This window comes from Pontiella sulfatireligans (assembly GCF_900890705.1).
GTDB classification, from domain to species: Bacteria; Verrucomicrobiota; Kiritimatiellia; order Kiritimatiellales; family Pontiellaceae; genus Pontiella; species Pontiella sulfatireligans.
The window spans coordinates 57672-173014 of the sequence record NZ_CAAHFH010000004.1; the positions used below are offsets into that span (position 1 = coordinate 57672).

66 protein-coding genes (2 of these 66 cut by a window edge) are annotated in these 115343 nt (G+C 53.0%); 5 read left to right on the forward strand and 61 right to left on the reverse strand.

Annotated features, from left to right (window positions below; all coding sequences use genetic code 11):
• From SCARR_RS27390 to SCARR_RS27515, 26 genes are all read right to left on the reverse strand, one after another.
• Window positions 1–410, reverse strand: the beginning of a protein-coding gene (locus SCARR_RS27390; RefSeq protein ID WP_136065876.1) for a glutamate decarboxylase. The gene continues 985 nt to the left of window position 1, outside the view; the window shows 410 of its 1395 coding nt (coding positions 1–410); it begins with the start codon at window positions 408–410; its stop codon lies beyond the left edge, outside the window.
• A gap of 36 nt (window positions 411–446) precedes the next feature.
• A complete protein-coding gene (gene cls / locus SCARR_RS27395) occupies window positions 447–1901 on the reverse strand; it encodes a cardiolipin synthase (protein WP_136065878.1) in 1455 nt (484 codons plus the stop codon).
• A gap of 493 nt (window positions 1902–2394) precedes the next feature.
• A complete protein-coding gene (locus SCARR_RS27400; protein WP_136065880.1) occupies window positions 2395–3528 on the reverse strand; it encodes an AraC family transcriptional regulator in 1134 nt (377 codons plus the stop codon).
• A 5-nt stretch (window positions 3529–3533) separates the two neighbouring features.
• Window positions 3534–4568: an aldose epimerase family protein gene (locus SCARR_RS27405; protein WP_136065882.1), complete on the reverse strand. Its 1035-nt coding sequence runs from the start codon at window positions 4566–4568 to the stop codon at window positions 3534–3536.
• A gap of 9 nt (window positions 4569–4577) precedes the next feature.
• A complete protein-coding gene (locus SCARR_RS27410) occupies window positions 4578–5594 on the reverse strand; it encodes an L-rhamnose/proton symporter RhaT (RefSeq protein ID WP_222846492.1) in 1017 nt (338 codons plus the stop codon).
• 121 nt (window positions 5595–5715) lie between these two features.
• A complete protein-coding gene (locus SCARR_RS27415) occupies window positions 5716–6516 on the reverse strand; it encodes a gluconate 5-dehydrogenase (protein WP_136065884.1) in 801 nt (266 codons plus the stop codon).
• Between the two features lie 101 nt (window positions 6517–6617).
• Window positions 6618–7637, reverse strand: a complete 1020-nt coding sequence (locus tag SCARR_RS27420) for a zinc-dependent alcohol dehydrogenase (RefSeq protein WP_136065886.1) — start codon at window positions 7635–7637, stop codon at window positions 6618–6620.
• A gap of 98 nt (window positions 7638–7735) precedes the next feature.
• Complete coding sequence (locus SCARR_RS27425) at window positions 7736–8833, reverse strand: mandelate racemase/muconate lactonizing enzyme family protein (RefSeq protein ID WP_136065888.1); 1098 nt, start codon at window positions 8831–8833, stop codon at window positions 7736–7738.
• A gap of 113 nt (window positions 8834–8946) precedes the next feature.
• A complete protein-coding gene (aldA, locus tag SCARR_RS27430) occupies window positions 8947–10389 on the reverse strand; it encodes an aldehyde dehydrogenase (protein WP_136065890.1) in 1443 nt (480 codons plus the stop codon).
• A gap of 306 nt (window positions 10390–10695) precedes the next feature.
• Window positions 10696–12210, reverse strand: coding sequence for a sulfatase family protein (locus SCARR_RS27435; RefSeq protein ID WP_136065892.1), 1515 nt, complete (start codon window positions 12208–12210; stop codon window positions 10696–10698).
• Window positions 12211–12261: 51 nt separating this feature from the next.
• Entirely contained in the window at window positions 12262–13887 is a 1626-nt protein-coding gene (locus SCARR_RS27440) for a sulfatase family protein (protein ID WP_136065894.1), read from the reverse strand.
• A complete protein-coding gene (locus tag SCARR_RS27445) occupies window positions 13880–14956 on the reverse strand; it encodes a glycoside hydrolase family 117 protein (protein WP_136065897.1) in 1077 nt (358 codons plus the stop codon). Before SCARR_RS27445 ends, SCARR_RS27440 begins: the two co-directional genes overlap by 8 nt.
• A gap of 93 nt (window positions 14957–15049) precedes the next feature.
• On the reverse strand, window positions 15050–16312 hold the full coding sequence (locus SCARR_RS27450) for a hypothetical protein (RefSeq protein WP_136065899.1): 1263 nt from the start codon (window positions 16310–16312) through the stop codon (window positions 15050–15052).
• A gap of 165 nt (window positions 16313–16477) precedes the next feature.
• Window positions 16478–17953, reverse strand: a complete 1476-nt coding sequence (locus tag SCARR_RS27455) for a sulfatase family protein (RefSeq protein ID WP_136065901.1) — start codon at window positions 17951–17953, stop codon at window positions 16478–16480.
• A 70-nt stretch (window positions 17954–18023) separates the two neighbouring features.
• Window positions 18024–19865, reverse strand: coding sequence for a sulfatase-like hydrolase/transferase (locus SCARR_RS27460; protein WP_136065903.1), 1842 nt, complete (start codon window positions 19863–19865; stop codon window positions 18024–18026).
• A 26-nt stretch (window positions 19866–19891) separates the two neighbouring features.
• Window positions 19892–21829, reverse strand: coding sequence for a beta-agarase (locus SCARR_RS27465; protein ID WP_136065905.1), 1938 nt, complete (start codon window positions 21827–21829; stop codon window positions 19892–19894).
• 54 nt (window positions 21830–21883) lie between these two features.
• Complete coding sequence (locus SCARR_RS27470; RefSeq protein WP_222846493.1) at window positions 21884–23824, reverse strand: hypothetical protein; 1941 nt, start codon at window positions 23822–23824, stop codon at window positions 21884–21886.
• Window positions 23825–23835: 11 nt separating this feature from the next.
• Window positions 23836–26034, reverse strand: coding sequence for an MFS transporter (locus SCARR_RS27475; protein WP_136065907.1), 2199 nt, complete (start codon window positions 26032–26034; stop codon window positions 23836–23838).
• A gap of 81 nt (window positions 26035–26115) precedes the next feature.
• Window positions 26116–28242, reverse strand: a complete 2127-nt coding sequence (locus SCARR_RS27480; RefSeq protein ID WP_136065909.1) for a beta-galactosidase — start codon at window positions 28240–28242, stop codon at window positions 26116–26118.
• Complete coding sequence (locus SCARR_RS27485; protein ID WP_136065911.1) at window positions 28239–30584, reverse strand: glycoside hydrolase family 2 TIM barrel-domain containing protein; 2346 nt, start codon at window positions 30582–30584, stop codon at window positions 28239–28241. Before SCARR_RS27485 ends, SCARR_RS27480 begins: the two co-directional genes overlap by 4 nt.
• A 126-nt stretch (window positions 30585–30710) precedes the next feature.
• The gene (locus SCARR_RS27490; protein WP_136065913.1) at window positions 30711–32384 is read right to left on the reverse strand and encodes a sulfatase-like hydrolase/transferase; all 1674 of its coding nucleotides are present in this window, start codon (window positions 32382–32384) and stop codon (window positions 30711–30713) included.
• A gap of 273 nt (window positions 32385–32657) precedes the next feature.
• Window positions 32658–35501 (reverse strand): hypothetical protein, encoded by a 2844-nt coding sequence (locus tag SCARR_RS27495; RefSeq protein WP_136065915.1) that lies wholly within the window; start codon window positions 35499–35501, stop codon window positions 32658–32660.
• A 343-nt stretch (window positions 35502–35844) separates the two neighbouring features.
• Window positions 35845–39078: a hypothetical protein gene (locus tag SCARR_RS27500; protein WP_136065917.1), complete on the reverse strand. Its 3234-nt coding sequence runs from the start codon at window positions 39076–39078 to the stop codon at window positions 35845–35847.
• 192 nt (window positions 39079–39270) lie between these two features.
• Window positions 39271–39900 (reverse strand): response regulator, encoded by a 630-nt coding sequence (locus SCARR_RS27505; protein WP_136065919.1) that lies wholly within the window; start codon window positions 39898–39900, stop codon window positions 39271–39273.
• A gap of 121 nt (window positions 39901–40021) precedes the next feature.
• Window positions 40022–42256, reverse strand: coding sequence for a sensor histidine kinase (locus SCARR_RS27510; RefSeq protein ID WP_168433668.1), 2235 nt, complete (start codon window positions 42254–42256; stop codon window positions 40022–40024).
• Window positions 42257–42503: 247 nt separating this feature from the next.
• The gene (locus SCARR_RS27515) at window positions 42504–43193 is read right to left on the reverse strand and encodes an SDR family NAD(P)-dependent oxidoreductase (protein WP_136065922.1); all 690 of its coding nucleotides are present in this window, start codon (window positions 43191–43193) and stop codon (window positions 42504–42506) included.
• A 311-nt stretch (window positions 43194–43504) separates the two neighbouring features.
• On the opposite strand from SCARR_RS27515, the gene SCARR_RS27520 reads away from it, so the two are divergent.
• A complete protein-coding gene (locus SCARR_RS27520; RefSeq protein ID WP_222846494.1) occupies window positions 43505–44653 on the forward strand; it encodes a kappa-carrageenase in 1149 nt (382 codons plus the stop codon).
• A gap of 342 nt (window positions 44654–44995) precedes the next feature.
• On the opposite strand, the gene map is transcribed toward SCARR_RS27520, so the two are convergent.
• From map to SCARR_RS27550, 6 genes are all read right to left on the reverse strand, one after another.
• Window positions 44996–45736 carry a type I methionyl aminopeptidase gene (gene map, locus SCARR_RS27525; RefSeq protein WP_136065924.1) on the reverse strand — a complete coding sequence of 247 codons (741 nt, stop codon included), beginning with the start codon at window positions 45734–45736 and terminating at the stop codon, window positions 44996–44998.
• A 1283-nt stretch (window positions 45737–47019) separates the two neighbouring features.
• Window positions 47020–49305 carry an AAA domain-containing protein gene (locus SCARR_RS27530; protein WP_136065926.1) on the reverse strand — a complete coding sequence of 762 codons (2286 nt, stop codon included), beginning with the start codon at window positions 49303–49305 and terminating at the stop codon, window positions 47020–47022.
• A gap of 841 nt (window positions 49306–50146) precedes the next feature.
• Window positions 50147–50899, reverse strand: a complete 753-nt coding sequence (locus tag SCARR_RS27535) for a phosphatase (protein WP_136065928.1) — start codon at window positions 50897–50899, stop codon at window positions 50147–50149.
• 81 nt (window positions 50900–50980) lie between these two features.
• The gene (locus tag SCARR_RS27540) at window positions 50981–51856 is read right to left on the reverse strand and encodes a DMT family transporter (protein WP_136065930.1); all 876 of its coding nucleotides are present in this window, start codon (window positions 51854–51856) and stop codon (window positions 50981–50983) included.
• A 128-nt stretch (window positions 51857–51984) separates the two neighbouring features.
• Window positions 51985–53691 (reverse strand): [FeFe] hydrogenase H-cluster radical SAM maturase HydG, encoded by a 1707-nt coding sequence (gene hydG, locus SCARR_RS27545; RefSeq protein WP_222846495.1) that lies wholly within the window; start codon window positions 53689–53691, stop codon window positions 51985–51987.
• A 202-nt stretch (window positions 53692–53893) separates the two neighbouring features.
• A complete protein-coding gene (locus tag SCARR_RS27550; RefSeq protein ID WP_136065932.1) occupies window positions 53894–54322 on the reverse strand; it encodes a transposase in 429 nt (142 codons plus the stop codon).
• 39 nt (window positions 54323–54361) lie between these two features.
• Between SCARR_RS27550 and SCARR_RS27555 the strand changes: the two genes are divergently transcribed.
• The 4 genes from SCARR_RS27555 to SCARR_RS27570 all read left to right on the forward strand — a co-directional run bounded on the left by SCARR_RS27555 (window position 54362) and on the right by SCARR_RS27570 (window position 60562).
• Entirely contained in the window at window positions 54362–55057 is a 696-nt protein-coding gene (locus tag SCARR_RS27555; RefSeq protein ID WP_168433670.1) for an IS30 family transposase, read from the forward strand.
• Window positions 55058–55334: 277 nt separating this feature from the next.
• Window positions 55335–56879 (forward strand): sulfatase-like hydrolase/transferase, encoded by a 1545-nt coding sequence (locus SCARR_RS27560; protein ID WP_136065936.1) that lies wholly within the window; start codon window positions 55335–55337, stop codon window positions 56877–56879.
• Between the two features lie 138 nt (window positions 56880–57017).
• Window positions 57018–57845, forward strand: a complete 828-nt coding sequence (locus SCARR_RS27565) for a hypothetical protein (RefSeq protein ID WP_136065938.1) — start codon at window positions 57018–57020, stop codon at window positions 57843–57845.
• Window positions 57842–60562: a glycosyl hydrolase family 28-related protein gene (locus SCARR_RS27570; protein WP_136065940.1), complete on the forward strand. Its 2721-nt coding sequence runs from the start codon at window positions 57842–57844 to the stop codon at window positions 60560–60562. The genes SCARR_RS27565 and SCARR_RS27570 overlap by 4 nt, the downstream gene beginning before the upstream one ends.
• Window positions 60563–60632: 70 nt before the next feature.
• Here the strand turns inward: SCARR_RS27570 and SCARR_RS27575 are convergent, their stop codons facing one another.
• The 29 genes from SCARR_RS27575 to SCARR_RS27710 form a co-directional block, all read right to left on the reverse strand.
• Window positions 60633–62222: a hypothetical protein gene (locus SCARR_RS27575; protein ID WP_136065942.1), complete on the reverse strand. Its 1590-nt coding sequence runs from the start codon at window positions 62220–62222 to the stop codon at window positions 60633–60635.
• A 331-nt stretch (window positions 62223–62553) separates the two neighbouring features.
• Entirely contained in the window at window positions 62554–64119 is a 1566-nt protein-coding gene (locus SCARR_RS27580; protein ID WP_168433671.1) for a sulfatase family protein, read from the reverse strand.
• Window positions 64120–64169: 50 nt separating this feature from the next.
• Window positions 64170–64703 (reverse strand): 3-keto-disaccharide hydrolase, encoded by a 534-nt coding sequence (locus SCARR_RS27585; RefSeq protein ID WP_136065946.1) that lies wholly within the window; start codon window positions 64701–64703, stop codon window positions 64170–64172.
• Between the two features lie 99 nt (window positions 64704–64802).
• Window positions 64803–67511 (reverse strand): outer membrane protein assembly factor BamB family protein, encoded by a 2709-nt coding sequence (locus tag SCARR_RS27590; protein WP_136065948.1) that lies wholly within the window; start codon window positions 67509–67511, stop codon window positions 64803–64805.
• Between the two features lie 86 nt (window positions 67512–67597).
• Window positions 67598–68113: a DUF2271 domain-containing protein gene (locus tag SCARR_RS27595; RefSeq protein ID WP_136065950.1), complete on the reverse strand. Its 516-nt coding sequence runs from the start codon at window positions 68111–68113 to the stop codon at window positions 67598–67600.
• Window positions 68114–68484: 371 nt separating this feature from the next.
• Entirely contained in the window at window positions 68485–69804 is a 1320-nt protein-coding gene (locus tag SCARR_RS27600; RefSeq protein WP_136065952.1) for a sulfatase-like hydrolase/transferase, read from the reverse strand.
• Between the two features lie 180 nt (window positions 69805–69984).
• Complete coding sequence (locus tag SCARR_RS27605) at window positions 69985–70887, reverse strand: VOC family protein (RefSeq protein ID WP_136065954.1); 903 nt, start codon at window positions 70885–70887, stop codon at window positions 69985–69987.
• A gap of 1 nt (window position 70888) precedes the next feature.
• Window positions 70889–73741: a hypothetical protein gene (locus SCARR_RS27610; protein WP_136065956.1), complete on the reverse strand. Its 2853-nt coding sequence runs from the start codon at window positions 73739–73741 to the stop codon at window positions 70889–70891.
• A 23-nt stretch (window positions 73742–73764) separates the two neighbouring features.
• The gene (locus SCARR_RS27615; protein ID WP_168433672.1) at window positions 73765–76131 is read right to left on the reverse strand and encodes a hypothetical protein; all 2367 of its coding nucleotides are present in this window, start codon (window positions 76129–76131) and stop codon (window positions 73765–73767) included.
• A 46-nt stretch (window positions 76132–76177) separates the two neighbouring features.
• On the reverse strand, window positions 76178–79189 hold the full coding sequence (locus SCARR_RS27620) for a hypothetical protein (protein WP_136065960.1): 3012 nt from the start codon (window positions 79187–79189) through the stop codon (window positions 76178–76180).
• Window positions 79189–80760: a sulfatase gene (locus SCARR_RS27625; protein ID WP_222846496.1), complete on the reverse strand. Its 1572-nt coding sequence runs from the start codon at window positions 80758–80760 to the stop codon at window positions 79189–79191. Before SCARR_RS27625 ends, SCARR_RS27620 begins: the two co-directional genes overlap by 1 nt.
• A complete protein-coding gene (locus SCARR_RS27630; RefSeq protein WP_136065962.1) occupies window positions 80757–84023 on the reverse strand; it encodes an Ig-like domain-containing protein in 3267 nt (1088 codons plus the stop codon). The genes SCARR_RS27625 and SCARR_RS27630 overlap by 4 nt, the downstream gene beginning before the upstream one ends.
• A 315-nt stretch (window positions 84024–84338) precedes the next feature.
• Window positions 84339–85865, reverse strand: a complete 1527-nt coding sequence (locus SCARR_RS27635) for a sulfatase (protein ID WP_136065964.1) — start codon at window positions 85863–85865, stop codon at window positions 84339–84341.
• 10 nt (window positions 85866–85875) lie between these two features.
• Window positions 85876–87198 (reverse strand): glycoside hydrolase family 71/99-like protein, encoded by a 1323-nt coding sequence (locus SCARR_RS27640; protein WP_136065966.1) that lies wholly within the window; start codon window positions 87196–87198, stop codon window positions 85876–85878.
• Window positions 87199–87216: 18 nt separating this feature from the next.
• Window positions 87217–88644, reverse strand: coding sequence for an agarase (locus SCARR_RS27645; RefSeq protein WP_136065968.1), 1428 nt, complete (start codon window positions 88642–88644; stop codon window positions 87217–87219).
• A gap of 14 nt (window positions 88645–88658) precedes the next feature.
• A complete protein-coding gene (locus tag SCARR_RS27650) occupies window positions 88659–90131 on the reverse strand; it encodes an alkaline phosphatase D family protein (protein WP_136065970.1) in 1473 nt (490 codons plus the stop codon).
• A gap of 3 nt (window positions 90132–90134) precedes the next feature.
• Entirely contained in the window at window positions 90135–90293 is a 159-nt protein-coding gene (locus SCARR_RS28475; protein ID WP_168433673.1) for a hypothetical protein, read from the reverse strand.
• Window positions 90294–90347: 54 nt separating this feature from the next.
• Entirely contained in the window at window positions 90348–91421 is a 1074-nt protein-coding gene (locus tag SCARR_RS27655; RefSeq protein ID WP_168433674.1) for an alpha/beta hydrolase, read from the reverse strand.
• Window positions 91422–91547: 126 nt separating this feature from the next.
• Complete coding sequence (locus SCARR_RS27660; protein ID WP_222846497.1) at window positions 91548–92921, reverse strand: sulfatase family protein; 1374 nt, start codon at window positions 92919–92921, stop codon at window positions 91548–91550.
• 90 nt (window positions 92922–93011) lie between these two features.
• Entirely contained in the window at window positions 93012–94526 is a 1515-nt protein-coding gene (locus SCARR_RS27665) for a sulfatase (protein ID WP_136065973.1), read from the reverse strand.
• The gene (locus tag SCARR_RS27670) at window positions 94523–95917 is read right to left on the reverse strand and encodes a sulfatase (RefSeq protein WP_222846498.1); all 1395 of its coding nucleotides are present in this window, start codon (window positions 95915–95917) and stop codon (window positions 94523–94525) included. The genes SCARR_RS27665 and SCARR_RS27670 overlap by 4 nt, the downstream gene beginning before the upstream one ends.
• 197 nt (window positions 95918–96114) lie before the next feature.
• On the reverse strand, window positions 96115–97473 hold the full coding sequence (locus SCARR_RS27675) for a sulfatase family protein (RefSeq protein ID WP_136065975.1): 1359 nt from the start codon (window positions 97471–97473) through the stop codon (window positions 96115–96117).
• A gap of 18 nt (window positions 97474–97491) precedes the next feature.
• On the reverse strand, window positions 97492–101946 hold the full coding sequence (locus tag SCARR_RS27680; RefSeq protein ID WP_136065977.1) for a sulfatase-like hydrolase/transferase: 4455 nt from the start codon (window positions 101944–101946) through the stop codon (window positions 97492–97494).
• Between the two features lie 24 nt (window positions 101947–101970).
• Complete coding sequence (locus SCARR_RS29185) at window positions 101971–106275, reverse strand: glycosyl hydrolase family 28-related protein (RefSeq protein WP_168433675.1); 4305 nt, start codon at window positions 106273–106275, stop codon at window positions 101971–101973.
• Between the two features lie 45 nt (window positions 106276–106320).
• Window positions 106321–110211: a sulfatase-like hydrolase/transferase gene (locus SCARR_RS27690; RefSeq protein WP_168433676.1), complete on the reverse strand. Its 3891-nt coding sequence runs from the start codon at window positions 110209–110211 to the stop codon at window positions 106321–106323.
• A 22-nt stretch (window positions 110212–110233) separates the two neighbouring features.
• A complete protein-coding gene (locus SCARR_RS27695; protein ID WP_136065983.1) occupies window positions 110234–111709 on the reverse strand; it encodes a sulfatase-like hydrolase/transferase in 1476 nt (491 codons plus the stop codon).
• Between the two features lie 6 nt (window positions 111710–111715).
• Entirely contained in the window at window positions 111716–113068 is a 1353-nt protein-coding gene (locus tag SCARR_RS27700) for a Gfo/Idh/MocA family protein (RefSeq protein WP_136065985.1), read from the reverse strand.
• A gap of 22 nt (window positions 113069–113090) precedes the next feature.
• A complete protein-coding gene (locus SCARR_RS27705; RefSeq protein WP_222846499.1) occupies window positions 113091–114062 on the reverse strand; it encodes a ThuA domain-containing protein in 972 nt (323 codons plus the stop codon).
• Window positions 114063–114251: 189 nt separating this feature from the next.
• Window positions 114252–115343 carry the 3' portion of an IS4 family transposase gene (locus SCARR_RS27710; RefSeq protein ID WP_136060137.1) on the reverse strand. The gene runs 153 nt beyond the window's last position, so the window shows 1092 of its 1245 coding nt (coding positions 154–1245); its start codon lies beyond the right edge, outside the window; it ends in the stop codon at window positions 114252–114254.

Below are 115343 nucleotides of genomic sequence, written 5' to 3' on the forward strand. Positions count from 1 at the left end.
TGCCGCTTCAGCGCCATGCCGCCAAGCATGGCGGCCTCACTGGATCCCGTGGTCGATGTGCCCACCGCATTTTCGGCGGGCGAGTTCCAGAGGTCGGCCAGCATGTTCACGCAGCGCGCTTCAATTTCAGCCGTCTGCGGATACTCATCTTTATCGACCATGTTTTTGTCGATGCACTCATTCATCAGGTCATGGACTTCCGGCTCCGTCCAGGTCTGGCAAAACGTAGCCAGATTCTGTCGAGAGTTGCCGTCCAGCATCAATTCATCGTGGACAACCGCATAAGCATGTCGTGGGTTATGCTCCTTCAGCGGAAATGTTTTCTTCGGCATGCTGGCCGAAAGATCCGAAGAGGCATACAGCTCATCATTTTCATTGCAGTTAATAAGGCTTTTATCGAGTTGGGACATATCTCATCTCCTTATGGATTACTATTATTCAAGTTATTACAGAACCGGCCCGAACATCGCCACCGCATTATTGAATAAGCGATGGCGTCGGCTCCAGCCTGCCACCATTTCTACCGTAACCGGATGCGAATCGGCGATAAAGCTCTCCTGCCGTTCATATAGGTCGGAGGTCAGCGCCGGATCGTAAAGCAGGATATTGTTTTCATAGTTGAGCTCAAAACTGCGGCGGTCCATGTTGGCCGAGCCAATCAGCGCAACCTCGCCGTCGAGCGTCAGCGTCTTGGCGTGCAAAAGCCCGCCCTCGAACTCAAAAATTTTAACCCCGGCGGCCAAAAGGCCGGCGTAATAGCTGCGGCTGGCTGCGCCGACAATCCACGAATCGTTCCGGGCCGGAAAAATGATGGTGGCGTCCACCCCGCGCCGGGCGCAGGCACAGAGCCCCGCCTGCATCGCTTCGTTGGGCACATAGTATGGCGTCGAGATCACCAGCTTGCGGCGCGCGGCATACATTAGGGTTTCAAACATTTCCGGCATGGCGGAATAGCGGTTGGTCGGCCCGGTGCCGACCACCTGGGCGGCAAAGCCGTCTTTCAGCGCGGGCATGGGCAACGTCAGCAGATCGTTGATGTTTTCTCCGGTCCCGGCCTCCCAGTCGCTGGCAAAAAGCCCCTGGTTCTGTCGAACCACCGGTCCTTCCAGCCGGGTCATGACATCTACCCAGGGCGCATACTTGGCTTTGACGAGAAACTCGGGATCCGCACAGTTTTGGCTCCCGCAATAGGTGATGAGGTTGTCGATGACGACAATCTTGCGGTGATTGCGCAGGTCGATGCGGCCCTTCAGCGGGCGCAGCAACGGGTTTCCAATCGGCAGGGCTTCGGCCAGATGAACTCCCGCCTCGCGCATGGACTTCCAATGCTTGGATTTAATCATGCCGCGCGAACCAAGGCCGTCGGCCATGGCCCGGCAGGTTACGCCTCGAGCGGCGGCGCGCTTCAGCGCCTCGGCCACCTTGCATCCGTTGCCGTCCGTTAGCCAGATGTAGAAAAGCAAGTGGACGGTTTCTTTTGCGGCATCTATATCCGCAACAATGGAAGCGATCGTGGCAGTTGAGTTTTCCAGAAGCTTCGCCCGGTTGCCGCCAACCGGATCGAGTCCGTTAATCGTTTTGCCCATCTGGAACAGATGGGCATGACGCTCCGGCAGATCATTCCAAGCCATCATCGCATCCAACCCCGGCACATCGGAAACCTTCGGCAGCTTCGCGATCACTGCCCGCGTGCGCTCCACTCGCCGACGGCCAATATTGGTTTCGCCAAAGAGAATGTAGGCCAGCATGCCCAACGCCGGGACCGCAACAATGACCACCACCCAGGCAATTCGCGAAGCCGGCTCGCGGTGCGGCCGAAGCAGCACCCGAAGAATGAACGCCACCTGCAAGAGCACGTGCACCACAACGTAAAGCGTCCCTGTCCACAAACCATCGTTCATAACTGAGCCTTCGGCGGGAAAGTTCCCTGCACACTAAAAAACTATTTTACCCCGTAGGCCGAACTAAGCTGGGCCTCGGCAGGCAGCATCGGGTAAATTTCGCCCTTGGGGCCCTGCCATCCATTCTGCACCAGATGCCGCGCAACCGGCGTAACACTTCCGTTCAGGTTCGTAACATTGACAACGCGTGTGGTTAACTGCGCCTATTCGGCCGCTTTTTCATCTGACTATCTCCTTCTGAATCTTACTTCCATTACGAATGCTGCATATCTTTGCATATCAGCCAAAAATAAAAAATCGATTTCGCTCCTGACACTCAGGTTGTGGAGAATGCCATGGTCGCTCCACTCCACCATCCCCCGAAAAGGAGTACAAACGAGGGAGAAGCGGGGTTCCTGACACCGTATTGGCGTCACTTGGCATTTGGATAACGGGCTGGGCCTGGCCACCTTTATCGGCCGTTGGATAATTGATTAAACTGCTTTCGGAAAAATCAGCTCTTTCCAAAGCGGTACTCCTTGCGATAGGCCGATGGCGTCTTTCCGGTTTCCTGGAGGAAGGCGGCATTGAAGCGCTCGCGACGGCTGTAGCCGCAGGCTTCAGCAAGCACTTCGATCAGCATATCGGAATCGCGCAGCAGTTCGCAGGCGCGCTCAATGCGGGAGCGACGGATTTCTTCGTGCAACGTACGACCGACCTCTTTTCTGAACCTTTTCTCCAACACGCGCCGGCTGCAGAACAAGGCGTCGACCACTTCGGCAACGGTGATGGGTTCAGCGGCATGGTCCCGGATGAAGCGGAGCGCCCTAGCCACCAGCTCGTCCTGGATTTCTAGGATGTCGGTGGAATGCCGCCCCACGATTCGCTCGGGGGCAATCATGATGGGTTCATCGGGAACGGCGCAACCCTGCATGAGCCGGTTCAGCAGCGAAGCCGCCTGATAGCCGACGCGCTCGGCGCCGAGTTCAATGCTGCTCATCGTCGGCGAGAGCATTTCGCAAATGAACGGACTGTTATCCACCCCGATCACCGCGATGTCTTCGGGAATTCGGAGTCCGGCGTCCTCGCAAGCGTCCATCACCATGCGTCCGAGAAAATCCTCCGCGGCGAAAAAACCGACCGGTTCGCTTTTTTCCACCTGCAGCACCTTGCCCGCCTGCTGAATCTCTTTCTGCGTGGCCAGAATCGTCGCATCATAGCCATACTGCTGAAGGGCTTTGATAAACCCCTCTACCTTCAGCTGCCCGCTGGCCCCTTGAATCGACCAAGCCGTTGTTGCGAAACGCCGCAACCCTTTTTCAATGAGGTAGCGAGCAGCCTCCCGCCCGATCAGCTCGTTATCCATCAGGACGGACGCCACCGGAAAATCCACATAGTCGGCCTTCACATTGACCGACGGGATGCCGCGCTGTCTCAGGTTTTTTTCGAGTTCCGGCGTAATCCGGCCAATCACACCCGCGCCTTGCCACTGCATCAGGTCTGCCTTGGTGATTTCCGGAATGCCGCGGTGGGTGTAGAATTTCCAGCCGCTGACGGCTGCATACCGGGCCACCCCGCGCACAATGTTGCGGTAATAGTGGCTGTTGAAATCGATATGCAGCGCAATCTCGGTAGACGTTCTTCCCACAAGTTCTACCAGCTAAGCTTGAACACGGTTTTCGAACTGTAGGATGCGCCAGCTTCCAGCACGCTGTCCGGCGCGCCGGCAATGTTCGGCCCGTTCGGATATTTCGACGTTTCGCAGCAGAAGGCTCTAAACTGGCCAAACTGAGCGCCGCTTTCGCGCTTGAGCTCGTCGGAGGTGTAGAATCCAGTATACATCAGCATGCTGGGCTCCGAGCTGAAAACTTCGAGCGAACGGCCGCTGGCCTCGTCGGAAAACGCCGCCACCTTTTCAAAGGATCCAACGGGTTTGCTGAAAATATAATAGGTTTCAAATCCCATGGCCTTTTCTTCAAACACATCGCCAAAGGGTTTGGACGCATTGTAGTCCCAGACCGTTCCCGCCACGGGGAATTCCTCGCCAAGCTGGACATTGGTTTCATCGACCGTCAACAGCTTGTCGGAGACAATCATGGCCTTGTGGTTCAGGATCTTGTCCTGGAAACCGCCGAGGTTGAAGTAGGTGTGGTTGGTGAGCGACAGCGGCGTGGCCTTGTCCGTTGTGGCCGAATAGCTGATCGCCAGTTCGTTGTCATTGGTCAGAGAATAAACCACCGTCACATCAACCTTTCCCGGATACCCTTCGTCGCCGTCCGGGCTTGAAAGCATCAAGGTAAGAGAATCATCGACCACCTCGGCATCCCACACGCACTTGTCGAACCCCTTGATGCCGCCGTGTATGTGGTTCGTTCCATCATTGGCGGCAACCTGATACTCAACGCCGTCGACCGTAAACTTGGCGTCTTTGATGCGCCCTGCGTAGCGGCCGACGATGCAGCCGAAATAGGGCGAGTTGGCCTTGTAGGCGTCGGCAAAATAGCCGTCGAGCGTGTCGAAGCCGCAGACGATGTCCGCGCTTCCGCCTTGGCTGTCGGGAACAACCAGCGAGGTGACGATGCCACCATAGTTCGTGATCTTGGCAACGACGCCGTTGTCGTTTTCGAGGGTGTAGAGATCGACTTCAACGCCGTCGATCGAACCGAATGGTGCTTTTGAAACATTCATTATTATCTCCTAACCTAGGCCGTTGCCGACCGCAATGATGACGATGCCGACGACCATGCAGGCCAGACCGGCGTAGAGGAATCCTTTGGCTTTGGAAGAAGCGCTCTTCCATTCGCCGACCACGATGCCGCTCATGATGGCGGTGATGACGCAGGAGGCGTTGAAGATGGCATATCCGACGGTGTTGCCCGATGCGCCCAGCTTGGACGCCGCAAAGGCAAACATGGCCGACGCCGCATAGTGAAAGAAGGCCATGATGAAGATCAGGAAAAAGTTGGGAATCAAGCGCGGCGTATTGAAGTCGCCCCACAGTTTCTTTTGGCTGAGCTGCTGAATGAAGTAGAGCCCCATCACAATACCGCCGCTGATGAAGATCGGGAACATGACCGCCACGGCGGTTTTCCATGCATCCAAACCAAGTTCGGACACCGCTTCGCCGAGCGGGCCAGCGCCAACGGCATTGGCAAAACTGAACCCTGTGGCCAGCAAGCCGCCCACGACGGCAATGATGATTCCCTTGAGCATGGAGCCCTTGGATTCATCGCGTTCCTTGCCCGCATCTTTCTCGTCCTGTTCACGAGCGAGCCCGGCTTTTCCGTTCATGACGACGCCCGCCAGCACAACCACAAGACCTGCCATAATGGTTCCGAATACGTTCGTCGCCGGCAGGCCGGCAACAAAAAACGGAATGACCGAACCCACCAGGATCACGGTTCCGATGAAGAGCGAAAAACCGAGCGACAAACCGATATGGTTGATGGCCTTGCCCCACATCATGACGCCGGTGCCCCAAAGCACGCTGGCCACGGCCATTTTCCAGATAATGGAGGAATCGACCATGCCGAAAACGTCGAAGCCGCCCAAGAGGACGATGGAAGCAATGACCGGAACCACGAACATCGTCAGAATGAAAAACAACCCCCACGTGTTTTCATACTTGAAATCCTTGGTGTATTTTTCGGGAAGTGCGTACAGCCCGAGCATCACACCGGCCAACAAGGCCCAAAGTACGCCGATCATCTCCATAACTTTCTCCTGATTGGTTTGTTTTTAGAAGCCAGGATTCAGAAGCCAAGATTCAGTATTGGACAATGCTTGCCGCCTACCGAATTCCACCTTCCGACTCCCGACTTCTATCTGCTGACTCCTAAACTACGTTTTCGCCTTTAACGTAGCCAAAGTTGGCCGTGATGCCGCCGTCCACATAAAGGACATGGCCATTGACAAACTGGCTGGCCTTCGATGCCAGGAAGAGCGCGGCGTTGCCGACGTCTTCCGGCTCGCCCCAGCGGTCGGCCGGCGTGCGCATCATCACCAGATCGTTGAACGGGTGGCCGCCTTCGCGGATCGGCGCGGTCTGGGCCGTAGCAATATAGCCCGGGCCGATGCCGTTGATCTGAACGTTATGCTTCGCCCATTCGCAGCACATGTTGGCCGTCAGCATTTTCAGGCCGCCCTTGGCGGAAGCGTAGGCGGAAACAGAGTTGCGGCCATAGCGGCTCATCATCGAGCACATGTTGATAATCTTGCCTTCGCCCTTCTTGATCATGTTCGGCGCACAGCGCTTGCCCACGATGAACGGAGCAATCAGGTCAACATCAATCACCTGCTCGAAATCCGCAACCGGCATATCAAGGATTGGAACGCGCTTAATGATGCCCGCGTTGTTGACGAGGATGTCGATTTCACCAACGTCTGCTTCGATTTTGGAAATCCCGGCATCCACATCCGCTTCGTCACAAACGTTAAACTTGAGTAGATATGCATCGATGCCCGCCGCGGCATATGCTGCCTTCGCGGATTCGAGCTTTTCTTCGTCGATGTCGTTCACGCAAACCTTGGCGCCCGCCTGGCCGAGCACCATGCCGACCGCCATGCCGATCCCGTGCGTTCCGCCGGTTACCAGCGCCACTTTTCCTTCTAGATTGAACAGATCCATTACACTCATTTTATTTTCTCCTGTTGGTTTAATAACGAGTAATTCGTAATGCGTAATTGCACCGACGAACCATTCCTTCAAAATTTACGCATTACGCATTACGCATTACGTTAACTGCACTTAATCAAACTCTTCATCGCCGTGGCATTGCCGTCCAATGCCTGGAACGCCTTGGTGATGTCTTCTAATTCCTGAATATCGGTGATGAGTGTTTCGCAGTCGATGGCGCCGGAAACAATCATCTCGATAGCCTTTTCATAGTCTGCTGCCTCATAGACCCGGGCACCCAGCAGCTGAAGCTCGCGCCAGAAAAACTTGAACAGATCAACTTCCGGCTTCCGCCCGCCGATAATGCCAACCATCACGATGCGACCGCGCACCGCGGCGGCTTCGGTCATGGTATCAACGCCCGGTTGCGTGGCGGAAACCTCGAACACGACTTCCGCGCCCTTGTCGCCGGTCATTTTCCAGATTTCTTCGCCGACGTTTACCTTCAGCGCATTGAGCGTTTTGAACCCGAGCTTTTCGGCCACTTTCAAGCGATAGTCGCTGACTTCCGAAACCACGACGTTGCCGCCTGCCTGCTTGGCCACCATCGCAACCAAGAGCCCGATCGGTCCGCCGCCAATCACGAGCACGTCTTCGCCGGGCTGGATGTTGGCGCGCGCCACATCGTGGCAGGCCACGGCGGTCGGTTCGATCAGCGCGGCATAGTCCAGCCGCATATCGGCCGGCAGTTTATGGAGCGTATGAGCCGGAAGCGTCCACATTTCCTGCATGGCCCCTTCCGTATCCAACCCCAAAAACTTCAGATTCTGGCAAACGTGGATGTATCCTTTCTTGCAGGCCGCACATTCGCCGCAGTGGCTGAGCGGACGGACAACAACCTGGTCGCCGACGGCAAAGCCCTCGACGCCCGCGCCGATGGCATCGACCACCGCCGAGCATTCGTGGCCGATCACGCGGTTGGTGGTTACCCGCGCATCCATCACCCCGTGGAACACATGCATGTCGGTGCCGCAGATGCCGCAATAGGCAATCTTGATGCGTACCTCCCCCGCCGCCGGTTCTTTGGGCTGGTCATCCCTGACCGTAAAACTCTGGTTTCCTGAATAGTATGCTGCTTTCATAATTATTTCCTTTGTTAACCTGTTGTTGGTCGAAAGTCGGAAGGTCAAAAGTCCAATGTCATCTGGCTAACAGACCTTCGACTTGCGACTTTCAGACCTTAAGACCTCTGAGCCTCATAAGGCTCCAGCTTCTCCCAGTTGAAAACGACGCCGGTTCCGGGCGCGTCGGATGCTACCGCGCGATGGTTTTCGACCACCAGCGGACGGGTTGTATATTCATCGATCGGGAAGCTATGCACTTCGAGCCAACCCGAATTCGACTGCGCCGAAACGAGGCTCACATGCAGCTCCTGCATGCCGTGCGAACAAACCGGGATATCGTATTTCCGCGAAAGCTCAGCCACCGCCAGCCACCCGCTGATGCCGCCGCAGTTCGAGGCGTCGGGCTGAATGAACGAAAGCTTCGACTGCTCGAACGCATAGCCGAACTCATGGATCGTATGCAGGTTTTCGCCCATCGCCAGCGGCATGCCGGTGGCGTCGGCAATCTTGGCGTAGCCCAGATAGTCGTCGGGAATGGTCGGTTCTTCGAACCAGGTGATGTCGCACTCGGCAAACCGCTTCGCCGCCTCGATGGCCTTTTCAACGCTCATCGAATAGTTGGCGTCCACCATAAAGATCACATCGGGGCCAATCAGCTCGCGGACGGCCTTGATGCGTTCGATGTCTTCGTCGAGGTTTTCGCGGCCAATCTTGATTTTCACGGCATTGAAGCCGCTCGCCAAATAGCCGCGAATATTGTTGAGCAGCTTTTCGAGCGGAAACATGAGGTCGATGCCGCCGCAGTAGGCCTTGCAACTGTTCCCCGCGCCACCCGCCATTTTCCAAAGCGGCTCGCCGGCCTTTTTGCAACGGATGTCCCACAGTGCGATGTCCACCGCCGAGACGGCGAACGAGGCAATGCCGCCGCGCCCGACATAGTGGACGTGCCATTCCATGAAATCATAGATTTCTTCGATGGCCGTTCCATCCTTGCCCACCAATACCGGGGCGAGGTCGTGTTCGATCATCGCCTTGATGGCATGGCCGCCCTTGCCTCCGGTGTAGGTATAGCCGGTTCCTTCGCTGCCGTCTTCGAGGGTTACGGTTGCCGTCACCAGCTCAAAGTGCGTGTGGTCGCCATGCTTCGCGTCCGACAGCACCTCCGGCAGCGGCACCTCGAAGAGGCGCGTTTCAACTTTCTTGATTCTACTCATGCTCTATTTTCCATTCTTCAGAGTATTTAAACACCCGCTCGTAAACTCGCTTAAGACACCAAGGACTCAAAGTCTCTACCGGCCGAGTCTTAGAGTCCTTCGCGCCTTTGTGTTTAATTATAATTTACGTAGAAGGTTTTCTTTTCGAGATATTGCTCGAAACCGTATTTACCATCTTCGCCGCCGGTGCCGCTGAGCTTGTAGCCGTTATGGAAGCCCTGATGCTGCTCGCCGTGGCCGCGGTTGACGTAGATTTCGCCGCACTCCAGCTCGTCGGTCAGGCGCAGGATGGTTTTCATGTCCTTGGTGCAGACCATGCAGGCCAGGCCATAGTCGCAGTCGTTGGCATATTCGATGGCTTGCTCCATCGTCGAAAACTTGACCACCGGCAGGATCGGGCCGAACGATTCTTCGTGGATAATGGTCATGTCCTGCGTGACGTCCGTCAGAATGGTCGGCTCGAACCAGTTGCCGCCTTCGAACCCGGGCACGTCGGCGACTTTGCCGCCGAATGCAACCGTTGCGCCCTCTTCGACGCTGATCTTCACGAGCTTTTTCATCGCTTCAAGTTCGTTGGCATTGACCTTCGGCCCCATGTCCATCGATTCGTCCATCGGATCGCCGACCTTGATGGCCGCAACCTTCGGCATGAAGATGGCCATGAATTCATCGTAGACCGATTCCTGAACATACATGCGCTCGTTGCAGGTGCAGACCTGCCCGCAGTTGTCGAAGCGCGAGTGCAGCGCCGCGTTGGCCGCGAGTTCGAGGTCGGCATCTTCGAGCACGATGAACGGGGCCTTGCCTCCCAGCTCCAACTGGCAATGCGCCATGTTGTCGGCCGTCGCCTTGATGATCGACTGCCCGGCCGGCGTGCTGCCGGTCATGGTGACCATGTTGGTGATGGGGTTGCGGCAAAGCGCGTCGCCCAGGGTGCGGCCGGGGCCGGTAACAATGTTCAGCACGCCGTCGGGAATGCCCGCTTTCTTTGCGAGGTCGGCCAGCTCCAGCGTCGCCAGCGGCGTTTCGGAAGTCGGCTTGACGACGATCGTGTTGCCGGCCACCAGCGCGGGACCGATTTTTCGGCCGGCCAGCGCCAGCGGAAAGTTCCAGGCCGTTATGGCCACCACCACGCCGCGCGGAATCTTGTGGATCCAAATATGTTCGTTGGGATTGTCGGACTTAACAATGTCGCCGTCCATCTGGCGCGCCCAGTCGCAGGCGTATTCAATGAACGAGCAGCATACGTCCACTTCGAAGCGGGCAACGGTAAGCAGCTTGCCTTGTTCATTCGTAAGCAGCTGGGCCAAGCGCTCGCGGTTGGCTTGGATTTCTGCCGTGAAGGCGCGAAGCAGGTCGGCCCGTTGGCGAGGAGGAAGCTTCTTCCATTCAACCTGCGCCTTTTGGGCGGCTTCAAGGGCGATTTGCGCATCGGCTTCGTTGCCGTCTTGGATCATGGCCACGACCTTGCCTGTTGCTGGGCTCAACACCTCGTCGACTTTTCCGGAACTCGACTCAACCCACTCCCCATTAATAAACAGCTTGTATTCCTTCATACCCAACTCCATTGATGGTTTATCTGATAAATGAGGGTTTATAATATCCTATGCCACCCATTCGTAAATACGTATTTTGCGTCCATATTGTGACGTTATGCGAACTGCGATGTCGACCCATTTATCGCTAAAGAATGCCCCATGATTATTTCCGATTAGGGCACCTGTCCGGTGCCCCTGATCAACATGTTGTCCAACTGCAAGACCTGTACGAGCCCGCACGAAGTCGCTCTGGGCCACGCAACCCCCGTCTCCGCTCTTTACGGAAGGAAATTCTCGGAATTCCACCCCAATGCTTTGCCTGTACTAATCCAAAGAGGGCGTGGTGCGCGCTCCGCTTTCGCGAATGCTCAGATACTTCTTATGAATCGCCTTTACCCGCTCCTGCTGTTCCGGATGCTTGACGAGGTTTTGCGTCTCATCCTCAACCGGATTCTTTGACAGGTTAAAGAGTGCAACAGGCTCAAACTTACTGGAGTTATAGTCGCTGGCCATAATCAGCTTCCAGTCGCCATCACGAAGCATAGTCTCGAAATAGCAGCCGCTTTGGAGCATCAGATATTCGCGTGGCTCAAACCCGCACTTGCCCGTCAGCAGCGGCAACAGGTTAAGCGAATCCATCGCCTCATCCTTCGGCACCTTAACCTTCAGCAACGTGGCCATGGTGGCCAGCATGTCGTGGTTGATGATCGCTTCATCACTGACCGACCCCGGCACGATCTTTCCTTTCCACACAGCAATGAACGGAACGCGGTGCCCGCCCTCGTACGGCGCATTCTTGTGGCCGCGCCATCCCCCGTTCGGATTATGCCCGACGTCAATGCTTGCGCCGTTGGGCAGTCCGCCGTTGTCGGACGTGAAAACGATGAGCGTGTTGTCATATACGCCCTTATCCTTGAGCGCCTTGATGATCCGGGCCACCTGCAGGTCGAGGTCGCGAATCATGTCCATGTGCGGCGTCGGCGTTGAGCCTTTGATCTTAACGCCGTCGAATTCGTCGGGCGGACAATGCGGTATGTGCACCGTCGGACTCCAGTAGCAGAGGAAGAACGCTTCTTTGCCGGCCTTCTCATGAATAAAGTCAACCGCTTTGGCCGAAAGCCGCTGCCCCATGCCGGCCGTATCCCAGTTCGAGTCGCCCTTCCCCGGACCTTTATCCGATACAATTTTCGGATCCTTCGCGGTCGTCTCATCCAGATAAACAATCTTTGAATCCCTACCCAGCGGATACCACTCGTTGTTTTCGTAGACCATATAAATCGGGCCCTGCACGCCGCACGGAAGCATAAAGCTATAGTCGAATCCGAGCTGCACGGGACCGCCGCCAACCATTTTGGCCAGATCTACCGGACTGTCCGGATTCTTGTGGTCATCGCCCCGGTAGAGCTCGCCGGTTTTGCGATTGAGAAAGTCACCGCCCAAATGCCACTTGCCGATGAACCCCGTCGCGTAGCCCGCATCACGCGCAACAGTGCCCAGCGTCGCCTGCCCCGGCTTGATTGCATTTTCACGGAAGGTGCCCCACACGCCCCATGGGGCATAGCTGCGGTAGTTCATGTTACCGCTCATCACACAGTAGCGCGTTGGCGAGCACAACGAAGTTGAAGAGTGCGCATCCGTGAACCACATGCCGCTCTGCGCCAGTTCATCAATCGCGGGCGTCGGCACGAGCGGCGTTTTTTTCTGAATCTGCTGAACATGATGGCTCACATCGCCCAGCCCAAGATCATCGGCCATGATGAATACAATATTGGGACGCATGTCCACCGCGCCGGCCGCCAAGGTGGCACCGGCCATCAAACCTATAATCCATTTTTTCATTCGAATGCTTCCTTTTCAGTTCCGCCGGGTGCCCATGGCGATTCAGGCATGCTAGAAACCGGGATACGGGCCGGGCAGGTCGTCGAGATAGCTCTTGAGCAGCTTTTGCATCTTTTCCAGCTGCGCCTTGTATTCAGGGCTCGTTGCCAGATTGGTGGTTTCGGTCGGATCGTTGCGAAGGCTGAAGAGCTGGTCGGGATCAAAATAGCTCGGCGCCCACGGCGTGCCCTTCGGATCTTTGAGTTGCCAGCGCTCGAAGGCGAAACCGCCCGGCTTCATGCCCAGCTGAAAATAGGGCGCGTCTTCAAGGAAGGGATACTGCTCCTCCATCCAAGGGTGTTCTTTGAGCATGGGGCCGTAGTAGTATTCCTTCGCCTCGGCCACGCGCTCCGCCTTGGTCCGCTGCAGGCTGTCCGGCACGCGGAAGGCCACATAGCTCCAGTCCATAGAGGTCACGGCGCGGGCCAAGCCAATTTCACTATAGACCGCTTCGCGCCAATCCTTCGGCGACTCGCCATTGAAAATGGGGGTCAGGCTTGCGCCGTCGAGCATCATATCCGTCGGCGGTTCAACACCGGCCATTTGAAAGAAGGTCGGAGCAAAATCAATATTCTGCACCAATTCCTGCGGGCGCGCCCCCGGCTCGATGACGCCCGGCCAATAGGCCATGATCTGCGTACGCACGCCGCCTTGGTAGCAAGTGCCCTTGGAGTGGTATTCCATGCCGTTGTCGTTGTAGTAGACAATCAGCGTATCCTTCTCAAGCCCCAGTTCAACCAGCTTGTCCATAACGGCGCCAATGCCGTCGTCGAGCCAGGTGGCCGCACGGTTCTGGTCGGGGATGCCCGCCACCTTGGTGCGCTCCAGCACCGATTCCCGCGACGGCTGTACGCCAGCGATCGGTTCATCGAGAACTCCCATGCCGCTTTTGCGCGGATCGCCGGTCAACGATTCAAACGTGTCCGGCACATGCATCAGGGTCGGAGCATAGTAGAAATACCACGGCTCGTCCTTGTTCTGCTCAATAAAGTCGATGGCCGCCTTGGTGTTCCACTCCTGATTATGCACGTTGCAGCCGGTGGCAATCAGCGACTTGTCGTCATTCGGATTTCCGCCGTAAGCCGCCTGCACAAAATCAAAGCCGAATTTTTTGATCTCGTTGCAGATGATTTCCTGGTTTTCACGCATGAGCTTCTGCACTTCCGGCTTATATGGATCCGTGCCCTTTTCGATCGGCGTGATCAGATGCATCGTTCCATTCAGATGCCACTTGCCGGTAAATCCGGTTTTGTAGCCTGCGCTCCGCAACACCTTTGGGACATTGGGCTGGCCTTCTGCAAAACCAAGGTTCCACAAAATACGCGTCACGCCTTCCTCCGTATTTCCTTCCGCAAAATAGGGTTGCGGACAGCGGCTCGCAAAGTGGCCGCTCAAGCAGGTATAGCGGCTCGGCGAACAGACGCTCGAAGAAGCGAAGCCGTTTTCGAAATACATCCCTTCGTTCGCCAGCTGGTCGATGCGCGGCGTCAGCGACTTTCCGCCCAGAAAACCGAAGTGATCCCGAAACTCGTCGTCGGCAATGATGAACAGAATATTGGGTTTACGAGCCTGAGCAACAGACACACCAAGGGCTAGCAACAAACAGCACACTACAAACTTTAAACTGTCCTTACGCATGGAATTCTCCCAGTTCGCTCCAAGGAATCACTTTTTCAAAGCGGCGGATATAGTTCCAGTTCCACGATTCATCGTATTGATGACATACGCCCCACTCAAAAGCGGCCAGCGGCGCTGCATCTGCATCCAGGCTTTTCACAAGTCCAGCCGCCTCCGGCCCGCACTTGATGTGCGACATGATTTCGAAGTTGATGCCGTCCTCTGCAAACTGGAAGGTGTTCTTTTCCGGACCGTCCGTAATCAACATGGAGCCGATGCCATCCTTATAGTTCCACATGCAGATTTCGTGGCCGCTGTTGGATATCGGATTATAGGGCGACTTCACATAGGACCCTTCAATCTGGTCGGCAATAGCCACTCCCCACTTGATTTCGCGGCCTCCCATGGACACGCCCTCGCCCATGGTTTCGCCCTTGTAGTAGAGGTAGAACTTGTCGTTGAAGAACAGCAGGCAGGGATCGTGCACCTTGTGGTTGTCGAAGCTGCCCTTTTCTTCCACGAGGAAACGGTTGTCTTCATCGCCCAGCCACTTGCCGTCGTCGGTGGCGGAAAGGATCGGTTCGTCCAGCTTGGTCCACGGGCCGTCCGGCGACTCGGCAATCGACATGCCGATCTGGTTTTTAACGCGGTTTGTGTAAGGCGCTTTCACGGTCTGATAGACCAGATAAAATTTGTCTTCGTGCTCCAATACTTCCGGCGTGAAACAAGCGCGGTCGTCGTACGCGCCCGCCGGGCCGCGGCCGACCGCCATGCCCTGCTCCTCCCAGTCCCATCCATCTTCAGAAGTGGCGTACCATACTTCGGTTTTATCCCATGGAAATACTTTGGCTTCCGGATCGCCGCTGCCGAAGCCAACGGTTTCGCCTGTGCCTTTTGTGTACCAGCAATAGTACAGACCGCCTACTTTCAGAACTGCGCTGGGGTCGCGGCGGATTACGCCTTCTTCAAAAGCAAAGTCGCCCTTGAGATCGTGGATCTTAAACTCACAGAACCACTCGTTGCCTTTTTCCCAATAGCCGCGCTCAATCGCGCGCTTCGTTGCCGCACTCAAATATTTTTCTTCACTCATCCCAATCTCCTATTAAAAATGTTTTGACCGCAAAGACGCTAAGTCGCAAAGGGAAAATAGAACTTCGTGTCTTTGCGTCTTCGCGGTCATATATTATCCGTTGGTTTGTTCGATTTCCTCTTTTGCAATTTTGGTCCATTCAATCAGTTTGGCCGCGCCATCGCCGCCACCGAGCGTGCCACCAATATTCATGATCATTTCCAGCGGGCAATCCTTCGCCGCGTCCAGCACCCGGCGCAACTCTTTGCGCACTTGGTCTGCGTGCAGCCCGTCGCCGAGGAACGGGACGCCGGAGGGCTTGTAGCCGTAAAGCAGTTCGGTGCCAATCTCCGCGCCGGCCTTTTCAAAGTCGCACCATTCGCTGACCGAAATGCGCCGCGCGTTCGGCACGTTTTTCACAAACTCCACCTTGTTGTGCAGCACCTCGCAGCAACCGACGTTGACCCATTTGAAGAGCTTCATCAGCTGCACGTTGTAGGGCAGGTCAAACTCTTCGTGCATGCCCGGCGACACGCAGTTGAATCCTTCAGCGCAGGTGAACGCCCACGTATCCATCAGGTCGCATTTACCCTTCTTCATGGTGTCCTGATAATTCGGAATGTCAGGATTGAAACGCAGGCCGGTGGATCCGAGCGGATCCGATTTTTCCCACGGCCCCCAAAGCCCCAACTCTTCGAGTGTTTTGAAGCGCTTCTCGAAATTATTGGCGATGAGCTGCATGGCTTCGTGCGTCCATTCCGGTTCGTCCATCATATCGGTGTAGACGTTTTCCATGCCGCGCAACTCGGCCCATTCATCGACCACCTTGGTGGCGAAATAAATGCCGGTCGGAATCACATCTAGAATGCCGCTGAAGATTTCTTCGGCCTCGGCTTTCGCAGCGTTCCGCGCATCCCAGTCCACGTTGATGTCCGGGTCGCCGATCTTTTCGATGTCGGCCATCTTCTGGATCGGCGACTCAAACTTGAAGGCGCCCGTCTTCGCGTGGTCGTCCGACGCATAGTGCGCCATGACGGGAAGCTCGGGATACGCTATGATGTCTGTAAAATGCGGATAGCGGATGACGGGCTCGATCACTGTATCGTCATGGAGGCTTTCAAACGACCAAATGCGCTGGCGCAGGTCGCGTTCATAGTTCCGCGCGGCTTCGTTCTGGCAAACCAGATGCTTTTCATCCGGCAGCGCCTCCGCCCAAGCCAGCGGCCACAGGTGAATCAGCTGCAGCGGTCCCGCACTTTTGTCGAGATCCGTCAGCCGCGTCCATTTGTCGATCTTTTGCTTGTTGTCGTCCGTAGCAGCGAGTTCGGCCACCTTCCGGCCCAGGTGCTGCAGCACCTCTACATCTTGTTTCGTCATATCCACTTTGATCACCTTTTAGTTATGCTCGTTCAGAGGTTTTCGTTCCTGCTAACCTGACTTACGGAATAGGCAATCCAAGCACCGTTATCAGGATAGAACCAGTCAACCCCGCGGGACCTCCGCGGGCACAGGAATTCCAACCTTCTGAAAATTATTTATACACTACTGAATGACAACCGGCTTGGTTTTTGCCGCTTTCTCCAGCTGTTTTTTGTAAAGCTCCTCATACATGTTCAAGCGTTCTTTCTGATAGTCGTAGGCGTGCAGCAGCACGTTGGCTTTGTTGCCTGCATTCCAATCGTTCCAGAGTTTGGCCAACGCCGCGCGCTTTTCCGGCGCCTTGTCGATAATGTTCTCCGACTCGTAGGGATCGTTGACCATGTCGAAGACACAGAGCTTCCCGCCTTCCCAAGCATTCTTGACAAACTTGGCCGTCGGCGTGCGCACCGCCCACGAGGTGCTGTTGCGTTCGCGCCAATACAGCGCCGCATGCGGCGAGCCTTTTTGCTGCCCATTCAGATAGGGAACCAAGTTCACGCCATCGAGCGGCTTGCCGGAGGTATCGCCGCCGGCCAGCGCCACAGCGGTGGCCGTAATATCAAGCGCTGATACCAACCCGTCGAAGGTTCCCGCTTTAATCCTTTTTGGCCAGTGCACCAGATACGGAACGTGGATGCCGCCCTCCATCCAGCTGGCCTTGCCCTGACGGAACGGCCCGTTGTTCGCCCAGTTTTCATAAGGGTTCCACGGCGGCGTTCCCACGCCGCCGTTGTCGGAGAGGAAAAAGATCAGCGTGTTGTCAAACTTACCGGTTTCCTTTAGCGCATCCACGACCATGCCGATGCCACGATCCATTTCGTCGACCATAGCCGCATAAATCCGGCGCTTCCGATCTTTGATGTGCTTGTATTTCGCGATCGTTTCCTTCGGCGCTTCCAGCGGACTGTGCGGCGCGTTGTAGGCCAGGTAGAGACAGAACGGCTTATCCGTTTCTTTCACAAAACGGGCGGCGTCGCGACTGAGTGCGGTGGTGAGGTATTCATTAAACTCACCCGTATTGTTGTTCCGCAACAGAGGCAACATAGTACCCTCGTTCGCGCCATAGTTTAGTTTTCCGTTTTCCAGCAGGAGCGGCGTTGTGGTAGACACACTCTCCGGCCAATAGGAATGGCCGCCGGAAAGGAAGCCGTAGAAATAGTCGAAGCCGCGGCTGTTCGGGTGGTGGTTCGGCGCGGCACCGACGTGCCACTTTCCGATGATCCCAGTACGGTAGCCAGCCGACTGGAGCCGCTTGCCGAACGTCGTTTCATCCATCGGCAGCCCCATGAACTGGTCATACGGCGAATAGGTGGCATTGATTTCCATGCCGAAGCGCGCTTGGCAGCGCCCGGTCAAAAGCCCGGCGCGCGACGGGCCGCAATAGGAATGGGTCACATAGCCGTTTTCGCAGACCACGCCACCCTTCGCCAACGCATCCAGCTGCGGTGTGAAGATTTCTTTCGACCCCGTGAAGCCCACATCGCCATAGCCGAGGTCATCGGCCAGAATGATCAGGATGTTCGGCTTCGATCCCTCAACCAAGGTTGCTGAAGCCACAAAAACCAAACCAACCACAAATACATGTAACCACTGCTTCATTATATGACTCTCTTCTGGAGGGCCGGCGTCCTCGCCAGCCGGGCATCGAGGACGATGCCCCTCCACATTATTACATTTCCACTTTCGGGATGATGCTTTCCGGAATGTTCAACACACGGTCGTGCGCGCCGGGCGCAAAGTTGCTGATGATAAATTTATTTTCCTGCGTCCAGTCGCACTCTACGCGGCCGTCGCCCAGCACAATGCTGCCGAGCTTGCTACGGAAGAAGGCGGCGAGTTCGGCATAGCGCGGCTGATAGGCCACGTTGACCTGCTCCTTCGGATCGGCGCGCAGATCGTAGAGCGATAGGTCGACTTCTGCTGCCGGAGCATCGAGCCCCCAGCGAATGTTCGCACCGGGTTCGTAGCCCTCGCCCGGCTTGGTCCAGAACGGGCGGACGCGCATGGCGAACGCAAAATCCTTGCAACGCAGATACGCGCGATCGCCGCGCACCTGGTTCATTTCGCCAATGACATATTCGCGCTGCGGCCCTTCCTTGAGGGTTTTGCACAGGCTGAACCCATCGAGTCCCGGATGCGTGGAAGCATCGATTCCAGCGATGTCGTAGAAAGTGGGAGCCAGATCCACATACTCCACCCAGTCGTGGCTCACCTTGCCGGCAGGAAATTTTTTCTTGTCGGAAGAGACGACGATGATGCTGTCGTGCACGGTTTGGAACCAAGGGCCGAATTTCGCTTCGATGCCCTGCTCGCCGAGATGCCAGCCGTGGTCGCCGCACAGATAGACGATGACATATTCCTGGTCATGTTTTTTGCAATAGGCTTTGAACGACTCGACGGCTTCGCCGATCAGATGGTCGCCCATCGCGCAGAAGGCATAGTAGTCGCGGATCGCCTGCTGTTTATCGGAGGCGGTCATGCGGGAAAAATCCATGTCGTTGCGCAGATCCTTCAGCGAGCCCGGCATCAGCTCGGCTTCCTTCTCACTATATTCAGGCACTTTGTATTTTTTGCCGGCAAAGCGATCGCGGAATTCCCGAGTCGGCAGCACCGGCGTGTGCGGGAATACAAACCCGAGGTTGATAAACAGCGGCTTGGAGACATCGGGACCGGTGGCAGGCTTGCCGTTTACCATCGTGTATGTATTTCCCTCATTGGCCAGATAGCGCTGCATGGTTTTCACGATGGCGCCATCGAGCGTATTGCCGGTTGAGGCCGGCGAAACGCCGCCGATAATCAGTTCGGGGTTCGAACGGGTATAGGTACGGAGAATATCGAGCTCCTTTTCCACCGCTGCGCGCTGCGCCTTGTCGGCATCGGTCAGCGGCTGGTCCTTGCGCTCCAGCCAGAAGCGCTTGACCGTGCCGTCGGCATAGCGGAACACCTCTTCCTTGCCCAGCACCATGCCTTTGCCGTTGTGCGTGCCCCACGGCTTGTTCCACCAAAAGTCGCTGCCGGCGGTCTTTTCCAGATCATTGCGATGAATAAACGGCTGGTAGTATCCGAGCGGCGCCCACTGGCGGTAGCCTTCCCAATCAAAGATGTAGTAGCCGCTCTTGCCGAACATGGAGGGCTGATAGCCGTTTTCCTTCATCACTTCGGGAATGACGCGGCTGGAGCAGTCGGCCGCCTGATGCGCCTTGCGGAACCCATACATGCCGGCGCGGTGCGGATATTTCCCGGTGTGCATCGAGCTGCGCGACGGCGCGCAGGCCAGCGAGTTGCAATAGGCCTGCGTGAACAATACGCCCTCCGCGGCCAGCTGGTCGAGGTTGGGCGATTCCACATAGCCCAGCTCGCTGTTCTTCTGGCCGGTCGTCGCCATGTTGTAGGCCGAGATCGTATCGCTGCGCTGGTCATCGGTGATGATCCAAAGAATATTCGGCTTCTGCTTTTCCGCAGCAGCACTCATTGCAAGCAGCAACGCCAATCCACAAAGTTGGTTCTTCATCGCTTCCCCTTAAATCCTGTTTATGATTATTCAACCACCGCGGCGCGAATGACTGCTGTGCCGACCACACCGTCGTCGCCGTCCGGAAATGAAACCGATACGGTGTTTTCAGCCTGCAGGTCGGCAATATTCAGATAGACCATTTTAGTGGTGCCGTATTCGCCGTCGGCCAGGCGGTCTGCACAATCTTCGAGCGGGACATCGAGCGGCTTGCCGTTGAGTGTGATGACCGCCGCCTTGCTGGATTCCGTTTTACGCGTCAGACCGACGCGCAGCACGGCATAGTCGATCTGCTTTTCAACCGGAACCTTGATCTTAAATTCGGCCTTCTTCATCGGAACAATGACCTTGTCGCCATAGCAGGCGATTTCGTTGACCTTGCCCTTTTCCTGAATGGTCCCGCCGAAGTCGGCGACGATCATGACGGCCTCGCGGCCGGCCAGCTCCAGCGCTTCCGGCACGGGCACGGTCTCTTCGGTATAATAGGCCGTAAAATCGGCGTTGCGGCCGAAGCGGCGCACTTCAACCTGTTTTGCATCGATGCCATAGAGGGACACCGATTCCGGACGCCAGCTCTGGTTGTTGACCGCTAGGTACATTTTGGAGCCATCCACGAACGCGCGGGTCTGCAGGTCGGGATCGCTGGAGAGCACCTTGACGCGGCGACCGTTGACGCCGCGGAAAAACTTATAGAAGTCGAGCATGTGGGTTTCCACCCATTGCGATTGGTCGGTGTAGTTTTTCGGCACGTAGAGGTTGGCGTAGTATTTGGTGTCCCAGCTCCACGTGTTGGGCAACAGGAACGGCACTGATTTCAACACGGTGTGCGGATGGTCGATGAAGGCCATCGTATTTGCCAGGATGCTGCTCACATGGCCGAAGCAGACGATCGAGCGCTTCTGCATCTCGTATTCCCACGTTTGGGGATCGGCATCGGGGTGCTGCGCCGCCATGATCTCGGCGGCGATCGCCTCTCCGTCATACATGCCTTTGGGCTCCGAATGGACATATCCGCCCTGCTCGCTGACCACCACGTCGACTTCTTTGCCGAGTGTGTTGACGGTGTAGTTCTGCATCAGGTCGAGCGACCCTTCCAGCGCGAGGCCCGACTGAATACGGCCCTTGAATTCGCCGTCGCGCCAGCGCAGATAGTCGTAGGAGTGGAACGAATAGAAATCCATCTTGCCCTGCGTGTTGCTGATGAATCCCTTAAAGCCGTTGAAATTCTGGTAGTTGTCGCGGAAGAAATAGGAAACCGACTGGCACATGCCGCCCACCATAACGTCCGGCGTCAGCGCATGCACCTTCTCCTGAACCGCCAGATGCCAGTCCGCCATGTGCTGATCGACAAAATATTTCCAGTGCGGCTCGTTGAGCGGCTCGTAGTATTTCGGCCGGTCAAAGTCGGTGTAGTTGTATTTCATCACGCCCGCCGCCAGCTCGGCGGCGGCATCGATGTTGGCCGGAATCCATTCCGGCGTACCGTGGTACTCGACCCCTTCATGCATGTGCTTGCCCATGTAGACCGGATAGGCATTGTGATTGCCGTGCGCCGCGACATCCAGGTTCGGGCCGAAATCCTTTTCAAAACGCTCGCCCGGCTTGCCATGCTTCTTGTTTTTCAGCGGCGTCAGATCGGCATAGCCCGGGCGGCTCGGATCCTCCTTCAGCGTCGTGGCAACATATTGGACAGGGCCGAGACTGCGGCCGAACGAAATACCCAGCTCATTCACCAGATAATCATACACCTCCGGCTTCATGCGCTGGTCGAAGCCAGTGCCGTTGTCGCTTACGCAAAAGTATCGCTTGCGATCCACCTCCGAAACGCCGCCGATCGCGCGGGTCGTTTGCGGCTCAACCACAATATGCGGCGCGGCCCAATCGATATTCTTCGACGCGGCTTCATTCCCAACACAGCCGGCAACCGACGCAACACACGCTACTGCAAACAGATAGTATTTCATGATTTCTCCAATAAATTGCCAATGAACCACAGGCGTGATCCGCCTGAACTAGACTTAAAGTTTTTCGATGCGGTTGACCTGCAGCACCACGCAGGCCACCTTGCCGCCGGAGTCGGGATAGGTGATTTCCACCTGGTTGGCGCCGCGAACCATTTCCATCGGAACCGGGAATTCAATCATCCCGAAAAAGTTTTTGCGGCCGGCCTGGTCATCCCCCGCCCAGTTGTTCGGAATCGGCAATTCGCTGCCGTTAAACTTAATCGACGACGGAAGCACCTGTTTGCCCAGCTCGCGACCGGGCGACACGCGCAGCACGGCCGAGCCTTTTCCCGTCGGCACATTCACAAACTTAAACGCAACCGGTTCATCTGCAGTGATGTCCTTCAGATATTCCGTGGCATACATACGGTGTTCGCGCACGCCGCGTTTCGGAGCGAACCTCTTTTTCAGATCAATCATCAGCAACGCGGCCTCGCCGGATTCGAGCTCCAATGAAGCCGGAGCCTTGTCCATGGTGCGCTGTCCGAGCACCGGTTTCTTTCCGTTGGTGGTCAGTGTGCGCAACGATATTGCGGCGGCATCTAGCTTTTTCAGGCCGGTCAAATGGATCGTCTTGGCTTCGACATCCAGATTCATCAGGGCAACATTCAGGCGCTTCCCATCGACCAGCACATGAACCCGCACATCGGGATTGGAGCTGGCACTTCTGCGCCACTCGCCTTCAACGCCTTTCCAGAACTGATAGAAAAGCGACAGGTCGGTTTCCACAAACGCGCCGTCGGCCGTCTTGCGCCACAGCAAAAACGGATTGGCCTCGCCGGGCACCGGATCCTTGGTCATGTCATACGTCCACGTGGCGCGGCCGAGGAAAAACGGAATGACTTTAATAAACCGGTCCGGATGATCCAGAAAGGTCATCAGCTGCCCCATGGCGGAGTAAAGCATGCCGGCCGAGCGTTCAGCACTGTACGGCAGCGTGCCCATGTTGCCTTTAGGGATCTTGCCGTATTCAGTAATCATGAGCGGCTTGGCCACGCCGAATTTAATGTGGCTGTAGGAGTCGATCAAATCCATGATCGCCTCCGAGTTGCTGCCGGTGCGGTTGCGCGGCGAGCCCATCACATTCACGCCGTCGTAGATGTGGTAGGAAAAGAAGTCCATGTTCTCGCCGGCAATATCCATGAACGTTTTCTGCCAGCTGTCCCAATGCCCAAAGTTCCGGTCTTCCACTTCGACCCACGCCGCGGCGTATCCGCCAACCAGCACCTCGGGGGTCAGCTCCTTCACCCGCTTCGCCACCACATTGTGCTGCTCGGACAACGCCTCAACCGTTGTATGAATCTTTTTGGCCTTCACAAACGGCTCGTTGAACACTTCCAAGTAGCGCGGCCGCTCGTCGTCGGAAAAACCGAGCTTTAGCAGCTGCGCCGTAAATTCCGCAGCGGCGGCGTAGGTACGCGGCCCCCAGGCCGTGAAGGTGTTGTTGCTCATGCCATGCATCAGGTCGGGATGCGCACAGAACACCACCTCGCGCATATGCTTCGGGGTCATGCGGAAGTCCTCGACCTCCGCACGATATTTTTTCAAGATTTTTTCCAACGACTGGATATCCGGCATATCCGGATTGGACGGATCAGCCGAAACCTCTCCCGCCATCCAGGTGATAAAGCCGCCATCACGTCCATAGCGCGCTTCCAAAACATCCTCCAGATAATGGACATCGTTAGCGTCCATATCGATCGAGCCGAATGCTTCGTGGATGGTGATGAACTGGGTCCGGTCGAACTGCGTTACGCCGCCGATATCGCGCACACAGGCCGGGTTGAGTTTGATCTCAACCGTTTCGGCAAACGTGCACGACGCTAGCAACAAGATTGCGGCGCAGCCGCTCTGGAGTGCGGAGACCCCGTCTCCGCTATTGAAAGCGCCGACAAAGTCGGACGCACTCCAAGGCGCTTCGCGCAAATTTCTACGAATCCCATCCATTATCGTCATGCCAGATTCCATTATGTTTCGATCGTTTTACCACGGCGATCTTCAAGTTCCTTTCGGACCTTCGAAAGCCGGTCGTGGGTGAGTGGATACTTCCACATAAGGAGCAAGCAGATGGCCAGTGCAATCACCGGAGGAAGCGTATAGCAGATGCGCAGGCGCTGCATGGTGCCGGGCGACTGCTTTCTCATGACTTGCTTCTGCTCCAGGGTCTTGGTCAGACGCTCCAGCGTGACGGCTTCTTCGCCCTCTTTCTCGGCCGCAGGCAACGCCTGATAGGCGGTCGCCGCTTCGATCGCGATCAGAGCTTTGAGGTTGACCATAGACTCCTGCTCCATCTTCTCGGTCAGGCTTTCGAGAGTGACGGCCTCTTTGCCTTCCTTCTTGGCCGCCGGCAGCGCCGCAAATTCAGCCGGTGCTTTACTGGCGACCTCCTCCTTTAGGGTCGCCAGCGCCTTAGTCATGGCTTGCTGCTCCATGGTCAGGTTCAGGCTTTCGAGAGTGACGGCATCTTTACCTTCCTTCTCGGTTGCAGGCAGCGCCTCGAAAGCGGCTTTAGCTTTAGTTGCAATCTGCTCCTTTATAACAACCTGTTCCTTAAGAACGGCTTGCAGTTCCACAATCCGGGTCAGGCGTTCGAGGGTGATGCCATCCTTTGCATTGTCTTTGTCATCTTCCTTGTCGGCCGCCAGCAGCGCCTTATAGACCGCCGCCTTGATGGCCACCTGCTCTTTAGCCTCGTCAATAGCTTGCTGCTCCGTAATCCCTTCAACAGCCTGCAACTCCATTTTCTCGACCAGTTGCTCCAGGGTAACGGCATCGCCGTCCTCCTTTTCGATGGCCAGCAGCGCTTTATAGGCCGGAGTCTCTTCAACAGCAACCTGCCCTTTAATGACGGACAACTCCTCGATGGAAACCAGCGACGCGACCTTTTCATTCAGGTTGCTGTCGAACTTGACCACGTTCTGGAGCAGGAGCCCGGACACAATCACGGCCATCGTGATGGCCATCTTGTTGACCCAGTTCATGGATGCCGCGATCAATCCTTCGTTGCGTTTTCCGGTTTGGTGTTCATCCCAGTCGCACACATCCGCACGCATGGACAAAACCAGCACCCAGAAGCCAACCTCGCCGATCGCCAGGAAGGGCTTCATCACCAACGTGAGCCACGGATGGCCCGGCAGGGTTGTGAAGTAGATACCGACAAACGAGAACATCAGCATCGTGACACAGCCCATTAGCATGTGATGCTTGTCATACCGGTCGCCCAGCATCTTGATCCCCCACGCCGCCGCGACAGAGAAGAAGAAACGCAGGGTGCCGTCAATGCCGCCGAGTATGGCGCCAGCCTGAATTTCACCGCCGTACACATAGTAGACATTGACGAAATAGGCCAGGTTCATGGTGGCGATGATCGAGAACAAATAGGTGCAAATCGTACCAATGATAATGAGATAAGGTTTGTTCCGGAGAAGCGCTTTGACCCCGGTCCAAAACTCCGTCTTTTCCTGTTTCTTGGCGATCTCACGATACCGCTCAACGCAGCCAAGGGCAGGAATGATCCCAGCAACAACGACCATCACGGCAATCAGCCAGCTGACCGCGCGAACCCCGTTGACCTCGCCGCCGATCCAGGCCTTGGTGGCCAACCACATGGCAAAGGGGAAGATCCAGATGATCCCCAGATTAAACACCTGCTGCACAACGGAGCGCACCACAAAGATCGAGCTTCGTTCTTTGTAGTCCGGCGTCAGTTCGGCACCAAGCGCTTCGTAGGGAACGGAGAAAATGGAGTAGAATGTGTAGAAAATCAGCAGTGCAATAAACAGGTAGGCGCTGATTGCCGCCGGTGCCCAGCCTTCCGGAACCATCCAGATGACCGGAAAAAACAGACCGGTCAGAATTGCACCGACAAAAATAAACGGTTTGCGTCGTCCGAAACGGCTCTTGCTGCGATCGGACAGCGTACCTACCACGGGGTCGGTAAAGGCATCCCAGCAACGCGCCGTTCCCATGGCATATCCGACCATTGCCGCTCCCAGCTTCAGGAAATCGACAAAAAAGGCCGTCATGAACATTGACAGACAGACATTGGCATAGTGGTCGGAGACCACGCCCATGGAATATGCGAATTTCTGGCCGAACGGCACCCGGTCCTCGGGTTTCGTCGCCTCCCTGTTGAGTTCTTTTTCGTGCTCTAGTGCTTCAGACATGGCATCCCTTTTTGTTTCAGTTAACAAAACAACATATACACCTTATAGAAGAGTTTCTTCAATGCATTTTCCCATGTTCCTTCAATTCCCGCTTCCCAAGCGATATTCATACATGGTTTTACTGGTTTTTCGGATGGCTTCGACCATTTCCGGATATGGCGTATCGCAAATATCGACCAGCCCGACGTTGTAGTTTTCCCCGTCCGCGCGGCCGGCAATGTGCTCGTCAACATACTGGAACCAATGCACCCCCACCATCTGGGGATTATCCAATGCGCTGACGACATAGCCCTTGAACTTTTCGGCCCTTTTTTCATGCGTGTCCGCTTCGCGCAGCCCCGGATGGAAATGGCCCCGCTCGGTTGAACCGAAATGGTATTCGCCAATAATGACCGGCCGGTCGATAAAATACGGCAGGCGCAAATTACGGATGCTGTGGTGGTATTTGTTGTAGCTGACGACATCGCAATATTTAGATGCCGAAATGGCCGAGGCATCGTTGACCCAAGCAAACCGGCAGCCGAGATAGAGATGGTTCGGCGCAGCTGTCTTCAATTCTTCTTTCACGGTTCCAAAATACGTATCGGCCGTTTTCACATAAAACTTTTTCAAATCCTCTCCAGCCCGAACCACATCCGGCGTCTCGCGCGACTCCAGCAGCGATTGCCAGGATAGATGCCCGATCCCCCACGCCATATTGAGCTTTTCAATGGAGTCATACTTCGCTTTCAGGTCCTTAACAAATTCAACCTTGGCCGGCTGATCCGCCGGGCAGGCCAGCGTTTCGAGCGACAGCGACATTTGATCGCTGCCCCACGACATTTCATTATCCACATAAAACCCAATGCACCACGGATCCGAGGATTCAACTTTGCGTGCATTCAGGTTTTTCTGGATGGCTGCCCGGAACGACGGATCAAACACATCGTGAAACTTGCTCCAGTAACCGCTCGAACCTTCCATCGACCGGTTTCCTTCGATGAAAAAATTAGCGACATAAGGGGTGCGCTGCTTCAGATAAAGATCAGGAGCCGCCCAGTTTGCGACGGTGTTCATGCCCCAGCTTTTCAAGCGCTTATGCGCCAAGTCTACAAACTGTTCATGCCAGCTTTCGCCATACTTGCGAAACAGATTGGCTTTGTAGGTCTGCTGGATCTTAAACGGAATCTTGTCGGCATAAAAACCGTGCGGCGCCCAGCTGCTGCGGGAATAGAACTGGCCAAGCGGCTCGTCATCGGCCGGCAGGTTTTCAAAATAGTTTTCGCGGCCCTGCACGCCGGTATAGCCAAAATCCGAACTCATGCAGGTTGGGCCGTTCGACCAGAACAGCAGCCCGTCCGGATCAACGAACCACCATTTGCCGTCAACCTGCTCCACACGGAAATAACCGGTTGCTTCACGCTTTGGACCATTTTTCCAGCCACCGTATTTTCCGAGGTTATCGAATCCCGGATGTTTTTTTAGATCTTCATTTTCCAACGCCACCGCTTTTTTGAAATCCGCGACCGCATGAATCTTTTCTTTCCAGTCCGCATGCTTGTACTGGCCATACTGGTCCACAAACGGGAGGAATCCAGAACCATCAACCTTCTTAACGGAACCTTCTGCGCGCAGATTGCCGACGACAAAGGCATGCGGCTGAGAGGTGTTGCCCACAAAAATCTGAATGCGGTCAATCTGAGAAAGATCCATCAGCTCGATGCCCGGTGCACGGCGCATTCCGACCAGATTCAGCGGCTCTTCAAAAATCCAGTCCTCGGAAGAAAGGCGGATGCTCACTGTTCTGGTCTCCGCCGGATCGAGAATCTCAAAGCCCTGCGCGTGCTGCGGCGCGTCCTCTTTCTTTTCGTATGGATTGTCTAGGCGAATCCCAACATTGAGCGGCGCGCTGCCGGCATTGGTTAGATCCACTTTAACCGTATAGCAGCCCCGCAGATCCCAAGGCTTGCCGATTGATCGAAACGTAATACTCGGCCAATCTTCGTTTCCGCCCGTCTGCACCAAAATGCCGTTGCCGAGGTTGGAGACGATGGTGGTATCGTTATATTCAATCCGCGGATGCAGGGCATCCTGCTTAAGGGAAACCAGCTCAAGCGGCTGGGCATGTGCCCCCGAAACCAGCAGGCCGATCAGGAAGCAGGCGAGACGCCTGCGGTACGGCTTATGTACCGCAGGCGTCTCGCCTGCCCATGTGCAACGGAGTTTCATATCGAGCACTCCAGCTCACCGGCAACGGCCTTCACGGTTGTTGGCTTCCCCTCCACCACCAGCAGGCAGCGGCCTTGCGAGGTGGTGATGCGATCAGATTGAAAATCCTGCGTATTAAACGGAGATCCTGTATCGACTCCGAGAATACGTGCACCGGCCACTTCAAAAACAATTTCACGCTCTTCGGTTTTAACGGGATTACCGCTTTCATCGACGAGCTGTGCAACCACATGGCATCCATCCGCAGTCAATTTGATTGCGGCAGGCTCGCCGGCAGTAGCGAGTTGGTCCGATGCCGCGGCCGCACTCGCCTCCAGCTTTCCGGAAGCAAACGGAACCGCCCATTTGTAGATGCGGTCTTCAAAGTCGGCCAGCTGCTTGAGGCCCAGCGATTCGCCGTTGAGAAACAGCTCGACGCTTTCGCAATTGGAATAGACTTCAACGGCAATCTTTTCGCCCTCGGCATAGTTCCAGTGCGTGTTGACATCGTGCCAGACCCATAGCTTTTTCTTCCAGGCATCCGGATCCTTTTCGCCGATAAAGCCGGTGGCTTCGTCGAAAACGTACGGCGATTTTTCCAACGTCTGGGAAGTCAGGTGAACATGCGGCTCGTCGTTCCACAGGGTTTTCATCATGTGGTAAGAGCCCTTTTCAAAGCCAGCCCGGTCGAGCAGCCCCGACCCGGTGGTCGTTGTCGGCCACTGGCCGTTCGACTCGCCCATGTAGTCGATGCCGGTCCAAAGGAAGGTGCCCGAAACAAACGGCCGTTCAATGATGGCCTTCCACTCGTGCCACTGCGCCAGATTTTCCGTGCCCATCACCGGGAGGTCGGGACGGTTGGCGTGTCCATAGTCATACATTACCCGGCGGTAGCTGAAGCCGATCACGTCGAGCGCGTCGGCATAGCCGGATTCGTAGCTGCCCGAAGGCAGAATGCAGTTGGCGATAACGGGACGCGATGTATCAAGTTCCTTCGTCCACTTCGCCAGCTTTTGCGCCGTTTCGCCAATGTCGTATTCGCCACGCGGCAATGTTTTGAGCAGCTCAACGATTTGGTCTTTGGAATGCGGAGGCAGCTCCCAGAAATAGTTGCCGCTCCAGTCGGCATCGAAGAAGCCGGTGGCCTCGGCGTTGCGCGGATAGGTCCACTCGATCTCGTTGCCGATGCTCCACTGGAAGATGGACGGATGGTTGCGGTGCGAACGCATAACGTCTTTTAAATCGCGCTCGGCATGCTCCTGAAAATGTTCAGTGTAGCCGCGCGAAATATAGTCATCGTGCTGCTCGTTCATGTTTTTGCGTTTGTCTTTCGGGTTGTCCCACTCGTCGAAAAACTCGTCCTGCACCAGCAATCCCATTTCATCGCACAGGTCCAGGAATTCGGAGGAACCGGGATTATGCGCAATGCGGATGGCGTTCACACCCGCGGCCTTGAGCGTTTCAAAGCGGCGGCGCCAAACGTCCTTGGGCACGGCCGCGCCAACGCAACCGCCGTCGTGGTGCAGGCAGACGCCCTTGATATAGGTGTGCTTCCCGTTCAGGAAAAAACCTTCGTTGGCATCGAACCGGATGGTGCGAATGCCAAACGTGGTCGTGTATTCATCCACGGTTTTCCCACCCTTGGAAACCGTCGTGACCGCCTTGTATAGATTCGGGGCATCAACATCCCACAGTTGAGGGTTTGAAACCTGAAACTTGAAACTTGAAACTTGAAGGGCCTTGTCCTCCGAAACTGCCACCTGCTGCCCGTCGGGTGCAATGATTGCGATCGAAAGCACGGCCCCTTCGGGATTAGACACTTCAACCTGCACCTGAACGGTCGCTTTGTCGGCAGAGATTTCCGGCGTGGTGACAAATGTGCCCCAAACCGGTATGTGCGTGTCCGATGTTCCGATCAGCTCGACGTTGCGGTAGATGCCGGAACCGGTGTACCAGCGACTGTCGCAGTAGCGCGAGTGGTCGACCCGCACGGCCAGCACGTTTTCGCCCGGCCGCACCTTGTCCGAAACATCAAAGCAAAACGGCGAATAGCCGTACGGGTGGTCTCCCAGTTTTTCTCCGTTGAGATAGATGGAGGCATTGTTGTAGACACCGTCAAAATGGAGATAGGTCGTTTCGGTTTCCAACGACTGGAATGTTTTGCGGTACCATCCGATCCCGCCGGGCAGGTAACCCGTAGCCCCTTCGAACTCATTGCTAAACGAGGCCTCAACGCTCCAGTCGTGCGGGACAACCACGCTGCGCCACGACGCATCATCAAAGGCGGCCGCTTCGGCACCCCTAAGGTCGTCCTTCAAAAACTTCCACTCGCCGTTCAGGCTGATTGTTCCTCTACTGCTCATATGACTTCTCTTCTACTGTGAGGATCGCCACAAAGAGGCACAAAAGGCACGAAGACCTTCTCCTCCGAGTTCTTTGTGTTTTTTGCGCCTCTTTGTGGCCATTAATTATTTCGTTGGATTTGTAGATTAATAAGGATCGTTGGGACGGAGCTTGATGAGCTCAGCATAGTCGACGATGCCGCACTCTTCGATCCATTTGTCACAAGCCTTGGCGAGGCGCTGCACCATTTCGGGCTTGGCGTCGGCGAGGTTTTTGGTTTCCGACGGATCGTTTTCGAGATCGTAGAGTTCATAGGCAATGCCGGGAACATCGAGGGTCTGCAGATACCAGCCCGGCTCAATCAGCAGTTTCCAGCGGCCTTGATAGATCACCGTCTGCTGCCCTTTATCATTGAAAAACAGCGTTTCAGCCGGCTCGCGTTTCTTGCCCACCAAAACCGGCAGCATGCTGCGGCCGTCGAGTCCGTCGGTCTTCTTGCCGCGGAAGGTTTTTGGATATGCCGCGCCGGCCAGCTCCAGGCAGGTCGGCATCAGGTCGCCCACCCATACCTGCTCGTGGGAGATGGAGTCCGGCTTGATCTTGCCCGGCCAGGCGGCAATGAAGTGCGACTTGGTTCCGCCTTCCCACATCAGCGCCTTCACGCCGTTATAAGGTGCATTCTGGATCCCCTTGGTGTGTGCCGCTGCACCATTGTCAGAAAAATAGAGGACCAAAGTGTTATCCAGCTCACCGGTCTTCTTCAGCGTCTGTATGAGGTGGCCAACATTTTCATCGATCTTTTCAATCATAGCCGCATGGATTGCAAACTGCAGCTGCAGCTCATCGCGCTCTTTCGGAAGCCACGCCTTAAAGTGCTTTGCATCTTCAGGATAGAGCTTTTCTTTTTTAAGGTTCTCTGTCCGGGTCGGACCAATGACGTCCAGATCCCCGTATTTCTTCAAATATTTCTGCACCAGCTCTTCCGGTGCCTGGAGCGGCTTATGCGGCGCGCGGTAAGCCACGTACAACATGAACGGCTCTTGCAGCTTGGAAGCATCTTCAATCATTTCAACGGCGCGATCCGTTACGCCGTCCGTTGCATAAAACGCTTTGCCGGATTTGCCATGGTTCACGTTGTAATTCATGTCTTTGCGCTTCGAGAAGCAGTGCATGTTATATTCGCGGTCATACTTCAGCTTGGCCGGGCCGTTGCCTTCCATCATCGGGTGCGCCTGCCCGGGAACAAAGAACAGACTGTTCTGAGCGCCATACAGGCCGAAATATTCATCGAATCCTCGCTGCATCGGAAGCCCCAGATAATCCTGCTCCATTTCTTCCTGAGTCAGCTCCCAGCCTTCATGATACTGCTTCCAGACTTTCTGGGATCCTTCACTGAATTTCATGGTGCTGCCGCCCATGTGCCACTTGCCGGACATCAGGGTGCGGTAGCCCGCCTCCTTCATCAGCTCGGGCAGCAGCGGGATATCGTAAGGCATTCGCGCACGGTGTGCAGGATACGGCATCTCCCGGCTCCAGTCGCCCACGACGCCGCCGCCAAAGCCCACCTTGGCGCAGTCGAGGCCGCTCAGCAGCGAGGCCCGCGTTGGACTGCACCGGCCGTTGGTGTAGAAGTTGCTCAGGCGCATCCCCTTCTTCGCCAGTTTATCCAGGTTCGGCGTATCAATCTCGCCGCCATAGCAGCCGAGGTCCGAATAGCCTGAATCGTCCGACATGATGATGACCATGTTGGGGCGCTCGGCCGCCATCACGGCAACCGCCGCTAAAAACGCCATTCCCATGGCAAAAAACTGTTTATTCATTTTCTTCCTCCAGGTTCAATGGCCGGCGCCGTGCGACACATTGCCCGTGATTCGTTATCGCATCAACCTGTCAACCGCCACTTCACTCTCGTTATGCTCTTTTTTCCTATAGGAGCAGACAGGCTATATTAAATTGAAAACCGTGGATACCTGACCAAATGGCCGATACGGAAAAGGACCGGAACAAGCTGGCCGGGTTTGTTTCACGGCGCGACGCTGACCTAGAAGCGGGTCAACCGAATACCATTAGGAAGCGCTCCACTCATAGCAACTTTACGGTTTTGAGATGGTGACGGAGTTCACCTGCAAACCGGTGAGACCAGAGCCACCGTTACCCGGGGCAATTCTTTGGACAAAAGCATAGGCACCGGATCCGGTGAGCGCAGCATAAACGTCTGCATGCACTCCGGCTACAGTGCCCACGCCGGTGTCGGTTCCATCGGTCAGGTTCTGCAACTGTACCGTGTAGGTTGTGTTGGAGGCATGTGACCCAAGGGTGAGTTCATAGTTGTACTGAAGAATATCCCCAGCATCGAGCGTTGCAGTAGTGATTTGGCTGCCCAGCGGAGCCCAGTTATTGAGCAGACGATAATCATCGGTGCCCGAGATAATCTGGATGCTGGCATCGGCAGAAACCGCATCGCCGGTTTCCACGTGCGCGCTGGCGGTGTTGTCGACCTTCAAGCCGGACAGGAATGCGTAAACATGAGCCGTAGGAGTTGAATATGTTCCTCCAAACTCCAAGTTGACGCTAAGACTGTAGGTTTGACCAAGCCCCAACGTGACGGCCTCGTTCAACACTGCAATCTCACTATTTTGCGCAGTGGCGGCATGCCCGGAACCAGCGGCGTCAGCGACGGCCCATTGGGCTTCTGCATTCCAGCTTTGCTGCCCGTCCAAGGGAGCGTTGCTATAGTCTGGAGCGGTAAACTCAATGAGTCCCCCAAACGGTGCAGACAGCACTACATCCTCAACCAGACGAAAAAATTCCTGTGGAGCAATGATCGAATGCGTGACCGAACCGGCCCCCGTCCCATCAATCGGCAGGTTAGTCTGAGTGGTGCTCCAAGCAGAATCCATCAGGTTGGTCTTGGAATGCAGCGAGAAGAAACTGTCCGCCGGCCCATTGGTAAAGCCCAAAATAATATCGGAGCCAACAATCTGGTGATAGTCGATCGGAATATAAACCGGTGGATTACGGATATCAGCACTGAATTCAAATACCTGCATGGCCACGCTGGCCACATAACCGCCGTCAGCATCATTGAACTCGACTGATATGGTGTTACTGCTCTGCAGCAGCGCATAAGGAACCGGAATTTCGAGTACACCATAAAACGAATTGCGGGTGGACTGATCGTACCCGCGCCAGTCTGTCGGCACCGGCACGGCAGTTCCGTTGACCAGCAGCGTGGGTTGCAGCGAATCGCCGTGATTCCGGCCAAGGCCAAGGCGCAGGACAGCTTCGCCGAACGGTGCCGCATGCGCAACATTGGTGATGCTGAAGATGATCGGTGTATTCGCACTGATCGGCTGCAAATACGTCGTTGCATAATATTTTTCTTCGGTGGCCTGTTCATTCTGCTGCACGGCATGGGCATAGGTATATTTAATCACAGCCGTAGAGGACGCGGGCAGTGTAATGGACGGCAGATCATTGGTGATATAGTTATCGAACATAGGCTCACCGGATGGAGCCGCATAGGCATGCTTCACTTCAATGCTTTGAAGGCCTGCCACTGCCCCAAGCACGTTCAGGTCCACCGTCTGCGGGCCGGTGTGGTCCAGACTGCTGACAATGACAAATGCGTTCGTCACGTTTACATAGGCATCCACCTGAATATCGGGATCGGAGGCAACCGTTTCCACACGGGTTCCGTTCACCTCTTTCCATAACTCAAAAAACTTAAGGCGATGCGTATACGCCCATGGGCCATCGTCATCTTTAGGACTGCCGGTCAGCTCATCAACGTCATAGAGCAGGCGCGTCGGATAGGGATAGCCGTCTTTACGCCCCCACTCCGCCTTTAAAATCACAAACGGAATAGCCTGAACAATTCGATCCGGCCGTTCCAGCAACTGCATCATGATGGTGGAGAACGAGCGGACATCCCCCCAGTCATCATTTGGTTCATAGGGAGCGCCGTTGGTGACGGACAGGCTCCCGTATTCGGAAATATTGAAGGGTTTAACCTCGCCGAGCTTCAGCATGCTGTAGTGCTCGATCATATCCAGCAAGGCTTCCACATTGCTCCCGCTGCGGTACATGGTATCCAGCACGTTCGTGCTCCCCTGCGGGTTGTCGTAGAGATGCAACGAAAAGAAATCCATGTTGGTGCCGGCAATATCAATGAAGGTTTTCCAGTTGGCCTCCCAATGAGAAAAGCTGCTGTTGTTCCCCTCGTACTGCGGATGCGCGGCCGTGTATCCGCCGACCAGCACCTCCGGGTGCGAATTCTTGATCGCCGCCGCTACATTGGTATGCATGCGGGAAATATTGGCGCGGGTGGTGCTATATTTCGTGGCCGTCACAAAAGGTTCATTGACCACCTCCACCATGGTCGGTTTGGGCTGCCCGTCCATTCCCCCGGCGCCAAAGAAGTCGGTCAGGTAATTTTCAAAATAATCGCCCAATGCATCATAGTCGCCATCAGCAAAAGCGAAGTTTTTCTGAACATTATTCGTAATCCCGTTGGGATACATAGACATCTGTCCGCCGTGCATCATCTTGTTCGCGCGGAACTCCAACGCATGGGCTTCGGTTTCCAAGGCATAGTTGTTGCGGGCAGTGATGCCGCGCGATGCCAGACTGGAATGGTTGCACCAACCGGGCTTGGCCGGATCTTCGGTGGTCTGGGACAGGTTCCACGGCATCGAACCGTTATTCCGGCCCAAATAAACATCATAGCCGTTCAGAAAGCTTTCGCGCTGCACATCGGAATCCCAGTCGCCATCCGTCAACCCGGCATGAAGCACAATATATTTTTCGCGGTCAAACTCCGACACGCCACCCACGGTGTGCCGGACGTTCAGATTGATGTCCACGGCGGTCTGCGCAATGGCTCCTGTTGCAAACAAATAAAGTAATACTATACCAACTGATCTTTTTCCAAACATTGGATATTCTCCTCTTGTGCAACGATAATACCATTCATAAATCACTGGCTATGCTTCGCCGGGTAGGGGCACCCGGCCTACAGCGAAAGAACGCGGCGCTGTTGCCCGATGCCCTCGTCGGGCGTTTCAGCCGCGCCTAACCACTGCCTCTACTACGACATTCCAATCCCCGGAACGTTGAAAAAAAGGGCACCGCAGTGGTGCCCCTTTACATTCCAATCATTGGAAATTTCTTTCGTGTTGCATCCGGTCATTAAAAATCGTTCAGCCTTCAAAGTGATTCGGGGAATCCCGCCCGAGAGCGGGATTCCCCTGAGGAGATTACTCTCCATGAGATGAAACTTTATTCGATATCCAGCTTCAGGAAGGTTGTATCAGCCGTAACCGGAACGTAGTTGGTGACTACCGACCAGTAATAATCAACCACGGATTCTGTGGCTGTATAACTGGCAGGATCCCAGCCGCCAAACTGCAGATATTCAGTTTCCTTCAAGTTATAGGTAATGCCGGCTTCCGGATCACGCTGTTTCATATACACATAGGTAAAGGTATCATTACCTGTGCCCGGCTCAGGCTGGATGGTTAAGTCCATCACCGGTAACATAGCGGTATCAGCTGCCAGCGGATCTCCGCCAAAGGCGTATTCCTTCTCGTTGACCAGGCCATCGAAGTCCGGATCATCACCGGCCGCACTATTTGAGCTGACCAGCCCGCTGTTTTCTGCCCAGTATTCATATGAAGGCAGTGCGCCCTGCACCTTGACCTCAAGCCCATAGATACTTGAGCTCCATCCCCTCGTCTGGAACCATCCAATCGCAGTGACGTCTGTAAAGGTGCTGCCGGATACCGCAGCTCCAATCCACATTTCTGAAGTCGAAGCGGCATTGATTCCGGTAATCGGCCTCCAGTCGGCATTGGCAACATCGGCAACAATGATGGTCTTGGATTGACCTGCGGTTCCGTCCGTCGCAAGAATGTTCTCATCTGATGCATACCAGGTCGAACCATTGCGAATGGCCATGCGAACTCCATTATCCGTATTTCCTGAATTACCGGTTGTACTGGCTCCCCAGGACGCCTCGATATTGAGGGTTTCCGCAGTCGCATCGAAAGATGCGGTACCCATATCCGATGCCTCAATGAAGGCGAGTACGGAAGCGTAAGGCCAACTTTTCCATCCGAGAGCGAGACCGAAGTTGACACTTTCGCCATTGCTCTGGACTTTTGCAGCCAACGTCACGCCATCCACAGCCTGCTTGCCTTTGAACATCCCGTACAGATTAGGACCTGTATAGCCATTCACTCCATTTTCAAAGAACGGTGTGGTCATGGCATCGATGGTAGCCCAGTCAACCGAGTTTGATATCTGCGCCAGAGACGTATCCATATTTGCAGTACCAAACGTATCGACTGCGAATGCCGGCACCAATCCAATCGGAGCAGCCACAAAGTTCGTGCTGGCGGTATTCGGAGCCAGGTCGCCATCGAAATTCGCCGTTAGCGCATACGTATTGGCAATGTCGTTCCAACGCGGCGAATCCGTGATCGATGTAATATTCTCACTACTGACCACCGTATAGAACTCGGGGCCCGGTGTTTCAACGGTCAGGGTATAACTTCGGGCATCCAGGACCGGATCCCAGCCGATTGAAACTTGACGATCGCCTTCCAGGACACTGGTCACGACGGGCGCAATCACAACCGGAAGAACGCCGCTTTCATGCGTGACACTCACCTCACCCACCGTGGCATGCAGCGTACTGAGCTTAACGCCATCATTGGATTCCGGGTCATGACCCATAACGAAGAGGGACGCAGGTGCATCATACAGATCAGTTGCACTGTACGTAGCAAAGTCGATCTCAGTCGGCGTACCGTCATTCACGGCACTGGTGGTCAGGTTAGACATCGAAGCCCATGCCTGATACACGCCGGCTTCGCGGGTCTTGCGAATAGACCAGGAGATGCGAATCGGGTCTGTCACCAGGTCAAGCGGCGCTTCACTGTCTCCAATCCAAGGTTTGCCAGTCGCAAAAATCGGTTTTGGATTCCAACCCGCTTCGCTCCAACTCAGGTAAGCAAGGCGGTTAGCGTCTGAATCGTTCCCAGTCGCGGCAAACATTAGATTGATGTTATTTTCGAATCGTACCAATACCCTGAACAGGGCCATCATGCTTTTGGTAACACCCAGAGCTTCAGTTGTACTGCCGCTCAGACCAAAGTTCATTACACTCCAGTTGACGTGATCGGAATCAGCTCCGCCAGTGGCACTCGAGGAGATAACAACATCGATATATCCATCAATCTGATCATCCTGCTCGTTGCTGATCAGACGATCCAGATAGACCGCGTTTCCAACGGTGGAATCAAAATCGGCCTCAACGGAAGCAGTGTCTGCCTTCTTTGTACCGCCATCGTCAATCACGTCAAATGCGTTGTTGCCGCTTCCGGAAATGGCATTCCAGTCAGCCGTTGCAGCCAGATCACCCAGCGCGTAGGGACTGAAATCGGCGAAAAACACCGCTTGATCAGCGTAGATCGCTTGCGGAGTCGCAGTAGCTTCACCGGATTTAATCGAGTCGCCATTGTAATAATTAGCCACAACTGCGTAATAGTAGGGGGTACCGTTCACAACGGTCGGATCGGTATAACTTTCAGTAGAAACTGAAACCGGTGGATCCACGAAAACGCCTGAAGTTGTTGATCTGTAGACATCATACGTCGTTGCTCCGGGCATCAACGTCCAGCTGAGCGAAATCGAGCCATCCAATCCCAATGCAGACACGGAGGTCGGAGGCAGCAGTGCCGGAGGAAGTTTTTCCATTTTCACGTTAGCAATCAAATTGGTGAAATCAACACCGACTTCCGGATTTGAGCCAACGAAGAACCAGTAGTTTGAGCTCGCCCATGCACCAGTACGTTCCATGCCCGTTATCGAGCTGGTATAGCTGATTCCCGAAGTCAGATTACTTGTCGTTACAGCCGCATCAAACTGATTGGTAACGTGAGATTTGGTCAACGTGTATATGATACGAATCGTATCGGAATCAGAATCGACCGTAGCAATATCCGTCATGCTGTTGGTGTCATAACCGAAGGGATTAAATCCACAGTCTTCAAGGGCTTTTCTAGAATGCCCGTATGTGGCAGGTTGGCTCCACCATGAGGCTTCTTCAGCTGTATAGCGCAATTCGCCGGACTGACGCGTCAGCTCTTGCCCCCAAAAATGATTAAATCCGGAAACCGTATCCGATTGAGCTACACCATCGGCTGTCACTCCATTGGTCTGAACACCAAACGTCATGACGCGCGCATGCTTGCGGTCGTTGGGAATCCTATGCCGGTGATCAATCGTGATTTTAATTGAATCACCGGGTACAATGCTGGTTCCATTGCCGGGGCCGGAGAGCATCAGTCTATTGCCCTGATTCTCCTTAGCCATCAGCAGCTCGCCACCGACCACATTGAACGTGGCACCGTTGCTTGTCGCAACCCAACCGTTCGAGCCATTTACGTCTCCATCTGGGTAGCCGAAGGTATCCTCAAAGATAACCGCAGCGTGCACCGTAAATGCCATTGCGAATAAACACGCCGACAATCTTAGTGTTTTTTTCATCTCACTCTACTCCTTATTTCCTTATCAACCCCGCGGTTTTGCATCCGACAAAACCCACCTACGAGACAGTTAACATTAAGAGGTATAGCGAATCGCTATTTTTGTGTATATGGGCCAAAAGGACCATATAGGACAAATGTACAGGTTTTCCGGCTAATCGACGTGTAATATGCCTTTTTTATAGGCAATTACGACCGCTTGCGTGCGGTCGGTGGCGCCGAGTTTTTCGCGAATGTTGGTGATGTGATGCTTCACAGTGGAAAGGGAAATATCAAAGTGTTCAATAATATCCTTATTGCTTTTCCCCTCGCCCAGCAGCTGCAACACCTCCAACTCCCGCGGGGTCAGCTCCTCCTGCAGCTTGCGTGCCTCGATTTTCTCGGCAATCAGGGCGGGGAAATAGGTTCCGCCACCGGCCACTTCATAGATCGCCTCCATGACGTCCTCGACCGCGCCGGCATTCTTGGTGAGGTAGCCCTTGACCCCGGCCTTTACCGACTTCCAAATATCCTCTTCAGTTTCGAAGACGGAGAAAAGTATGATCCTGGCATCGGGGAATTCAGCCAGAATCTGGCGGGTGCACTCCACCCCATTCATGCCGGGCATTTTATAGTCCATCGTAACGACATCCGGCTTGAGCTTTTTATAGAGATCAAAAGCTTCGGAACCGGAGGCGGCCTCGCCGACGACCTCCAACCCCTCCTCATGCCCGATAGCGCCGATCAACCCAAAGCGCAGCATCGCGTTGTCATCTACGATTAAAATTCTCGTGTTCTTGCCCATAACTCCCTTCCTTTCATCAAAATCCCGAGTCTAAAGTCTAAACGTCGAACGGTCTAAAGCCACCCGTAAGCGGGCATGCGCAACCCTTCAACCTTCAACCTTGGACAACTGCGCAACAGTCTTAACCCAGCTCCCATTCAGCGATGGAGGACAGATCCACTTTAACAGAGGTGCCCTGCCCCGGAGAGCTGTCGACCCGTATCTCCGCCCCCAGTTTATTGGCACGCTCACGCATGCCCAGCAATCCAAAATGTCCCGCTAGCGGAAGCTTATCCAATGGGAATCCGCAACCATCATCTTCAATGCCGAGCGAAAGGGATGCGTCCTCATAACAAAGCTTTACGCGGATATGGGATGGAGCGCCATGACGCACCGCATTCGTTGCAGACTCCTTGGCGATAAGCAGCAAATTGCGCTCCGCCACCAGTTTTAAGCGACGGGGTTCTCCTGCAACCATCACATCCAACGCAGCACCGCACTCATCGGCGAGAGGCGCCAACGTTTCGCGCAATGCCGCCGGAAGATTCATCCGTTCCAACAGGCCGTCGCGCAGATCAAGAATCTGGGAGCGCGATTCCTCGCCGCAATGCGCCAGCATGGCCTGCACCGACTGGAGCTCCCCGCTGCTGCGCCCCGCGTCTCGTTCCATTGCGTCCAGCTGATCCTTCAATTGCGATTCCAACGAACCCGTGGCTTTCCCAGACTGCCCCATAGCGGCTCTAATTGCTTCCAGCGACTTCGTGATGCTGGTCTCCAGAAATTTCCGACAACCGAGCAACTGCATGGCCGCGCCGGTAATTCCTTGGTCTAGATTGTCGTGCAGTTCGCGGGCAATGCGCTGCCGCTCATCCAGTATTGATTCCCGCTCGATTTTTTCGCCGATGATTCTCGTCTGCCGATCCACCGTTTTACGCAGGGCGACAACCCAGATTAAAAACAGCATCGACAACCCCAACGCTGTTCCGGAAATCCAGAACATCCGTTTCGGCGTCCACCAAGGTGCAGGCTGTAAAACAACAATATCCCCTTCACTCCGAATTTGAATCCAGAACCGGTCGAGATAGAGCCTCCATTGCAGGTTCTTTTTCTGCACGAGGTTGCAGATCCCCGTTAACTCGAGAAAAGCTCCCGACTTCAACTGCCTCCCGGCCTGCATGCCCGCAGGCAGCAAGGCTTCGAACAGGTGCGATCCCGAACGGCACAACAGGCTTTGCTGTCCGGAATCACCCAGATCGCTGGGCGAGAGCCTGAATGACTTTCCGATCTCCACCAGCTGAGCACGAATCCTGACCAGCTCATAGTTCATTCTCGGGTCGAGCAAATCCTCAGGACGGTCGGAACTGGTCAGCTCCTCCAGTATAATTTCTCCCGGCTCAGGCAACGCATCCGGGTCCTCGAGCACGGCAACGTTCCGGGCCCGGAATGCAGGACTGACCGGCTGAGGCCAGACGACCCCGTCCACTTCCACGACCTGTCCGACCTGCAGCTCGGTTCCATCCAGAACAGCCACCCTCAGGCTTGCTCCCTCGCCACGCAAAAAGATTTCGTTCGGCGATGCATAGGTCACGACTCCCTTCGTTCGAACCGCCTGACGACGGTCCGCCCCAATACGCATCAGGGAATGAATGGGCAAAGCCAACGGCTCCTTCGATGCCTCCTCCTCGACCAGGAGTTTAATATCGTTGATGGAGTTGATCACAAAGACATGGCCGGTTAGCTGCCGCTGACTATTATACAGCGTTCCGACCAACGCATTAACGCGGACACGGCTAAACATAAGTTTCGGCAGTCTTTTCCAGACCTCTTCCGACGCAAGAAGATGTACTCCCATCTGAATCGATTCATGCATCTCCAACGTTAACAGAACCCTTCCATGCGTACCTGTATCGTCAGAAACCGCGGTCAATCGGCCCTCTACCGAAACCCAGTCGCAGTCGCTTGCCGGATCATGGATCTCATCAAGCCTGTAAGGTCGGGCAACGGGCAACGGCCCCGAGCGGAGTACCTCAATCCTATGGGCGATAATGACCGGAGCAAATTCCCCCGGATCGGTCATGCCATCGATTCGGATCCAGTCCCCGGCATGGACCTTCGGTTGTTTTGTAATATCGCCGGGACGCCCGACATATATCCCCGCGCTTTCAGCGAAGACAAAAAAGTGGCGGCCTTCCGGCCCGACACTCACCACCTGTGCGTCCAGAAGAACGGAAATGTTTTTCGCCGCTTCCTCCGGCGACAGGCGACGGATCTGCGCAATGCTGTCGATGACCGGCTGGGCCACCACCGATCCAACCCAAAAGAAAACGGCCGTCAGCCAAGCAGCAAGAAGTCTACAATGGAATTCTACCTTAACCATGATGCCAGAGGATATACCCGAATATATCCAGCATTCCAAGCATTGGAACCCTTTCATGCCGATGGGCTCCAAGCTTTGGAAGCTCCTGCCCCTCGCCGATTGTTCCGCTTAGCCCCTGCTGCTTCCCTGTTTAACAGAAGGACGCCCGAATAGATGATTTCCTGAAGAAATAATCGCTTCACGGGCAGCCGTTAAACCGTTGCATCGCAACATTTCGTCACCTGAGCAATACTTCTCCGACAGAGCATTACCACTCAACCACCTCCCCGGACGCCGAAAGAAACCGCCCCGACATTCCGGGTTGGAGGCGCGCAATCGTTCCCGCCATTTCTTCAGCCACCGAGGCAACCGTGCCGGGAGCCTCATCGCCACCCATATCGGTTTTAATCCATCCGGGATTCATGCAGACCACGATCTTCCCATGGAACTCCGGCTTTCCAGCCATCCGCAGGGTGAACATGTTCAACGCAGCCTTGCTCATGGCATAGGCATCGAGTCCGTTGTCCGGATTAATGTGCAGCCCGAAAGAACCCATGCCGGATGTAACATTAACAATCGTCGCGTCCGCTCGCATGAGAGCCGCCAGAGCCTGCGCGACCAACGCCGGTCCGACGGCATTCACCCTAAAAGACTGCTCAAACCCGGCGACGGTCCACTCGCCACAATTTTCTTCAACCGAGATGCCGGCATTGTTGATCAGCAGGTCCAGTTCAACCTTTCCCGACAGATTGCCCAGCTGAGCAATGGAGCTTTCATCGCTTACATCAAGCGATACAGGCATGCAGCGTTCACCATGCCGGCTGGCCAGCTCCTGAAGCGGCGGCGCGTTCCGGCGGGAACAGGCAACCACGCGCCAGCCTTCATTCAGATAGTACGAACCAGTCCAAGTCCGATGCCCCGATTGGCTCCTGTAATTAATACTGTTTTCATTGAACATCCTTTTTTAATTACTATCGATATTATGACAAAACATCGGTTTTTTTGCCACAAAAGACCACAAAGAGAGCAAAGTAAAACCTCTAGCGCTTTGTGTTCTCTGCGCACATTCGTGGCCACGCATCCTTCTTCAACATTTAACCGACGGAGCAATAAATGCGCATTATGAACCGTGCCGAGGCAGTGGTTCTACTAGTCAAAAAGTCGATATGCGGAAAACCTATTGGACACCGTTCTTATAGCACTATTAGTCAGGTATCCTTTATAAAGGAGTGGCGTATGCTCCACCCTACTTAAACGCAGGATTCAAAAATGAAACACAGATTCATCATAACCGCCGTCATGTGCAGCACGGCAATTTCCTTTGCTCAGGAAGCAACACTGAAGGGAAAAACAGATTACCATTCGCTCGAAGATGCCACCGGCCGCGCCATTGAGGCCAAAATCCTGTATGTAGGCGATCAATGGACGTACCTTCAGCGGAGCTTCAAAAAGCCTCAACGGATTCGGTTGAACCTCCTTAGCGATTCCTCGCGCGAGCTGCTGAATCAATGGAATGCAACCTACGGAACCGGCCTTTCTGCCGATGAACTGCGGCTGGTTGCCAAAATTGCATATGCGTCATCGCCCGCCCAACCCCTCGTTGTTGATCCCGATCCTGCCAAACAGTGGAAACTCAACAACACCTTTTCCGATGAGTTCAACGCAAAAAAACTCGACGAGGAAAAATGGTCACGGAACCTGCACCCTTGGGGCGAACGCGCCTGGCGCGCGGACAATGTCTGGCAAAAGAAAGGCCACCTGTTTATCCAAGCCAAATACGACCGGCATACAACCAAGAAAGGGGATGAATATTTCTACACCCTCGGCATTCTGCAATCGAACCAGAAAACCACCTACGGCTACTTCGAAGCGCGCATCAAAGGCTGTTCGCGCTTCCCCGGCCTCTGCCCCGCCTTCTGGCTCTACAGCAACGGCAAGGATCTCAGCCCCGAACACCCGCACATCACCTACAGCGAGATCGACATTGTTGAAATGCTCCAAAGGGGCTACGACCCCGTCCAAAAAAGAAAAACCGGTCCGAAGCATATCGACTGCAATCTCCACACGCGCGAAATGATCGACGGCGTCGAAACCTGGCGCCGCCCCCAGCACTGGCCGGAGGTTTGCCGCAACGTCTACAACGCCCCCTGGAATCCGAGCGACGACTTCCACCTCTACGCCTGCGAAAACACCCCTGAAAAAATTACGTGGTACATCGACGGCATCAAGGTTGCAGAATCCCCCAACCACAACTGGCACCTGCCCATGAGCGTAACCCTGACCATGGAGCTTCGCCCGCCACTCATCGCATGGGCCGGCGACGACGGGCGCGCGCCCGTGCCGGAAGAATCCGTCAAAGACGGCTTCCCCACCCACATGGAAGTCGACTATGTCCGCTGCTGGACCCTCGCCGAGTAACAGCCCCCCTCATCCAAGCTCCGTTACTTTGGGGCATAGCCAGAAAAACCCACATTTTACCGCTGCTTTTTCCCTCCGGAACACGGCGCGGAGCACCGTGCTACGTAGAACGGCGCTCCGCGCCGTTTCCTCACGCCATTGGATTGCGATAGGAGAAGAGTTTGCGCCTCGCATATCTAACCGCAACAAAAGAAATTGTTTGCCGGAAGGTTTTTGACAGGACGATTTATTCGGAACAGAGCGCAACCTTCTGGAGCGGTAAAATAGTCCGGTTATAAATAGTCCTGTTATTATTTCGGCGCAGCCGTCCCTTTCAAAAAAAATCGCAGAATCCGCGAACATTTAATGAGAGGTGAGAACCTGGTTGCCCGTGGGTGTGATCAAAACCATGTGCTCGCAGCGAGACGATAGTTTCCCGTCGCTTGTCCGAGCATCCCAACCTCGGGTAACGACTCCGTAGCCTCCCTGATTGATCATCGGCTCGATGCAAAAAATCATTCCAGGTTTCAACTTTATTCCTCGGTGTGGAACGCCGCGGTTTTCGACCATGGGTTCCTCGTGCATGGACCGGCCGATAAAATGGCCGGTATAGTCTCTCACCACCGAATACTGATTGCTTTCGGCATGACACTGTATGGCGAACCCGATATCTCCCAAGGTGTTTCCCGGTTGGGCGGCTTGTATTCCCCGGTTCAGGCATTCCTCGGTGACGGATACCAATCGGGAGGCCTCGTTGGAGATTTTTCCGACTCCAATGGTTTTGGAACAATCCGCGAAGTAGCCGTTTTTTTCGATCACGAGATCGATGTCGATCAGATCCCCTTCTTTGAGCAAGGTATCATCCGGAACTCCATGCGTAACCTGGTCGTTGACCGAAAGGCAGGAGACGGCAGGAAACCCTTCATACCCCTTGCACGGGCCAACGACTCCCATTCGGTTTATTTCCGCTTCGATCAGCGCGTCCAAGGCGAAGGTGGTTATCCCCGGTCGTACCCATGAAAGGCTTTTCCGCAGCAGCTCGGAGATCCGTTCCGCCATTTTGGATATCTCGATAATTTCTTTCTTCGTTTTAATCATTCCCATTGTTTTTCCTGTTGTATTTACAGTTGTTTTTTTGAGTCGAAAAACGACTGAAAACTTTTTTTGTTTCGTCGTTTCCTGCTGTCACACAAGCACCAATCCCTGTCGCCGACAATCACAAAACTGATTGTCGGCCATAGCTTCTGATGCGCACTAAACCCAGACATTCGAAACAGGGTACTACCGAATGATCATCCCATCCAACTCAACGCTTAAAATAATATTTTAACGAGTGTGTCCCGGGCGAAAGTCAGCTCCGTTAAGGGCTATTCAAGTGTTTTAGGGGAAGCAGAAGTTCACGCGTTATTTGCAGAGGAACGATGAAGGACACGCCGAGACCCCTTTCCCATTTTTCAACGATTGGAAAATCGTTCATAAAACTTTGCGCAAGGCCGACCTTGTCTTCTTTTCCCAATACTTGACGAGCCCAACATTTGTCGGGCTCGTCGATCATTGTAAACCAAATTGGAATCAAACTGATTTTTATGAAATCAGATGGTCTTCCTTATGATTCGCTTTATCTTTTTTGATCTGCCGTTTTTCTTTCAGGCTGTGTTGCGGTTGTTTCTTTTTTCCGCGCTTTCCTTTTTCGCTCATGTCTATTATTCCTTTTTCTGGTTAGACTTTTCCATACTGAGCGTTCGTTATAGCGTCTGCATGTCGGCACCGGGGATCAACTGGTTTGGAGTCAATCCCTCGAACAAAGACTAACGGTAGTCCTCTTTTGGTGAATCGCAACCCATTTTATGCACCATTTTGACGGTGAGTTTACTGAATAGCCTGCTCTGTGCGCCAGCGTCTTGCGGTGCGACAAAGACGGAGAGATCTCGCGAGCTCAACCATTCCACCCCTGCAACGAACTTAGCGCCCTTCCGAGCCGCCTTATTTCCCGGAGAATACGGCCAAAACCATTTGGGAGCAGGAGCTTAAGGCGGCTCCGCAGCAGAAGGAAAATCGGCAGAATGATTTAGTGGCAGAATAATTTCAGTTCCCAGAGCAGGAAAATCATTCTGCCACACAATTATTTTACCTAACCTTTTCATGAACAGGCAGTAAATGGTGGGTGCGTAAGGAACGCAAAATAGTAAGAAGTTGAGATGTTAGGGACTAACAGCCGGCCCAGCCAGGGTTGATTAATACTGGTACTCTGCCCCCGGCCACGGAAATAGGCAAATAACGACCTGAGCGAAGCGAAAGTGCTTTTGTATTCCCAGAAAGAAGAGACCGACGGGAACGGCAATTAGGCGGGCCGATCCTTTTCTTGGCCCTTTTCTCCGGAATTTACATCAGCTTTTTGTAAGTTTTTTAACTTTGGAAACGCAGTCGTCGGGATTGTCACGAACGTCCCTGTACCAAAAACGACAAACACACCAACCATTCGACTGCACTTGCAAATCGCGGTAAATGTCATCTTGCTTACGCTCGCCATACTTATTTAGATGAAAAGCTTCACCATCAACCTCAATATCAATCTTCTCATCCACTAAAGCCATATCCAAGTAACGGCCTGCAAGGGGATATTGCTGAACCGGTTTAAGACCCGCTGAGCACAATGCTTTGCATAGCATTTCCTCCCCGGGAGATTGTGATAATTTCCTAGCGGGTCGTTTATCAATATCTTTTGCTAGATTCTTCAATGCAGTTGAGGATGACTGCCGAGCTTGTTCCCTATCTCCGACAATGATAAGACACGCCCTTGCACGGCTCACAGCGACATTGTAAATATAGCGATTTTCCGGTGCAACGGCATACCAATCCTCGCCATGGGAAATATTACTCGTAATACCTAGAACAAAAATGATCAGATCCCGCTCTCCTCCTTGGAATCCGTTCGCGGTGTTGACGTCTTTTTCTATATCGAGAAGAGAATGGAACCCATAAAGTTCCTGCTTCAATCTCTCCGCCACTTTCCTAAACGGAGAAATCACTCCCACTGTTCCGTCGTAACCATTACACTTTAACTCGGATAAAAGATTTTTGACTTCATCTACTTCGCCATCCAACGAATTAGTCACCGATCGCCAAACCAAAGCTCGCTTGAACCCCATGTTCTGCGGAAATTTCAGTCTGCAGACATCGGTTCTCACCTTTAATTTTCCCTTATAATATTCTTCATTGAAATAGGCAGCGATGTCTTCGTGGCAGCGGAAGTGTTCACGTAGCATCAATGGACTCGCGACTATGAGGCCATACGCGTTGTTTCTTAGAAAATCAAACCGCTCATCTGCTGGATCAGTAAGCTTGTGCTTTATCGAGCGGATATATTCATGCCGACTTTCGCGCATGGTAATAACTGGCGGAAACTGTGTAGGATCACCGATTACTGTTACTCCCCTGGCTCGGTACAAAGCGGGAATAATCGGCGGAATTTCACATTGCGAGGCCTCATCGATGACTACCCGGTCAAAAAGCCCTGCAATACACGGCGAAGCTTTGGATAATGAAAGCAGAGTAGTTGCCCAGGCCGGAAAACACTTTGCAAATTGCGCAAACGAATCTTTTGCCTCTGTGAGGCTGGACTCCGGTAAAACCTGTGCAAGGAAGGGTAGGTTGTTTTGTCTTGCGATCCGATTTGCAGCATTCTTGAGTTTCTGCCGAACATCTTCAGATAGACTCAGAACGGCTGATGCACGCTTAAATAAGAATGCGTCCTTCACGCGTTCTCTGCGGAAAGCTATTTCTTTAGCCAAATGCGCCGATACCGACAAATCAATGGCATGATCTTCTGAGAGACTTCTGTTAAATTGATGTCGTTTGATTTTGAGAGGAGCAGTTAATGTTGCTTCACCCATACACAGGATGAGGTCTACATAATCCGACTCCTTTTTAAGCGTCGCCACCTGCGGGATGACTGGCATGACGATCTCTTTTCCTCCATGTGACTTTTCATTTGCCTTGACCAATTCAGTGGCCTTAAGGTTACTAGAGACGTCAATTAATATTTGCTTCACCTCGGAAACTTCTGTCTGGATCGCTGATTTTTTTTGTTCGAGATCCTTAATTTCATAGGCGAGTTGAGCAATGACCTGCTCAGTGTTTTCTTTAGTTTTATCGAGTCTAGTTGCGTCGCCTTGCAGTGATAATTTCTGAGCCGAAAGCGCCTCCATTTCGATCTTGATTGCGGATACCGTCCCTTCTTGAGTGGCGATGCTTTTGCGGACGGATTCCAATCCGTCCAATGCTACCTGGTAATCTCTTTGTATGGAGAAAACTCTCTCGGTTAGGGCGGCACACTCATCAACAAGTTTTTGCTGGGAAGCGATTTGGGCCTCACGTTTTGAGATGCTATCTTCCAACTGCAGTAATCGCTTCATCTTTCCGTTTATCTGTGATTCAAAATCACTGTTTCGTAAACTTAGCTGCTCCTCTTGTTCATTTATTCGAGATTTTAGTTTAGTCAGCTCTCCGGCTGCCTCAATTCTGTTCGCATCAAAAACTAAAAAATCCTTTAGTAAATGCCCAAAAACACAAAACGCAACAATGACAAGCAAGCCCATGATGGCAACCGTGATAATCACGGCCTTTTTCTTAACCTTTGCCTGCGGATCTTTGATCATTACTTCGTCATTCATACCCTTGCCCTTTAATCACACTTGCTCTACAAGCACGCACACCTTAATCATAAAAGTAAAAGAAAAAGGGGTCAGAAAAAGGGGTTCAGCCGTCGCTGAAAGCTATGGTCGACAAGCAGTCCGCTCCGAAGTCTCGCGAGTTTTGAACCTAACTCATCATTTTGATATTCATGCATTTTCCCAGACTCCTAAAACCATCCCGAGAGCCCCTGTTTTTAATTGGCTTTCCCCAATGATCCTCAACTTTCCCCGAACATCAGTTACTATTCTGACATACTGAAATCACTTCTACACCTTTCTTAAAAGGGTTGGAATATCAATCCACATATTTCCCAAGCTTGAAAAGAGTAGCTAAGCACTCATGTTTCCGCTCGCGGCTGCCCCTGCCCGATCCCAATACAAAAATGACCGCATGAACCTGAAGCATCGTTTCAAGTTTTTATTGGCTCGGTTGTAGCAAAGAAGGGGAATGAATCAAACGGGAGCACGGTTCCCGACCATAAGCAAAACCCGCCCAGAGGTCGGGTTCCTCCTCAGCGGGGGTCCCGCCGTCGCCATTAGGCTCCCGCCGTCGTTCGGTGAGCTATGGCGAGACATGCGGAGAGGCCCGCCTTACCTGAAGACATGCAATCCCCCGTTCGCAAACTCACAGGAGAGAGCCCTTCGACAAGCTCAGGACAAGTAGCCGAACGAATAATAAAAACTCATCCATTCACTCTGACGTACTCCAGCGAGTGCAATGAGCGGGGGGTAAAAAACTGAATCCATATCATCTGCGTTGATCTGCGATCATCTGTGGATCGTTCCGACTCAATGGAAGGAATCTGTTTTGTTGCGGCGCTTATCCGTTAAATAACGTACTCAGTTCTGACAAATCAGCTGATTTGTTTTTGGAGATCAGAAAATTTAAAAAATCGCGGCCGTTGCGACTGAGAATCTGTTTCTCCGGGAAATCAATGCTTTGAACCAAACGGATGCATTGATCAAACATTCCGACTCGGCTTGCGATATGCGCGTCGCTGCCCAATGTCAGTTTGCCGCCATGAATGGCGACCGCTTCTGCGAGCGCCTTGCAATTCGCCTCGCTGCCCGGCCGAGACGTAGTGAACGAGGAGTTGTTGATTTCGATGAGGACTCGATATTCGACCGCCGCTTTGGCCACCTCGTCCGCATCGATTGGAAATGCCGGGTTCCCCCCATGGGCAAAGACATCAATCCGCCCGGAGGCCATGGTGTTGACCACCGTATCCGTATGAATGGTTTTGTTTCGAGGTGCGAAGGTGGGTTCATGCAGGCTGCCGAGCACGAGGTCCATTCGCGACTGTTCATCGAACTGAATATCCAGCTCACCTTTTCGATTCATAATATTGGCTTCGATGCCGCGCAGGACGCCCACGCCGTTCATGATGCGCGGGAGGACCTTCATATTCATGAAAAACCAAATGTGCGGTCCGCCCGGCATGGCGGGCCCATGATCGGTAATAGCGAGTAGTTTAATGCCCCGGCCTGCGGCGGCGGTAATGTTTTCGGCGAGGGTGCTGTAGGCGTGGCCGCTGGCGAGGGTATGGGTATGGCTATCAACTTCTATATGCATGATGCTGGGCTCCAGAGAAATATATGACAAAGCATTCATTTCTTTCTTTTAATTTCTCACAAAATAGACAACTTAATATTTTCATTTATTTACAAACATAACTCCGACAAGGATTAATGCCGTGGCAAGAACTGTATAACAATCCACTGTGCCCAAACCAACTGCGACACTTATTCCGGCTCCAATCAATGGCAAAAAATAATTATATGCTGAAATAACAGTAGGATTTAAAGATTTCTGCGCCGACATCAATAACGTGAAAGTTACATAGGTACATAAAATTGCGATTACAAAAATTCGTATCCAGATATCCGGAGGTAAGCTGAGAATATGATCTGCTTCTATGTGTCTAAAAGAGATGAAGAAGAAGCATATGAAAGAAAAACTAAACAGCCATTTGCTGATCGTTACGGGATTGTATTTCTTTATTAACTTCAGAAAAAAGGTCAAGTAGATGGCATAAGATAGTTGTGCACATAAACATAAGATATCGCCCCCGATACTGCTGGGGTGATCTCCGGCCTGTTTATTCATAAAGATTAAAATAGCAGCCCCAAGAGCACCGATTAAAACGCCTGCTATTCTGGAACATGTGATTTTCTCTTTAAGATATATCGCTGAAATGGTTAGCGTTAAAAGGGGCGCCATGGAAGTCATTAAACTGGAATGCACAGGGTTTGTTTTGCTGAGTCCAATAATGAAAAGGCCTTGATTTAGCATGGTGCCGAAAACCGCAGCAAAGAATAAGAAAAACAAATCTTTTTTTGAAACTGTTTCTCTGACAAAAATAGAGGTGATCCAGAAACAGACTGCGGCCCCAAAAAGTCTTAATGTGTTCAAAGTGAGTGGATGTATATGATCCAGCACTATTTTTCCAACGGGTGAGATGATGGCAAAAAAGAATATAGCAACACTCATGTATATATGAGCTTTTATATTTATAGTGTGTTCTTCCATATAATGGGTTGTTCATTTTGAGTCAGAAAACTCTTGCATTAATTGGGTTGCAGGGATGTGGCTCTGTAGCCTTTTCGTTGAGGCACAACGGGGCGCGCCCGGTGGGCGCGCCCCCTCGATTAACGACCCTAAAAATAAAGATCGCGCTCGCCGTTTTGGATTCGTTTGCGCGCTTTTTTAAGTTCTACCACCTGAGCGGCGGTAAAGTCGGCCGGACGATCTTCTATTTCACCGAGTTCTTTGGAAATCAGCTCGTCCCCCATCTTTTTTGTTTCCGGACTGGCAAAATCATCCAGATATTCTTGAAGGGTTAGAATTGCATTCATTTTACAAAAGTGACCTTCTTTTCCCGTTTTGAGCAAGGTCATGATTTTATTACCAGTACGACCGCAACGATAGCCCGCCGTGCAGAATGAGATGATGTGCCCACGTTTTATACTTTCCTGTACAACCGTATCCAAACTCCTCATATCGTTCAGTACAAACTGCTGCCGTTCGCTTTCCTGGTGTCCGTCAGAAGTTGTTTTCTCATCCGGGAACGCATCCGCATACGCCCCGATTCCAAGGCGGGAATCCGCGTCGCGCTGGGTGATCATATCAATAACGGAATCAAGCATTTCAGGCTTTTCACGGTTGGTTACGATAAAGCCCGCATAGGGAATGGCGACCCGCAAAACGGCAATCAGATATTTGAAGTCCTCATCGCTAACCCCATGCTTTACCCAGGAAAAATCAGTGCCTTCGGCCGGTTCAAGACGGGGAACCGAAACGGAGTGCGGTCCGATTCCATAGCGTTTTTCCAGATCGGCGGCATGAGCCACCAATCCCATGACTTCAAATTTCCAGTCCGCCAGACCGAACAGAACCCCGACGGCGACGTCATCGATTCCCGCATCCATGGAGCGATGTAGGGCATACAACCGCCACAGGTAATTTCCCTTGAGCGTTCCTTCGGGGTGGACTTCCCGATAGGTTTTTTTGTGATAGGTTTCTTGGAACACTTGATAGGTTCCGATACCTGCTTCTTGAAGAATTTTCAAATCCTCAATGGGCAATGGAGCGGCGTTGATATTGACGCGGCGAATTTGTCCGAATCCATTTTTTGTGGGGACTTTCACACTGTAAACGGCCTTCATGCTGTCCGCAATGTACTGAGCATCGGTTTCTGGATGTTCCCCGTACACCATGACCAATCGCTTGTGTCCAATTTTACCCGCCAATACTTCGGCTTCTTTTTTGATTTCGTCCATGGTCAGGACGCGGCGTTTCATCTCGTTGTTATCACTGCGAAATCCGCAATATTTACAGCGATTGACACATTTACTTCCGCAATAGAGCGGCGCAAATGTCACCAAGCGGTTGTCATAAACATGTTTTTTTATTTCACAAGCCGCGGTATAGACCTCTTTGCGTAATGCGGGATCCGTGACATTGACTAGCGCCGCCGCATCTTTTGACGACATCAAATTGATTTCATGTGCTTTTTTTAGAATGGCGCGAACGCGCTCGGGGGATACTTCCTGGTTAGCACCGATTTCCGCTTCTATCGCGTTGTCATCAATAAAATCTTTGCCGTGATCTAAGTAGCGGTCGATTTCGTCTTGTCGTACAAGATGATCCTTCCAGTTTTGAATTTTTTCTGGATCGTCGTTCATTGTTTCTCCTTTCGGTTTTTCCAACACAAAATCCAGCAGGTTGATCCTGTAAGATTTTGTAATCCGCCGGACAAGAGAAAAAGAAATACCTGCACCAAAAGAATGAGAGTACACACGAGTAGTTTTCTTTCCCTTGATTTCAGAACTAGAAGAAATAGTGATCTTCTTCCATCTCCTCATCTCAGGCGGCCATCAAATTCAGTAGAACATACCCCTAATAAAAAGGGTTAGACATTAAAAAAAGCCAAAACCGGAAGGATCGACCGATGTTTTTCTTGAATAGGCAACGTGCAGGGACATGCCCCCCGGGCCATGAGGCTTGCCGGTCAACAAAAAGCCATGGAGGGCGCTTCGACGAACGCAGATAACCTAAATAACTGGTTCATTTATAATCGGTCAACTTACCGTTCTCTAAATCAAAGCAGCGTGCACGAGCGGGGTTTAAATGGATATAAGTTGCCACCGCTGAAAAATAGTCTCCGTCAGAATCCACCAGCAAAGCATTGTACCTTCCTTGGAAAAGATGGCCCCAAACCTTATGCAGAGAATTAAACCGCTGCGTATAGGTTCCCTGGAACCATCGCATTCCATCCACGAGATTGGCTTCAGGCGTTTCCATCAGCAAATGATAATGATTCCCCATCAGAGCAAACGCATGGACTTTCCAGCCACACCGGTCACAGGCCTCTTCAAGCGTATCAAGAAATATCTCGCAATCCTTATCGGTCTTGAAAATTGTTTCCTGACGATTCCCGCGACACATCACATGGTATACCGCGCCCTCAAATTCAACTCTGGGTTTACGTGCCATACGAAGCAAAAAGCATATCCATTATGCAAGAAAAGGAAAATGTTAATATTCAAGGACTGGCACCATTTCTGCGACGTCAGCAATGAAACGTTATGGGAGAAGCGAACTCGCGGAAAGAAACATAAGTCGCTGCACCGCCGGGCCAAACGCGGTACGTCTGTGGGTCGGAGCATCGACGAGCGACCGGCGGAGGTCGCAGATCGGCAACAGTCCGGGCACGGGGAGATCGACCTGGTGGTCGGCGGAAAAGGAACAGGAAGCGCCGCCCTGCTCACGCTCGTTGAGCGTAAGAGCCGGAAGCTGATCATCCGCAAGATCAAGGACAAGACCCAGGCTGCGGTGAGTCGGGCCATCAACGGCATAGAACGCTCCATGGGCAAAGAGGCGTTCAAGGTCGTGTTCAAGTCCATTACGGCAGACAACGGCAGCGAGTTCCTTGATTACGAGGCATTGGAGGCATCTGTATTCGGCCGTTCGACCCGAACCCATCTCTATTATGCGCATCCCTATTCGTCCTGGGAGCGGGGCAGCAACGAGAATACCAACCGGATGATTCGCCGATTCATCCCCAAGGGAAGCGATATAACCAAATGCACCCGCACCGCCATTCGGGAAATCGAGAACTGGATCAACCGCTATCCACGCAAGATACTGAATTTTAAAACGCAGAAAAGTTGCTCATTCAGGAGATCGCTGCATGAGACGCACCTGGCTCAGAAAAGTTGGGCATTTTAATTTACAGTCTACCCGGTCAGTTTAAGTGTGGCGCCATGACGGCATCGTAGCGGGTTCCGAAGATAAGAGTGAGGGTTGAAAAAATGACGATCAGCGTTGAGCATTCTGATGTTATTCATGGGATGGTTACCCCATACCTTACCACCCTTTCGGCACAACTGTTTTGATGAGCATGGGGATTAAAACCACATACCGAATCGGGTTAAAACCTTTTTAAATAAAACGTAAAGAGACATAACGCAGGCAAAAAGCTGCGATGAAACAATAAGGAACACCTATGAAGACATTAAATAAAACCATTATGAGTATCCTGTTTGGCCTGCTCCTCTCAACGAGCTTTGCTGCGCAGAATAAACCCAACATTGTAATGCTGTATATCGATGACTGGGCCTGGAACGGATCGCCCATCCCCATGAACGATTCCATGGAAAATTCCTTTATGCCTATCCTGGAAATGCCAAACCTGGATAAATTGGCCGGCCAGGGAATGAAGTTCACCCATGCCTACGGAGCGCATCAGTGTGCACCTGCGCGAGCCAGCTTACAGACCGGCCAATCCGGTGCCCGCACCGGATTCACCCTCGTCTCAGGGAAACCCAATGGGAAGTATTATGACACGCGACCAATGTATCAAAACCTGCCCCTGATCCCCAACGTCTCCGACGCGTCACTTGACGCGGATGCCATTACGATCCCTGAGGTTCTAAAACCGTTGGGCTATACCAGTGCCCACCTAGGAAAATGGCACCAGTACTCAGATCCCGGGGCGGAAGGCTATGTCTTGCATGACGGGGACACCAATAATGATCCAGGAAACACGGTGGGTAAGGTGCAACGATTGCCGGAAGATCTAACCGATCCAAAACTCATGTTCAGCACCACCGAGAAGGCAATCGGATTCATGGAAGATCAGGTGGGCGCAGGCAACCCGTTCTATTTGCAGGTCTCTTACTACGCCATGCATGAAGGCCGTGAATGTCTCGCAGAAACCCGCAAGAAATATGCGCGCCATCCGCTGGTTCAGGCGTACTACAAAAAGGTAGGCCAACCAGCCGACAACATTAATCGCAAAAAAGACCCCGCGGTCTGGCTGGGTATGGGAGAAAATCTGGATGGCCGGATCGGTGCGGTGCTCGACGAGATTAAAAAGCTCGGAATCGAAAAAAACACCTATGTCATTGTCGTCTCCGACAATGGCTACCGGCACGAGGCGCTGGAACTCACTCCCGGCAAAAAACAGCCCTTGCACGGACACAAATGGTGGGTCTGGCAGGGCGGCATCCGTGTGCCGATGATTGTTAAGGGGCCGGGCATCAAGGGCGGTTCTGTTTTCGAGGGCAACGTTATCAACTACGACTTCATGCCGACCTTCTACGATTGGGCCGGCGGAGACCCAAAAGATCTGAAAGACATTGACGGGGTCAGCCTTGCGGGCTTTATGGCCGGCAAAAAACCGGATGAGACCTTCCTGAACCGCAACCTTTATTTTCACGTCCCTCACTACCGCGAAGAGGTGCCGCATTCGGCCATTGTCTCCGGTTCGTACAAGGTAATGCATTTTTACGAGCGCCCGGATATCCCGATGTTGTTTGACCTTTCCAAAGATCCCGGCGAAGTGAACAACGTGGCCAAACAGTATCCTGAAACGCACAAACGTCTCTTCGGTGAAATGATGACCTATCTTCAGGATGTGGATGCTCGGTTTCCGAAGGCAAACCCGGATTACGATCCCGAGGTGTACAAGAAACTCAAGAACTACAATAAATACATCAAGTGGGGCCCATTCGAAGGCAAACGCCCGCTGGAAGAAGACGAGCTTTAAACCCTACCCTATTCAGGGCAGTCACATACCTCGCTGAGACGCGGAGTACACAGAGCAAAAGAAGACCTTCTCCGCGACCTCAGCGCCTTTGCGAGGAATCAATTCGGAATACACGCTCATATCAAAAGGAAATACGTAATGAATAACAGATGGAATGTAATACTCACGCTGTTGCTCATCGGCTCTGTAGTCCCTTTCGTAGACGCCGCTGAAAAACTTCCAATCCCTGGAAAAAATGACCGGATTGGATGGAGCGCAGACGGCAATATGAATGACCCCGATGATTGGGGCGCCACCGCTATGGCGTTGGCGGTCTTCGCGAAAGCGGGATGGCAGGACAGACTGGTGCATATCGACTACAACAACTGGCTGCACGGCAACAAGGACTATAAAGCCGCAGAAGAAACCATCAGCATGGTGGAAGGCTGTAAACAATTCGGTTTCACCCAAACCAAACTTTTTGATAATCAGACCGAGTTGCAGGCGGCCATTGATAATGCGGCGGCAGAAATTAATAAAAGCAGCGAGAACAGCAAATTCTGGTATGTACAGGCGGGTCCCTTTGAAGTGGCGTATCAGGCGTTACTCAAGGCCGATCCTGCTAAGCGGAAATACTGCATTCTCGTCTCCCATTCCGAAATGAATGAACGCGCCAACAAATGGCCGGATCAGCATGGCAAAGAAGATTGTATGGCTCTGGGAGCCGACTACTACTTCACCACCGGTCAGGGCAAAGATAAATTCGGCAGCGGCAAGTTTATGGAATGGCATCTCGTGGACTGGCTGAAAGATTCCCCCTGCCCCGAATACCGCTGGGTTCACTCCCGCATGAAAAAAACGGCCGAGCATAAACACGGTGTATTGGATGCCTCCGACGGCGGCATGGCCTATGTCATGGTCACGGGCGACACGGAAGGCAACTTCAGCCCGAAACTAGCAGCGTTCCTGGGCACGGACTGGAAATGAGCCATCGTCCTCTCATTTCGCTTTTTACTCTTTTAATTGCGCCTGCCCTTTTCGCCGCCGAACTACAGACCATACCGATCACTCATCCGCATGATTCAATTATTCATGGCTGGTATGCCGATGATCTGGCGGGCGAAAAACTGGACCGTACCGGAACGACCGACGTTTCCGCTGCGCTGAACAGCGCACTGAAGAAGCTATTTGATACGGGGGGCGGAACACTCTATTTGCCTGCAGGAAAATATCGCCTCGATCATCCGGTATTTATCCGCCCCGGAACGACATTGCGGGGGGATTTTGTAACGCCCGGTTTTAATAAAGTAGATCCGACAAAAAATACCATCATCTGTGCCTATTACGGCCGGGAGATGGATGCGCTGGCGCCTCCCCTCTTCTTTCTGGATGGATCCAGCCTCATCGACGGTCTGGTAATTTGGTATCCGGAACAGAAGGTCGACCACATCGTTCCCTACGCGCCGACCATTCGCCATCATAAAAAACTTTCGAAAACAGCGCTGAACGGATCCTCCAGAAATCTTTTTCTGGTGAATGCCTACACCGGGATTCAGCTGGGTAAGAAGAAAGGGGCAACCTGTATCCATCTGATGAAAAATATTTACGGCACGCCGCTTGGCGATGGCATTGAAGTCTGGAGGGATGCAGATATTCCGCGCATTCTGGACATTGATTTCAACCCCGACTACTGGCCGGCAGCGGAACTGGATCACTCTCCGATAGACCGGGAAAAATTAAAAACCCATCTATTCGAAAAGGCCTCGGGTATTACCTATCACCGTTGCGATGGCTCGGAACTGGCGAATATAACCATCCGGGGTTACAATAAAGGATTTCAACTGAACGATGGTCACCTGATCAACGATGACATATGGCTGGATAACGAAGGTCATTATATAAATTTCAGCATTACCGACTGCTATGACGCGGTCTGGATCTCGAATATTAAAAATCACGGAACCCAGTTCTACAACTGCACGCTGGAAGGCAAGCGCAGTGCGGTATTTGTAGAAAACCCGATGCATGGCAAAGAATGCGCCATGTTCATGGGCTGTGAGTTGCGAGGCGGCCAGGCCGCTGTGCTGCAGCATTGGGAAGCCGAAAAGAATGATCTGTTCTCTCTGATGTTCAGCGCCTGCACCTTTAAGAGCCCCATCGAGTGGACGGGAGGCAACCTCTCCATCGTAGACTGCGATTTTGATTTTGAAGGTCAGCATCTATTCATCGGAAAAGACACCGCGCATGCCGTCATCGCCGACAGCCGATTTAAAGGCCCCCGTACTATTGATAATCAAGCGGGCGACAAGGTGAAAATCAGCGCCTCACGCGATCCCTACATTAAGCCTCCGAAATATACCTACGATGTAAATAAAATATCGACCTACAAACCGCCCAGCATAGAGTCCGTGATCCTGCACCCCGAAAAAGGAACGTCCGATGATACCGCCAGAATTCAGTTTGCCATAGACGGCCTGAGCAAAAGCGGTGGCGGATATATCGTACTGTCTCCCGGATTCTATGCCCTTAAAAGTTCATTAGTCGTCCGCAGAAATGTGGAGCTACGCGGTCCTGTACAAGCCTGGCAGCACTCCACCTTCCACTCTTACTACGCAGAAAAAGGCACCCCCAAAGGGGCCCTGTTCTTCGTTGAACACGGACATAATGAAGTCGATACAGCAACCATTACACTGGAGGAAAATGCTGGATTGGACGGACTCTTTTTCCATTATCCAGAGCAGGAATTCGATTCTCAAACCAAAGAGGTAACCGAAGAATACGGTTGGCTCATCCGAATGCAGGGCGATCGTTCATACGTTAAACATGTTACGGCCTCCAACCCCTGGCGGTTTATCGATCTTTATTCCCATGATGCAAAAGATACCTATATCGGGTATTGCAACGGCGCCCCGCTGGATCAGGGAATTTTTGTTGGTGAAGCGGAAAACTGCATGATCGATAATGTACACTTCAACAGCTGGTATTGGAACCAGACCTATTTCCCGAACAAAATCGTACGTACGGTCGAACAGAAGGGATACAAGAAGGAACTGGATAACTGGATGAAGGCCAACACCAAAGCCTTTATCTTTGCGGGGTCACGTAATGTGGATGTCTACGGCACCTTCATCTTCTGCTCCAATCAGGGCTTCAAACTGCTGCCCGGAAAAACATCGGGAAAAGGCCCTAGCGGAATCATCATCAACAGCGGGTGCGACTGGTCTAAGTTCGGCCTCTACATGCATGCCAATGACGGCCTGGTTTTTGCCAATATGCACTTTATCGACGTGGGCGAAAACGATCCCGATCTTAACATCAGTTCCATCTATGTGGCGCCAGCGTGCGCCGATCCGATCAGCCTCTATAATCTCAGCACCTGGGGGACCAGTCACCGGGCGCTGGCACTGGACGGAACCGCCACGTCTCAAGTGAACATTTATAATTTTTCCAACCAGCTCTACTATCCTCAGACCAACAACATCAACGGAGGTCATGTTCGAATCATAAATTCCATTCGTAATATCTCCGAACCCACCACACTCGACATGGGGCCGGATGCATCGTTTATGATGCGCGCGAACATCGCGCCCGCCGGATTAATCGTCACCCCCTCCCGCATCAAAAAGGATCTGGAGGATACAAGCGCCGACTTTCTCAACACCTCTTCCCGTCGAGGTGTGAGCCGGTCCTATTCTTTCCCATAAAGCACCAGACCATTGGCCCGTTAACGCATCGAAAATGAGATGTTCAGCGCGATGCCGGTTTTACCAATGTTTACTGTGCTTCTTGATTGTATTCGTCTGAGACGGGCGGTTCGGCATCGCCGTAGAGAGTTTTGAAATAGAAGTTAAACAGGCTCGATTTGCCGTAGGTCAAGCGATCGGTTCGGTAGGGCTTATCGGTGATCCATTCGTCACCCTTCACCGAGAGGACAGTCTTTCCGGCGCGCTTGACTTGCAGTAACACCGACCCGGATCGGATGGGTACACGCTTAACGTACAGACCGCGGTCAACCCGACCGAGCGATTGGCCGCTGAGTTCTAACTGGGCGGATGAGTTCAAGTGCGTGACGAGTTCAATAACGTCTTCGGATTCGCCGCAGCTCTTTTTTTCGTTGATATGAAAATCAAACGTCGTCGGTCGGGCATCCGAGGAATATTTTTTATAGAAAACCGCCGTCCACTCCCCCTCCACAGGAAGGTCGAGCCACCGCCGCTTGTAATGATTCAGGAGAACGCCGAAAGCAAAGTTGTGGTTGATTTCGGGCGCAAGGTGGTGACCTTCGCCAAAGTCGTTCCAGGTGGCCACGTTGATGAGCGGCGGATCCAGCTCGACCGCAGGGTCGAGTAGGTTGCGATAAACGTGGGTGACGCCGCAGTTCTGGGTTTCGCGACCAAGTTTACCGAATGGCACTTCCAGCACGTCGCGCAGGCGATGGATCATGTTGTGGCTGTCAAGATTGTAGAGCTTGGAGGTATAGTAGTCTGGATAGACGGTCTGGGTGTAGGTGCGGTTCCGCAGTCCGCACTCCTTCGCCACCTCAGCCCATCCATCGTCTGCAGCGTAAGAATCCGTCCATCCCCACACCGCTGGAAAGTGGTCCAGAGCTGCCTTCAGCACCGCCTTGTTTTCGTGCTTGCGCAGGTGGTAGATGATGGCCGCGCGAATTCCACATGCATCGGCCAGTCGGCGGTATACTGACGCCGTATCGGCAATCAGCTCTGGTTGGCGGAATGTTTTATGGTGCGTTTCAATTGATCCGACCAGACCATCGGGACACCAGGTATAGAAAAGGTAACGACCATCCGGCGTTTTGAGCCAGGCCGGGGATTCGCGGCATTCGTCCAGCAGCTCGCGGATGCTCTGGCTCCAGCGCTCGATGGCTTCGGCTTCATCCAGCTTGCACTCGCTGCAGCACAGGCAGAGCGTCAATCGGAAGTCCGGAAACTTTTCTTCGGCCACGCGGTAGAAGGCAGAGATGGTGTGGTTGTACTGTTTCAACAGGCCGCGCCCGCCAAAGGGATAGAAAAACTGGAATCCGTCCAAGCCCGCCAGTTTAGCCGCACGGATTTCATGTTCCACCGCTTCGTCGAGCGAAACACCGGGGCGCAAGATCCCAGACATTGGAACCGCCTGAACCAGCCCTCCAATTTCAGCCGCCGCGCCATCTCGCGAAGCGTAGGCCGGGATGCAGTTATCTGGCACCCGGCATCCTTTAAAGAAAACTGCTGCAGGCATATAGTGTGCGATGACACGCTTCTTTTCAGTAATCGGAAGTTCCAGTTCCTGTTTTCCCAAGGATTGGAACTCCGCTGCACATGTGGCGACGATCAGGCAAAAGAGGACTGTGGTTTTTCTGATCATCAAACTATTTCCCAGCCGAAATTTCTCCGCCCACCACATAATGAATGCGGTCGGCCAAAGGTATCAGAACGCTTTTCTCGTCGGTTTCGCATTTACTCCGCCCCAAAATCCGAGCGCATTGCAACACGTGAAATATATATACGTTTTTCACTGTCTCATCTAGCGGAATCATTACGTTGCCATGCGTATAACGAATTAAGAAATCGCGTATTTGAGTTGCCTCAAATGCTGGAGGGGCAGACGCCGCGTGCCCGTGTGCATAGACTTCAGCGAGCTCAGTCGCGGTGCGTGCGCCTCTCCACATGATGGTCGCAGTTTTGATTAAACCGCTTTAGAATAATTCGCGTTGTTGCAGATCATTCACTTTATGCGGCTCGTGCTTTTCCATCCATTGGACCAGACGTGCTTTCATCCGGCTCGCCTGTTCACGGTTTTTTTCCGGTGAAATTGGCGAGACGATCAGGTTGCGCATTTCCAATGGATCAGCCTTCAGGTCGTATAACGCATCGAAACCGGTGCCCTTTTTATTCTGAGCCATCATTAATTTTAAGTTTCCAGTGCGGATCATATAATTCGGCTCGCTGCGGCCGAGAGAATACGAAATGACGTCATGCTCGACCGGCTTCCCTTCGATAAACGGCCGCAGGCTGATCCCGTCGGTCTTGGGAGCTTTGAGGCCCAGGTAGTCGAGAAGGGTCGGAGCAACATCCATGCTTGAGATGGGCTCCTCCACCACGGTTCCCGGTTTGATACGTCCCGGGAAGCGCATGAGCAGCGGCACATGAACCGAGCCCTCGTAGAAAATGACTTTAGAGTGCATGCCATGGTCCCCCAGCATCTCTCCGTGATCAGAAGTGAAGACAACCAGGGTATTGTCCGCCAGACCGAGGTCTTCCAGCTTCTTAAGAATTACGCCGATCCAGTCGTCGATCTCACGCACCATCCCGTAATAGATCGAACGCATATTCTGAATTTGTTCTGCGTCGCGGTAATGCAGCTGATCCTTTTTCTTGGACTTCGCTTTGTAGGGTGATTCGTCCATCGGGTCATCAATGTTTCCCGGCACTGGAATGGTTGCCGGCGGATACATGCTGAAATAGGGTTCCTGAACGACCATGGGCGGGTGTGGCGGATCAAAGGAGCAGGTCAGTGTGAAAGGCCCGCCCTTCAGGCGTTCCAACGCCTCCAGCGTTTCATCCGCAGTGTACGCCGAATAGGAAATGCGCGGTGGCAAATCGATGCGCCCATATTGGGAAACCTGCGCCGCTTTCACCTTCCTTTTCTGATCTGAACTCAGGTTGGCGGAGGCGTGGTTCCAGTCCAGCTCGATCGGCTTATACGGACGCATGTTTCTATTGGAAAACAGCTCGCCCTCGCCGGGTTCTTTGCGTTTAACCCCCTTGCTTCCCAACCATTCCTGATAAGCCTTGATCTGACTGGGCGCCCCTTTAACATTGCCGACCACTTTCACGTCATTGTCATAACAAGCCGTAAACTGATGAGGCGTATGCCATTTCCCATAATATTCAGCAGCATACCCCTGCTCTTTAATAATGCGGTCAAAGGTCGGAACATCGGGAACATCCTCGCTGGTGTAATCGCCATTTCCTTCCACCCGGATATTGGCGGGCGAAAGACCGGTCAGGAAAACCGCACGCGCCGGCACGCAAACCGGATTGGCTGAATAGGCGTTTTTAAAGTAGACCCCCTCCCGCGCAAGTCGGTCCATGTTCGGCGTTTCCAACACCGTGTTGCCCGCGCAACTCATCGCATCGAAGCGCTGCTGGTCGGTTATGATGAACAGCAGGTTCGGTTGTTTTCTTTTCACAGCACCTTTTGCATTCAACGCACTGATGCCTGCGACGCTCATTACTCCTGAAAAACATCTACGATTCATCGTTCGCTCCTGAATTCTATTTTGGGTCATGCACGCTGACCGGACGTCCGCTACTTTAAAACTTCGATGGTGATATTCCGGTATTCCATCTGCCCTTTATCCGCCTCAAGGCCAATGGGGCCTTGGGCCGGCAATTTCTTATCGAACAGCAGCGCTTCACCGTTGCAGGTGCAGGTTGCCGTCCGGCCTTTGACGGTCACGACGATCTGGTTCCAGTCCTGCGGCTTATAGTTTTTCAGCTCTTTGTAGGGCCCCGCCACCCAATAGTCGCGACACTGCAGCTGGGGTCCGCGGAGATAAATCCCGCTGTCGGCATTGACGCCTGCACGAAACTCCAGCTTCAGCACAAAGTCCTCGCCAAATTCTTTCGTCGTCCATATTTTCTGGATCCCCTTAGCGGGATGGACCGTAAAGATTCCATCCTTAACGCTGAACCGTCCGTCCTGTGATTGTGACTTTCCGTCAAAAACGATTTCTGTCGGCGCCCGGTAGCGCCACCCGGTCAGGTCTGTCCCATTAAACAAGGCTTCCCCGGCCCAACCAGTTGCTGCAACAGCCATCCATGCCATGATCCATATTTTCATCAGGACTCCTTTACTTGCGAGGCACTAGGCAAGAGGCATTAGGCACTAGTGAAATGCACAATCTTGAACCCTAATGCCTCGTGCCTAATGCCTATTCCCTTATTTGATCGCATGTACATATCCATCACCGGCGAGGACATACACTTTATCCCGGTAGATGCAAAGCGTGGCTTCTTCGACACGCTGCCCGAGCTTATAAATCCAATGCGGTTTTCCGGTGAAGGCATCCAGACAGTAGAACAGCGGCGTATTGCCGGACCCGATATAGACGCGGTCGCTGGCAATGGCCGGCGCGGACAAGCCGCCGCCGTCTTCGAAGGTCCAGTGGATTTTTGCCGACGCGGAATCGACGCAGTAAATACGAGACGCGCTCGGAACACCGCGCAGACCAACGCCGATACGAGCGGTATAGTACGCGCGATTTTTAAAGAAGGCGGGCGTCGCATTAAAGTTGGAGAAGTTCCCCGTGTGCGACGGGTTGGTGTTCCCGTGGCTCAGGATCTCTCCCGTCTTCGCATCGAAATACATGAACACATTGCTGTGGTGGGGCAGGTAAATCTTCCCCTCAGAGGCAATCAGTGTTCCCGAATCCAGGCCGATGCCGTTTTCCTTCCAGACAATCTCGCCGGTTTTCTTGTCGAAGGCATAGAGCGATCCGCTCCAGGATCCGAAGTAGACCAAATCACCGTCGATGGCGGGTTCGGCCGGCACCGATTTGGCAGTCGGATAATCCCACACAATATAACCCGTCTTGGCGTCCAGACAAACGCAATGACCGTTGACGGTCGGCACATATACCATGCCGTCATCGTAGGCCGCCGAGCCCCAGACCCATCCGCCGGGAATCGTCTGTTTCCATTCCAGCTTGCCGGTTTTCGCGTCCACCGCGTAGAAGAAACGCTCGCCGCCCTGCTGGCCGGCAAATACTTTACCCTTGCCGATGGCCGGCCCCACCGAGATGGCGCCGCCCATTTCAAACTTCCAGATTTCCTTTCCGGTATCCGCATCCACGCAGAACAAGAATCCGCCGGCATTGCCGAAGTAAACCTTTCCCTTCGCCGCCGTCGGTTTGGACTGATAATAGGTTCCGCCCGACAGCACATCGGTAAAGATGCGTCCTCCCTCTTCGTTCTCAAAGGCGTTGAGAAGGCTTCGTTTCCAGAGCAGCTCCCCGGCGGCACTGAACCGGCGCAGCCACAGGTCACTGTCGTTCACCAGAACGCTGTCGCCGGCCACAACAAGGTCGGCGTAAATCTGATGCGTAGAAACCTGTTTGCTCCACTTCAGTTCGCCTTCCAGACTAACGCAGGCAAGTTTACCATCAACCGTACCCACCAGCAGTCCCTCAGACGTCATGGCCGGTTTGGCACGGACCCAGTCGGAAAGTTCCGTTTTCCACAGAACCTTGCCCGACAGCTCGTCGAGACAGTAGAGGTGCTTATTAGCGGAACCGACATACATTTTTCCATCGACCACCACCGGAACCGTGAACTGCTTGCGGGCCCCCTCTTCAACCGATTTAATCCGGGTTTCCCAAACCAAAGAACCGTCTGACTCGTTCAACGAATAGAGAACACCGCCATTGGAACCGAAATAGACCTTTTCATTCGCAAGGGTAACCGCCGTATTCACCGGACCGTCCGCTTTAAATTTCCACGCAACACGCTCGCTCGCCGAAATGTCAAAATTCTTATCGACGCCCTCCTTGCGAGGGCCGCCCAGATTGAGTGCGTAGAGGTAGGAATCGGACGTTCCCTGAAAGACCCGGTCCTCCGTGATCACCGGCTCCGCGAGGACATCAATATCTCCGACATTCAGGTCCCAGATTTTGTGATTGTTGTCGACGTCCGCGCAAATGAGGCGGTTCAGGTTTTGGCAAACGGCGGGATAGCCGTAGATATCGTGCACGCCAAAGGGGTACACCGTGTATTTCCCGTTGCTCGCCACCGGGGCCAATTGCGTGCGGTAATCAATGTGACCGGCGAATTTACGGGAAAGCGTCTTGCCGGTCTTCTTGTCAATATAGACCAGATTCCGGGCCTGGCCTTCATTGCCACCGTGGCTGTTGACTTCGCGAAGGATGATCTTATCTTCCAGAACTACCGGCGTAGACATGATGGCCGGATATTTGTAAATCCCCAGCAGCGGATGTTCCTGAGTCGATTTCCAAATGTTTTTACCGGTATTTAAATCGATGCAGAAACTGGTCGTGTACATACCGGGCGAAGCCACATAGACGCGATCGCCTTCCACGGACGGACGGGCGTACCAGCCCAGACCGACCGGAAACTTCCAGGCGAGCTCGCCCGTTTTAGGGCCCGGCGCCTTGGTATAGCCCGTATTGTGTTTGTTGCCCTGAAACATCGGCCAGTCCGCGCCCATATCCCCGCCTTTCGGGAAGCCTTCCGGATTGCCGACAAAGGGTTTATAGATCGGGCCATTTTCTTTCAGGATTCGGGCAATCTCTTCCATGTCCTGGTAGCCCTTTTTGAGCATTTCGCCCATCTCCAGAATCGCTTTTTCTTTGGCCGGACCTTTGGCACGGTTCACCTTGCCCTCCAGGCTATAGTATGCCTGATCCGAGTCAAAAAACGAATGGGTGTTCGCCCCCTGCTGCTGCAAGCTGCCCAGCCAGATAAATAAGAGCAACGAACGCTCCCTGTAATTTTCCGCAGTGGTCAGAGAGGTTTTTATTTCTGCGCGAGCGCGATCAATATCCGCGCTTCCGCTGGAAACAAAGTTGGTTGTGGCACCACTCACCGAAGCGAGCGCTGCCAGAGAGAGAATAATATTTTTTATTATCTTCATGGGTATTCCTGAAGTTAGTATTTAAGCATTCACGCGTTTGCAATTAAACATGGGTCGTTTGGGAATTAGGCTTTAGTCGTCAATCTCTATGACGTCTCCTTCAATCTGTAATTCAGCGTCATATTATCAAAATAAGGCAACTTCTCAAATTTCAAGGATATGGCCTTTGGACCTTTTTTAAACTGAATGTGGCCAGGGGGAGTTACCGGCCCCTGCCCGTTTTTGTCTGCGAATTCCACGTAAAACTGATACTCGCCGTCAGGCATCAGGTTTCCTTCAGTATCACGGCAATCCCAGCTTACTACATGGGCGGAATGAATTTTTTGTGTTGCTCCAGTGATGGCATCGACACTGTTTTTCTGCGAATACTGTGCCCATGTTCGGAGGTGTTTCTGGCGCTTTTTCGCCAGCACCTTCAGGGTCTTGACAAAATTGCCCTCGCTATCGGTTACCCATACGGCAAAAACGTGACGAGGTGCGTACTTTCCCTCTGTCGGCTTCGTTGTCACCGTGAACTCCACCGAACCATTGGTTTCTCCACCCAGAGCTGTCGAGACTGCGATCAGGACAAACAACATTGACGTTAAAATAGGTCTCTTCATATTCTCACTTCTTCCTGCAAGCCGTCTTTTGAAAGCATGGCCCGAGATCAAGGGAAGGATCCCCTTGCCCACTAAGTGACGCTACCGAAACCGGCTCTCTGACATACCGCCCATCCCTCTTTGCATCATCTTAATCATTAAACACTCTGTACATATTGCATATTGTCAACAATATGGCAAGCAGCTAACACGTCATCTTATGGCTATGACGTTAAGCCAATGCGACCATTCTGTAAAACGGAACTAACGGCTGCGGTTGTCGTTTTGCATTTCACCGAACGATCAAGGCTAAGATCAGCTTTGCGGGAGTATTCGCCATTGGACGCCCCATAATGCCCATTCCGATAAATCCAATCTTCATACTGACCCCTTTAATCTGTGGATACGTTTTCTCTGGGCCGGATGGTTGGTTTAAAGGCCTGCATATAGGTCTCCATCATGGCGTTCAACTCCGCCGCCTTTTCGGGATACGCACCGGATACATCTTTGCTTTCGCCAAGATCATTACTGAGATTAAACAATGATCCTTCTTTTGCAGGCACGCGGTCCGTTTTGCCTTTTTTAATTCCACCACCGGGCTTCTGGTCTTTCACAAATAGTTTCCAGTCGCCGTGCCGAATGGTCGCCCCCGGAAAGATGAACGTCTCATGAATCGGTTTTCCCAATGGTTGGACGAACATGTATGGCAAAATATTTTCCCCGTCGATGATCCGGTCCGACGGCACGTCTACGCCTGCCATCGCACAAAACGTCGGCAGCATATCGATGATCCCGGTGATTTCACTATTAGTCGAACCCGCAGGAATTTTACCCGGCCAGCGCATCACACACGGCACCCGGACTCCACCTTCGAAATACGTCCACTTCCCATCCCGTAACGGGCCGGCGCTGCCGTAGCCCTCCGTATTGAGCTGAGGCCCGTTATCAGAAGCAAAGATGACCAATGTATTTTCTTTAAGGCCAAGCGTATCGAGTTCCTTCAGCAGTTGCCCGACTTCCCAGTCCAGTTGTTGAACGCAATCCCCATAAGCCCCCTGTTCAGACGATCCGGCAAAATCAGCATGCGGAAGCCATTTGGTATGCGGAATGTTCGATGCGTAATAGAGGAAGAAGGGCTGATCCTTATTCTTGCGGATAAATTCGAGCCCTGCCGGCAAAAACCGTTTAGAGCTGAAGCGGTCAGTTTCTTTGTCTACGTCCGCCTCTTTTTCTCTGTTTTCGAGGATCACCCGGCCTTCGCCACCTTGGTCAATGTAGCCATAGAAATAATCGAATCCATGATAGGTCGGATTAAACTGTGGCCATTCACCCAGATGCCACTTGCCCACGAGACCGGTCGCATAGCCCGCGTCTCTTAAAAGCTCCGCGACCGTGATTTCATTGGCGTTCAAACCGCTCCGGTCTCGGTGGTAAATCACTTTGGCCATGTCGATCCGCTGGGCATGGCATCCGGTCATAAAGGATGCACGGGTTGGAGAGCATCGATTCTGCACATAGAAACTCTCAAACTTAATCCCCTCTTCGCGAATCGAGTCTATGTTCGGCGTTTTTATATTCTCGGAACCGTAACAACCGAGATCCCCATAGCCCTGATCATCCGAAAGGATAAAAATAATGTTAGGTTTTTGATCAGCAAACGCGGAGCAGACCACTGCTGCGATTAATAGGTGGAGCGTAAATAGGTTTTTCATAATTAGGTACTTCCTTTTAACCTTATTACCATCATGCGGTCCTTAAGTTACTATGCGGAAAGGGATCATGCAGGTTTTTCAGCAACGAATGAATGGAAAGCAACTAATCTGCTACGCTGGGAAATTCGTTGCTTTCCATTCATTCGTTGCCATCCCTTCCGAAGCGAAACCGCGTCGGGCCTATAGTATCGGGGGTTTTCGTTTGATTAAGCGGAGAGGAATCCCACGCGGATCATACAGATCAATGATGATGTCGCCGTTGGGCTCGGTGCGTTTTTCGCCGACCTGCCGGGCACCGCCATGAATCATCCGTTTGGCCAGCTTTTCAGGTTCATCCGTTGAAAAGGCCGTGTGAATGACTTCGTGAGGCATGTTGTTCAGGGAGCACTCCAGATCTTTGCCAAACAACTCGAAGCTCATTCGCTCTTCGACATCACCGATGTAGGGAACGCGGTAGGTGCGATAGTTGTTATTGTCAGCTTTGATATCCTTCGACCAGGGAATGGTCAGATCCATGAACTGCACATACCACAGCGCGGAAAGCATTTGATCTTCAGTATTAAATGCAAAGTGCTCAAAACGAATCGTGCTTTTTACGGGATCGGGATAAAACGCGTCTACGCGGTTAATCAGCTGCGCAGCAAATCCATTGGGATCCTGCAGGTTAAACACATAGTCCCCGACCTTATTCCGATAGATCTCGCCGAGCTGAGTCGCGCCGTTCTCCAGCATCTTCTCCGCCACCGCCTCGATGGTTGCATGCCCCTCGAACGCCAAGTGATAAGCGTTCAGATCCACATCGGAGTAGGCATTCTTGAGGCCGGGAATGGAGCTGAATTCGAACATGAAGTTATGATCCTTATCAGCCACATACACGACATCGTCGTTGTCCGAAGGGATAATTTCCAGGCCGACGTTCTCAACATACCACTTCGCTGTGGCCTCTTTGTCCGCCACATTGATGCGCAGATGCTCAAACAACACTGGTGAAAGCTTTTCTTTGTGATGCTGGGCGAACAACAGGCCAGGGATAAACATCGTTATAAGAATCATCACACGGGTTAAACTTTTTATATGTGTCATTTTATTCCTCACTTTTCCAGACCACTTCCATGTCACCGCTTACCGCAAGGCGGAAAATGACCAGTTTTTTAGATTTCGTTATTCCTAACTTATATGAACCCGTTCCGGAAACTTCCGGGGTTTGGAAAATGATAACTTCCGATTTTCCTGGCTCCGCCCGATAGGTCGTCAAACGTCCCTGTTCCAATACTGCATAATACGGCCCAGTTGTGCGATCCCGATGCATCACCGCTTTCCATAGCAGCACCCAGGGGCCAACTCCACCACGATTAACCCCATGGAGCACCAACCGGCCGTCATCATTCACCTTCAGATCGCATTCCAACCGTTGGAAAACGATTTTATCGTTACTCGCAATCCGTTCCCCTTCATTCAGGATGATCTGATAAACCTCATCTTTCCAATCCTTGGAAGCAGAAGCATCACCCACCGCAACCTGAATGGCCTTTCGGCCAAAAATGCCATTTTTATCTTCTGCTACAGCCACCAGCTCATACTTTCCAGCCTTTGGAGATTTAAGCAGTTCATCCGTTGAACCGTTCCAAACATTGGAATCTCCTTTCAACAACAGACCGTTCAGATACAGTTTAACCTGCTTAATGCCGTCTCCATCGGTTGCCTTTACCTGGATCTCAAGATCAGCCCCTTCGGCAAACTGCGGTCCTCCCTTAAGCCCGAGAAATTGAACTTCTGGATAATCCCCTTCCCGACGAACCGTCTCGACCTCCTTTTCCACCTCTTTCAGAATGGCATTCCAGTCCATGTAATGCGTACGAGCCATCAGTTGTGGGTTATATTGGTCGGAAGCGATCCCTGCATAGGCCTTCCAATGCTTGGAAGCCTCTTCAAGATGCACTACCGCTTCGTCATTAAAATGCTTCTGCTCGATGTCCTCGCGAAACGCCGCCAGTTTGGCGGCGCCTCGCATTTTGTCGGCATAGTAGCGGCCCAGATAAGCCATCGCTTCAATATCATTCAGCGTTTCTTCAAGCTCTGGATTACCGTCCGCCTGTTTGCGCAAGGCCGGAAGCGCATCCTGTGCGGCGGCCGCATAGCCGTCCAGTTTATCGGCCACCTGCATCGGCGTGCTCCCTTCGTGCTCTTTCCCGGCAGCTTCAGCCTTGCCCCAGTCCATCACCGATTGAATGCCGGATCGGGGCATCGGCGCATTCCATTCCGAATCGAAAAAATATTTATCGACCGTCATGAACCCTCTGTTATCGATGCACCCTTCCGGCGCGATCATGGCATCGTTCGGTTTGTAAACCGCGCTGTTCATCTGAGGAACCACTTCGGAAACCGCCGCCCAGGCATCGTACAACAGTCCACCATCCACGCCGGGGAACCGTTGTTTAAGAACCGCTACCCAATACGTTTTTCCAAGGTCTGGATTATAGGCCAGCTGTCCCCACTGCCGGAACCGATACCAGTGTTTATCAATCTCCAACCGTCCGGCCATCTTCGGATTTTTGGCAATCGTCTCACGCGCCCAGACATAGCCGTCGGAGCCCATGTAAAACCCGGGCATCACATCGAGCGGCATTTTTCGGATATAGTCGCTCACATAATCCGGACTGCCCCAGCGCATGACAAACAGGTCGTCATTCCGCAGGTTGAGCCAGCACGGCACCTTGAACTCCTCCACCTCTCGCCGGAATTGAATATCGAACAACTTGGGCTGCCGCATTCCATACATATGCCCGATCGCATATTTAAAGCTGGTGTCAAAATCATCCGTAAAATCAGAAAAGGCTTCAGTGATCGGATCCAGCCCGGTCATGTGCCGCCGGAAAATAAAACGAACCTTGCGGTCGGGTTGCTGTTCTTTCACATCCATAATGGCGCGGCCATAGGTATTGAAGAGAAAGTTTTCGATCGAATACTTCCCCTTGATCTGGTTATCCGCATTCTCCCCGGCCGTGACGCCGATCCCCTTTATATTCGGATAGGTCAGCAACGTCTGGCGCACGGACTTCCGGAGATAATCAATCGTGATGTCGTTGGTCTGATCTTCGGTGATCCCATGCTTGTCCGTGGCCCCGAACGTGAAGACATTCCAATGAAACAGGTAGATCTCAATTCCGCGATCCCCGGCATAATCGAACACCTTTTTCCAATGTTCGATTTTTTCATCCATGCTTATTATTTTGACCCGCTCCAACACGTTGGCTTCATGCTCCGGGGTTAAATAACCATCCCCGTTCTGATCCAGATTCTGGAGTTTATTTTTATATTCGGGTTTCAGCAGGCCGCCTTTAATTCGATAAACATCATCGAGCGCCACCTCCGGATAATCGTCGAGCTTGATGATGGATGGATATGGATGCGTACTCCACAAGCTCAGGACGTTGTAGCGATACCGCGCGAGGTCATCGAGATAGGGTTTCCAGAAGCCTTCAAAATCCCAGATCGTCTCAATGTTTTTCTGGGCGTTGTCTCCCGTGTCGTCATAGGAAGGCGTGCGGGCATCCCACGGAATATTAAATTTAATTCCGCGCTTCTTAACAAAAGGTACCCGCTCCACATTTTCTATTGGAAGGCTCAGTTTCAGACGGTCGGCGAGTTCGAGACCGCCATACATCGCACCATTGCCATCCGAGCCGATCACCTCCACGTGGGTTTGCCCATCGGTTCGAAGCTCAAACGCCTCCGGTGATGATTCATCCGGTTTGATAGACAGTGTCACTTGGAGATGATCGTTACCCGCCTCCTTCAACGCAGCGGCGACTTCCTGCGCCGCGAAGACCAGTTTAGGGTTCGTTGCGTCATACCGAATAGCGGCCGGAAGATTCTCCGGGAGAGAACAGCCGATGGCGAATAACAGGCTCGGTAGATATATGAATGACGTTTTCATGGTTATGTTTCTAATGATGCCTACTATTTCTTTTTGTTTTTTTTCTTATTACCCATAGGCTTAGGCTTAACGTATTTCCTGTTGATAATATCCTGAGTTTCCTGCTTAACCCCAAGTGCTTGTCCATCCCGTCCGGACCCTTCCCCGTTGTTCAGCGTACTGTTCCAATCCAGATAGTGGGTGCGGGCCAACAGCTGCGGTTTGTAATGCTTGTCCAGCACGGCGGCATAGGCTTCCCAATGACTTTCGGCTGCTTTGATGTGGTCAATCGATTCTTCGTGCAGTTCTTTGTATTGGTTGTCGAAATCCGATTCCCGGTAAACCCAGTATTTGGCGGCGCAGCGTTGTTTATCGGCATAATACCGACCGAGCAGCGCCATGCTTTCGATGTCCCAGAGGAGATCACGCAATTCGACATTTCCGCCGACTTTCGACTTAAGCCGGGGAAGCGCAGCATCAACGACATCAGCCCAACGGTCCAGATTGTCTGCAACCTGGAGGGGCGTCAGTTTGTCATCACCGAAGTAGGTATGTTTACCGTTCATGTAGGCTTTGCCCCAAACCGGGATGGAGATGCACGGTTTCTCCCCTGCCGGCGGCGGATTCTTCAGCTTCTGCGGCAGACGCCTTAACGACTTCTGCCCTTCACCGTAGTAATAGCTGGGGATCGTCAGGAAACCGGTCCTGGTTTTCCCGCCGTAAATGCACCCTTCCGGAGCCAGCGCGTAGTCCGTGCCTTCATACACTGCCCGGTTGATCTGCGGTACGACTTCGGAAATCGTCTGCCAGGTGTCATGAAGCAACTCAGCGCTTTGTGAATTCAGACTGAAGCGGTGCTTCAGGGCAGCCGTCCAATAGTCATCGCCCAGTTCGTTGTTGTAGGCCATCTCACCCCACATCCGGAAGTTATACCAATGCTTGTCGAGCTCGAGCTGACCCTGCAACTCCGGCACGGTGGAATAGAAGACTTTACCCCAGACATAGCCGTCTGAACCCAGCATGAAACCAGGCGAGTGCTCCAGCGGCATATTCCGGATGAACTGACGGACATAGTCCGGGCTGCCCCAGCGATGCATGAACAGGTCGTCATTGCGGAGATTCAGCCAGATTCGGTAGCCTTGTCCCAGCCAGCCGGCTTTAAGGGCACGTTTTTCCCATTCCTGCGGCCGCCTCGATGAATGAATGCGGCCCACAACATACTTCACACTGACATCAACCGGACCGCCGGTGTACTTGGACGTGAACTGTTCCTCGACATCTTCCATCTCCGTGCTGTGATTGCGCCAGATAAAACGAATTTCCCGATCAGGGCGCTCTTTTTGTGCATCCATCACTCCCAGACCATACGTCTTGTAAATAAACGCCTCGGTGGACAGATCACCTTTCAACTCTTCATCATCCGTCTCTCCTGCGGCCACCCCAATGGCCGTGATGGCCGGATAGGTCAGCACCAGTTCCTTCACAGCCGCGCGCATATACGCAATAGTCTTCGGATTGGTCTGATCCGCCTCAATCCCATAATGGCCTTTCGCGCCATGCACGTTAACGTTCCAGTGAAACAGGGTCACTTGGATCCCGCGATCCCCTGCATGCTTGAACACCTTTGTCCAGTGGGCAATTTTTTCGTCGATGGTCATCTTTTTGACCAATTCAATGGTGCCGTCCTCTGGGGTAAGATGCCCATCTCCGTTTGTATCAAGGCATCCATCAACCCAGTTGTGCTGCCCTTTCTTCATCATAAAAATTTTGGTGAAATATCGCCCCTTGGACTCGTGATCAAGAGCCCCCGCCTTGGCTTTATATACATCTTGCGCAGCGCAATCGGGATAATCCGCCAATTTCACCATTTGAGGATACGGATGGCAGGTCCATAGACTCAGCGTATTATACCGGTAACGAGCCAAGCCATCGATATAGGGTTTCCAGAAACCTTCAAAATCCCACATGTTTACAATGTTCTCCTGAGCAGCATCGCCCGAATCGTCATAGGAGGGATTGCGCACATCCAAGGGGATGTTGAATTTGATTCCGCGTTTTTCCAGAAACGGTTCGCGACTGACGTTTTCGATAGGAAGTCCCAGCTTCAGATATTCAGCCACTTCAATACCGCCATACATCGCGCCGTTGGCATCCGAACCGGTTACTTTGATCCCGGCCGATCCAACTCTCTGTATTTGAAATGCTTCCGGCGATGCACCATCCGGTTTAATCGACAGCGAAACCCGCAGATCTTCACGACCAATCTCTTTTAAGGCCGACGTGATTTCCTGCGCGGCAAACGCCAGTTGCGGATTGTTGGAATCATATTGAACCGAAGCCGACAGAGAGCCGGGCAAGAGCAGGTTCAACATGCATAGCACACCAAAAAATGATCCCTGTATTTCTTTCATATTATCCTATTTGTTATACTAACCTGTTGCATTCGATGGAGATGATTTATTTTGAGGGCAGGCGGTTTTTAAAACGCCCTTCCCAGAACTTCCAGTCGGGTTTTTCCGACCAGATCAAAGCCGGCTTGCCGTTGCGTGTGCCATAGATGGCGAAATTCTTATCCCGCGTGATGACAAACTGGTACGGTCCCTTGAACCCTTTCTCGGAAGGAAGCAAACCCTTGAGCACCTGTTCATTGCGGTCGTAACCGCGCGACGACCACAATACGCTGACCGGCTCGACTAAGTTGTACGTGGTCACCACACCATCCTTGAATTCACAGCGCCGCGGCCCCTGCCCGACCTTGTCGGCTTTGGAGTAGGAGCGGATGATCGAGACCCCGTAGAAGTGGTCGCGTACAACAAGCTTGCCACCCGCATCAAACTGGAACGTCACACCGATGCCATCATAGGACTTTTGGTAAATCTGCTTCTTACGTTCCTCATCGTTTTCGCCGTTGCCGGAATGAAACTCCTGTCCGTCAGTCATCAGCACCGCATAGGGCTCGAGCTTCCAGTCCTCCTTGTCGCCGGGATTTTTGCCAACCTGAACGTAGACCTCTTTCTCCGTCACAAAGCCTTCCTGGTCGACCGCGACCGCACGCAGGCTGTACCAGTCTTCCTTCAGCCCGTTAAGCTCGTTGTGGTCGGCAGCGGTCCAGACCGGCGTGGCCTGGGTTGCGGCGTCTCCAACGAGAATGCCATTCAAGTATAACCGGACACTATGTAAACCGGCCGCCGCAGTCACGTCGAGCGCGACATCGAGGTTGTGCCCCGTAGAGAAGCTTGTGTCATCGGTGAGCCCGGTGAACGCGATGGTTGGCAGCGCACCCTCCCCCTTAATAGCAGCAACTTCACCTTCCACGTCTTTCAGACGTTCATACCAGCGGAACCAGTCGGTTTTGGCATGTAGCGAGGTGTTGTAGTGGGATTCAAGAACATCAGCATAGGCCTGCCAGTGGTCGCGTGACTGTTCGATGGCATCCACGGCCAGCTGGTGGCGGCTCTTGTCCTTCCATCCACCGAGGCGGTACACTTTTAAATGAGAGGCGGCGCGTTGTTTATCCGCATAATACTGCCCCAGGCGGGCCATGCTCTCCATATCCAGCAGTACGTCGCGCAACTCGGCATCGTCGCCGACTTGCTTTTTCAAAGTAAGCAGAGCAGTCAGGGCCGCCTCGGCATAGCTATCGAGCTGGTCTGCCACTTCAAGCGGAGTGAGCTTGTCGCCGAAATCGGCGTCCCCGCCAGCCACCACCTGGGAGGCCCAGTCGTTGACCGATACGCAGTGCTGTTCGCCGGCTGGGGGATTCTTACGCAGGATCATCGGCGGTCGTGCGAGATAGTAGCTATCGACCGAAAGAAACGCTTTGCCTTCCTGACACATTTCCGGTGCAAACGAACCGTCGGTCGGCGCCCATACCGAACGGTTGAGCTGCGGCACCACCTCTGAAACCGTTTCCCATGCGTTAAACAGCAGGTCTACATCGACACCTGGATAGCGATGTTTCAGCACGGCTTTCCAGTAATTATCATCGAGATCGAGGGTATAGGCCATCTCGCCGAGCATGCGGAAATTGTACCAGTGTTTTTCGATCTCCAGCTGGCCCGAAAGTTCAGGCACTTTAGAGATAAACTCTTTGCCCCAGAAGTACCCGTCCGAGCCCATGTAGAACCCGCGGATAGACTCGTGCGGGAAGTTGCGAATCAACTCGCGCAGGAAATCCGGGCTGCCGAAGCGGTGCATAAATAAGTCGTCATTGCGCAGGTTGAGCCAGACCTTATATCCCGCTTCGAGCCAACCATCACCATCCATGCGTTTCTCCCACTCCTGCGGGCGACGCGAGGAGTACATGTGTGCCACCGCATATTTGACGCTGGTATCCAATACACCACCATCATAGTCGGCCATGACCTCGTTGACCCACTCGCACTCGCTGCCGTGGCGGCGGAAGATAAACCGGATATCGCGATCAACCCAGCGCGGGTCCTGCTTTGCGTCGAGCACCGCCTGGGCGTAGGTTTTACGGATAAACCACTCGGTCGAATCCGGCGAACCGTCGAGCTCACGTCGATCATTCTCGCCCGACGTGACGCCAATGCCTTTGACCTGCGGATAGGTCAGCAGCGCCTCTTTAACACTCTCTCGCACGAAGTCGATGGTCTTGGGATTGGACTGGTCTTCGGTGATGCCATACTTGCCTCTCGCTTCACTGACGAACACGGTCCAGCTGAACAGGCAGATCTCGATGCCGCGATCCTCCGCATGCTGGAATACCTTCTTCCAGTGCTCGACCTTTTCGTCGATGGTTATTTTTTTGACCAGCTCGATGGTTCCGTCCTCCATGGTGAGGTAGCCATCATGGTTTTTATCCATGTCTTCAAACTTGTTTGAGATGCCGGGAACGAGGTACTCCTCCTTGAGCCGGTAGACATCGTCGAGCGAGGCGTCTTCATACCCCGGCACTTTGGCCATGTGCACATAAGGATGCGTGGTCCACAGGCTGAGCAGGTTATAGCGGTAGCGGGCAAGGTCATCCAGATAGGGAACCCAAAAGCCTTCATAATCCCAGATGTTAACGATATTGATCTGCGCCGCGGTCCCCTTGTCGCAGTATGATGGTGCCCGGACGTCGATCGGCAGATTGCTCTTGATGCCGCGCTTCTCAACAAAAGGCTGGCGGGATACATTTTTGATCGGCAGCCCCATCTTTAAATAATTAGCCACTTCGATTCCGCCATACATCGCGCCGTTGGCATCCGAGCCAGTTACCTCGATGACTGACCCGCTGGTTTTAATCTGAAATGCTTCCGGAGTATCCGCATCCGGCTTAATCACCAGCGAAACCGGCAGGTTCTCCCTGCCCGCCTCCTTTAAAGCAGCGTTAATTTCCTGTGCCGCAAAAACCACCTGAGGAATCTGTGCATCATACTTAACCGAAGCCTTGAGAACGCCGGGAAAAAGAAGTCCCAGAGCGCATGCACGCACGAGTAATAAACACGGTATTTTATTCATCATTAGATTTCATCCTGTTCGAGCGGACGCTGGCCTTCGAACGGGCCCCACAACAACCGTTTATCCGTATTCTTGTCTTTTTTGTAGGCCGCGGGATCATAGTTGGAATTTTCCTTGGGGAACCGGGCGCCGACCTCTTTAAGATAATCCATCATTTCGCCGAATAGCCGATTGTGTGTTTCCGGATTCTGTTTAGCGATATTGCTCACTTCTCCGGGATCCTGTGAAAGGTCGAACAGCATTGGAATATCGGGGCGTTCATAAAAATGCATTACCTTATACGAACCGGAAACAATGGCCGAATGCGGTACCGCTTCGCGATAATGCGGATAATGGAAATACAGGTTGCGGTTCAGGAAGTCCTCATCCGGCTTTTTACCTTTCATGTAATCGACCAGGCTGACCCCATCGATGTCCTGCAAGGTGGAAGGATCGCCCCCTGCCCAGTCGTAAAACGTGGGAAGGAAGTCATAGTTAACGACGTTTCCGTTAAAGACGGAACCGCTTTTGATCCCGGGTCCTTTAACAATCATGGGCACCCGAATACCGCCATTCCATGCCCACCACTTCCTTGCATGCAACGGTTGCTTCATACCGGGTTGGAGCTGGAGTTCTTCGTGACGGTAGCCGTTGTCGGACACCACGACAATATAGGTGTTGTCATATACACCCAGTGCTTTCAGCTTGTCCACTACGGCGCCGATCCGTCCATCGAGGTCTTCCCCCATCGCCAACCAGTTGGCAGGACAATTTTTGCGTGTGATCTTTTCCGGATCCTGATTGTTCTTCTTATACCACGCCTGTACCAACGGATCCTTTAGATATTTCTGACGGGTCACATCGAGGCATTCCCGGCCGGAGTGCATGGCATAGTGGGATATCTGGCAGTAAAATGGCTTACCCGCCTGCACCTGGTCTTCCATAAAATCCATAGCCTTGTCGGTTATGCTGAACATGAGTTTGGGATCAGAAAGATCCTTTGGCAGGTACTTCGGCTTCGGTTCGCCTTTCTTCAAGCCGGTCGTCAGCGTATTGCCTTCGCTATTGGTGGTTTCTCCATCATGTACCGCATAGCCGTGTTTCCCGGGATCGCTGTACATGTGCCATTTACCCAAATGGGCACTGACATACCCCATCGGCTGCAGGGCCTCGGCGATGGTCGTGGCCTCTTCGTCGAGCTGCGTATCGGACACATTCGGAAGCATCGGCATTTTTGAATATTCCGGACGCATGTCGTAGTACTCATCCTTAACCTTCCCGAGCACCACCGTGTAACCGCTGTGCGGACAGGACTGCCCCGTTTGCAGACTCACGCGGGCCGGCGCACACTGCGGCGATCCATAGGCATGGGTAAACTTCATCCCCTGCTTCGCCAGCTTTTCCAGATTCGGCATCTGCAGCGCGGGCATTTTGGAATTCGCCATCGACTCATTCATCGCGATCGGCGATCCATTCCATGCCCAGTCGTCGATATAGATCATGACAATATTCGGTTTGGTCTGTGCGGCCAGACCGCTAGCGGAAACTATTCCGCAGAGTGTCCATAATGTGAGTTGCTTCATATGCTTCATCATTTTTTGTATACCTCGCCATAGAAAGCTTTGTAGGGGGCATCGAGTTTAAAGAGGAGGTCGTCGACGTTCTTCAGCGACGCCATATAGTCCTTCTTTGCAGCCTTCAACGCGACTTTGTCGCCGGATACTTTAACCGCTTCAATCTTCCCCTTGAGTGCCGTGGATTCATTCCACAATGCCATCACGTCAGGGTTCTTCTTAAATTTTTTAACGACGTCTCTTCTGAGATCCCTCAATTCATCTTCCAGGCTCTCCTGATCCCGCGGCTGTCCTGGTTTGGGAGCCGACTTGACCGCTGACATCTTCCGTGCGAACTGACCCGTCCAGTCTTCGTAGTCGGGATCCATAAACCAGGCAATCTGGCGCGTTCCGTTTTTCATGCCGGTGATTGCCAGTTTTTTGCCCCGCGTAACCACAAACTCGAAGGGTGCATCATACCCACTTTCCGCGGGGGCCTTACGTTTGAAGGCCTGCTTATCGGCATCCCACGTTCTGGATGACCAGAGCACACTCACCGGTTCCACCAGATTAAGTGTGGAGACCGCGCCGTCCTTGAACTCGCAACGCCGCGGGCCGGGATCAACCTTTGAACGGGATTTGAAAAGATTGATCCCAAGGAAATCATCCCTGATTTTCATTTTACCGGTGTTATCGAACTGGAAGGAGGCTTCCAACTTTTTCCATTTTTCTTTTACCTGATCGTTTTGAATCTGCTTTTCCGTCCTACCGTGACCGGCAGTGAATTCCTCCCCATCGCTTAGAATCACGGCATAGGTCTCAAACTTCCAGTCATCCTTTTCCGCCGAATCATTCCCCACATTGATATAAATTTCCTTGCGGGTCACAAAGCCGTTCTGATCCACCGCAACCGCTTCAAGGCTATACCAATCTTTCAGCAAGTTTTTCAACAGATCATCCGTGGAGCCGCTCCAGATAGTACGCTGCGGTCCTTTTCCACTATTCAGCACCAGCCCGTTGAGGTAGAGCTTCACCTTGTCGATCCCGTTCGCGGCGGTCGCATTGACCTGCACTTCAAGGCTGGTGCCGACGTTGAACGTGTCGCCGTCCTGCAGGCCGACAAATTCAATGACCGGAAGCGCGCCCTCCCCTTTGATCCGAACGACTTCGGCCTCGACCTGCGCGAGCGTATCGTACCAACGGAACCAACCGGTCTTGGCATGCAGCGAGGTTTTGTAATGCGACTCCAGCACATCCGCATAGTCTTTCCAATGGTTGGAAGCATCCTCAATGTGCTTTACAGCGGCATCGTGATATTTTTTCTCCTGATGTTTCCCTAATCGGTACACCTTGAGATTAGCGGCGCAGCGTTGTTTGTCGGCATAATACTGCCCGAGATACGCCATACTTCTGATATCTAACAGCAGGTCATTCAATTCCGCGTTATCACCCGCCTGTTTTTCCAATGCGGGGAGCGCATCGAGTGCAACCTGCGCATAGCCATCCAGATTATCGGCAACTTCTAACGGGGTAAGTCGGTTATTGGGATCCGCATTTTCACCCGCCACGATTTTCTCCGCCCATTGCGGCACAGAAATGCAGGGTTGTTCGCCCTTTGGCGGAGGCGTGCGCATTTTCATCGACCGGCGGTCGAAATAATAATTATCCATGCTCAGGAACGAATCCCCCTGAGACATTTCCGGCGCGAAGTCCCCATCGGTCGACGCCCAGACCGAACGGTTCAGCTGCGGAACGACTTCTGACACACGTTCCCATGCGTGGAAAAGAAGGTTGGCATCCACGGATGGGAAGCGATGTTTCAGAACGGCTTTCCAATAGTCATCATCCAGCTCGTTGTTATAGGCCATTTCGCCGAACATGCGGAAGTTGTACCAATGTTTGTCGATCTCCAGTTGCCCCGCCAGCTCGGGATTCTTCGAAATAAATTCGCGTCCCCAGAAATAACCGTCTGATCCCATATAAAATCCACGGATATGTTCGTGCGGCATGTTTTTAATAAACTCGCGCACATAATCCGGACTGCCCCAGCGGTGCATGAAAATGTCGTCGTTACGCAGATTGAGCCAGACCTTGTAATCCTGCAGCCAGCCGTCGCCTTCCATGCGGCTTTCCCACTCCATCGGCCTGCGTGAAGAATACATATGAGCTACTGAATACTTTGTACTGGTATCCATCACACCGCCCGTATAATTCTTCATGGCCTCTTTCGCCCATGGATATTCGGAGCCATGCCTGCGCCATATAAAACGGAAATCGCGATCTTTCCAACGCGAGTCCGCCTGCGCATCCATGATACCTTTACCGTAGGTCTTGAAGATATAATTTTCCGTCGAGTCCGGCGTATTATCCAGTTCGCGACGATCATCTTCACCAGAGGTAATGCCGATCCCTTTAATCTGCGGATAGGTCAACAGCAGCTCTTTCACGCTGGCGCGCACATAGGCGATGGTTTTGGGATTGGTCTGATCCGGCGTGATGCCGTATTTCCCTTCCGATCCATTCACATAGACATCCCAGTGGAACAGGAAGATATCAATGCCGCGATCTTCCGCATATTGGAAAACCTGTTTCCAATGCGCGATCTTTTCATCAACGGAGATCCGTTTAACCAGCGTCATAGTTCCGTCTTCAGGCGTGACCTCGCCATCCCCATTGGCATCCAGGTCCGGCCGGATTTTCCCATCAAACTTGGGATGCAGAATTTCTTCCTTCACGCGGCAGACATCTTCCATGGCGCAGTCTTCGTAGCCAGGCACGCGGACCAGATTCGGATGACCATGGGTGCTCCACAAACTCAGCACGTTATACCGATAGCGCGCCAGATCATCAAAGTACGGTTTCCAGAATCCTTCGAAATCCCAGATGTTCACAATGTTGTTCTGCGCGGCCGTGCCCTTATCGCAATAGGAAGGCGTTCGACAGTCCCACGGAATATTCATCTTAATCCCGCGCTTTTTCACCAGGGGTGTGCGGCTGACATTTTCAAGAGGAAGTCCCAGCTTGAGCGCTTCAGCCACTTCGATACCGCCATACATTGCGCCGTTTGCATCCGCCCCTGTCACCTCAATGGTATTTTCAGCAACCCGAATCTGAAATCCTTCTGGGTTTGTTGCATCGAACTTGATCGTCAGCATTACCTGCAGGTTTTCTTTCCCCGTTTCTTTAAGCGCCTCATTGATTTCCTGCGTCGCAAACACCAACGGAGGCACGCTGGCATCATGAGTCACCGCAGCCTCTGCGAGAGTGAGGCCGGCCAGGACAAATAAATAAACTATTTGTTTCATGATGATCCTTACTGATTAACTACCGGCATGAGCGATCTTAGCGACAGAGGTTTCACAATATGTGCTCCCTGCATCCGACATGTTTGATCCAACTCGAAGCCTGAGGGCACGCATCGCACCTCTCAGACCCATCAGCTAACAATCTACATAGTGAAACAAAATTCGCCTCCAAAGGCTCAACGCAGGGTTTCAAACTTTCAACGCTGAGTGTCTTTTACGCATACAGATACGCTTAAACATTACTCATTCATCCATCTGCTCCGGCTGTTTTCCAAACCATGGAAGATCCGGTGCATGTTCAGCCAGCTATACCCCTCAGCGTTTGGGTTCCCAATGGAATGTATCCCCCTCAACAACAAGATTCAGGTCATTCCGGGCGGTCGCTTCCGCGGCAAATGTCGCCGGGGCCTCTTTCTGCAGCTTCTTTATGACCGGGCGATATTCGATGTCATCGGCCAGGTTGTCCCACTCGTTTGGATCTTTTTTGCGACTATAGAGTTCTTCGGTGCCGTCGGCGTACTGGATATAGCGCCAGTCGCGGTTCACAACGGCATAACTTCCCTGTTCCATGTGGGGAATATATATATTGCGGTCTTTGGCGCTGGATGGATCTTTCAGGACCGGAGAGAGAGATACTCCTTCCAGCTCCGACTTGCCGGGGAGGTCACAAAGCTCAACAAAAGTCGGATACATGTCGAGCAGGCTGACGGTGGTTTCCACCTGTTTTCCATTGGGAATGCCCGGCCCGGCCCAGATGAAGGGCACGTGGGTCGTCACATCCCAAAGCGTATGTTTGCCCCAGTTTCCTTTTTCGCCATGATGAAAGCCCTGATCACTCCAGAATACGATGATCGTGTTGTTTTTATAAGGCGAGGAGTCCAGCGTATCCAGCACCCGGCCCAGCAGGGCATCGGCATACGAAACAGAAGCCAGATAGGCATGAATGGCATCCTTCAGCAATCCCATCTCCACGAGATTTTTATGCTGTTTTGAGCGGTTGGTGTACTGCTTTTTAATCTTCAGAGGCAGGTCGTCCAAATCATCCTCTTTATAGTCCGGGACTTTAATTTTATCACGGTCATAGAGTTCAAAATATTTTTGAGGTGCATAGTTCGGATAATGCGGGGTGTAAAGCCCAAGGGCGGCGAAGAACGGTTTGTCATGCTTGCGTTTCAGGACCTCGCACATCCAGTCGGTGCGCATCGTGTCGACCATTTTGTCTTCCTGATCATTGGCAATGGGGCCCCACTCCATATGACCGGCGGACGAATTTTTCTTATTCCCGTATTTCTCAAAATACGGACTGTAGGGATACGGATCCGGTAGCGGAACATCGTTCATGTGGTACCCGTTCATTTCCCAGCCCGTATCCCGCATCTCCTGACTTCGTGAAAAATATTCATCCCAATCCCGAAGGTCCACATAGCCCCCGCGATGGTGATACAATTTCCCGGCGCCATAGGTGTTGTATCCGCCCTGTTTGAAAGCCGTTTGCAGGGTCACCATGTCCGGGTAGTCATAGCGGAAAACCTCGTTCTGATAGCATCCGGTCGTGAAGGCCTGCAGCCCGGTCCAGATGGCCGTTCGTGAGGGCGCGCAAAAAACTCCCGGCGCATGGGCATCCATAAACGTCACACCCGCTTTGGCTAAGCGATCGAGGTTTGGCGTTTTGGCCTGCGAATATCCCATCGGATTAATCCAACAGTTCAGATCATCCATCGAAAACATGACCACATTCGGGTTTTGTCCCTTATTTGCCGCGCGCACAGGAACAGACCAAGCGACATCAAGCGATCCTACAACGAGCAGGACAGTTAATAAATTTTTCGGAAACCGCTTCATTATAAGACCCTTATTTTATTATTACAGGAACGTTGGTGGTTAGCGGAATTTCATCACGTAGCAGTTTGCCTGCCTCTCCCGCAAGACGCAGGTAAAAATCGCTGGGCAGCCCTTCCATGGTTAGGAACTGGACGCCGTCACCGATGGGCGGAGTGTCGGTGCATTTAAAAATGGCCGTGCCCTCATCGACCTCATCGAACATCGCAACATAAAGCATTTCAGCGCCTGCTTTTTTACAGGCCACCACCTGCGCCCACATAAATTTCCCTCGAAGCCGGGGAACCCGATTGAACCCCTCGCCTTTGTTGTTCTGCCAACTGAAGCCGGGATAAATTACCGGCATAAAATCCATCGAATTCTTCTCAGCCCACTTCATATCAGGAGCCCAATGTCTCTTTGTATGATCCTCGACCTGCTCAAGCGTTTTAAAACGCCCAACGCTCCAGGGGCTCAGAACATCCGCCATACGCAGCATGTCGTGAAGATCCGGATCATCAAGCGCATCCCGGTCCTGTTCGCGCCACCCGGTCGGAACGCCCAACATAATGCCGCAGCCTGCATCCTTAAATGCCTGGATAAGTTTTCGGCACGCGGCAAGGCTGTTGCGTTCCTTGATATTTTCATTAAATCCAACCCCCCAGATCGAAACCAGCGGCTTGCCGTTGTGATGCTGATAGGCCGGATCTTCCGTGATCTTCATTCTATCACACAGCATCTTCCAGTCCTCGAAGGTACTCATGATATTGCTGTCCGGAAGATTGGTAAGATCGTACATAACGGCATAGGAGCGACCATAGCGATTCGCGCCTTCACGCGCATTCGAAAGAACCTTATTCTTATGATGCCGCCACTCCGGATTACGCAGACCATTCGCAAAACGTTGTACGAAGGCTCCGTCGATTCCGTAATCGGCCATCCATTTGAAATGGCGAATCACGGTTTTCCGATTGTAGGAACTGAACACCCGGGCGGGCGTTCCATCTGCGTAGATGAATCCGGTGTCATAGAGTTCATCGTCATCATACTCGGAGGTATCCGGCCAAAGATCGACACTGACATTGCCGGGGCCGACCGGGTTTTTCGATTTTTTCGCCCAGTGGGTCCAACTGAGTCCGGCGCCGTCGCCCTCACAATTAAACCACCCCTGATACCCCGTCATAACCTTTCCGGTCAGTGTCGACGCATCAACGCCCTTCACCGAAGGTCCATCGTAAGGTTTCAGTATATCGGCATCGGCGGCAAACCCCGCCTGCACTAAAGCCCAGCAGCCCGCAAACATTAGTGCTCCGGCATGGATTTGATGTACCCGTAAGGCATTGTTTACACGCTTCATCTGTGTTCCCTTATAAATTTATTCGCCGAATGCATCCGCATAGGATGTTTCATCAAAGAACTCAATCAGCCGGTAGGCCTGTCTGTTTATTTCCTGCATGGCAGATGTCAGTTCCTCATAGGGCTCGTACTTCACATTAACAATGCCTTTATTTGAATTCCGGTTGGATGGATCGGTTGTCAGATCGGCCGGATCGTTATCGAGATACTTGAACCAGTGCCAACCGACGTTGTTTTTCCGGGACAGGAGATTCAGCACCATGTTCTGATAATAATAACCCCGCTCCTTCTGGGTCTTCACCAACCAGCCTGCACCCGATTCGTTCGTCAGGCCGGGCACGTCGTGGCCCTTGGCATACCATTCCGAAATGATGAAAGGCTTATCCGTCCACTTGGCCCAATTATCCATCCGTTCCTTTTCAAGTATCCATGCGCCATACCAATTCATGCTCAAGACATCGGCATACTTTCCGTAGGTCCGCATCGCCGCTTCATTCCCGCTCACACCGATCAGTCGAATCCCGAGATAGAGATGATTGGGATCGTGTTTCTTGATTGCGCTGGAAACGATGGAAAAATAGCGTTCCACATAGACCCCGTAAAACGCATCGCGATCCTCGCCCGTAATTTCATCCGGTTTGACATCGTGTTCTTTCAGCCAAGCCTGCGCCGCCTGAAAACCGGGGTCGCGTTTATCCAACTGGAGGAACAGATCGAGCGCATTCGTCCTTAAGGGCATTTCATTATCTGAAAAATGGCCGAGCAAATAGGGATCATCTTTGCTATCCGCCAGCTGCTTTGCATACTCATCGGCAAAGGTTTCAAATTCAGGATCAAACACCGGAATAACATTGCCTGCATATTTATGATTGCCCGAGCCCATTTCAGCGGTGCCCCGTTGCTTGGCATACGCCGCCATAAAGTTCCACATGCGGGTATAAACCGGTCGACTCTCAGCGGTCTTCAGCAACTCGTCATCCGACCAGGCGGCCGTGCCGTTAAAGCCGAGCTCCTTAAACCACGACATCGTCGAATCGGCCCAAGCCTTTTCGGAACCATATTTTGTTTTTAGATTTTGCTGATAATTTTTACTCCCGCCGGGTTTGACACAGCAGATGGCCTTATGGATGAAAAGGTGTCCTTCCGGATCCACCAGCCACCAGCGGTTGTTCACTTTTTTCGTATAGAAAAATCCAGTGATTGGAAACTTCGTGCCAGCCATGCCGCCGTAGCGACTGGTTGCAGGATCGGCTTTCTGTTTATAGCCGACCAGCTGTTCAATCGTGTATGTTTCCTTTGGAATCCACTTTTGATGGGGCTTTTTCTTGGCTTCGATCATGAGTGGGGTTCCAGTCTTTGGAATGCTCTTCTCTTCCCCCAACGCTGTATGCACGCACGCGGCCAGAATAATCAGGCAGGCGCCGGTTCTGATTCTTTGAATTACCAAAATGTTCTCCTAATCTATTCAGCGCTGAACACGTATTCATTCAGCAGTTTACCCTCGGGCGCATAATGCCTAAACGTCAGCATCGGCACTCCGTCCTTACGGTTCACCTCGCCCTCGAGAAAACCGCCACAAACATTCAAATAGAGATGTTCCGGATAAACTTCTCCTTGCTTCCATCCACCGGCATGCGCATCCGACCCCGGTCCGCTACTGAACTCCATTACACCGGTTTCCGGGTCCTTGGAGACGTACTGCCAATGACGGTCGCCGCACACCACCACCATATTTTCCTGAGTCTGGATAAATTTCCGGATAACTCCGCCTTCGTAAGCAAAGCCGTCGTTGGCATGATTATCCTTTTTCTTTTCCCGATCCGGACCGACCACCGGCGTGGGGCTGATCAACACTTTGAACGTGGCATCAGACGCTTCAACCGTAGATTTAAACCATTCCATCTGTGCCGCACCCCAGATGGTTTTATCCGGCCCGTCCTTCATGGGGTTCGGGCTCCGATAATCGCGGCCTTCCACCATCCAGATCTGAAGGTCTTTGCCCCAACGTACCGTGCGGTAGGTCTTGTCCCCCATGGGTACTTCATTAAGAAAAATTTCCGTTCCCTGCTCGTAGGTAAACTCGCCCATGAATTTGGTTTTCTGCCCGGGATAACAGTCATTCATCCAGGTATCATGATCGTCCTTGATAAAGAAGGAAGCGATCTGGCGTTGAAACGCGATATGGCTGGGAAGGCTGTACATTCGAGCCCAACCCCAGAGCGCCAGCTCCTTTGTTTTTGCATAATGGTCATAATAGAGAATATCGCCGGTATGCACGAAAAACTCGGGATCCAGCCTAAGGGCCGTGCCATAGAACCGGTATCCGTCACCCGTATCCTTGTCGTTATAGGATGTGCCGGTGGTGACAATAAAATTGACAGCTGCCTCAGTCTCTTTGTTGGGGGCGGTTTTGAAGGTCCCCGTCAAGGACGCCGTAACCGCATCCCCCTTCAAAGCCGCCGCTTGAACGTCGAGCTCATAGACCGCTCCCGGGCCGAGGCCCTTGATCCTGAACTGATGCGTGTAGTCTTTCCCGGGCTCAACCGCCGTCCAATTCACCTGATGCCATTCTGTTGCGCCGAACTTTCTGTATTTCAGTCTAACCCGTCCGGCAGCCCCCGGGGTTGCCCCTTCAATATGGTTTATATCCGAACCCTCGGGATAAATGACTTTCGGTTTTTTGTTAGGCCGACTGCTTCCTTTTTTAGGCGCATATTTCCCGGTCTTTTCATCAAGATAAACCATCTCAGGCACCGGTGCCTCATTACCGACCCGCTGACTGTTTTCAGTGAGCCGTACCCAGATGATAGCGGAGTGCTGATCCACCTCCCCGATTTTGATGCCCGTGGCCAGAAATGGTCCGGCACCTGTTTCAGCGAGCGTACATGCCACAGTCATGAGCAGTATTAAAAACAGACCTGTTGTCTTTTTCATAATTTACTTCCCTGCCTTCAAGGCTTTCTTTTCATATCCCGCATATTCCGGCCGTTGGAAAAAGGTTTCAAAATAGGGTTTATACGCCTCCAGTTCATACCAGAATGCACTGCGCGAGGCCTGTACGACTCTTTCCTTTACCTTCCCCACTGATTCGATCATAGCGACCGCCTCTGCCTTCATTCCATTACTCCGCTAACCGGTTTGTTTCGAGCGCTATTTTTGCCGCGTATAGTGTTCCTTCCGCCCAGCAAACCGCCCTTCCGGATAGATGCTGTAAATCGCGCGGCGATCGTTCTGCATGTAATAGACCATTTTATTCTGACCAATGCTGACATCAATCCTATCGGCATTCACCGTATACGTTAGGGGACGACTCTCTCCCTTCTGATTGGTGGATGTGCCGGTTCCATCTGCAGAAAACTCCAGCGTTTCCTTTTTAGCTTTCCAGCGCCCTACCACCTCAGCGAGATTTACTTTTTCCAATGGGAAATACCGTTCAAGCATTTCGTCAAGCTGCGCGCTCAGTCCGTCAACATCTAACGAATACCGTGTTAGGTGTTGGGTATACAGATCCGCAATCTTCAGTACCGAATCTTTATATTCTTCCGGGTTGCGCGGATTTAAATACCCATGATTTGCATTCGGATAGATGGTACAGGAAACCTCCGCCCCCGCGGCCTTCAGTTTTTCGGCAAACCGTTCGCTTTGAGTCGGGTGGACCAGAATATCCAGCGCGCCATGAAACAGCAGCGTGGCAGGCGGATTTTTCCTGATATGATAGAAGGCAGAGGCCGCACGTTTTTGTTGTTCAGAAACAAGATCATATTCGGCGCACGCCTCTTCATCCGGAAAGAGTGATTCCTCATTGCTCAACAAATTATAGACCCCGAAAAGGCCGACATACGTTTTACAGGAGGACATCTCCTGCGCCAGTAACGCAGACAAGGGCGTTCCGGCGGAACCGCCGCTAAATCCAACGCGGGAAGTGTCCGCATTAAATCGTTTTTTATTCGACTCGAACCATTTAATCGAAGCCCGCAAATCGTCCATTGCATCCTGAAACGTTCCCTGCGCTTTACCGCGATACGCCAGTCCCACATACACGATGCCGAGCTCATCACATAATACTTTGGATTCCGGAGGCAACCCGGCGCCCGGAACTTCCATCTTGGTCCCGCCATTCCAGCCGCCACCATGCACATGATACACTACCGGAAATGGTCCTTTCCCCTGTTCCGGCGTAAGCACCACAATGGGTATATCTATACCGTCAACGGTTAGTGCCACATCCTCCGTCTCCTGACTTGACCACGCGCTGCTCAGCAGACAAAGCGCCATCCCTGCAGCACAACTCAATTTTAAATTTCGATTTTTTAACATTCACATCACCCTTAATAAACTGACCTTTAATAGTTAATGGCTTTTATTTTTCTTCTTTTTATCGTCCGGAATCTTCTCATAGGATTTGGGTAGTTCAGCCGTCCAGGCATCGAGTTTAGCTTTGAGGTCCTTCACCACGTCTGGATGTTGATCAGCGACATTGTTGCTTTCAGACGGGTCTTTTGAAAGATCGTACAGCTGAACGCCACCCTCTTTCTTTCTATTCTGGTGCAGCTTCCAATTCCCCTCGCGCATGACCGGCGCGGATCCGTTCGAACTCGTCTTCCAATACAATGGATTTTCACGTTCGCGGCTTTGGCCAAACCAGATGTCGGAAATATCTTCGCCATCGATCTGTTCCGGAAGTTCGTTGATACCGGCAATAGAAGCCAGCGTCGGCATCCAGTCGATGAACGAAGTAACGTTTTGTGAATCAACCCGTCCTGCCGGAACATGCCCGGGCCAGCGAATTATGAATGGAACCCGAGTTCCTCCTTCCAGTTCTTCATGTTTCCCGCCACGTAATTGACCCGCATATCCCAGCATGTTGTTGGAAAATTCCCGATGGCCCTTTTTTCCCAGAATAACCGGAGCCGGGCCGTGGTCGCTGGAAAAAACAACGATCGTGTTATCTCGGATTCCGAGTTCATCAATCGTCTTCAGCAATCGATCCATATTCCGGTCGATCGAATACACATCGCCCAAATACTGACGCATGGAATCATCAAGATCGCCACCGATCTGAATGCACTCATCAAACTTATGCTGCATCGTTGGAGCAAAGTCCGAACGCTTCACCTTGATTTCCATGAACTCCGCCGCCAGCTCCGGTGGAACGGTCACCGGAAAATGGGTACTGTGGCCCCAGATGTTGACATAGAACGGCTGACTGCCGGTATTAGCCTTGATGAAGTCGATGGCCGCTGTGGTTACGTCATCATCGCGACCGGCGGATTTATCTTTGCTCTTGCCGATCGTTTCAACGACGTCGAGTCCATACGTTCCATTCTCCGCCATTGAATCCGGCCCCATGTGCCATTTGCCGAAGTGTCCGGTTTTGTATCCCCGCTTTTTCAGCAGATCCGTAATGGCCGTACGGCCGCTCAGACCAAAGTCCGCGCAGTATTTGGGAAAGCGTGCCGGATACAAACCCGACATCAGCCCGGTACGACTGGGATTGCACGTCACGCCCGTGACATAATGCTGTTCGAAACGGGTGCCTTCGCTCGCAAGCTGATCAATCGCCGGCGTCTTGGCATACGGATGCCCATAGCAGCTAAGGTCGGCATAACCCAGATCATCGCAGAAAAAGAAAACGATATTCGGTCGTGTTTCCGCAGCGGACACGACTGCTGCAATCACGAAATACACGGCTATCATGCCCGTCACATTCATTCGTACTTTCATCCATACTCCTTTCACCACTTATAATTCACACCATTGCTGTTGAGCGGTGAGGCCTCCGCCCCGTCAAAGTTTAATCAAAACTGCTACGGCTTAGTCGGGATCGCCAGCATCGCCCTTATCCGCAAGTTTATTGGGATCGTAGACTTTTGCATTGGGGTCAGCGTCCGGGTTCGGCTTGGGAAAGTAACCCCCGACTGTCTTGATCTGGCTCATGAGCTGTTTCACCATCTGCGAGCTTCTTTCCGGCTGAACCGCGGCAAGGTTGCTTTGCTCGCCGAGATCATCGGTCAGGTTAAAAAGAAGTTCCTGATCCGGCCATTCGTAGAAATGCAGGAGCTTCCAGTTTCCTGCGATGATCGCCGAAGAGGGCGGCGCAACGCGGTAGTGTGGATAATGGAAGAACAGCGGGCGGTTCTCATAGCTGGCTAGAACCGGCTTGCCAAACAACAACGTCTTAAAGCTGGTGCCATCCACCTCCTTCGGCACGTGGGTAGACGCCCCCGCCAGATCCGCGAAGGTGGGAAGGAAGTCATAGTTCACGACGTTGACATCGCAACGAGATCCAGCAGGAATGGAAGGGCCGCGCACGATCATCGGGACGCGGATGCCGGCCTCCCAGAGCCACCATTTCGCACCGCGCAGGGTTTCCATGTCCTCGTTCCAGGAATGGTAGCCGTTGTCGGAAACAAAAACCACATAGGTATTTTTCGCAATGCCCAGCTGATCAATCTTTTTGAGCACCATTCCAATGGTGGTGTCGAGGTCAGCGCACATCGCGGCACCGATCACGGCATCTTTTTTTTCGCGCGGCTTGAGGTGTTTAAATAGCGGATCATTTTCAACCTTCGCCAACGTCTCCGGGCGGGCCTGATAAAAGGCGTGCGTCGCGTAGTGCGAGAGCTGCAGGAAAAAAGGCTTGCGCGCTTTGACGGCGGATTCCATGAAATCGATACCGCGCTCGGTGATACTGAACATAAACTTGGGGTCGGCGTCGGTGTCGGCATTCTTTCCGGTTTTTGGATCTTTGGCCGGCCGGAATGTTTTGTTGTCGGTCTCGCCATCGCTTACATCATAGCCGTGCTTTTCCGGTCCACCGCCGTAGAGATGCCATTTCCCGATGTGCGCCGTGGTATATCCTCCGGCTTTGAGCACATCGCCGATGGAGGGAAAACGGATATTACCCTGCGGCTCGGGACAAAGTACCGGACGCTTTGCGTCCGCCTTTTTCGTCTTGTATTCAACGGTTCCATCGGTCATCGGCCCGAACCCGCCGTTGCCGCTGTAGAGATGGCGCGCGGCCGTCATTCCGGTCTGGAGGCAGCAGCGCGAGGGCGCACACATGCCCGCCCCGGAATAGGCGTTCTGAAAGGTCATGCCCTGCTTGGCCAGCATTTGAACGTTGGGCATATTGCGAAAGGCCATGGCCGAGCCGGGCAGGTCGGGATCCATCCGTACATCGGTGCCATACCACGGCATATCATCGATAAGGATGAGCACGATATTCGGCGGGCGTTCCGCCGCAGCCTGCGAAAGCGGGATCAACCCGAAATACAAGGAACACAAAAGTGCGGTCGGGACATATTTTTTTATGGTTTGATTCTTCATTGTTTATCCTTTTTGGAGGGTATTGGCAGAGCCATATCCGATTGAGTCGGAACCGAGGCCCGCAGCTTCTTAATTTCAGCGGCATATTCCGGATTATTGATCACATTGGTCCATTCGCGGGGATCTTTCGAGCAGTCATAGAATTCCTCCTGATCATCGGCATAACGCGTATAGCGGAACCGTTCCGTACGGATGCTGACATATCGATCATACAACGCACTGATGGCTGTGCTCTTCCATTCTGCATCCGGATTTTTGAGCAGGGGTACGAGAGAGCTGCCATCAACATCGTCCGGCGGCTTGATGCCGCACAGCTCTGCTAACGTCGGATATAGATCCTGCAAGGAGACAAACCGCTCGCTCACACCTCCGGCATGCGTCATGCCCGGAATCCGGAACATCAGCAGCACATGGGTCGCCTCCTCCCAGAGCGTCGCTTTCTGCCAATGATTTTTTTCGCCCAGATGAAACCCGTTGTCGCTCATCATCACGACGATAGTGTTGTCCCGATAAGGACTTTTATCCAGCGCATCCAGCACACACCCCATCTGGGCATCCGAGTAGGCCGTCGATGCCAGGTAGGCCTGGACGGCCTCTCGGTGCAGGCCATGCGCCAGCACCTGTTCAACAAATTTACTTTTGCCATTTGTAACTGCCCGTCCGAGCGGTGGCACATCATCGAGATCATCGGTCATTAGTTCCGGAACGGTGACTTCGTTCAGCGGAAACAGATCGAAGTATTTCTGAGGCACATACCACGGCATGTGCGGATGAAAAAGACCGCAGGCAACCAGGAACGGCTTATCATGTTTCTTCTGCAGTTGCTTGATCGCGGCATCCGCATACTTGGTGTCGTTCATCTCTTCTTCCGCAAGATGTATGGGCCCCCAGTCCTGCTCTCCCCGCGTAAAAGAGAGGAAGGGCGCACCGGGCGGAACCGGATCGCGACGGTGCCCGATACGGTCATTCCATGAATCTTTCGGATCGAAGCCGTGCGCAACTTTTCCGTAGGATGCCGTATAGTAGCCCGATTTCCGGAACAGCTCCGGCAGCGGCGTGGACTGCTGGAGCGCGGAACTCCTGTCCATGTCCACGCCATTATCATAAACCCCCGACTTCATGGGGCTGATTCCCGATAAAAAAGCCGTCCTGGACGGAGAGCAATAAGGACAGGCTGTATAAGCGCGGTTAAATATTACACCGCTCTCGGCCAGCTTTCTGATATTGGGAGCCACCACCTTACCGGCATACCGGTTGGTATCTCCCAGCATCCAGCTATTGAGATCATCCACGATCAGCAGCAACACATTCATGCGCTCGGATGCGGCGACCGCATGCCGCGCGGTCATTACCGAAAAGAGCACAACCACACAAAAACAGATTCTTTTCATTATCCTCGCCCTTTATTCATACGTTACAGATCGCACCTGCCCTCGCCATCAGCTAAACAATAAACGTTTTATCACCATAAAAACGGACGAATTTTTTAGAAAATCGTATCAGGAAAAATGGCGATATATTCGTAATGCTCTTACTGTCGTTCCAATGCTTGGAAAATACCTTTTTATGTCAGCCTTCGCCCGGGGCTCTAATGATTTACGTTTGCCTGAGCTTCCGGTCGCTTCCATGGAATTTTCTGTGCCTTTTCCATATGCACCATGAGCACACGAACCATGCGCTCAAGGCGTTCGGGCTGCTCATTGGCTAGGTCTACTTTTTCAAACGGATCATTCTTGAGGTTGTATAATTCGAACGGATCTCCCGGATTGTCGCGAACCAGCTTCCAATCGCCCTCACGCATCGCTTCCTTGGTACCGTTCTGCAGCCACATATGGAATACGGGTTCCGTAAAAGCGGCTTGTTTACCCTCGAGTAAAACCGGTTTAAAGGAACGCCCTTCGATTTCGGTTTCAAGGGGTACCCCGCAGAGATCTCCAAGGGTTGGAAGAATATCCATGGTCAATGCGGTGAACGACGTTTCCTGTCCCGCGCGAATTTTACCCGGCCAGCGCACGCAGGTCGGCACTTTTATTCCGCCTTCATAGACATGTGTTTTATCGGAACGCAATGCCCCGTTACTCGCGCCGTATTTCATTTTTCCGCCGTTGTCCGAGGTAAAGACCACGATGGTATTCTCTGAAAGGCCCAACTTATCCAGTGCTGACAAAACCTGTCCGATTCCATCGTCCAAATGTTCCACGAAAGCAATATTCTTTACGCGAGCCGGATCAGCATTTTTTTCACGCGCCTTTACGCGCTCGTGCCAATCTTCCGGAGGTTGAATGGGAAAGTGCGGCGCGTTATAGGCCAGGTATTGAAAGAAGGGTTTGCCATCCGCCTCCCGCTTTTCCAATGATTGGATGGACCACTGCGTAAACAGGTCGGTGGCATGCCCTTCCGGATCAATGACTTCCTCGTTACGGCGCATGTAGTTATTACCAAGGCGCAGATGCGTCCAGTAGTCGTCCATCATGTCGCCGAGGAATCCAAGGAACTCATCAAAGCCACGCTGGTTCGGCCGGTTTGGCTTGGCCAATCCCAGATGCCACTTGCCGATCAGCGTAGTGTGATATCCCGCCTTTTGAAACAGCTCCGGCAGCATCACACTGTCCGGTGTCAGATAGCCATAGTTGCTTTCCGGCTGCGTCCGTACCACGCCCGGTATCCCGACCATTTCGGGATACCGACCACTCAGCAGTGCGGCCCGCGTCGGCGAACAGACGCAGCAGTTGGCATAGAATTCGTTGAACCGCATCCCTTCCGACATCAGCCGATCGATGTGCGGCGTCCGCATATCTTTCGCACCGAATGACGCCAGGTCGCCATAGCCCAAATCATCAACCATAATGACTAAAACATTGGGACGACCGGTTTGATTTGCAAACGTCGACACCGTTATGGCCATATAGAAATGAAGTACCAATGTTACTACAGCGATTCTACTCATCGATGATCTCACAATATACTAGCGCTCCACTTTCAGACGGATAAAGGATTGCTGATTGGTCATCGGTGCCGTCTCAGTCACCTCTTCAAGATAGCCAGCCGTCGGAATAACATCCTTGTTGCTCGCAACCGGAGCCCATCCTCCCGTGATGAGGTTCGTGGTGGACTCCACGGTATACGACAGGCTCGAATCGTCATTCCGTTTTTCATACTTATAGGTCCATGTGCCTACACCTAGTTCGAAAACCGGATCGGTTCCGACGCTGGCGGGATCGGTCGGGTCGGACCCTGCGGCATACTCGGCCCAGTTGACGACTCCATCACCATCGTAGTCATCGGTTTCAGCCCCCAAATCGACACCGAATGAGTTCATCCAATACTCCATAAAGGTGACCGGACCAGTCTCATCCTCTTCCGGCGCGCGCGTTCCGATAAACGGCCCTCTAAGCACTCGATACGCATAATCTTTTGCGTTGCTCTTCATCGCATCTGCAGGGTCAACAAAATTGGCTTCGAAGTAGTTGGTGGCCGTCCCGTCATAGATCGCCTGGTCATAGTTCGGGTGCGGCACCAGCGGAATGCGGGCACCGACCGCGTCTAGATAGTTGGTCATGTCGGCATACAGCGCATCCCCGAGCGCCGGGTTGTTCATATAGATATTGTGATACTCCCCAACATCATTGTTGAGATCGAACAACATAATCGGATCCCATGATGGGAAACGAACCGGTGTTTCGTAGAAATAAACAATCTTATCGCTGCCCTTCACAACCACGGAATGCGGCATCGTCGTCCGATAGTGAGGATAATGGAAATAGAGCGAGCGATTGAGGAATGCCTCACTCTGCGGCTCACCGGCCATCAACCCTTTCAGGCTGACTCCATCCAGATCCGGCAGAGCCGTCGGGTTGCCACCCGCCCAGTCGACAAAGGTCGGAAGGAAGTCATAATTGACGACATTAGCTGTGGTGCGCGAGTTACTGACCACACCCGGTCCCTCAACCACCATTGGAACCCGAATCCCCGCCTGCCACGCCCACCACTTGTGCGCATGCTGCGGTTGCGTCAGACCAAAGACGTCACTGAAGAACTCATGGCGATATCCGTTATCTCCTACCATCACAACATAGGTGTTGTCAGCAATACCCAGATCCACCAGCTTCTGCCGCACTTCGCCGAGCTTCTGATCGAGCTCATAAGCCATCCCGAGCCATACCGCAGGATCGTTCTTATGGTTGAGGTTTGCCGGGTCGGTTTCGCCGCCATTATAGGCAACAATCGCCGGCTCATTTTGATAGCGCATCCGCGTTGCAGGGAAGCATTCGCGACCTTCATGCATGGCATAGTGCGAGAACTGCACATAAAAAGGCTTCCCGGCAGCAACCTGCTCTTCCATGAAAGCAATGCCGCTGTCTGTAATGTGCGTCATCAATTTCGGGTCGACAATACCATCCAATGTATCTCCGGCATTGTTGCCCGGGCCGTTATCCGTATCTCCATCCGGTGCGTAAAACCCTTCATTATTCGGATCATCGCGCAGATGCCATTTTCCGAACAAGGCCGACTTATAGCCCATCGGAGCCAATGCTTCAGCAATCGACGTGGCATCTGCCCTGAGGGTTGCATCCGATCCATTCGGCATCACCGGGAATCCATAGTAGTTATCTCCCGGCACGTCTGAATTGACTTCATAATAATCGTCGCCGTCGCCGTTCATATAAACGGTAAATCCGTTGCGCGGGTTGGACTGACCGGTCATCAGAGCCGCACGCGCCGGACTGCATTGCGGCGAACCGTATGCATTGCGGAACACCATACCGCTCTCGGCCATCAGATCCAGGTTCGGCATCTCGATCAAATCCGGAATATGCGAATTCGCCATCCGTTCATCCATGATGACCGATGATCCGTACCAGGCCCAGTCATCCATGAAAAACATAACAATATTGGGTCGCTTGACCCATTTGTTCATCAACTGGTTCCGTAACGACTCGAAATGAGCCGCTCGCAGACTCTCTCCGTAAATCACCACTTCCCCAACGACCCCATTGAAATAGTTTCCGCCAGGCGACGCACGGCCCAGTGTCACGGCATTCGCCGTTGAAAAGTCAGCTTTTGTCAGGGAATTACTCACCACGGTATAATTCTTGGAATCCCACAACTCACACGTCCCGGTATCCGGATCATAATTCAACACGACGATCAGCGTTTCACCGGCGGCAATCGACCGACCGGTCGAGACCAATTGCAAGCCACCCAGTTCCGCCTGGATTTCGCCCGTTGCGGTATACAGCATGCGAAAGCCCGTGCTGCCGTCCGAGGAGTTCCCGATGAGCTCATTATCAACGCCCGGGACCAATTCATCGCACACAACCGACAACATGACGCAGAATCCATCGCCCGCACCGGACTGGTCCAGCCAGCTGTCGGAACTAGGTGCAGAGAACAGTTCCAGCGTGTGCAATCCCCCCGCAAAATCTAAACCGGATAAACCGGCAGAGGATGTCAGTGTGCTCGGATAGACCACACTTCCAATGGCTGCAACCGCATCATTGCTGCTGGCAGATTGGTCCTGCCACTGCGTGACCACATTTCCAGCCACCACAACACTGGATGCAATGGTCGCATCCAAGTGCTGCAGAACGGACAAAACCTGCAGCGTGCCTTCGGCTTCATTGCTGTACGCCGACTCAACGTCATTTGTGTCTATGGCCGTCACCACATAGTAATACGGCACAGCCCCGTCACCGGTTGTGTCTGTATACGCACTGTCGGTCAGGTTCGATGCAATTTCCACATAGTTCGTTCCACTCTCCGTTGAACGGTACACCGAATAACTGGCAAACAGATCTCCGGAGATATCATCGAGCCAGTCCAGTTCAACCAAACCGATGTCAGACACGGCCGTTAACTGCTCCGGCGTTTTGATCGAGGTTACGGTGACCCAGTCATCCACCATGGCCGCGGTCTCGGCATTCAGCTCTGTGGAATCCAGCACCCGGTCAAAAATTTTGACCTCACCGACCATACCGATAAAAAAGCGACTGGCACCGGTCGTCATTCCGACCGTAACGGGAGTGCCCATGGAATTATCTATCGCGGCGGCTGTCCAGCTGGACGCACTCTTGCTGGTCGAATCCCAGAACTCCACATTACCGGTCGAGGCATTATAGTTAAGTGCCACAACCATGGTGTCGCGAAGCACAGCTTTTCCCGGCGCAGTCTTCGCGCCGGCGGTTCCCTCCACCCAGGCCTTCAGCGTTCCGTCCGTCCCCAGACGCATGCAAAACCCCTGATTAATCAAGGTCGAATTTCCGATAAGATCCATGTTATCCGTATTCCAATCGTCCACCCGGAACGACATCAAAACACAAAATCCGCTGTTGGCCGCAGCAGCACCCGAAAATTCAAGCCATGCATCCGAATCTGCCGCCGAGAAAAGTTCCAGCGAGTTACCCGTCGCCCCAAAATCCAAACCGTGAAGCCCGGATCCCGACACACTGGCGCTGGGATAGGTTACACTGCCCTGACCTGCTCCAGCATTGTTTCCGGAGCCGGAGCGGTCGATCCACTCCGTAACCGGATTGCCCACAACATTTGTATCCGCAGCAATCAGGTGCTGGATCATCGAAGGTGTCGGATCAGGCCCGATAGAAAGAGCCAGATTAACCGCCGTATTGGATGCCACATTGGCACCGGCCACCGGACTCTGGCTGACGACATTCGAGATGGCGATCGTGGCACTGTAGGCATCAGTAACCGTACCGAGCACCAGCCCGGCGCCTTCGATTGCGGTTTGTGCGGCCGACTGGCTGAGATCAACTACATCGGGAACCGTCACGCCCGTGGAATCGCCCACAATATCCACGCGAAACGAGCCAAACGAGGTGTTATCATTCACCGTAATCGCATATTCCAACCCATCCACTGTAACGTCTTCAGAGTAGATGGCCGGGCTTTCGGCCGATGTTGTTGTTTCCAGAGAAGCGGCACTCGTACCGGTTCTTTTATAAACGTTCCAGGAATCCGCATCCTCGCCTTTCAACGAAAAAACCAGACTTTTCCCGGCATCCAGCGTTAAATTATTTGTATTAAAGGTCAGTAAAATTGCTTCATCCGCTTCCAGGCGCAATAAATTTCCGGCGACTGCCCACCCGACGTTTATGGTCTTAATCGGCACGCTATCGCCAAAAGTCCATGTCGCCGCATCATTAATATTCGAAGCACCGATCGCCGTCCAGGTAACTGTAAACGATCCGCTGGCTCCGGAAATCGTATTTTCACCCAGCGTGGCCACGGAATTCAACGCGCCGCCATTAAACGCGGACGTTGCCTCCAGATTGCTAAAGGTGAACGTGGTGGACATCTGCGTGTCATCACCATTTCCCAAAGCGACAACCATCGCGGCATGGGTCACGGAAGCCCCCATCGCCAGCGCCAGTAGCATCATCATAATTTTTTTAACCATTTTCATAATTTTCCTCTCTTATCTTGGTTGTTATCGCTCAACTTTCAATCGGATATAGGTTTGCTCAAAATCGGTCGGAACTGCGTTGGTCACATAGTTCAGCGTCGATCCGGTCACATTGGTTGCGGAAACGGTATAGCCCGCGTTGGTCCAGATCCCGGAAACCAGATTGGTGGAGGTTTCGACGGTATAGATCAGGCTGGCATCGTCGGAGCGTTGCGGATGAATAAACCACATGGCACCCGTGGCATTGACCAACGAAGGCGCTACACCGGTATCCAACTCATTCGTCGGATTTCCATCGAGTGCATATTCCCCGAGGTTGGCCAAACCGTCGCTGTCATAGTCAAAGGTTTCATCACCAATTAAACCGGCACCGCCGTGCAATGCAACCCACAGATCATAATCTGTCGGGATGTACGTCGCCTTCAGAATATCGAGCGTAAGATCGTTAACACGGAAGTCATTGGCGCCGTTTTCCGAGCCGGTTCCGATGATGATTTTATCGCCGGTTTCCAGTTTCCAACTGCCACTGACCACATCGGCTCCATCGTAGTTCGCATTCCATTGCTGTTCGATGATCGCATTTTCGCTGATATCGTAGATGACGAAATCGGTGCGGTCATCACCTGCGTAACGCTGGAAGCTTGCCCCGGTGAGATACAGATCACCGGAGGGAAGGTCTGCCGCATCGACGGTGTAAACCAATGCCTCCAGCAAGGAATTGCCAAGCTGGTTAGGATTGTCATCGGTATAGACCGGACCCGAGTCTGCCCCTAGGTTTCCTTGATAGCCCGCAACGGTTCCATTGGGCAGGTTGGCCAGATAGGATGCGAAACCATTCGTGGCAATAGCCGCCTGTGCATTGGCGGTCGACCAGTCAATCACGCTTGAAACCGAGATCGCGAAGTTGTCAGAAGAGCCAAGCTCTCCGTCAGCGGTAAAGAAGCCGGTCACTGTGGCGGCACTGCCGCTGACCACAGGATTGGTGGTGTTCAGACTGGAGACCGTCCATGTTTTCGAGGTCGTATTGCTGTTGTCGTCATTACTGAGCACCACATTTCCAATATGGCGGCTCGGAATATCCGTGGAACTGACCAGCACCATCGCCAACAGCGGTGAAGCACCAGTGACATCCACCCGAATATCTTCGGCCGTGCCGAACTCCGCGTCGATTGCTCTGAAACTTATCGTCTTCCAGGCGGCATTCGTTGTTGATCCGTCATAGATCAGTGTTTTGCCTTTTTTCATTCCACTGGAACTGTGATACCAGACCTCGTTCGTGCAGAAGGTATCGATCAGCATGTAGACCTCAACATCCACATCGGAACGGATCCCGTCTGAAAATTCAGGTTCGGTCACATCCAGACTGTAACTGCTGCCACTGCTCAAACGCGCACCTTTCACCCGGCGTTGATCGTTTAAATCGGCAGGATCGGAATCCGGCATAATCATCGCGTCTTCGATCACGATGTTATTCGTGTCCAGCGCAATGCCGTAAGCGAGAGCAGGATCCTGGTTAACGTCTGCCACGATGTAGGTTTCATCGATCAGATTATCGTCAACATAATCGCGTGTTGCAGAGAAGAGGCACCCATTGCGGAAATCGAAATCCTGCATGGTGAAAACACCCTCGTTCTCCAGTCCGAAGCGCATCGATGAATTCCCGGATTCCACTTTGATGTTCCCGCCGGGACGGCAGCGGAAGTTAATGCAGCCCCGGTTGCTCGGCCCGGCAACATAGCACTGCTGAAGGTAAAGCTTTCCGTCCGATGCATCCCAGGTGGAATCCGAAGTCCCCCATATGCTGCTCACAAAAAAGCGCGCATTTCCTTTGAATCCGGATTCGGTTTTGATGCCATAGTTTCCTGAATAATCGCCGACACTGTTAATGTTGCAGGAGGAATTGAGGAAGTTGAACGTTTTTGTTCCATTGCGAATGGCATAGCCCTTCTGCACCTGCTCAGCAGAAATCATCAGCGTCTGACCACTGGAATTATCCGCCGTCATGAATTGGTGCGAAGCATGATTGAAGATACTGGAAATGGAATAGTCGTCGCATCCGTTCAGATGGAAAATTTCCACCTGCTGCGTCTGGCGCCACTTCGTCTCATGCACTTCCGTAAGGGTTGCCGGATAGTTTCCGATTTCAATATTCCGCCAGAAGTCCGGTTTAATGTGGCAATTCTGAATGCGGCCACCGGAACAGGTATTGGCGCGGTAGGTCGCCCGTATTCCGCCGAAGAAGGTATATTCCACCAGATGATCGTCGCCGTTCAGTTCAGCGGCCTGATACGGGTTGCTCGCAAAACAGTCGATGATATAATTTTTCATCCCGTTGCCCTGAATCATCCAGGGATGCGGCACAAACGTAACGATGTCCTGATCGAGATAATGGAAACTGATGCTACGCACCCCGCTGTGGTCCCCCAGCTTGATAAAGGGTGTTCCGGTTTCCGAGCCGCCTGCATTATTTATCAGAATAAGACTGCCCAGCTCCGTATCGGAATCCGCCTGTTGGCGCCCACCGGATATACCCCGCAGCTCAACACCAACCCCGAGATCCAGATGGCCGTTTACTACATATTCACCATCGGGCACAAAAACGATCCCGCCGCCGTTATTCGTGGCCGCCGCTATCGCCGACTGGAAGGCGGCCGTATCATCGGTTGATTGATCGCCCACCGCTCCATAATCCTTAACATTAAATAGGTTCGTTTCGGCCGGTTTACGAACGGCGTCATACACAAAAGAGTACGCAGGCATGATGGTATCGTAGCTGGATTTAACCAGAGTTCCGCCCGACCGATTTTCCGACCCGTTCACCGTGCAGTTTACCAAGTTCAGGTCTCCGCCGGAGGTGGTGCGAATGGCGTTGGTTCCGCCTTCGATCGTGCAGGTATTGATCGACATGTCCGTCCCATCCTGCGTGTAGAGTCCATACGTTGATCCGCTGAACGTGCAACCCAGCACCTTGAACGACTTTGCCGAAACTACATTGAGAGCAACCGTGCAGTTGGTGATCGTTAGATAGGAAAGGTCACCATGCGGATTATCCCCGCTGATGCCCCGCTCGAACAGCACCCCATCGCGATAACCTGAGATAACAGAACTCTGGAAATAAAATCCGTCCATCTCCTTGATGTTCACCGCCAAGCCGTTGCTACGGATATAGGTTTCGTGTGCGCCGCCCGCAGCCGGACTGTTGGTCAACCCCGACCAGGCCCAGTAGTCCGGCGAAAAATGGATCGAATCAAAACGCGACACCGCAAAACTCTGATCGGCAGTCAGCCCGAGATTCAATGGAGAACCGTAAATTCCGCGAAAACAGCAAAAACTGGCTTTTGAGGAATCAATCCCTTTAACCGCGTTGATCAGAGTGATGTTTTCAAGGGTCATCACATTAGCTTCACCCTGTATTACAAACGGATAATTCGTGTTGATAGCAGCGGGATCCTGATCCGGGTGCCAGAACGTCAGATCACGCAGCCCCGATGAACTTTCCGCCAGAGTCAGTACTGCATTGGTTCCGGTTTGATACAGTTTCAGGATGGTTCCCGATGCCGGCTGGGTTGCGGTTATTTCTCGCCAGCGCCCGCGCAGCGTCACATTCGCACCCATCGTCAACGGTCCGTCAATGCGGTACTCCCCATCCGGAACAAACACCGTGCCGCCGCCAGCCGAACTTGCATCATCCAATGCAACCTGAAACGCCACGGTACAGTCTGTATTCGCAGGATCAGCAGGCAGATTATATCCGGCATCGGTTACGTCGCAAAACGCAACAATAATATCATCTGTCGGATAGTTGACATCTTCCGGAACCACACGCCAGCCGGACGCAGGCGTGACGCCGGAATCTATAGCCCACGTGAACTCTGTTTCGGGTCCGGTGGACGTTGTATTCGCTCTTAATACGAAAGTAGCGCCAGCGGGGCTTACATTCAAACCGTTTCCGATACTGGTCAGCCGGATTTTTCCGCCGCTCAGTTCGGTCCATTGATAGTGAGCCAAAGTGTCGGTTGTGGAGGTTGTGTTGGCAAACATCTTTTTCACGTTTGCGGGATCCACTTTAACATAATTATCGTTGGCGACCGCCTTGAGGCGGATGTTTCCACTACCGGCGTCTTCAACGACAAAACGTTCAGTCATGCCAACGGAGGAGATGTCCTTGGCCTCAATTTGATATCCATCGACCGCATCTGCAGTAACGTATGAAGCTGTAAAATCCGAATAGAGCGAAATAGTCTCACCGAAAGGAGCCGCTGCGTGCGTCGCAGAGACAGCCCCCATCAAAACAAGTGCACAACTAATCCATATAATACTATTTCTCATTTTCATTCCTCTAAATTACTTTTATGAAAAGACAGGTTTTCCAACTTACCGAGTCATGCTTTCGGTGCCGGACCACGACGTGACACCAGCCGCATTGACGGCGCGCACGCGGTAATCATAGGTAGAACCGAGAACCGCAGTGGCATCGGTGTAGAGTTGTCTTTCTGTCCGTGCTATTTCTAAAAAGGAGCCGCTTCCCGATACGGAGCGTTCAATGATGTATTCCCCGTTTTCGTTGCTTCCGCTCCATTCCAGCACAATGCCGTTATGCACACTGGCGGTCAGATTTTCCGGCGTATCCGGGACAGCGACAACCGGCCGAACCTCGAGTTTAAGGAAGCCTTCGGATGCGTCGTTAAGCGCAACCTTTCCTTGGGCGGTAACGCGAGTGGTATCCACCGGATAACCGCTCAGATTATCCTGAACATCGACCACCTGCTCGTTCGTGGCGAGAATGCTGGTATCGGTATACGGCGGTTGCAGCACAACCGACTCAACCCAGTCAACCAGATTGGAGGATTCCGCAACAACGACTTTGATGTCGCTTGCTTCCCGGTTAAAGTCGAATGTCATGGTCATGTAGTCGCTCTGGAGCGAATAGGTTCCAAGCTGTTCGCTGGTTGGTGCATTGGTTCCGCGAGTTAAGCCAGCGGTGTAGGTGGTTGGATCGCGGCCCAGTCCGTATTCCATAATGATCGCCCAGTCATTGATCGGCCCCGATCCGGTCGGGTCATAACCACCGATCCCGCCGCCGATGGATGCCATCCACGAACCATAGGCGGATCCGGTATTCGTTGGAGCCGGAAGGTTGCTTAGATCTGCAACGTTAAGAGTGATGTTGCTGTAGGCAGCGTCCGGCACATCGGCCAGCGAATTGTAGGCGGTTCCTTTTTTCAAGAATTTTGTAGTGGTCCAGTCCGAAGCATCGCTCCACGTCACGCCGCGGATAGAACCGTCATTCTTACGAATCACAACGTTGTCGATGTAGAAGTGATAATATCCGGGCGAGCTGTTGTGCAGCGCAATGAAGCTCGCATAGGAGGTATTGGGAGCGACTTCGCCCATTCCGCACAGGCGCCGCATCCACCGGCCTTTAGGCAGCGTCTGTTCGACGAGCAGCATTCCATCCAGATCGATTCCCCGTATGCTGTTGTATCGCGGTTTTGGACCGGTGGACGGCGAACAGTAGATTCCGTTGATCTGATCCGAATCCTCCGCCACATAGATATCGTACTGGAAGATATCGCCGGCATGCACATATCCATCATACGGCAGAACAGCGGGCACCCAGTCCGGATCGGAATAACGCACATAGATTCCGTCGTTGTTTGGATTTGAAAGCGATTTGGTCTGGGAGGCTTTCACCTCCAAGATATCGCCTTCGGGGGAGGGATCGAGATAAGGCGGAATCAATGCTCCCATCAACGGGTAGTAACTGCCCGACACATTCCCGGATGAAAACCACTCGTCCATCATCGCAATCAGCGTATCGCGCTCCGCCGGATAGACAGCCTGCACGTTGTTGGTTTCCGCAATTTCTGTAGAAAGGTCATACAGCTCCAGCATCTGATTAGGACCGGGCACCCGGTTGAAATGGAGCTTCCATCGTTGGGTGCGAATGGCGGCCCATTGATCATCCACCCCGTAATAGCTGCCGGCATATCCGGTTCGAACCGGTGTCCGCGTGAGCAGATTGGAATAGAGGTTGAGGCCATCGAGTTCGGTAGCGGTCAGCGTTTGTCCGGTCATGTCGATCAAGGTGGGGTACCAGTCGAAATACTGCGCGATATTCGTGTAGACATTGTCGGCCGGTGTATAGGGGGTCTGGTTGGCGTCGAGGTGCCCGGGCCACAAGATAGCGGCCGGCACATGCACGCCGCCCTCATACAGCTGATGCTTGTTTCCCCGGAACGGATAGTTGTCGCCGCTGAGCGTACCGCCATTGTCGCTGGTAAAGACCACGATGGTATTGGTCGTCAGTCCATAGACATCCAGGCGGTCGATAATTTCACCGGTCGATTTATCCATCGCGTGAATCATGGTGTAGTAGACGAGCTTCGAAAATCCGGGATGAATCAGATCGATTGCATCCTTATCGAATTCCTCGCCGCCGCTGCAATACATTTGAAGAACCTCTTCGACCTTCTTGCCGCTCGTTGGACTGACCAGTTCCTTGACGATGCTCCACGCGAGGGTTGGATTCGTATCGTCCACGATATTGCACATCTCTTCCAAATCGGTGTTGAGAATCTCGTACGGTGCATGAACACATTCATTGGGGATGTAGAGGAAGAAGGGTTCGTCGGCGTGGTTATCAATAAACTTCAGGGCGCTGTCGCGGATGATGTAGGTATTGTAGCCGGACACATCCGGCGACCAGGTGGAATTGATCCACCAGTCGAACTCACGGGCGTCGATCCGGTCGTGGTAGCTGTGGCCGCCGCCATAGAAACCCGACCACTCGTCAAAGCCATAGGCATTGACCCCTTCGCCGAAGTTTGTGTCGTCGCTTGTAAGTTGCAAAATGCCGTCGTACGGATCGATTCCCGCAATATTGGGAACCTCTTCCCAGTTTCCATCGTCGGTTTCCGGCGGAAAGCTGCTGTGCCATTTACCGAACGCCCCCGTCGCATAGCCGGCCGCCTTGAAATCCTTGGCGATGTTTGGAATGGAGTTATCCAGCGTCCCCCCGGTCTGTGCACCCACGCCGACTTCAGTGTAGTGACGGCCGGTCAAAAGTCCGCCACGACTGGGCGAACAGACGTGGTGCGTCATGTAATTGTCAAGATAGATTCCTTCGTTGCAGATGCGGTCGATGTGCGGCGTCTGCACCAGACTGCCGGGCGACGCATTGTGGCTGATGTCCGCATAGCCGAGATCGTCGGAAAAGAAAATCACTACGTTCGGCGGTCCGTTGGTGCGGCCTTGCAGTGCCATCGCCGTTGTTGCGGATTCCACACTTGAAACCGGGCCGCTGTTGCCGACCGTATCGCGCATCATGACGGCATAGCTGTAGTTCGTCGCGGGCGAAAGACCAGTGTCGGTATACAAAGAGCTGATCTGCCAACCGCTGTCCGATCCGCCGGAATTGCCGGAGGTTTCGGCGAAAAAATATTCCACGCCGCTAACATCGATTCCAGTCGTTGCGGTCATCGTGATGGCAAACGGCCCGGTGGCAGTTGGGAGCGAGTCCCATTCAGCTGGATTCGGGGTCGGCGCGTTGGTGTCAGTGACGGTCGAGGCAATTGCATCAAGCGTAACGGATGTTATACGCCACTTCGTGGAGGTGTTATCGGTTCCGGTTGCAATAAGCACCATATCGCCATCATCGAGTGTCCAGTCTCCGATGACAGCCTCAGCGCTATAGTGCTGATTCCACTGCGCTTCGACAACCGCGTTGGCGCTGACATCGTAAACCAAAAAATCCGTAAAGGCAGCGATATCATATATGTTGAAAACAAGACTCTTTAACGACAAACCTGCTCCTACAGAAAGACCGGACGTATCAGCCGTCAGGATCAGCAATTCGGATGTTCCGGTAAACGCTGTATTATTTTCATCCGTCGCTGCGGCGGAAGAATCTACTCCGAACACAGCCGGGGGCCCGTTTAGTGCACCGATCCCGGCCACAGTGAGCCCAGAGAGATAGGCACCGAAACTATTGGTGGCGGCCCGCGCATTGGCCGTATCCCAACCGTAACGCGCCGAGGCCGTAAGCGTGAATTGCTCGCTTCCTGTAAAATCTCCTGCTCCGGTCAAGGTGCCCGCGGCCGTTCCGTTCGCGGTTGATACAGAGGGAGGAGTGCTGTTCAGATCGGATACGGTCCATATTTTAACCGGCTGCTCAGAACCATTTGTACTTTCGAGTACAATCTGAGCCTGCGCCATACCCAGCATGGCCACAAGCGGCATTAAAACAATTAATCTGCACAGCATTCGCTCCCCTCTTTCATTAAACCTAACGATGTGTCGTGGCGGAACCCAAAGATCTCGAAGCCTGGCTTCCCGAGCCCTTGCCGCTGCGGTAGCTGTCGAGCACCGTCTGCATCTGCTGAACAGTTTCCGGATACTCATCGATCACGTTGTTTTCTTCAGACGGATCTTTTTCCAGGTCATAGAGTGCTGGGACCGCCTCTTTCCTGAACGCCTTGCGCAGTTGATCCGGCGCAGCATCGGGAAAGACGCCGTCGGTGTATTTCCAATCTCCGGAACGGATCGACTGAATACCGGCGGCATTGGTTCCGACCATTGGATTGCGCGCCGCTTGTTTCTTGCCCAGCAGGGTCAGCGCAAAGCTGCTGCTGTCTTCGGCATCGGAAATCGAAACAATTCGGCCGTTTGCCATATCGGCAACGGTCGCAAAAATATCGGCAATACTGACCATGTGATCACTTACCGTTCCGGATTTAACCTTGCCGTCCCAGCGCACCATCAACGGCACACGCCCGCCGCCTTCATAGATTGTGTGCTTGTCACCGCGGTAAATGCTGTTGAGTGCGAGCCCTGCTTCAATGGCCTGTTGTTCCGGGCGGGTTTTATCAGGAGGAATATCACTGCCGTTGTCTGCGGTGAACAGGATGATGGTATTGTCCATCACGCCCATTTTTTCCAAGGTCTGGACCAGCTGTCCAAACGACCAATCCAGATCCTGGATAAAATCGCCATAGGCCCCGCAGTTGCTTTTACCGCGCATGCGCTCGGAAGGAACAATCGGATGGTGCGTTGCGGGGGATGCGAAATAGAGGAAGAAGGGTTTATCCTTTTCCTGTTTTTCCAACCATTGGACCGCTTTTTCAGTTAAGAACTCACTGGCCTCTTCGCGGTTTCGCTGCGGCGCGTCATAACCGATATACGGCTTGCCGTAGAATGCTTTTGCATAGGCACTCGTTTTCTTTGAACGCAGGCCATATACGCCATCATTTTCAACCCAGACCCGGTGTATGTCATCCAGATTCTGCGGAAGCCCGAAGTGGTAGTCGAATCCGAGATCGTTGGGACCCGGCGTCAGTTTCTCCGTAAAGTCTGCCGGACGCTTATCGCCATACCCCAAATGCCACTTGCCGATCTGGGCGGTCGCATAGCCCATACCTTTCAGATATTTCGGCAAAGTCATGCGATCGGTTTCCACGATCAGCGGATCGAACACATTCACCACCCCGAACGGCAATGGACCGCGCCAGGCATAACGCCCGGTCAGGAGTGCATAACGGGTCGGCGAACAGATGGACGCCGGGGTGTTGGCATTGGTGAACCGCATACCCGACTCAGCCAGACGGTTCAGGTGCGGTGTCTGTACCAACGCAGCAGGCGCGCCATATGCATTAATGCATCCTGACCCAAAATCGTCCGCCATGAAAACCACCACGTTGGGTGCGGCTTCAGCCATCCCGGCCAAAGCGATTCCTGAAATTGCCATTAAAATTTTATAGTTCATAATCAATTAACCTTCCCCGTATTCCCAGCCCTTGCGGACCGGTTCTTTGATGTATTGGTTCAACGATGAATCCTTGAAGTTCATCGTCCTTGGATTGTATTCAACCTTCTTGCCCGAGCGGTTCGCGATCGTGCCGAGGAGCACCATTTCGGTGAGCGGCACAGCGTAGTCGATAAAGTTGGAGCCGCATTTCGGGATATCACCCCGGACAGCAGCGAACAACTCTTCGACCGGATTGCCCACAGCACGCGGCGTATTTTTTGGAGGCAAATTACCGCGGCGCCAGTGGTCCCAGTCCTTTTCCAGCCGAGGACTGTTCGGACGCATGCCGGGGGAATAGATCGTGTTCTTGTCACCAACGAGCAGACAGCCGCCTGCCATGTCGATTTCCCAGTTTTTCTTCAGCTCATCGGAGAAGTGCGGCATATGCCCGCCTTCGTACCAGTAGATCGTTACAGGCGGCCGCTTACCAGCCCCCTTGAATTTATATACATAGGTTCCGGCACCGGTCTTGGGCTTTTTGCCGTCCAGCTCCTTGCGGAAGTTGAGGCTGTTGTCCATATACACCAAGTCGGGATAATCCAGTCCCATTACATATTTTGGAATATCCAGCGTATGGCAACCGATATCCCCAAGACCGCCGATGCCGTAGTCCCACCACCAGCGCCAGCCTTTCGGACAGATCTTGCTGTTGTAATCCTTCAACGCCGCAGGACCCGTCCAAAGATCCCAGTCCAATGTAGAGGGAACCGGCTCGGCGGGTAATGGATTTTTGGCATTGTCGGTATTGGGCGTGGAGCGGCCGGTCCAGGCATGCACTTCACGAACGTTTCCGATCAACCCTCCGTCGTACCAATCCTTAATCAACCGCATGCCTTCGATGTTGTGCCCCTGGTTGCCCATTACAGTCTGCACCTTGAATTTTTGCGCGGCCTTCTGAAGGGTTCGCGCCTGCCAGATATTATGCGTCAGCGGTTTCTGGGTATGCACCGCAATGCCCCGCTCCATCGCCGCATAGGTTGCCGGAAAATGCGTGTGGTCGGGCGTGCAGACGATTACCGCATCAAGTTCCTTGTAGTGCTTATCGAGCATCTTTCGAAAATCGGTATAGTGTGCTGCTTTGGGATATTTATTCAGCCCCTCCGCACCCTGCACGGAATCGACCTCTGCGATAGCGATCATATTTTGCTCATCGCAATCCCTGAAACAGGTTTTTGCAATTCCCCCCGCACCGATCAAAGCCACATTCAGTTTCGAATTGGCCGATTTTGTTTTGCCCAGTGCAAGCCCGGGAAGGATCAAGGTTCCGCCGGCGAATGCACCGGCCTTGAGGCTGTTTCTACGATTAAGCTGATTCATTTAAATGGTCCTGTATTAATTTTTATTTATTGAGCACGAATTCGCGTGATGAGTTCTTTTCCGCCGTCGGGAAATCCTTAGGCACCGGAATGCTGACTTTGCCGGTTGCGGCCCATTCACACCCGCGGGTGAAGGTGGTGATGAACCCAACGCCTTCGCGGGAGTAGCTGTCGTGCCCAAGCGCGGTGTTAAAGGCGCGGCCCTCACCGTAGTTGATCACCATCAGCATCGGCTCATGCCGATCGGTCGGGGCCTTGCCGGACATATCTTTCCCCGTCGCCAGAATGGTCATATTTTCCGCAGGTCCGCGAAGCAATGCATAGCATTCGTCCTTCGCGGTCAACCATTGTTCCGGCAGGCCTTTGGTAATGGGATGATCCTTCACGCGAAGCGTAACCGGAATATTATGCTGGGGGCCGTGTTTCCCGCATTTTTTATTCTTATCCTCGTGGTCCCGGACCAGCTCGCCTTCATTCGTATAGTACACATAAGGCCCCGCCTCCGGCTTCCGGCCGCCCCAACCGCCCAGACCGATCATCTTGTTATACTCTGGCCACTGCCCAAACGCGTTATTCGCCCCATGGGTCACAACCAGTCCGCCACCGTTCTGCATATAGGCTTCAAACGCCCGCTGAGTCGCCTCCGGCCAGTCGGCCGCTTTGTTTCCAAAATTGCTAATCACCACATCATAGGCTTTGAAATCCGGCGAAAAATCCGGGTCGGTCTTCGGTTCCGGCAGATCCTCCGTGGGCCCGACCCCGGCCAGCGGCAGCCACTCTCCATCCCGTTTTTCTCCATTCCAAGTAAACTTCGATCGCACAATGTCCACCTCGAACAGCCCGGTCTCCTCCAGATACTGCCTCATCATAACCGTCGTCTGCGGCCAAGCTTGATGACCGGCCTGCCCATCGACAATCAGTGCTTTCAGCTTCGCTTCAGCCATACCTGCAAACACAAGGCCGAATATCAAAATCGTGGTCATCCTGTTCATCATAATTAATCTCCAGCACCTATACGCTTTTCAGCGCTTCATTCGCACTGTCATCCCATAGAGGACGCTAACGGAGTGTCAGCTCCCGTTTTTGTTAAGGTTTCTGATGTTTAGTTTATTTAGTCGATTCCGATTTTTTGTTGAAGAGTAATGATGATTCCCCGTTTTAAACAGTTGGCTGTCCCACAGCATTTAGATGAACCCCGGCAGATACGCCTGTTCCGGTGCTCCTCGGATGCGACCGGGTGGTTTGGCTGTCCCATAGGATTCCAGCAAGGCGGGCAGGTTCCAGCGACGCCAAAGCGAGACCCTTACGACGGTGAACAGGCGCTTGAAGCTGTGATCCCATCCGTGCATGAATTTGAGACAGCGCATCAGCAGATGGACGAGCAGCCCGGTCCATACCTGCCAGCGTACGGCATTAGCGCTGTAGCCGAGAAAGTCGGAGAGCTGGAGCGTCTGTTTGATTTCCTTAAAGAACACCTCGATATCCCACCGGCAGCGGTAGAGCTCCGCGACCGTCCACGCGCTCCACTCCAGATGGTTGGTCAGGAAGACCATTTCGACATCCTTGCCGTTGATCTCCACGAGGGCTACAACGCGGCGCAACTCGCACGGGTAGGCCTTCTTCGATTTTTCGAGCATCAGCTCGATGACTTCGTCGCGAAGGATGCGCTTGTTTTTAGTCGTTTCGAGGGAGCGCATCACCGTGTACTGCATGTTGTCTTTCGCTCGACCCGCCCAATTAATGCCGCGCTCCGTTAGCTCAAAGAGATGCTTGAATTTGATATAAGCCTTGTCGAATACAACGATTTCTCCGGCTTCAAGGTCGGCACACAAGCTCAAGGTCTTGCGGCTGTCATGGTGTTTTGCAGTGTCGACAATGGCACATCGTGGAAGGAAGCTTTGCAGGTCCAGACGCATGTGGCACTTCGCGGCGGCCTTGCGGCGGCGGTGCTTTGCCCAGTCCATGCTATTGGCCACCAGCTGTATCGTGGTCGAATCGAGCGCATGGATCGCCTTGCTGAAGCGACGGAGGTATCCACTACGCACCTTTCCCTTCGCAAAACCAGGCACCGTGTCCATCAGATGCTTCATCATGCTCCAATAAAGCTCTTCGGCCATGTTCGCGTCGCGCACTTGATTCGCATGGCTCAGGTTGTTGCGGGACGGTGGAACCGCACCGCGGATGGTGGAGAGCGCCGCCGCATTCATCTGGAGCGCGTCGCATACATCGTTAAGCCCGAGCGCATGAGCAAAGTGGGCATAAAGCAGCGAAACCAC

Excerpts from the sequence above, each read along its gene's own strand:
- cls (WP_136065878.1), bottom strand. The coding sequence starts at position 1,901 with ATGAACGATGGTTTGTGGACAGGGACGCTTTACGTTGTGGTGCACGTG.
- SCARR_RS27405 (WP_136065882.1), bottom strand. The coding sequence starts at position 4,568 with ATGAATGTTTCAAAAGCACCATTCGGTTCGATCGACGGCGTTGAAGTC.
- SCARR_RS27410 (WP_222846492.1), bottom strand. The coding sequence starts at position 5,594 with ATGGAGATGATCGGCGTACTTTGGGCCTTGTTGGCCGGTGTGATGCTC.
- SCARR_RS27415 (WP_136065884.1), bottom strand. The coding sequence starts at position 6,516 with ATGAGTGTAATGGATCTGTTCAATCTAGAAGGAAAAGTGGCGCTGGTA.
- SCARR_RS27420 (WP_136065886.1), bottom strand. The coding sequence starts at position 7,637 with ATGAAAGCAGCATACTATTCAGGAAACCAGAGTTTTACGGTCAGGGAT.
- SCARR_RS27425 (WP_136065888.1), bottom strand. The coding sequence starts at position 8,833 with ATGAGTAGAATCAAGAAAGTTGAAACGCGCCTCTTCGAGGTGCCGCTG.
- aldA (WP_136065890.1), bottom strand. The coding sequence starts at position 10,389 with ATGAAGGAATACAAGCTGTTTATTAATGGGGAGTGGGTTGAGTCGAGT.
- SCARR_RS27435 (WP_136065892.1), bottom strand. The coding sequence starts at position 12,210 with ATGAAAAAATGGATTATAGGTTTGATGGCCGGTGCCACCTTGGCGGCC.
- SCARR_RS27440 (WP_136065894.1), bottom strand. The coding sequence starts at position 13,887 with ATGCGTAAGGACAGTTTAAAGTTTGTAGTGTGCTGTTTGTTGCTAGCC.
- SCARR_RS27445 (WP_136065897.1), bottom strand. The coding sequence starts at position 14,956 with ATGAGTGAAGAAAAATATTTGAGTGCGGCAACGAAGCGCGCGATTGAG.
- SCARR_RS27450 (WP_136065899.1), bottom strand. The coding sequence starts at position 16,312 with ATGACGAAACAAGATGTAGAGGTGCTGCAGCACCTGGGCCGGAAGGTG.
- SCARR_RS27455 (WP_136065901.1), bottom strand. The coding sequence starts at position 17,953 with ATGAAGCAGTGGTTACATGTATTTGTGGTTGGTTTGGTTTTTGTGGCT.
- SCARR_RS27460 (WP_136065903.1), bottom strand. The coding sequence starts at position 19,865 with ATGAAGAACCAACTTTGTGGATTGGCGTTGCTGCTTGCAATGAGTGCT.
- SCARR_RS27465 (WP_136065905.1), bottom strand. The coding sequence starts at position 21,829 with ATGAAATACTATCTGTTTGCAGTAGCGTGTGTTGCGTCGGTTGCCGGC.
- SCARR_RS27470 (WP_222846493.1), bottom strand. The coding sequence starts at position 23,824 with ATGACGATAATGGATGGGATTCGTAGAAATTTGCGCGAAGCGCCTTGG.
- SCARR_RS27475 (WP_136065907.1), bottom strand. The coding sequence starts at position 26,034 with ATGTCTGAAGCACTAGAGCACGAAAAAGAACTCAACAGGGAGGCGACG.
- SCARR_RS27480 (WP_136065909.1), bottom strand. The coding sequence starts at position 28,242 with ATGAAACTCCGTTGCACATGGGCAGGCGAGACGCCTGCGGTACATAAG.
- SCARR_RS27485 (WP_136065911.1), bottom strand. The coding sequence starts at position 30,584 with ATGAGCAGTAGAGGAACAATCAGCCTGAACGGCGAGTGGAAGTTTTTG.
- SCARR_RS27490 (WP_136065913.1), bottom strand. The coding sequence starts at position 32,384 with ATGAATAAACAGTTTTTTGCCATGGGAATGGCGTTTTTAGCGGCGGTT.
- SCARR_RS27495 (WP_136065915.1), bottom strand. The coding sequence starts at position 35,501 with ATGTTTGGAAAAAGATCAGTTGGTATAGTATTACTTTATTTGTTTGCA.
- SCARR_RS27500 (WP_136065917.1), bottom strand. The coding sequence starts at position 39,078 with ATGGCATTTACGGTGCACGCTGCGGTTATCTTTGAGGATACCTTCGGC.
- SCARR_RS27505 (WP_136065919.1), bottom strand. The coding sequence starts at position 39,900 with ATGGGCAAGAACACGAGAATTTTAATCGTAGATGACAACGCGATGCTG.
- SCARR_RS27510 (WP_168433668.1), bottom strand. The coding sequence starts at position 42,256 with ATGGTTAAGGTAGAATTCCATTGTAGACTTCTTGCTGCTTGGCTGACG.
- SCARR_RS27515 (WP_136065922.1), bottom strand. The coding sequence starts at position 43,193 with ATGTTCAATGAAAACAGTATTAATTACAGGAGCCAATCGGGGCATCGG.
- SCARR_RS27520 (WP_222846494.1), top strand. The coding sequence starts at position 43,505 with ATGAAACACAGATTCATCATAACCGCCGTCATGTGCAGCACGGCAATT.
- map (WP_136065924.1), bottom strand. The coding sequence starts at position 45,736 with ATGGGAATGATTAAAACGAAGAAAGAAATTATCGAGATATCCAAAATG.
- SCARR_RS27530 (WP_136065926.1), bottom strand. The coding sequence starts at position 49,305 with ATGAATGACGAAGTAATGATCAAAGATCCGCAGGCAAAGGTTAAGAAA.
- SCARR_RS27535 (WP_136065928.1), bottom strand. The coding sequence starts at position 50,899 with ATGCATATAGAAGTTGATAGCCATACCCATACCCTCGCCAGCGGCCAC.
- SCARR_RS27540 (WP_136065930.1), bottom strand. The coding sequence starts at position 51,856 with ATGGAAGAACACACTATAAATATAAAAGCTCATATATACATGAGTGTT.
- hydG (WP_222846495.1), bottom strand. The coding sequence starts at position 53,691 with ATGAGGAGATGGAAGAAGATCACTATTTCTTCTAGTTCTGAAATCAAG.
- SCARR_RS27550 (WP_136065932.1), bottom strand. The coding sequence starts at position 54,322 with ATGGCACGTAAACCCAGAGTTGAATTTGAGGGCGCGGTATACCATGTG.
- SCARR_RS27555 (WP_168433670.1), top strand. The coding sequence starts at position 54,362 with ATGTTAATATTCAAGGACTGGCACCATTTCTGCGACGTCAGCAATGAA.
- SCARR_RS27560 (WP_136065936.1), top strand. The coding sequence starts at position 55,335 with ATGAAGACATTAAATAAAACCATTATGAGTATCCTGTTTGGCCTGCTC.
- SCARR_RS27565 (WP_136065938.1), top strand. The coding sequence starts at position 57,018 with ATGAATAACAGATGGAATGTAATACTCACGCTGTTGCTCATCGGCTCT.
- SCARR_RS27570 (WP_136065940.1), top strand. The coding sequence starts at position 57,842 with ATGAGCCATCGTCCTCTCATTTCGCTTTTTACTCTTTTAATTGCGCCT.
- SCARR_RS27575 (WP_136065942.1), bottom strand. The coding sequence starts at position 62,222 with ATGATCAGAAAAACCACAGTCCTCTTTTGCCTGATCGTCGCCACATGT.
- SCARR_RS27580 (WP_168433671.1), bottom strand. The coding sequence starts at position 64,119 with ATGAATCGTAGATGTTTTTCAGGAGTAATGAGCGTCGCAGGCATCAGT.
- SCARR_RS27585 (WP_136065946.1), bottom strand. The coding sequence starts at position 64,703 with ATGAAAATATGGATCATGGCATGGATGGCTGTTGCAGCAACTGGTTGG.
- SCARR_RS27590 (WP_136065948.1), bottom strand. The coding sequence starts at position 67,511 with ATGAAGATAATAAAAAATATTATTCTCTCTCTGGCAGCGCTCGCTTCG.
- SCARR_RS27595 (WP_136065950.1), bottom strand. The coding sequence starts at position 68,113 with ATGAAGAGACCTATTTTAACGTCAATGTTGTTTGTCCTGATCGCAGTC.
- SCARR_RS27600 (WP_136065952.1), bottom strand. The coding sequence starts at position 69,804 with ATGAAAAACCTATTTACGCTCCACCTATTAATCGCAGCAGTGGTCTGC.
- SCARR_RS27605 (WP_136065954.1), bottom strand. The coding sequence starts at position 70,887 with ATGACACATATAAAAAGTTTAACCCGTGTGATGATTCTTATAACGATG.
- SCARR_RS27610 (WP_136065956.1), bottom strand. The coding sequence starts at position 73,741 with ATGAAAACGTCATTCATATATCTACCGAGCCTGTTATTCGCCATCGGC.
- SCARR_RS27615 (WP_168433672.1), bottom strand. The coding sequence starts at position 76,131 with ATGAAAGAAATACAGGGATCATTTTTTGGTGTGCTATGCATGTTGAAC.
- SCARR_RS27620 (WP_136065960.1), bottom strand. The coding sequence starts at position 79,189 with ATGATGAATAAAATACCGTGTTTATTACTCGTGCGTGCATGCGCTCTG.
- SCARR_RS27625 (WP_222846496.1), bottom strand. The coding sequence starts at position 80,760 with ATGATGAAGCATATGAAGCAACTCACATTATGGACACTCTGCGGAATA.
- SCARR_RS27630 (WP_136065962.1), bottom strand. The coding sequence starts at position 84,023 with ATGAAACAAATAGTTTATTTATTTGTCCTGGCCGGCCTCACTCTCGCA.
- SCARR_RS27635 (WP_136065964.1), bottom strand. The coding sequence starts at position 85,865 with ATGAAGCGGTTTCCGAAAAATTTATTAACTGTCCTGCTCGTTGTAGGA.
- SCARR_RS27640 (WP_136065966.1), bottom strand. The coding sequence starts at position 87,198 with ATGAAGCGTGTAAACAATGCCTTACGGGTACATCAAATCCATGCCGGA.
- SCARR_RS27650 (WP_136065970.1), bottom strand. The coding sequence starts at position 90,131 with ATGAAAAAGACAACAGGTCTGTTTTTAATACTGCTCATGACTGTGGCA.
- SCARR_RS28475 (WP_168433673.1), bottom strand. The coding sequence starts at position 90,293 with ATGATCGAATCAGTGGGGAAGGTAAAGGAAAGAGTCGTACAGGCCTCG.
- SCARR_RS27660 (WP_222846497.1), bottom strand. The coding sequence starts at position 92,921 with ATGAAAGTACGAATGAATGTGACGGGCATGATAGCCGTGTATTTCGTG.
- SCARR_RS27665 (WP_136065973.1), bottom strand. The coding sequence starts at position 94,526 with ATGAAGAATCAAACCATAAAAAAATATGTCCCGACCGCACTTTTGTGT.
- SCARR_RS27670 (WP_222846498.1), bottom strand. The coding sequence starts at position 95,917 with ATGAAAAGAATCTGTTTTTGTGTGGTTGTGCTCTTTTCGGTAATGACC.
- SCARR_RS27675 (WP_136065975.1), bottom strand. The coding sequence starts at position 97,473 with ATGAGTAGAATCGCTGTAGTAACATTGGTACTTCATTTCTATATGGCC.
- SCARR_RS27680 (WP_136065977.1), bottom strand. The coding sequence starts at position 101,946 with ATGAAAATGGTTAAAAAAATTATGATGATGCTACTGGCGCTGGCGATG.
- SCARR_RS29185 (WP_168433675.1), bottom strand. The coding sequence starts at position 106,275 with ATGAGAAATAGTATTATATGGATTAGTTGTGCACTTGTTTTGATGGGG.
- SCARR_RS27690 (WP_168433676.1), bottom strand. The coding sequence starts at position 110,211 with ATGCTGTGCAGATTAATTGTTTTAATGCCGCTTGTGGCCATGCTGGGT.
- SCARR_RS27695 (WP_136065983.1), bottom strand. The coding sequence starts at position 111,709 with ATGAACTATAAAATTTTAATGGCAATTTCAGGAATCGCTTTGGCCGGG.
- SCARR_RS27700 (WP_136065985.1), bottom strand. The coding sequence starts at position 113,068 with ATGAATCAGCTTAATCGTAGAAACAGCCTCAAGGCCGGTGCATTCGCC.
- SCARR_RS27705 (WP_222846499.1), bottom strand. The coding sequence starts at position 114,062 with ATGATGAACAGGATGACCACGATTTTGATATTCGGCCTTGTGTTTGCA.